The sequence below is a fragment of the Pseudomonas sp. LAIL14HWK12:I7 genome (genome assembly GCF_000483465.1).
GTDB classification, from domain to species: domain Bacteria; phylum Pseudomonadota; class Gammaproteobacteria; order Pseudomonadales; family Pseudomonadaceae; genus Aquipseudomonas; species Aquipseudomonas kermanshahensis.
On record NZ_AXYZ01000018.1, the window covers coordinates 1 to 114414 of the forward strand.

Genomic DNA, 114414 nt, shown 5'->3' on the forward strand with positions numbered 1-114414 from the left:
GTCAGCAAGCCTTCGGCTTCGGTGGACATCAAGGACACCTCGAACGAAGTCATCGCCAAGCTGACCGCCACGCCTTCGGTAACCGAAGGCGGTGTGATCACCTACACCGTTACTCTGACCAGCAAAGATGGCCTGCCGATCAACAACCACGGCGCCCTGACCTTCACGCTGAGCGACGGCAAAACCGTCATCAACGTGCCGGCCAACAGTGCAACAGGCTTCGTCAACGTGGCTGCGCCGGATGATGTGTATATCGGCCAGACCTCTGTCGGCCTGGCGCTGCAGTCGGTAGGCGGCGCGGGTGCCAGCAAGTTCGAGCAGCTGACGCTGGACAAAACCACAGCCACCACCGTGGTCAACGACGAGCCAGGTGTCGGCACCCCAGGCACTGGCAACCAGGGCGATGTGACCACCATCGGTATCACCGGCACCACCTCGTTGACCGAAGGTGAAACCGGCAAATACACCCTCACCCTGAGCAGCCCGGCTAAAACGGAAGTCACCGTTACCCTGACCTACAGCGGCACCGCTAACGGCCAGGACTACACCGCGGTCACCACCGTGAAGATCCCGGCCAACAGCAGCAGCGTCACGTTCGATATCAAGACCATCGACGACAAGCTGGTTGAAGGTACCGAGAACTTCACCGTGACCATCGGCGCTGCCACCGGTGGCAACTTCGAAAACCTGCAGGTCGATAGCACCAAGGCGAGTGTCACCACCAACATCCTCGACAACGACCACCTGCCGGTTTCGACTGGCGGCGCGGTCAATGGCGTGGAAGACACCGACTATCTGTTCACCTGGAACGACTTCAAGGTCACCGATGCCGATGGCAACACCGGCCTGTTCGTGACCATCACCTCGCTGCCGGTCGACGGTAGCCTGAAGTTCTACAACGGCACCGCATGGGTCGATGTGAAAGCGGGCCAGGTCGTCAGCCAGGCCGACATCACCAGCAACTACCTGAAGTTCGTGCCGAAGGCGAACGAGTCGGGCACCGACGGCTATGGCGGCTCGGGCGTCGGCAACAAACAGGCTGACTACGCGCAGTTCAAGTACAAGCCGAACGACGGCACCAACTTGGGCAGCGAAGTGACCATGAAGGTCGACATCAGTCCGGTGGCCGACAAACCGACCCTGACGATTGGCAGTACCGATGTCGTGTCCAAAGGCCTGACCAAGGAAGTCTGGACCACCCTCAAAGGGCTGGGTACCGACGGCAACGGCATCACTGGCGACGCGCTGAAAACGGTCTTTGCCAACTCCGGCAGTGCTACCTCCAGTGGGACCACCACCAACGTGCAGTCCGATGGCAGCGTCACCGCTGGCACCGGTTCGAAAACGTCGGGCCTGCTGTTCCTGGAAGCCGGCAAGACCTACACCTTCAGCGGCATCGCCGATGACAGCCTGGTGGTCACCATTGGTGGCAAGACCGTGGTAACTGCGACCTGGGGCGCGGGTGGCCAGATTTCTGGCACCTTCACCCCAACGTCCAGCGGCTACTACCCGATCGAGGTTTACCACGCCAACCAATCAGGCCCTGGTAGCTATGACCTGAACATTCAGGCGGGCTCCGGTGCCGTCACCGACCTGAGCAGCAGTAACATCCCGATGTACCAGAACGTGACCGAGATGGCCAACGCTGGCCTGGGCGTGTCCGATCTGCACACCGTCAATGGCCAGAGCTACTACGACGGCTACAAGCTCAACGAAGGGCCGGAAGGTGGCTCGGTCAAGCTGGTCAGCATCAGCACCGGCCTGACCGACACCGATGGTTCCGAGACCTTGAGCGTGACCCTCAGCGGCATTCCGAAAGGGACTGTGCTGAGCGATGGCGCGGGCCACACCGTGACTGTCGGCGGTACGCCGGTGGACGTGACAGGCTGGAAACTCAGCGGCCTGACCCTGACCCCGCCGGCGTACTACAAAGGCACGTTCGACATCACCGTCACCTCCACGGCCACCGAAAGCCTCGGCGGTTCAGACAGCATCACCGGCAAGATCCCGGTCACTGTCTACGGCGCCACCTACAAGGCGACGGTGGGTACCTCGGGCGATGACACCATCAATGGCAGCGAAGGCAACGACATCATCGTCGCCGACGTGGCTGGCCTGAACGTGGTGGCGGGCAAGAACTACAACATTGCCTTCATGGTCGACAGCTCGGGCAGTATGAGCACCCAGTCCGTCGCTGCGGCCAAGGCGCAGTTGGCATCGGTGTTCCAGACGCTGAAAGCCAGCCTGGGCGCTGATACTTCGGGGACGGTGAATATCTTCATCGCCGACTTCGATACCCAGGTAAACAAGAACGTGGCGGTCAACCTTGCCGATACCGACGCACTGACCAAGCTTCAGGCGGTGCTGGACTCGATGGTGGGTGGTTCAAGCTACGGCGGTGGTACCAACTATGAGGATGTGTTCAAAACCACGGCCAACTTCTTCAAGAGCACCATGGCTACCGGTAACAGCGGTGCAGAGAACCTGACCTACTTCATCACCGACGGTAAGCCGACTTATTACCAGACCAATGAAACGACCAACTACCGCCTGTGGAGCGGCGGCAAGTACCTGGATGACGTAGTCAACGTCAACAACTACAAGGTGGGTGAGACCTTCAGTGTCTGGGCCGACGCAACGCACAAAGTTGAAATCAATAGCGAAGGCAGCCTCAAAGTGCTGACCTACACAGAAAACCGTTGGGGCAACCTGGTGCTTGATTCCACCCGCACGATCGGGACGATTCATGCTCAAGGGGATGGCACCTACGAGTTCTCCGGCCTGGGCGGTACCGGTTATGCCGATTCTTATAACTACTGGGATTCGGCGAACAACACGTCTGCCAGCTTCGCCCTCTTGGGTGGGACTAACGGTGTAAGCAAGGTGCAGGCAATTGGTTTGAACAGCGATGTCAGCCTGACTGACCTGAAGCCATACGACAGCGCCGGCAAGCCGCAGGCCAATATCGACCCATCCAACCTGGCCAGCGCGATCCTCGGGCATTCCGAGGCTACCCTGCCAGGCGCCGACAAGGTCGATGGCGGCAACGGCAACGACATCATCTTCGGTGACCTGATCACCCTCAACGGTGTCGTCAGCGAGGGCTACCAAGCCCTGCAGGCGTACGTTGCGCAGAAGAGCGGTGTCGAGGCCAGTGCCATCACCACCAACAATGTCCACCAGTACATCACCGAGCACTACACCGAGTTCGATATCTCCGGTGCCAACGACGGCAAGGATTTCCTGTCGGGCGGCAATGGCAACGACATCCTCTTCGGCCAAGGTGGCGATGACACGCTCGATGGTGGCAAAGGTAACGACATCCTGTTGGGCGGTACCGGCAAGGACATCCTGATCGGTGGCCAAGGCGATGACATCCTGATCGGCGGTAGCGGTGCGGACACCTTCGTGTGGAAGTCGGGCGATGTCGGCAACGACGTGATCAAGGACTTCAAGGTGGCCGAGGGTGACCGCATCGATCTGAAGGATCTACTTCAGTTCGAGAAGGGCAGCACCATCGACAACTACCTGAAGATCACCACGGTGGACGGCACCTCGACGCTGCAGGTCAGCAGCGAGGGCAAGCTCAACGCCACCGGTGGCCTGGCCAACGCCGATGTGACGATCAAGCTGGAAGGGGTCAACTGGTCCAATACCTCGATCAACTCGTTGATCAGCGGTGGCGACCCGACTATCCGTATCGATAACAAAGACAGCTGATGCCCAGCCCACCCGGGCGGTCGAAACGACCGCCCGGGTGGGTGCCGGCTCTTTCCTGCCTTCCCCTGACAGCGCATACTCGTGCGCCGGGCCTGCGTGCCCGGGAATCTTTGCCTATGCTGCTGTCTACCAACAAGGAACCAACGTGACGAGGGACACCGCCATGTTCTACGTGCAACGCAACGCTAGCGGCCAGTTGCTGCGGGTAGAAGCAGCCTCTTTTGACGAATTCACCGAAATACTCCCTGCTGACCATGCCGACGTCCAGGAATGGTTTGCCGACGACGAAGTGGAAAACAGCCTCAAAGAGCTCAAGCAAAGTGACCTGGACATGATCCGCGTGCTTGAGGACTTGATCGATGTGCTGACCGCCAAGGGTGTGTTCAGCATCACCGACCTGCCGGCCGGGGCGCAGGCCAAGCTGCTTAACCGTTCCAAGGCGCGCAAGGCGCTGGGCAGCCTGAACAACCTGATCGATGAAGAAGAGCAGGGCGGGTTGATCTGAGCGCGGATCAGCCCCGATCTACAGTGATATGGTTATTCATTAAAGATATTTAAAATATCTTTCTTATGACTTTATAGTTGCTTCCACTGCGTACCCGTCGACCAATCGATGCGCCGCACGACTTGAACCCACACGGGAAATCCCCGTGCGTTTCTGATCGTTGCGCGCCTTTGACGTCGCGCACTGCGTGGGAGTGAACCATGTCCGCCGCCTCGAACGCCTTGTCGTCCATCGACAGCGCCCAGCCGCAAAGCTTTGAAATCCGCCCGTTCTCCGGTGCCGTCGGTGCCGAGATCATCGGCCTGGACCTGACCCGACCGGTCAACGCCGAGGATTTCACCCAAATTCATCGCGCCCACCTTGATCACCATGTACTGGTGTTCCGCGACCAGCGCATCACCCCGGAGCAACAGATCAGCTTCAGCCGCCGTTTCGGCGAGCTGCAGATTCATGTGCTCAAGCAGTTCCTGCTGACCGGGCACCCCGAAATCCTGATCGTTTCCAACATCGTCGAAGACGGTCGCAACGTCGGCCTGGGCGATGCTGGCAAGTTCTGGCATTCGGACCTGTCGTATAAAGAGCTCCCCAGCCTGGGTTCGATGCTGCATGCCCAGGAGCTGCCCAGCGAGGGCGGCGATACGCTGTTCGCCGATATGCACAAAGCCTGGGACGCCGTGCCCGAAGCCCTGCGCAAGGTAATCGCCGGCCGCAACGCGGCCCATTCCTACACGGCCCGGTATGCCGAGACCAAGTTTAAAGGCAACTGGCGCCCGGCCCTCAGCGCCGAGCAATTGGCCCAAGTGCAGGAAGTGATCCACCCGGTGGTACGCACCCACCCGGAAAACGGCCGCAAAGCGCTGTTCGTCAGCGAAGGCTTCACCACCCGCATCGTCGGCCTGCCGGACGACGAAAGCCGCGACGTGCTGCAGCAGCTGTATGCCCTGAGCGTGCTCGAGCAGAACATCTACCGCCATCAGTGGCAGCCCCACGACTTGGTGTTCTGGGACAACCGTTCGCTGATCCACCTCGCCACCGGCTGCCCCGCGCACCTGCGGCGCAAGCTCTATCGCACCACCATCCAGGGCGATGCCCCGTTCTGACGACTGAGGAAACACACCATGCGTAAATCCATCAGCCGCCTGGCGGCAAGCATTGGCCTGGGCGCGAGCCTGGTCGTCGGCAGCCTGGCGGCCCCCGCCGTGGCCCAGGCCGAAGGCAAAATCCGCATCGCGGAACAATTTGGCATCGTCTACTTGTTGTTGAACGTGGTGCGTGACCAGCACCTGATCGAAAAACACGGTAAAGAACAGGGCGTCGACATTGAAGTCGACTGGGCCCAGCTCTCGGGCGGCGCGGCCATCAACGATGCGCTGTTGTCCGGCTCGGTGGATATCGCCGGTGCTGGCGTTGGCCCGCTGCTGACCGTCTGGGACCGCACCAAAGGCCGGCAGAACGTGAAGGCGGTCGCCTCGCTTGGCAACTTCCCGTATTACCTGGTCAGCAGCAACCCGAATGTGAAGACCATCGCTGACATCTCCGAGAAAGACCGCATCGCCGTGCCAGCCGTGGGCGTCTCCGTGCAGTCGCGCTTCCTGCAGTACGCCGCCGCCCAGCAGTGGGGCGACAAGGAATACAACCGCCTCGACAAGTACACCCTGGCCGTACCGCACCCCGATGCCACGGCCGCGCTGATCGCCGGTGGCACCGAACTGAACGGGCACTTCTCCAACCCGCCGTTCCAGGACCAGGCGTTGGCCAACAAGGATGTGCACGTTGTGCTCAACAGCTACGACCTGCTTGGCCCCAACTCGCCGACCCTGTTGTTCGCCACTGAAAAATTCCGCAAGGACAACCCCAAGACCTACAAAGCCTTCGTCGACGCGCTGGCCGAGGCCGCAGACTTCGCCCAGAAGGACAAGGCCGCCGCTGCTGACACGTACATCCGCGTGACCAAGGCCAAGATCGACCGCGATGTGCTGATCAAGCTGATCAACAACCCGCAGTACGAGTTCACGGTAACGCCGAAGAACACCTACAAACTGGCGGATTTCCTGTATCGGGTTGGCGCCATCAAGCACAAGCCGGAGTCGTGGAAGGATTACTTCTTCCAGGATGAACGCCCGTTGCAAGGGAGCTGATCGATCATGACCGCCCCATTGCCAGGCCACGCGGCCAGCAACCTGAGCCGTGTCGCCACGCCACCGCTGCTCTCGGTGGATAACCTCAGCCTCGAATACCGCACCGCGCAACGCGTGGTGCGGGCCACCCACCAGGTCAGTTTCGAAGTCGACCGCGCCGACCGTTTCGTCTTGCTGGGGCCTTCGGGCTGCGGCAAGTCCACCTTGCTCAAGGCCGTGGCCGGGTTCATCGAGCCCCAGGAAGGGCAGATTCTGCTGCAGGGCCAGCCCGTCAAAGGCCCCGGCCCTGACCGCATCGTGGTGTTTCAAGAGTTCGACCAGTTGCCACCCTGGAAGACGGTAAAGCAGAACGTCATGTTCCCTTTGCTGGTATCGGGCCAGCTCAAGCGTGCCGAGGCCGAGGACCGGGCGCTGCACTACCTGGACAAAGTCGGCTTGGCCGCCTTTGCCGATGCCTACCCACACACCCTTTCTGGCGGCATGAAGGCGCGCGTGGCGATTGCCCGGGCCTTGGCCACCCAGCCGAAGATCCTGCTGATGGACGAGCCGTTCGCCGCGCTGGACGCGCTGACCCGGCGCAAGATGCAGGAAGAGCTGCTGCTGCTGTGGGAAGAGGTGCGCTTTACCCTGCTGTTCGTGACCCACTCCATCGAAGAAGCGCTGGTGGTCGGCAACCGCATCTTGCTGCTGTCGCCGCACCCAGGCCGGGTACGGGCCGAGGTACACAGCCATCAGTACGACCTTGGCAGCCTGGGCGCGGCCGATTTCCAGGCCAGTGCCCGGCGTATCCATCGCCTGTTGTTCGATGAGGCGGACACGCCCGAGCAGGCCGACGACCTTGGCTTCAACGATATCCGTATCGCCTACTGACAGGAGCTTCAGCCATGACCACTACACCTGTACGTCAGGAATACGAGGTGCAGCTGGAGCCGCTGCTCAGTGTGCCTCTGGAACGCCAACTGCCCTTAGCCCAGCGCTTGTGGCAGCAAGGCTGGCTGCGCAAGGCTGTCATCCTGGTGGTGATCGCCGCGCTGTGGGAGGCCGTGGCCCGCTATCAAGGCAACGACCTGCTGCTGCCAAGCTTTCTGCAAACCTCTGCTGCGCTGTGGGACGGCCTGCTTAGTGGCGAGTTGCCCGCCAAGGTCGGCGTGTCGCTGGTGATCCTGCTCAAGGGCTATGTGCTGGGTATTGTGCTGGCGTTCGGCTTGACCAGCCTGGCGGTGTCGACCCAGCTTGGCCGTGACCTGCTGGGCACCTTGACCTCCATGTTCAACCCCTTGCCGGCAATCGCCTTGCTGCCGCTGGCGCTGTTGTGGTTCGGCCTGGGCGACAACAGCCTGATCTTCGTGCTGGTGCACTCGGTGCTATGGGCGCTGGCGCTGAATACGTATGCGGGCTTTCTCGGGGTGTCCGAGACGTTGCGCATGGCCGGTCGCAACTATGGCCTCAAGGGCCTGCGCTTGGTGCTGCACATCCTGGTGCCGGCGGCCTTGCCGTCGATTCTGTCGGGCTTGAAGATCGGCTGGGCGTTTGCCTGGCGCACCTTGATTGCCGCCGAACTGGTGTTTGGCGCCAGCAGCGGCAAGGGCGGGCTGGGTTGGTACATCTTCCAGAACCGCAACGAGCTGTACACCGACAAGGTGTTTGCCGGGTTGGCGGTGGTGATCTTGATTGGTTTGCTGGTCGAGGGGTTGGTGTTCAACACCCTGGAGCGGCTGACCGTGCGGCGGTGGGGGATGCAGCGCTAGCCAGTAAGCCTGCTCCGGCCTCTTCGCGGGCTTGCCCGCGAAGAGGCCGATACAGGCTATGGATTCTGGTACTGAGCCGCCGCATTGCTCAGCATCTTGCCAATCTCTTCGCGCAACCCCTCTGGTTGCTCAACCACCACCCCATCCCCCTGGCTCAGCAGCCACCAACGCAGCGGCCAGCCATCGCTTACCGTGGCCCGCAACCGATGCCCATGCTCCAGCGCCGTCAGCTGCATGTCGCTGCTCAACGGCGCCTCGCGCAACTGCCGCGCCAAGGCATCACTGACCCGCGCCACCAGCTCTACCCCCTCGCCTTGGGCCGGCTGCAGCGCATCACCGCGCAAGTACGTCAGCAAGTCGAAATTGCCACGCAGCTCGCCCACGGCACTCGACGACCAGTGCCAGCCGAACGGTATGCTCTTGTCATTGCGCTCCAGCGGAAAAATCAGCGACAACTCGTTGAGGTCGCGCTCAACCGTGCGTTTGCTGACATTGAACCCCACATCACGCAGGCGCCACACCAGCTCGGCGCTGGTGATGCCTGGGGAGCGGCTGGGCAGTTGGCGCAGCAGCGCCCACTGACGACTGAGGGTGGCGCGAGTGGTGGCGAACGGCAAAAGATAACGTCCTTGTCTAGGCTTGCCGCAATAGGATGGCGGCACGAGCGGGGCATGGCAATTGGCCACAGCCTGCTCAGATCAAGGAAGTCGCATTTGGTTGCCTCGTGCCGAATCGTTCGCGACAGGTTTTGTCGTGACGTCACGCAGAATCACGCCTCATCACAGCCGAGGTCGAGGTTGTGTGTCGTTCAATGAGGATGAACATGTCTGCTGCCAGCAATATCCATTCGCTGCTTGCCCGTCTTCTGCCAGAGCGGGTCATCGCCCCGCCAGCCCCTGCCGGGAGGCGTCATCGGCTGTTTGCCGGGGTCGGGCTGCCCAGCCAGCGGTCGTTGCTGGTCAGCCGCCTGGACGAGGCCAGCGATTTGCAGGGTGTGTACGCCGACCTGCGCCGCCAAGCGCTGCAAGGCAGCGTGGCCGCACTGAATGACCTCGGCTGGATCTGGCTCAATGGCAAGTACTGGCGTGCCGACACCGTGCTGGCCGGCCACCTGTTGCGCATGGCGGCCTTGCAGGGTAACGCCGCGGCCTGGTTCAACCTGGGCCAGCAGCATTACTTCGGCAAAGGCATCGACACGTCTTACGTGCAGGCGGCCGAGTGTTATCGGCAGGCGTTTGACCGCGGTATGTTGCATGCTGCCGCCGCGCTCGGTGACTTGTATGAAGAAGAAGTGTGCGATGGCGACCTGGACTGGCAGGTCGACCTGATACAGGCCTACCAATGGTTTTTGCGCGGTGCCCAGCGGGGCGAAGCGCGGTGCCGGTTCGAGGTGGGGTACCGGCTGATGCATGGCCTGTATGTGGAGGCCGATATCAAAGGCGCGCTGTATTGGCTTGAGCTGGCGGCTGCGGCCGGGGTGATGCAGGCGGCCGAGGAGCTGGCGGTGCACTTCAGCAGCCGCGACCGCGCGCGTTACCTCGACTGGCGCGACCGGGCCGTGCAGATGGGCAGCACGCTGGCGCTGACGATGAAGCTGGAAGACCAGGTCCAGCCCTGAACCTGTGCAGTGGGAGGTCGCGGGCCCTGTGGGAGCGGGTTTACCCGCGAAGCAGGCAACGCGGTACATGGCACCGGCTTCGCCGGTGTTCGCGGGTAAACCCGCTCCCACAGGGAATGTGCAACACAGTTGCTCTCGCGGGCTAAAGACCACGCATGAACAGAATTTCACCCACGCTACCCGTCGCCCACTGTTGACGACAGGGGGAGGGCGAGGCGTATATTGATAGTTAGCAAACTATGAATATCCTTGGTTCCCTTCATGACCCTTGATCTCCTGCGCCTGCAAGTCAGCAGCGGCATGGTGGTTGCCGCTCGCCATTGGCGGCGCATCTGCCACGCGGCTCTGACGGGCTACGGCATTTCTGAAGCCTGCGCCGCGCCACTGTTGATGATCGTGCGCCTGGGCGACGGCGTGCATCAGGTGGCGGTGGCTCAGGCCGCTGGCCTCGAAAGCCCGTCGCTGGTACGCCTGCTCGACCAGCTGTGCAAGGCCGGGCTGGTGTGCCGCAGCGAGGACCCTCTCGACCGCCGCGCCAAGGCCCTGAGCCTGACCGCCGAAGGCCGCACTTTGGCCGAATCCATCGAAGCCGAGTTGGTGCGCTTGCGCCGTGAGGTGCTGCAGGGCATCGACCAGGCTGACCTCGAGGCCGCCTTGCGCGTGCTGCGCGCGTTCGAAGCCGCCGGCCTCGGCACACCCGGCGGGGCAGCATGAACGGATTCTTCAGCTCGGTCCCCCCAGCCCGCGATTGGTTCTATGGCGTGCGCACCTTCGCCGCGTCGATGATCGCCCTGTACATTGCCCTGCTCATGCAGCTGCCGCGCCCGTACTGGGCGATGGCTACCGTCTACATCGTCTCCAGCCCGTTCGTCGGCCCGACCAGTTCCAAGGCCCTGTACCGCGCCCTGGGCACCTTGCTCGGGGCCGGCGGGGCGATATTCCTGGTGCCACCCTTGGTGCAATCGCCGCTGTTGCTGAGCGTCGCCATCGCCTTGTGGACCGGCACCTTGCTGTTCCTCTCGCTGAACCTGCGCACCGCCAACAACTACGTGCTGATGCTGGCGGGCTACACGCTACCGATGATTGCCCTGGCCGTGGTCGACAACCCCACCGCGGTGTTCGATGTGGCCTCGTCGCGGGCTCAGGAAATCTGCCTGGGCATCGTCTGCGCGGCCGTGGTCGGTGCAATCTTCTGGCCGCGCCGCCTGGCCCCGGTGGTGGTCGGCTCGACCGGCAACTGGTTTGCCGAGGCGATCCGCTACAGTGATACCTACCTGGCCCGTGACGTCGCCGCCGACAAGGTGGGCGGCATGCGTGCCTCGATGGTGGCCACGTTCAACACCCTGGAAATGATGATCGGCCAGCTCGGCCACGAGGGTGCCGGCCCCCACACCCTGAAGAACGCCAGCGAGCTGCGTGGGCGGATGATCCACCTGCTGCCGGTGATCGACGCCCTGGACGACGCCCTGGTCGCCCTCGAAGGCCGTGCGCCTGTGCAGTTCGCCCAGTTGCAACCGTTGCTGGCCGAGGCCCGCGAGTGGCTCAAAGGCACTGCCGACGATGCCTCACTGGCGCCCTGGGCCGCCTTGCACGAGCAGATCACCCGCCTGCAACCCAGCGCCGCCGCACTGGACCAGCGCGCCGGCCTGCTGCTGTCCAACGCCTTGTATCGCCTGACCGAGTGGGTCGACCTTTGGCAAGACTGCTGCACCCTCCAGCACGCCCTGCGCAAGGACGACGCCACGCCCTGGCGCGCCGCTTACCGCCACTGGCGCTTGAGCCGCCTGACGCCCTTCTTCGACCGGGGCCTGATGCTGTACTCGGTGTTCTCCACCGTCACCGCGATCATCGTCGCCAGCGGTTTATGGATTTTGCTCGGCTGGAACGACGGCGGCAGTGCGGTCATCCTCGCCGCCGTAGCCTGCAGCTTCTTTGCCGCAATGGACGACCCGGCGCCGCAGATCTACCGGTTCTTCTTCTGGACGCTGATGTCGGTGATCTTCTCCAGCGTCTACCTGTTCCTGGTGCTGCCCAACCTGCACGACTTCCCGATGCTGGTGCTGGCATTCGCCGTGCCGTTCATCTGCGTCGGCACGCTGACCGTGCAGCCGCGCTTCTACCTCGGCACCTTGCTGACCATCGTCAACACCGCCACCTTCATCAGCATCCAGGGCGCGTACGACGCAGACTTCCTGACCTTCATCAACGCCAACCTGGCCGGCCCGGTGGGGCTGCTGTTCGCGTTCATCTGGACCTTGCTGCTGCGCCCGTTCGGCGTCGAGTTGGCAGCCAAGCGCATGACCCGCTTCGCCTGGCGCGACATCGTCGAGATGACCCAGCCCGCCACCCTGGCCGAACACCGCCAGGTGGGCGTACAGATGCTCGACCGCCTGATGCAGCACCTGCCACGCTTGTCGCAGACCGGCCAGGACAGCGGCGTGGCGCTGCGTGACCTGCGCGTAGGCCTGAACCTGCTCGACCTGCTGGCCTACATGCCCCGCGCCAACCCGCAGGCCCGTGAGCGCCTGGCCACGGTCATCGAGGAAGTCGGCGCCCACTACGCCGCCTGCCTGCGCGCCAACCAACGCCTGCACGCCCCGGCCACGCTGTTGCGCAACATGGAGCGCGCGCGGCAAGGGCTGGCGCTGGACGACCACAACGACCGCGGCGATGCCCGCGTGCACCTGCTGCATGCCCTGAGTGGCCTGCGCTTGGCCTTGCTGCCTGGGGTCGAGGTGATGCTCGAGCCGACCGAACAACCGCAACTGCCCCCCGGCATCGATGGAGCCCCACTGTGATCGGTGATCTGGATATCAGCGGGGTGTTTCTGCCCACGCTGCTGGTGATGATGGTGTTCACCTACCTGCTGTTTCTGGGCGTGCACGCCTTGCTTGTGCGCCTGCATTTCTACCGCCTGGTCTGGCACCGGGCTTTGTTCAACGTTGCCCTCTACGCCGTGATGCTGGGCGCGGTCGACCACTTTTGCCGAAACCTGATGCTGCCATGAAAAAACCTTTGCTGACCCTGGGCCGTGTGGTCCTGACCTTGCTGGTCGTGAGTTTCGCCGCCGTGCTCGTGTGGCAGATGGTGGGCTACTACCTGTTCGCCCCTTGGACCCGCGACGGCCACATCCGCGCTGATGTGATCCAGATCGCCCCGGATGTGTCCGGGCTGATCCAGAAGGTCGAGGTGCGTGACAACCAGGTGGTCAAGCGCGGCGACGTGCTGTTCACCATCGACCAGGACCGCTTCAGCCTGGCCCTGCGCCAGGCCAAGGCGACACTCGCCGAGCGCGAGGAAACCCTGGCCCAGGCTGCCCGCGAGACGCGCCGTAACCGCAAGCTGGGCAACCTGGTCGCGGCCGAGCAACTGGAAGAGAGCCAGTCCCGCGAAGCCCGCGCCCGCTCGGCGGTCAACGAGGCACAGGTGGCTGTCGATACTGCACAGCTCAACCTCGATCGCTCGGTGGTACGCAGCCCGGTGGACGGCTACCTCAACGACCGCGCCCCGCGTAACCACGAATTCGTCACCGCCGGCCGCCCGGTACTGTCGGTGGTCGACAGCGCCTCGTACCACGTCGATGGCTACTTCGAAGAAACCAAGCTCGGTGGCATTCACATCGGCGATGCCGTGGACATCCGCGTGATGGGCGACAACACCCGCCTGCGCGGCCACGTACAAAGCTTTGCCGCCGGCATCGAAGACCGCGACCGCAGCAGCGGCGCCAACCTGCTGCCCAACGTCAACCCGGCGTTCAGTTGGGTGCGCCTGGCCCAGCGGATTCCGGTGCGTATCGCCTTCGACGAAGTGCCGGATGACTTCCGCATGATCGCCGGGCGCACGGCAACGGTGTCGATCATCGAGGACAAGCGCCCATGAAACGCCTGATGCTGGTGGGCATGGCCCTGTCCCTCGGTGCCTGTGCCCTGGTTGGCCCGGATTACGAAGTGCCGAAAGACGCGGCCGTGCAGCGCAGCGACCTCAACGGCCCGCTACGCCAGGACGCCGACAGTGTGGTGTCGGCGCCGGTACCCGAAGACTGGTGGCAGCTGTACCAGGATCAGCGCCTCAACCAACTGGTGCGCCAGGCATTGAGCGCCAATACCGAGCTGCGGGTGGCCGCGGCCAACATCGCCAAGGCCCGCGCCCAAGTCGAAGTGGCCGAATCGCAGGGCGGTTTCAGTGGTGGCATCAAGGCTGGCGCTCAGCGCTTGCAGGAGTCTGGCGAGGCCTTTTTGCTGCCCGAGAAGGTACCCGTGGCCAATATCGGTGAAGCCATCATCAGCGCCTCCTACCAGTTCGACCTGTGGGGCACGTTCAAGCGCGGCACCGAGGCGGCCAAGGCCAACGCCGACGCGGTGCAGGCCGCAGCGGACACCGCGCGCATTACCCTGGTGGCGGATGTGGTCAAGGCCTATACCCAGGTGTGCTCGGCCAACGAGGAATACCACATTGCCCGCGAGTCGCTGGACCTGCAGGAGCAAGGCGTAAAGCTGAACCAGCGCCTGCGCGATGCCGGCCGAGGCGACGAAACCCAGGTCACCCGCTCGCAGACCCAATTCAAATCCCTGCGCGCCGAACTGCCACGCTTCAAGGCCGAGCGCGAGACGGGCTTGTATACCCTCGCTGCATTGCTGGCCAAACCGGTCGAGCAGTTGCCCGCCGGCACCGCCGATTGCGCCGAACTGCCGCACCTGGCCCAACTGATCCCGGTAGGCGACGGTGCCGCGCTGCTCAAACGCCGCCCCGACGTGCGCCAGGCCGAGCGCCAACTGGCGGCCGCCACCGCATACATTGGCGTGGCCACGGGCGCGCTGTACCCGGACATCAGCATCGGCGCCCAGGTGGGCACCATCGGTATCCTCGAGAACCTTGGCGAGCCCTCCACCAACCGCTGGGGCTTTGGCCCACAGATCAGCTGGACCATCCCCACCAACGGCACCCGTGCCCGCATCCGCATGGCCGAAGCCTCCACCCAAGCGGCGCTGGCGCATTTCGACGGCGTGGTGTTGAACGCCATCCGCGAGACCCAGACCCGGCTGGCGCAGTACAGCGCCTTGCTCGACCGGCGTGATGCATTGGCCGAGGCAGAGAAGTCGGCCAAGGAAGCGGCGGACCAGACGCACCGGTATTACCAGGCTGGGCGTGAGTCGTTCCTGGCGGATTTGCAGGCGACGCGGACGTATACCGATATGCGCGCGCAGTTGGCGGCGGCGAATAGCCAGGTGGCGGTGGGGCAGATTGGGGTGTTTTTGGCGTTGGGTGGGGGATGGAAGGGGGGCGGCACGCCTTGATCGTTTTGAGGGGCGAAGGTGTTTGGCGATAGAGCTGCGGCGCCTATGAGATCGAGCGCCGCCCGCGCGGCGCTTCGCAGCACAAGGCTGCTCCTACATTTTTTTGGGCCAGTCACGCCTGTGAAGGCGGCGCGCGATCGCCTTGTTTGTAGGATTCGATATCGTGCCATGCACCAATGGGCCGCGCGCCGATGGGGCAGGAATAACTGGCCCGAAAAATGTAGGAGCAGCCTTGTGCTGCGAAGCGCCGCGCGGGCGGCGCTCGGTCTTGAGGGCGCCGAACCTCTAACGTCGAACACCCCGAATATGTAAGACATTTCCGAATCTGAAACCAAATGCTTCAGCTCTCGCTATCAGGCGAACTATCCTACGCGCCTGTCGGAAGGTGCTGTCTAGGCGGGGAGATGCCCCAGGAATAATGTCCTCGGGTCGCCTCGCAAGGCGATCGGGCGTGAGACACCCGGTTTGCATTCGGTAGCACCGCTTCATGGCGGTCGTGCGCGGGCAGGCTTAGGCCTGGCCGGGGTTACCGTATGTCCCGGGTCTCACTCCGTGCACGACTGCCACCCAATTCCGTGAGACGAGGAGGACGGTAGTTTTTTCTTTCCGCATACGGAGCCCCACCATGAAAAAAATCGTCCCCGACCCACCGCCCGCAACCCTCCTTCTGCTCGACCCACCCCTCATCACACTCCAAGACCCTCCCTGCGCCGAAACGTGCGACCTGCTGATCCGCGCCCTGACCCTGACTGTGGAGCAGACCACCTCCGCCCTGCTAGACAGTAGCCCTGGCCTGATGCGTGATGCGATGGGTATGAACATCCGCCTGTTGTGCCGGATGATCAACGCCTTGTGCGACCACACCCGCGCCAGCGCCTGAGCCGAGGACCAACACAATGCGCGACGATCCCACAGCGTCTTCCACCGCAGGCGAGGAAACCTTCGACCTGTTCCGCCTGCAACCTGACGTCCCCTTCAACCACGCCTTCTCTCAGCTGTCCGTACTGCTCGGCTGCATCCGCCACCTGACCACCGAAGCGGAAATGGAGAATGACCGCGTTGCCGGCAGTGCAGCGCGGATTCTCAGCGAGATGGCCAAGGCATTGATCGACGATATGGAGCGGGGGATGAACAGGGTGCATTGAGTGCACTAGCGCCAAGGCAGCGAGTGAGTGCGCTCACTCCTGCTTGGCTTCGGCCCGTTGTGTCGCAAGGATGTGTTGCGACTGCTGTTCGATGAAGTCGAATACCTCGACCGGAACGGTGTATTGGTATTGCTTGCGCCGGTTCCTGGATACGATGCCATCATTGGTTAGGCACATCATCACCAGGTTGGCCAAGTCGCTGCCACGGACATCATACTGATTGTCCACTGCCCGATAGACAGCGTCGTAACTGGCCAGGAAATCGACTTCCTTTTGCAGTTCCACTTCAAGGGCCATTCTGGCCATGTCGAGCGTGAAGGCCACGCACGGCGTCGCATCCCAATAACGATAGACGGCTTCGTGGCCTTTGAACTCGAAGCTGTATTTGCCGAAATCGATCCACTGAACTTCCCAGAAGTCGCGAACTGGCCTTGAGAACGACTGTAATGCCTCAAGGTAGCGCAACTCTTGGTGTTTCATGGCCACTGACACAGGCAGCAGCAGCCCATTTTCCAACGCTCCGGCCCGGCACAACGCTTGGTGAATGAGAAAGCGGGACAGACGCCCATTGCCATCCAGGAAGGGGTGTATCAATACGAAGCCGAACGAAATGATGGCGGCACACACCAGCGGGTCAATCTGCGACGGCGCTTCATTAGCGAAACCCATCAGGCTTTCCATCAACTCTCTGCACAATGCTGGAGGCGGAGGAAGGTAAGTCACCCCTGCCGCGCCCTGTGAACTGTCTGAAAGATAGTTTTGCTCATGCCTGAACGCTGCCGCTGAATCGAGGGGGTTGGAGAGGGTGGCATTCTGTAGTGCCACCAGATATTCCTCTGTAAGGGGCTGGCGTTCATGAGCTTGGCGCAGGAGTTGGATAAAACGTCGCGATTTACTCTCTGAGGGCGCCTCTCGCTCAATGGCAAATGAGTCTTTGGTTTCGTGCAGATAGGCCCAATTGAGTGCGCGGTCCATCATCACCGGCGGTAGCTCCGCCATGAAAGCTTTTGCTCTTGAGAGTATGTCGTGCTCAAGCAACCCTGTGATAACGGGCGTGCGCTCGACCGTCGCACAATAGGTAAAGTCACCCAGGCCGTTGAACTCGATACGCCACTTCTGATTACGAGGGCCAGGCCTGGTGATATAGCGTTGCGGGTCGAACAGCGGAGCGTAAGGCACCCGTATGCGTGCCGCTTGGTCAAGCTGTTTACCTGTGAACATTTCCCATAAATAGCAGGCTTTTCTGACGTAGATACCGTTAGGTGCCTGTGTGAAGGCTGACTCAAAGTGCTCGGCCGGGATGAAGGGTAAAGCTTGAGCAAGCACGGCCAGGTTGATCCCTTCGTGTTTCAGTGCGAACAACACATGTTCGAGAAGGTTGTCAGGTTCTGGTGCCATGGCGGCGGGGACGGCCAGTGTGTGGCCGATAAGCTGAACGCGTGTGACAGGCTCGATGACTGCTTTGTAACGCAGAGGAACTGCGGTCAGTTCCAGGTGATGGATCAGGCGTGAGTAGCCGACGGCCCTCATCTTGAAAATCCTCACATCGGTTTCATCGGGCAAACTTTTTCTCACTCTACAAGGAAAATTGTGATTTTCTGCGTATTGCTCAATTTTTTTCTCACTCGAGTACGTAATGGTGACAGCTTTCCTGGGGCTGCCCTCCCTTGAATATGCCGCAAGATTTTTCATGAAATCCGCTGGCGAGCCTTGAGCAAAGGAAAGTGGAAGTGAACAATGTTCTCTTTCGCATTCCCTCCGAGACTGGCCATGAAAACCCGTTCCCGTCTGCTTGCCTGGCTGCCTGCTTTACTGCTTGGCCCAGTGCTGGCGCTGTGCAGCACCGTGGTGCTGGCCGAAGCCCCCGCCGAGGCCGCCAAGGCCTTGCACCTGCTCGATTACATCGGTGCCGACTACCCGCCGACCGTGCGCGATGGCAAGGTGATCGACGAGGGTGAATACCGCGAGCAACAGGAATTCACTGCGTTACTGGCCGAACTGGTCAAAGGTTTGCCGGCGCATGCTGAGCAAACGGCACTGGAGCAGGGCGTAGAGGGTTTGCGCCAGGCCATTGAGCAGCGTCATGAAGGCGCCGCCGTTGCCCGTCAGGCCCGCCAGTTGGGCGCGCGCCTGGCGGTGGCCTACGAGGTTAGCCAGGCCCCGGTGATTACCCCGGACCCGGCCCGCGGGGCTTCGCTGTATGCGCAGAACTGCTCGATCTGCCATGGCGATACCGGTGCCGGCGATGGCCCGGCCGGTGTCGGCCTGGAACCGCCGCCCGCTAACCTGCGCAGTGTCGAGCGGCTTGACCAGTTGAGCCTGTTCGACCTGTACAACACCCTTGGCCTGGGCATCGAAGGCACTGAGATGCCATCGTTCGCCGATCAGCTCGATGAGCGTCAGCGCTGGGACGTCGCTGCCTATGTGGCAAGCTTCACTGCCCAGCCTGAAGCCGCCAAAGGTGACAAGGTCTGGAACCTGGCCGACCTTGCCCGCCAGACCCCGGCTGAAGTCGCGGCCAACGAAGGCGCCAGTGCGCTGGACGCGTTCCGTGCCCAGCGTGCCCAGCCGCCGCAGGTCAAACGCGGCCCGGCGCAGTTGCTCGAGTACACCGCCAGCACCCTGGATAAAAGCCTGGCCGCCTACCGCGAAGGCGATCACGACCAGGCGTATGACCTGTCTGTGGCCGCGTACCTGGAAGGGTTCGAGCTGGTGGAAAGCTCGCTGGACAACATCGATACCCAAGCGCGCAAAGACACTGAAAAATCCCTTATGGCTTACCGCCAGTCACTGCAGGACGGTTTGCCAGTGGCCCAGGCTGAGCAGCGCCTGACCGAAGCCAAGGCCAAGCTCAGTCAGGCCGCCAAACTGCTGGGCAGCGATGGCCTGAGTTGGTCGCTGAGCTTCATTTCCGGGCTGTTGATTCTGCTGCGCGAAGGCCTTGAAGCGATTCTGGTGCTGGCAGCGGTCCTCGCCTTCCTGCGCAACACCGGCCAGCAGTCGGCTGTGCGCAGCGTGAATATCGGCTGGGGGCTGGCGCTGGTTGCCGGCTTTGCCACCTGGGCCCTGGCGGCTTATGTGATCGACGTGGGCGGTGCCCAGCGCGAGCTGCTGGAAGGCTGCACGGCGCTGTTTGCTGCGGTCATGGTGCTGTGGTTGGGGGTATGGATGCACGACCGCCGCCACGCTGCGGCCTGGCAGGACTACATCAAGAGCAGCCTGGTCAGTGGCGGCGGGCGCTTTGGCTTTGCCATGCTGGCGTTCTTCTCGGTGTACCGCGAGCTGTTCGAGGTGATCCTGTTCTACGAAACCCTGTGGCTGCAGGCGGGGCCTGCCGGGCATCAGGCGGTGCTGGCAGGGGGCGCGACGGCGCTGGTGCTGCTGGTGGGGTTGGCGTGGGTGATTTTGCGCGGTTCGGCCAAGCTGCCGCTGTCGCTGTTCTTCAGCATCAACGCGGCGCTGTTGTGCGCGCTGTCGGTGGTGTTCGCCGGGCACGGCGTCAAGGCACTGCAAGAGGCCGGGGTGCTGGGCACGCGGCCGGTGGCGTTCTTCGAGTTCGACTGGCTGGGCATTCATGCCGATGCCTACTCGCTGGCAGCCCAGGCGGTGGCATTGCTGGCCATCGTGTTCCTGTACGGGCGCTCGCGGTTGGCCGAGAAGCGCAGGGCGGCGGCCAGCTAAGGCCGCCCTCCTGGTATACCTGTTCGATCAGGCCGGTTGTGGCGCCTTGAGAATGTTCTGCAGCAGTTGAACACTGTCGACGGCGTCATGACCCAGGCTGGTCAGGTAGCCACCATCGGGTTGATCGGTCAGCCCTTTCTCGAACAGGCGCTGAGCGGCCGCGATCAGGGCAGGGGAGGCGTGGCTGTTTATCTTGATGCCTTCCTGGCTGCTGTCGTGCTTGAACAGCGCGAGGACTTCCAGTTCGGCGATCAGATCGGGGGTAAAGGACATGGCGACTCCTGACTTCCAGACGAGGATGGCGGCACCGTCATCGGTGCCTGACCTTCGAGTGTAGTCGGGTTATTCGTCGTCGCCTTGATCCATCTCAGGTGGCAGCTCGGGCAGGGCGCGCAGGGCGTTTTCATACCACTCGCTATTGAAGGCGCGGTCTTCCACCAGCATGTTGTCGATCTCGAAGGCCAACACATGGGCCATCAGGTTGAGGATGTCCTCGCGCGCGTAGCCGACCAGGGTCAGCTTGTTGAACGTGGCTTTGGCGGCCGGCGGCTCGCCGCTTTCGATCTGGTTCTCGATGGCCTGGGTCAGCGTTGCCTCGGCGAAGGCTTCGTCGTCATTGTCGATGTCGGTGGGCTCGCTCATGGCGGTACTCCTGTGATGGGGCATACAGTTTGCCACGCCTGTGCTGGCAATGTCCGGTCATCGACCGGGTGCATGACGCTGGTCAGGCGCTGGCACAGGGGCTATAAAAGCCGGGCCATCCCCATACGGCCTGGAGGCTGTTACCCCATGCTCAAGCTTCACGGATTCTCGGTCAGCAACTACTACAACATGGTCAAGCTGGCGCTGCTGGAAAAAGGCCTGCCTTTCGAGGAGGTCACCTTCTACGGCGGCCAGGCGCCCAAGGCACTGGAAGTCAGCCCGCGGGGCAAGGTACCGGTACTGGAAACCGAGCACGGCTTCATCAGCGAAACCAGTGTGATCCTCGACTACATCGAGCAGACCCAAGGCGGCAAGGCACTACTGCCAACCGACCCGTTCGAGCAGGCCAAGGTGCGTGAGCTGCTGAAGGAAATCGAGTTGTACATCGAGCTGCCGGCGCGTACCTGCTATGCCGAGTCCTTCTTTGGCATGGCGGTGGAGCCGTTGATCAAGGAACGCGCCCGTGCCGACCTGCTGGCAGGCTTCGCCACGCTCAAGCGCAATGGGCGCTTCGCACCCTATGTGGCGGGTGAGCAGCTGACCATTGCCGACCTGATGTTCTGCTTCTCGGTCGACCTGGCCTACGCGGTGGGCAAGAAGGTGCTGAACCTCGACTTCCTCGCGGACTTCCCCGAGGCCAAGGCATTGCTGGAGAAAATGCGCGAGCACCCGCACATGGCGCGGATCCTGGCAGACAAGGAGGCGGCGATGCCGGCCTTCATGGAGATGATTCGTAGCGGCAAGCGCTAACTGTAGCTAGCGCTGAACCTGTAGGAGCAGCCTTGTGCTGCGAAGAGGCCGGTGCAAACACCTTAGATCCATGGTGTTTGCACCGGCCTCTTCGCAGCACAAGGCTGCGCCTACAACAAGCAGTTAGCGCGAAGCCAGCAGCGCCTGGCCGCGCACCACGGCCGCACGCACCTGCGCCGGTGCGGTACCACCAATGTGGTCACGGGCATTGACCGACCCTTCCAGGGTCAGCACAGCGAACACGTCCTGCTCGATCTGGTCGCTGAACTGGCGCAGTTCGTCCAGGCTCATCTCGGCCAGGTCTTTGCCAGTGTCCACGCCATACTTCACCGCGTGGCCGACGATTTCGTGGCAGTCACGGAACGGCAGGCCACGGCGTACCAGGTAGTCAGCCAGGTCAGTGGCGGTGGAGAACCCGCGCAGGGCCGCTTCACGCATGATCGCGTGCTTGGGCTTGATGGCCGGGATCATGTCGGCAAAGGCACGCAGCGAGTCGCGCAGGGTATCGGCGGCGTCGAACAGCGGTTCCTTGTCTTCCTGGTTGTCCTTGTTGTAGGCCAGCGGTTGGCCTTTCATCAGGGTCAGCAGGCCCATCAGGGCGCCGAACACGCGGCCGCTCTTGCCACGTACCAGCTCCGGCACGTCTGGGTTCTTTTTCTGCGGCATGATCGAGCTGCCGGTGCAGAAGCGATCAGGCAGGTCGATGAACTGGAACTGGGCGCTGGTCCACAGCACCAGCTCTTCGGAGAAGCGCGACAGGTGCATCATCGCCAGGCTCGCGGCAGCGCAGAATTCGATGGCGAAGTCACGGTCCGAAACGCCGTCCAGCGAGTTGCCCGATACGTCCTCGAAGCCCAGCAGCTTGCAGGTGAGCTCGCGGTCGATCGGGTAGGTGGTGCCGGCCAGCGCGGCGCTGCCCAGGGGCATGCGGTTGGTGCGCTTGCGGCAGTCGACCAGGCGCTCGTAGTCGCGGCTGAGCATTTCGAACCAGGCCAGCAAGTGGTGGCCGAAAGTGACCGGCTGGGCGGTTTGCAGGTGGGTGAAGCCGGGCATGATGGTCTCGGCTTCACGCTCTGCCTGCTCCAGCAGGCCCTGTTGCAGGCGGGTGATTTCGGCCAGGATCAGGTCGATCTCGTCGCGCAGCCACAGGCGGATGTCGGTGGCGACCTGGTCGTTGCGGCTGCGGCCGGTGTGCAGCTTTTTACCGGTGATGCCGATGCGATCGGTCAGGCGTGCCTCGATGTTCATGTGCACGTCTTCAAGGTCGACGCGCCAGTCGAAGTTGCCGGCCTCGATCTCGCCCTGGATGGTCTTCAGGCCATCGATGATGGTGTCGCGCTCGGCATCGCTGAGCACGCCGACCTGCGCCAACATGGTGGCGTGGGCGATCGAACCCATGATGTCGTGGCGGTACAGGCGCTTGTCGAAATCGACCGAAGCGGTGAAACGGGCGACGAAGGCGTCGACGGGCTCACTGAAGCGGCCGCCCCAGGACTGATTGGTCTTGTCGGTGCTCATGGATTCACTCATTGCAGGCGTGAACGAAAAAGTGGCGCCGATAATAGCAGGGTTGGGCTGGCTGCCGCAGGACGCCGGTCGAGAGAAATGACGGCAAATGGGCAGGCAAACGAGCAAGCAAGGATTTGCAGGATTGAACGGCAGTGTTCCACGGACCGTCTACAGTTGGACAGAGGACTGGCAGTGAATCTGCCGGCCGAGTGAATCTTTGGCCATTGCACCGGTCTAGAGCGTGACACGCAGTGTCGCTCGAACCACACTTGTCTACGCTACACCTGTGCGAGACTCATTCAGGAATCCAGCGCAATTATGAATGTCCTGATCGTTGATGACGAACCCCAAGGCCGTGAACGCCTCAGTAGGCTACTCGGCGAACTAGAGGGTTATACCGTGCTGGAGCCAAGCGCCACCAACGGCGAGGAGGCCCTGGCGCTGATCGAAAGCCTAAAGCCCGATGTGGTCCTGCTGGACATCGGCATGCCTGGCCTGGATGGCCTTCAGGTCGCTGCTCGCCTGTGCGAGCGCGAAGCGCCGCCCTCGGTGGTGTTTTGCACCGGCGACGATGAATACGGCACAGAGGCTTTCAAGGACAGCACCCTCAGCCATGTGACCAAACCCTTCCAGCCTCAGGCGTTGCGCGATGCGCTGCGCAAGGCCGAGAAGCCCAACCGCGCCCAATTGGCGGCGCTCACCCGGCCGGCCAATGAAGGCGGCGGCCCGCGCAGCCATATCAGTGCGCGAACGCGAAAGGGCATCGAGCTGATTCCCTTGCCCCAGGTTATCTATTTCATCGCTGACCACAAATACGTGACCTTGCGCCACGAGGGCGGTGAGGTGTTGCTCGATGAGCCCCTCAAGGCCCTGGAAGACGAATTTGGCGAACGCTTCGTGCGTATCCACCGCAACGCGCTGGTGGCCCGCGAGCGTATCGAACGCCTGCAGCGCACCCCGCTTGGGCATTTTCAGCTGTTTCTCAAAGGCCTGGACGGCGATGCCCTGACCGTCAGCCGGCGCCATGTGGCTGGCGTGCGCAAGATGATGCAGACGCTCTGACCACGTCTTTGCGCGGCCGCTGCCCACGGCCGCGCACGGGACGTACATAGCCATTGACCCGCATCTGCTGGTGATGCCGCCGGAGCTGTTATCATCGGCAGCATTTCTCTGCATCGGGGCGTTCCATGTCCACTCGCGAAATCCGCATTGCCACCCGTAAAAGTGCCTTGGCCCTGTGGCAGGCCGAATACGTCAAAGCCCGCCTCGAGCAGGCGCACCCTGGGCTGATCGTGACCCTGGTGCCCATGGTCAGCCGCGGTGACAAGCTGCTGGATGCGCCGCTGGCGAAAATCGGCGGCAAGGGCCTGTTCGTCAAAGAGCTGGAAACCGCCCTGCTGGACAACGAAGCCGACATCGCCGTGCACTCGATGAAAGACGTGCCCATGGACTTCCCTGAAGGCCTGGGCCTGTACTGCATCTGCGAGCGGGAAGACCCGCGCGACGCGTTCGTTTCCAACCGTTTTGCAAGCCTTGAAGCCTTGCCCGCCGGCAGCATCGTCGGCACCTCCAGCCTGCGCCGCCAGGCCCAGTTGCTGGCGCGTCGGCCAGACCTCGAAATCCGCTTCCTGCGTGGCAACGTCAATACCCGCCTGGCCAAGCTCGACGCTGGCGAATATGACGCGATCATCCTCGCCGCCGCCGGCTTGATCCGCCTCGGTTTCGAAGACCGCATCACCGCCAGCATCAGCGTCGATGACAGCCTGCCCGCGGGCGGCCAAGGCGCGGTGGGTATCGAATGCCGCAGTGCCGACAGCGAAATCCATGCACTGCTGGCGCCGCTGCACCATCTCGACACCGCCGACCGGGTGGTGGCCGAACGGGCCCTGAACAAGCGCCTTAATGGCGGCTGCCAGGTGCCGATTGCCTGCTACGCAGTGCTTGAAGGCGACCAATTGTGGTTGCGCGGCCTGGTCGGCCAGCCGAGCGGGGGCACTTTGCTGGTGGCCGATGCCCGGGCGCCGCGCGCGTCGGCTGAAGCCTTGGGCGTGCAGGTTGCCGAAGACCTGCTCAGCCAAGGCGCCGAGGCCATCCTCAAGGAAGTCTATGGCGAGGCCGGCCACCCGTGAGCCCTTGGCGCCTGTTGCTGACCCGACCTGAAGAGGACTGCGCGGCACTGGCGCAGAGCCTGGCAGCCGCCGGCGTGGCCAGCAACTGCCTGCCTTTGTTGGCGATCGAGCCTGTGCGATTGGGCGACGTGGCGCGTCAGCGGCTTGCCGAGCTGGGGCACTACCAGGCCATGATCGTGGTCAGCAAACCGGCCGCCAAGTTGCTGCTTGAGCAACTTGCGCACGCCGGCCTGCAGCCTCCGGCAACCGGCTGGTTTACCGTCGGTGAAGCAACGGCTGCAGTGCTGCAATCCGCCGGTCTTCAGGTGACTTTCCCTACGCAAGGTGACGACAGCGAGGCCTTGCTCGCACTGCCGGTCCTGCGCGACGCTATCGCGCTTCCTACACCACGCGTCCTTATCGTCCGTGGCGTGGGAGGTCGCGAACTGCTGGCAGAGCGTCTTGCAGAGCAAGGTGCTAGTGTCGATTATCTGGAACTGTATCGTCGCTGCCTGCCGGAATACCCGGCGGGCACGCTGATGCGTCGCATCGAAGCGGAACGCCTCAATGGCCTGGTGGTCAGCAGTGGGCAGGGTTTTGAACATTTGCAGCAGATGGCCGGCGCCGATTGGCCGCAGGTGGCGCGTCTGCCGCTGTTCGTGCCGAGCCCGCGGGTTGCCGAGCAGGCCAGGGCCGCCGGGGCCCAACAGGTTGTGGATTGCCGTGGCGCCAGTGCCACGGCCTTGCTGGCAGCTGTGCAGCGCAGCGCTGCACCTGCCTCTTAAGGCGCTAAGCTGAACGCCTAGCGCCCCCATGCAAAGGATGGATACGTGAGCGAAACTGTCTTGTCCAATAACGATCAGCCGTCGGCCCAGACGCCGGCGGATCCCGTCTCCGCCACACCCGCCAAGCGCTCCGGCACCGGTCTGGCAGCGCTGGCGCTGCTGCTGGGTGCCGCCGGGGTCGCAATAGGTGGCTGGGGTGTCTGGCAGGTGCGGCAACTGCAAGGCAGCGAATTCAACCAAGGGCAGCACCTTGAAGCCCTGAACCAGCGCGCCGAAGCGCTGCAGCAGCGTGAACAGCAGATCAGCGCGCAGCTGGCCAGCCTGCCGGCTGCCAGCGAGCTGGAAGACCGCCGTCGCCTGGTTTCGCAGCTGCAAGGCGATCAGCAACGCCTCAGCCAGCGTCTGGAAACCGTGCTGGGCGAGAGCCGCAAGGAATGGCGCCTGGCAGAGGCCGAACACTTGCTGCGCCTGGCTACCCTGCGCCTCTCGGCGCTGCAGGACATCACCAGCGCCAAGGCCCTGGTCGAAGGCGCCGACGAAATCCTTCGCGAGCAGAGCGACCCCGGTGCCTTCGCCGCTCGCGAGCAGTTGGCGCGCAGCCTAGCAACCCTCAACAGCACGCAGCAGCCAGACCGCACGGGCCTGTTCCTCAAACTGGCTGCACAGCGCGAACTGGTGCAACAACTCAGCGCCCAGTCGCCTGAGTTCGAGAGCAATGCCGATGCGCTCGGTGCGCTGACCTCCGACGGCGATGGCGCCAGTCGCTGGTCGCAGTGGTGGGCGGAGATCTCGAAGTATTTCCAGATCGACTTCAATGCCGATGACAATGTGCGGCCGCTGCTGGCCGGGCAGTCGCTCAACCAGCTGCGCCTGGCCCTGAGCCTGACCATCGAGCAAGCCCAGTGGGCCGCGCTCAATGGCGAGGCCAAGGTCTACACCCAGGCACTGGATGATGCGCGCAGCGTACTGCTGGCCAACTTCAATGCCGACAACCCACAAAGCAAGGCCATGCTCGACAGCCTCAACGCCTTGGCCGAGCAACCGGTGTCTGTGGTCACCCCTGACCTGAGCGAGAGCCTGGCCTCGGTGCAAGCTTACATCCAGCGCCGCCACCTGCCGGCCGAGGGTGAAGGGGGCAAGCCATGAAGCGGGTCTACCTGCTGGCCGTACTGGCGATCGTGATCGCCGCCGCGCTGGGCATTGCGGTGGCCAAGCACAGTGGCTACGTCTTGATCGCCTATGGCAGCTTCCGCTATCAGTCCGGCTTGTGGGCGGCGCTGGCGGGGCTTGTTGCCGTGATCGCCCTGCTCGGGTTGCTGCGCTATCTGGTTGGCCTGGTGCTGACCTCCAGCGGCGTGGTCAACCCGTGGTCGCGTCGTAACCGCAGCCGCCGCATCCGTCTTTCCATCGAGCAAGGCCAGTTGGACCTCGCCGAGGGCCGCTGGGCCAGTGCCCAGCGCCATCTGCACCGCGCCGCCGAAGCTGAACGCCAGCCCTTGCTGTACTACCTCGGCGCCGCCCGCGCCGCCAACGAGCAAGGCCGCAAGGAAGACAGCGACAACCTGCTTGAGCGCGCCCTGGAGCGTCAGCCGCAGGCGGAACTGGCCATTGCCCTGACCCATGCCCAGTTGCAGATGGACCGTGGCGACACGGATGGTGCGCTGGAAACCCTGTTGGCGATGCAGGCGCGGCACCCGCATAACACCCAGGTGCTGCGCCTGCTGCAGCGCTTGTACCTGGAACGTGGCGATTGGTCGGCGCTGATTCGCCTGCTGCCTGACCTGCGCAAGGGCAAGGTGCTGCCAGCGGCTGAGCTCGCCGAGCTTGAAAAGCGTGCTTGGGGCCAGAACCTGAGCCTGGCGACAACCCGCGGCGAGGATGCGCAAAGTGCGCGTCAGGCCCTGGAACGTGCCTGGCAGCAACTGACTGCCGCCCAGCGCCAGGAGCCGCAGCTGGTGCTGGCCTACGCCGAGCAGCTGCGCCAGGTCGGCGCCCAGGGTGAAGCCGAGCACGTGCTGCGCACGGCCCTCAAGCGTGAGTACGAAAGCCACCTGGCCCGCTTGTATGGCCTGGTGCGCGGTGATGACCCGGCGCGCCAGTTGCAAACAGCCGAAGGCTGGCTGAAGGCGCATCCACAGGACCCAAGCCTGCTGCTGACCCTCGGCCGCCTGAGCTTGCAAAACCGCCTGTGGGGCAAGGCGCGGGACTATCTGGAAAGCAGCTTGCAGATGGAGCGCAACCCGGAAACCTGTGCCGAATTGGCCCGCTTGCTCGCCGGCCTTGGTGAGACCGAGCGCAGCAACCAGCTGTTCCAGGAAGGCCTCGGCTTGCTGGATGAGCGCTTGCTGGCGCTGCCGTTGCCAGAAGCAGTGCGCGCCTGAGTTACGCCTAATCGTTTTACCTGGGTTACCCCTTAGTTCGCGCCAGCGTGCGGGCTAAGGGGGCGGGTAACTTGTCCGGCGATATAAGTTAGTTCTGCAGTCCATTTCTTAAGACGTTTCCTACTGCCAGGCGGGAAACTTCCTTTGCTATTCAGCGACTTGTCGTCCCTGTAGCGCCTTGAAACACAGCGGTTACTTCCTCTACCGTTTCAAGCCACTTCATTCCCCGGGACCTCCATCGCCCATGCTGCCGGCCCGTTTACGCACTTTTTTCTTTCCTGCCTGCCTTGCCGCGTTGGCTGTGCTGGCCGGTTCATTTCACCTGGAAAGTGCCCTGGGGCTGGTGCCGTGCCCGTTGTGCTTCAGCCAACGTTTGTTACTGGGCCTGTATGGGCTGCTTTGCCTGTGCGCAGTGCTGCAGGCACCGGGCAGGTCGGGTATTCGTCGTTACGCGCAAGCACTGTTGGCCTGCTCGGCGGCGGGGGCGTTGCTGGCGGCACGGCATGTCTGGCTGCAAGGGGCGGGTGGGGCAGTTCACGTGTGCCCGGCTCCGATCTGGGATGTGTTCGAGCAATCCTGGCGTGAAGCTGCGCGGCAATTGCTGCTGGGTGGCCCGGATTGCAACGCACTGACCTGGAGCTTTGTTGACCTGACACTGCCTGAATGGAGCCTGCTGGCATTCCTGTTGCTGGGCGCGCTGCCCTTGAGCCGCCTGCTGGCGTATCGTTTCCGCACCCTGGCGGGCGATTGACCTGGCGCAAGCCTGGGACGCTATCGCGACCAATGGTGTTGTAACGGGGTATTAAACACTTGTATGAACTTTGTCTGCTGCGTACCTTGATGGTCAGCACGCGCGGGAATAATCTCCCAGCACGCATACCGAAAATACAACTGCTCGATGCCGTCCTGCTGATGTCACCTTTGTGCTGCGCGGTCGTGGTGCGAGGTGCAGCGGCATCTACCCAGAAGGGAAGAGATCGCCATGCTCGATAGTTGTCAGAACGCCCAGGAACGCTGGGGTGGGGTTCACAAGCTGATCGACCGTTGGCTGGAGGAGCGCCATGAACTGGTGCAGGCTTTCCGCGCGTTGCGCGACGCCAAGCCAGCCTTCGCCGACAAGGACAAGAACCGCGATTTTTGCGCGGTGCTGGTCGACTATGTCTCGGCTTGGCATTTCGAAGTCAGCGAACAGCTGGTCAGTGAAGCCAAGGCCTTCGGCGACACTCGCGGCCTTGAACTGGCCACGCAGATCAACCCGCGCATCGATGACAGCACCCAGATCGCACTGGCATTCAATGACCATTGCGAGAAGGGCGAGTGCACAGACCCCGAGCGCTTCGCCGAAAAACTGGCCAAGCTGGGCGGCCTGCTGCACGAGCGCTTCGAGCTGGAGGATTGCCTGATCGAGGTGTTGCACAACGCGCACAAGGAAGAGGGCACGGTCGAAGCCTGAGGCGTGGCGTCAGTCGCCAACCGCCAGCAGTTCGATCTCGAATACCAAGGGGGTATAGGGCGCGATCAGGTCACCCGCGCCCTCGGCACCGTAGGCTTGCGCTGACGGAATCACCAGGCGCCATTTCGCGCCTGCATGCATCCGAGGCAACGCCACCCGCCACCCTTCAATCACCGAATCCAGGCTGAACCACTGCGGCTGTTGGTTTTGGTCGAACACCGAGCCATCCGGCAACCTGCCCACGTAGCGTACCTGCACCTTGCCACCCGCTTTCGGCTGCGCGCCGGCGCCGCTTTGCAGTTCGCTGTAAAGCACGCCTTCGGGCAGTTCATGCACACCAGCACGTGCCCGCTCGTTGGCCATGAAGCGTGTTTCCACCGCCTTGAGTTTTTCTGCCTGAGCCTGCTCGGCGGCGTTGTCGGCCTGCGCTTCGTGCTGCTGCAGCACAGCCTGCATATGTGCCTTGTCGAGCTTGAGCGGTTGCCCTTGATAAGACTGGCGCAGGCCTTCGACCAGGGCGTCCAGTTGCAGCCCCGGCATCTCTTCGCGCAGCCGCTCGCCCAGGCTGGCACCCAGGCTGTAGGCCAGGTCGTGGTCGTCTGCATTGGCCAGGGCAAAGGGCGCCACCAGGCACAAACCTAAAACAAGAAAACGCGGCATGGACAGTTCCTGCGCAATGAGCGGGCCGTGGCAGCCAACATCGGGGTTGGCCTGTATCTGCCAAATATGAGCAACGCTTAATTCAGCAACTACACTTTCACGGAGCTGCAAGATAACAACTTTGCCCAGGCATGCAACGCGGCGTAAATATTACTGTCAACATGCCCTAGCGGCGGTAGCAGCAGAAGCATAGTATGAGCCGCAATCTCGTCAGCCAGGAGGTAAACCATGTCGGCCAAAAAGAAGCCAGTAAGTACGCCGTTGCACCTGCTCCAGCAACTTTCGGGCAGCCTGCTCGAACATTTGGAAGATGCCTGCTCGCAAGCGCTGGCTGATGCGGAAAAACTGCTGGCCAAGTTGGAAAAGCAACGTGGCAAGGCACAAGAGAAACTGCACAACGGTCGCCTGAAACTGCAGGACGCGGCCAAGGCAGGTAAAGCCAAGGCGCAGACCAAGGCACAAAAAGCTATCGGTGAACTTGAAGGGTTGCTCGACTCGCTCAAGGACCGCCAGACCCAGACCCGTACCTACATCCAACAGCTCAAGCGTGATGCCCAGGACAGCCTGAAGCTGGCCCAAGGTGTGGGCAAGGTGCGTGAAGCCGCCAGCAAGGCACTGGACCAGCGTGCCGTCGCTGCCAAGGCTGCAAAACCATCTGCTGCTAAAGCACCGGCCAAGGCTGCCAACAAGCCAGCAGCACGCGCCACGGCCGCCAAACCTGCCGCCAAAGCACCTGCAGCCAAGGCGCCGGCCAGAGCTGCTGCCGCCAAGCCAGCCGCCAAAGCCGCTGCCACCAAAGCGCCGGCCAAAGCGCCAGCAAAAGCCGCTGCCGCCAAGGCACCCGCCAAAACCGCCGCCGCCAAACCTGCGGCCAAGCCAGCCGCTAAAGCCGTCGCTGCCAAAGCACCGGCCAAGGCTGCAGCTGCAAAACCCGCAGCCAAGCCAGCTGCTGCCAAGGCGCCAGCCAAAGCCGCCGCTGCTAAACCGGCAGCCAAACCTGCAGCGGCCAAAGCCCCAGCTAAACCTGCAGCTGCAAAACCTGCGGCCAAGCCTGCTGCCAAGCCCGCGGCTGCCGCTAAAGCACCCGCGCGTGCTGCCGCCAAACCGGCTGCAAAACCGGCGGTGAAAGCTGCTGCAAAACCGGCTGCTGCCAAACCAGCCGCGAGCAAGCCAGCTGAAACCAAGCCCGCCACGGCTGCCACCAGCGCGCCTGCCGCCGCGACCAACTCGGCCAGCCCGGCCGCAGCACCGTCGGCACCCGCCAGCACCCCGGCTCAGGCGCCGTCTTCGGCATCCTGAAGCGCTGCCGCCGCGACGCGCAATTGATGCAGCGCGCGGTGATCTTGGGCCTGGTCCGGCGCTAGCCGGGCCAGCCAGTCGTCCGTGGGCTCGTGCGAGTCCGCGGGCCACTGTCGCGAGCACGCCTGCAGGCGTTCCAGCAAGGCCTTCTCGGCCTGCAATTCCAACCCCTTTACTTGCTCACGCAACGCTGCCAACTGCGCATCGTTGTGCGCTGCCGTGCGCCATTGCTGGCGCAGGTTACGCAATGGCGCCACCACCTCACACTGCCAAGGTTCGGCAATGTCGCGCAGGGCTTGTGCGCGCTGACCTGTCGCGGCCACGCCGCGTGCTTGCAGCCACGTGCCGCAGAGCAACAGGCAAACGTCACCGCCCAACGCTTGCACGTCAAGGCAGGCCTCTTCCACGCCGGCCCTGGCATACAAGGCCAGGGCGTGATTCCACAGGTCGGTGTACATGATTCCACTCACGCTACGGGCCGAGGAAGCTGGTAGACTCCGCGACCATCATGATCAGACTATCCAACCTCACTTTACAGCGTGGTCCGCAGCGCTTGCTAGAAGGCGCCGAGATGACCTTGCACGCCGGCCACAAGGCCGGTTTGATCGGTGCCAACGGCGCCGGAAAATCCAGCCTGTTCGCCTTGCTGCGCGGTGAGCTTTCGCCCGATTCCGGCGATTGCCAGCTGCCCGGCGACTGGCGCATCGCCCACATGCGCCAGGAGGTCGACACCCTCGATCGCCTCGCGGTGGACTATGTGCTCGATGGCGACGTGCGCCTGCGCAAGGTGCAGGCCGAGCTTGCCATCGCCGAAACGGCGCACGACGGCACGGCCTTGGCGCGCCTGCACAGCGAGCTGGAAAGTGCCGATGGCTATACCGCCGATGCCCGAGCACGCAAATTGCTGGCCGGCCTTGGCTTCACCAACGAACAGATGGACCGCCGCGTCGGTGACTTCTCCGGTGGCTGGCGGATGCGCCTGAACCTGGCACAGGCACTGATGTGCCCGTCCGACCTGCTGCTGCTCGACGAGCCCACCAACCACCTGGACCTGGATGCCATCCTTTGGCTGGAAGACTGGCTCAAGGGCTACCCCGGCACCCTGTTGCTGATTTCCCACGACCGCGATTTCCTCGATGCCGTGGTCGACCACGTGGTGCACGTCGAGCAGCGCAAGCTGAACCTGTACAAGGGCGGCTACACCGCCTTCGAGCGCACCCGTGCCGAGCGCCTGGCGCAACAGCAGCAAGCCTACGAGAAGCAGCAGGCCCAGCGTGCGCACATGGAAAAGTACATCGCCCGCTTCAAGGCACAGGCCACCAAGGCCCGCCAGGCCCAGAGCCGGATCAAGGCCCTGGAGCGCATGGAAGAGTTGTCGGCGGCGCATGTCGATTCGCCGTTCGACTTCGTCTTCCGTGAGTCGCAGAAAATCTCCAGCCCACTGCTGGACATGTCCGAAGGCCGCCTGGGTTATGGCGACAAGGCCATCCTGGAGAAGGTCAAGCTGCAGCTGGTGCCGGGTGCGCGTATCGGCCTGCTCGGCCCCAACGGCGCGGGCAAGTCGACCCTAATCAAGAACCTTGCCGGCGAGCTGGAGCCGCTGTCCGGGCGCCTGGTGCGTGGCGAGAACCTGGCGGTGGGCTACTTCGCCCAGCACCAGCTCGACTCCCTCGACGACAAGGCCAGCCCGCTGTTGCACCTGCAGCGGATTGCCCCGACCGAGCGTGAGCAGACGCTGCGCGACTTCCTCGGCGGCTTCGATTTCCACGGTGACCGTGTCGACGAGCCGGTGGTGAATTTCTCCGGTGGTGAAAAGGCCCGCCTTGCCCTGGCGCTGATCGCCTGGGAACGGCCGAACCTGTTGCTGCTCGACGAACCGACCAACCACCTGGACCTGGAAATGCGCCTGGCGCTGACCATGGCCTTGCAGGAGTTCGCCGGTGCTGTGGTGGTGGTTTCCCACGACCGTCACCTGCTCAAAAGCACCACCGACGATTTCCTGCTGGTGGCTGACGGCAAGGTCGATACGTTCGATGGCGACCTGGAAGACTACAGCCGCTGGCTGGTCGAGTACCGTCAGCGCAACGCGCCGGTCAGCAACACCCCGGCCAACCCGGACAAGACCGACAAGAAAGCTCAGCGCCAGGCTGCAGCGGCCTTGCGTCAGCAACTGGCACCGCACAAAAAGGCGGCCGACAAGCTGGAAGCCGAGCTTAACCAGGTGCATGCGCAACTGGCTGAGATCGAAACAGCGTTGGGCGACAGTGGCCTGTACGAGGCCGCGCGCAAGGATGAACTGCGCGATGTGCTGGCCCGTCAGAGCAAACTCAAGCAGCGCGAAGGCGAGCTTGAGGAAGCCTGGATGGAAGCGCTGGAAACGTTGGAAAGCATGCAGACCGAGCTTGAGGCGCTGTCCTGAGGCTGAGGTCTTTGGGGCGTAGGGCGGGAGCCTTTTAGCGCTTGTGAGATCGAGCGCCGCTTGCGCGGCGTTTCGCAGCACAAGGCTGCTCCTACATCTGTTCGTGTCAGGCGCAAAGGGGGGTCGCGCCCATGCCACAGGAATAACTGGCCCAAAATCTGCAAAATCCGCTGGTTATTTTTTCGCCAACATCTTAGCTTAACGTTTTGCAACATATGTTCGAGCGAGGTGTGTGATGTCGATGGAAGTGTGGTTGGGCTTCTTTGCCGCGTGTTGGGTAATCAGCCTTTCACCGGGGGCCGGGGCGATTGCCTCGATGTCCAGCGGCCTGCAGTACGGTTTCTGGCGCGGTTACTGGAACGCGCTAGGCCTGCAGATTGGCCTGATCGTACAGATCGCCATCATCGCCGCCGGCGTCGGCGCTATCCTCGCCGCTTCCGCCACCGCCTTTACGGTGATCAAGTGGTTTGGCGTTGCCTACCTGGTCTACCTGGCCTACAAGCAATGGCGCGCGCTGCCGATGGACATGAGCGAAGAGTCTGCCGTGCGCCCGATCGGCAAACCGCTGAGCCTGGTGTTCCGTGGTTTTCTGGTCAACGTCAGCAACCCCAAGGCACTGGTGTTCATGCTGGCGGTGCTGCCGCAGTTCATCAACCCACATGAGGCCCTGCTGCCGCAGTACGTGGCCATCACCGTCACCATGATCACCGTCGACATGCTGGTGATGGCGGGCTACACCGGCCTGGCTTCGCGGGTGCTGCGCCTGCTGCGTACACCCAAACAGCAGAAGCGGCTGAACCGCACCTTTGCCGGGTTGTTCATCGGCGCGGCAACCTTCCTCGCGACCCTGCGTCGCGCGCCTATCTGACAGGCCATCGGGGGCGCACAAGCGCCCCCAGTTATTTCGGCTTTTCCACAAAGCCCTTGAGCAAATCCAGCGGCAGTGGAAAGACGATGGTCGAGCTCTTGTCCCCGGCAATCGCCCCCAGCGTCTGCATGTAGCGCAACTGCATCGCCCCTGGCTCCTTGCTGAGCATCTGCGCCGCCTGCATCAGTTTTTCGGACGCCTGCAACTCCCCTTCGGCATGGATCACCTTGGCCCGTCGCTCACGTTCGGCCTCGGCCTGGCGCGCGATGGCACGCACCATCGATTCGTTGAGGTCGACGTGCTTGATCTCGACATTGGCCACTTTGATGCCCCAGGCATCGGTTTGCGCGTCCAGCACCTGGCGGATATCGGCATTCAGTTGCTCGCGCTCGGCCAACAGCTCGTCCAGCTCATGCTTGCCAAGCACGGCGCGTAAGGTGGTCTGGGCCAGCTGGCTGGTAGCGACGAGAAAGTCTTCGACCTGAATGATCGCTTTTTGTGGGTCGAGCACGCGAAAGTACAGCACGGCATTGACCTTGACCGAGACGTTGTCGCGGGTGATCACGTCCTGCGGCGGTACATCCAGCACGACCGTGCGCAGATCGACCCGAACCATCTGCTGGATGACCGGGATCAGCAGGATCAACCCCGGCCCTTTCACCTGCCAGAACCGTCCCAGCTGGAACACCACGCCGCGCTCGTACTCGCGCAAGATCCGGAACGCCGACAGCAACAACACGCCCAGCAGCATCAGCAGGGCGCCGAAACCCAATTGCATGAACATCGTCATTCTCCTTGGGCCGCAGGTGCAGCAGCGCTGACCTCCAGCATCACGCCACGGCGCGCCGTGACTCGCACGTGTTGGCCAGGCTGCAGTGGCGTCGCGCACTGAACCTGCCACTGTTCGCCCTGCGCCTGCACCGAACCGCAGAACGGGTTGTCTGCCAGCACCTGAGTGACCGTGACCAGGCTCCCGACCAAGCCGGCATCGCCGCTCACCAGGGCGCGCTTGCGCGCTTTCAGGGCCATGCCCAGCACGCCACCGATGAGCAGCGCCGACAGCACTGCCAGGCTGGCGATCAAGGGCAAGGGGATGCCGAACCCAGGCACGTCGGTGTCCATCAAAATCACTGCGCCGACCACGAAGGCCACGATGCCGCCAAAGCCGACCACGCCAAAGCTGGGCAAGAACGCCTCGGCAATCATGAACGCCAGCCCGAGCAGGATCAGCGCCACCCCGGCGTAGCTCACCGGCAGCAATTGCAGGGCATACAGCGCCAGTAATAGGCAGATACCGCCGATCACGCCGCCTACGGTGGAGCCGGGGCTCATGAACTCGAACAGCAGGCCGTACACGCCGACCATGATCAGGATCAGCGCCACGCTGGGGTTGGTGATGACCGCCAGCAGGCGTGTGCGCCAGTCCGGCAGATGTTCGACCAGGCTGGCTGCGCGGGTGTGCATCTGCTGCGGCTGGCCGGCAGCGTCCAGTGTTTTGCCGTCGAGTTGGCGCAGCAGGTCGGGCAGGTCAGTCGCCACGAGGTCGACCACCTTCAGCCGCAACGCCTCGCTGGCCGACAAACTGACGGCTTCGCGCACGGCCTGCTCCGCCCAATCGGCATTGCGCCCGCGCAGCTGCGCCAGGCCGCGTATGTAGGCAGCAGCGTCATTGACCTGCTTGCGGGCGAGGGTTTGTTCATCACCACTGGGCTTGGCCTTGTCGTCCTTGGGCATGCCCGGGGGGCCGCCGATCTGCACCGGGGTGGCCGCGCCCAGGTTGGTCCCGGGGGCCATGGCTGCGACATGGCTGGCATAAAGGATGTAAGTGCCAGCGCTAGCGGCCCGTGCACCGCTGGGCGCGACGAAGCTGGCAACCGGCACGGGGCTGGCGAGGATGGCTTTGATCATCTGGCGCATGGCGCTGTCCAGGCCACCAGGGGTATCCATGCGGATGACCACAAGTTGCGCGCCTTGTGCATGGGCCTGGTCCAGGCTGCGCACCAGGTAGTCGGCACTGGCCGGGCCGATGGCATCGTCGATGCTCAACACCCAGACGGCACCGGGCGCTGCCTGGCTGCCCGGTGCCAGCCCAAGCAGCATTAACAGCAACAGCCAGCGCCACCAGCGAGCGGCCACCTGTCGTCACCTCGTTCGTCCCTATTACACAAGTTTAGTCATGCCTGCCGGGCCAAGGCCTAAAATTGAAGATTGGGGGCGCAATACCGGAGGTGCATCATGCGTATGGCAAAGACCCTGCAGGCCCGCCTGGACAAGGCCAACTGCGACTACGACATCATTCCCCATCCACATTCAGCCACCAGCCTGGAGTCGGCACGCACGGCCGGTGTACCCGCCGAGCGGGTCGCCAAGTCGGTGGTGCTCGATGACCGGCATGGCAACTACATCCTGGCCGTGCTACCAGCCAACCGGCATCTGGACATGAGCAAGGTGCGCATGTCGGGCGCCTGGCAACTGACCCGCGAAAGCGGCCTGCCGACGCTGTTCGGCGATTGCGAACGCGGCGCAGTGCCGGCACTTGGCGATGCCTACGATATAAAAATGCTGCTCGACCCGACCCTTACCCGGCAAGGTGATGTCTACCTGGAGGCGGGTGACCACGATCACCTGATCCACATGAGCATGGAGCAGTTCATGAAACTGGTACCGCACGCCGAAGTGCGTGAGCTGTGCTGATGTTCTCAAGCCAACGCCGGGCGGGCGTCGTGGACGGCCTGACCGGCTTTTAGGAGGAATCATGGAAGCACCGACCCATCCATTCGCCGAGCTGTTCAAACAGCTGGGCTTGCCTGACGATGCTTTGAGTATCGATCAATTCATCACCAGCCACTCGCCGCTGCAAAACGAGATCAAGCTGGTCGATGCCCCGTTCTGGACCGATGCCCAGCGCAACTTCCTCAAGGACAGCATCAACGAAGATGCTGATTGGGCAGTCCCTTTCGACCAACTCAACGAGGCGTTGCGCCGCCCCCGAAAATAAAGCGCCGAGCGGCACCTGACGAGTGATTGGCCGTTGCTATGCTCAGGAAAACAATAAGGGGATAGCGCGATGAAAGATCCCTACGCACCAGGGTTCTGGTGCTCCGTGACGATCCTGGGCACGCTGACGGCCAGTTACTTCTATGGCATCAGGCAGACGCAACAGATGAACCAGGCGGTGCAGTTTCTCTACGCCGCCGCCGCGGTCACCGTGGCGGTTGCGCTGGTGGCGCTGACCTGGATCGCCTGGCAACAGTTGCGCCTGAACAAGCGTGAGGTGATCCAGGGGCGAACGTTGCTGACCATCTGGAACACCAAGGTTGCCCTGCGCCGGGTCGAAACGGTATTCGACCGCTATTTCTGGGGCAGTTACTGGCACTCCGGGCGCACCTTCGAAGAAGTCATGGGTGAGCTCAAGGGCACCCCGCTGGAGCAAAGCCTGGACGCCTTAAAGCGCCAGTGCCGGGCCCTCGACCGCGAAATCCACGATCACCACCACCATTGGCTGGCCAACGCACGGGACCTCTCCAGCGTGGCGGCGGCCATGGCCCGCGAACGCTATCAGCTCGACCTGGGCGAGCCGACGAGCACGGGCAATGGCACCACTGCCGTGCTCAACCGCGACCTTGAAGTGCTGGTATACACCTGGTCGGCGCGCCTGCGCAGCTTCGACCACCAACTGGACGAACTGGAGCGCGCCTACCACTGAGGCGGTTTACTCGCCGCGGATGTACTGCTCCAGTTGCAGGATCAGGTTGGCCTGTTCGGCGATGGTTTCCTTCACCAGGTCGCCAATCGACAACAGGCCCAGCAGTTCGCCATTGCTGACCACCGGCAGGTGACGCAGGTGCAGGTTGGTCATCTGGTTCATGCAATATTCCAGATTGTGCTTGGGTTCCACGGTAATCACCGGGGCGCTCATGATCTCGCGTACTGGCGTTGCCGCTGACGAACGGCCTTTGAGCACCAGCTTGCGGGCATAATCCCGCTCACTGACGATGCCGATCACCTGGTTGTTCTCCACCACGGGCAGCGCACCGATATTTTTCTCCGCCAGCAGTTTAAGGGCGTCCAGTACCGAGTCGTCCGGGCCGATGGTGTAAACGGTCTGGGGCTGCGACTTGGTCTTGAGGATTTGTTCGACGTTTTTCATACGGGCCTCTGCGGGTGGAAAAAGCGCTGTCTCAATGTAAATAAAGCATCCGGCACGGCGCTCTGCACGGCAATGCAGGAAACGGCATGGAGGCGATTGAAAAACGTCATGGTTGAATCGATTGTGTACCAAGCACTCCGGCAAGCCGTGTATCCGGCGCTGGAGATGCTTACCTGGGTGGGGCAAAATCCCCGGTAATCTGTGACAATGCATGTCAAGTTGCCATCATCCAGACCTGTTTCGGCAAGGAGCCGCAATGCAAAGCATGTTTCGCCTCACAGCGCTCAGTTGCGCCTTCATCACCGCTGCCGGTTGCAGCAGCCAACAGATCGACAATATTTCCAAGAGCGTTAAAGACATTGGCAGGGACTACGGCATGCCCGTGCTCTGTGGTGTCGGGGTTGTCGCCGGGGGCGCTGCCGGTTATGCCCTTAAAGGCAAGGACGGCATCTTGCCGGGCGTTGCAGTCGGCGGCACGTTGGGGTGCATCGCCGGTTATGTCTGGCAGTCGCGCTTGCAGGAGCTTGACCGCATCGCCAAGGAAGAGAACCTGAAGATCACCACCGAGAAGTTGACCGTTGCCTCGGCAGCGGTGGTGACCGCCGTCCCTGAACAGGCGGGCCTGGTGACCCAGATCGAAGACACCGGGATGTTCGCCACTGGCTCCGACCAACTGACCCCCAACGGCCAGCGCGCCGTGGCCAAGCTGGCGCAGATGTATGCCAAGCCGGCCGCCACCGACAAGCAGGCCGCCGCCAAGGAGGCGCAGGCACGTCGCTTGTTGATCGTTGGCCACAGCGATGCCGTGGGCAATGCCGATTTCAACCAGAAGCTGTCCGAGCGCCGCGCCAAGACCGTGGGCAAGGTCATGCTGCAGGCCGGCATTCCGGCCAGTGCCATCTATTACCAAGGCGCCGGGGCATCGCGCCCGATTGCCGATAACAGCGACCCGTTGCTGCGTGGCCAGAACCGCCGTGTGGAAATTGTCGAGCTGGCCAACGAACAGGCCCTGGTGATGCGTGCCCAGGCAGAAGCGGGCAACACCCGCTACCTGCACTACGGCACCTCGACCGCTGCCAAGCCTCGGCAGGCGACCACTACTGCACAAGCGAGCAGCAAGCCTGCCGCGAGCAAGCCGACCACGGCACAGCGCACGCCTGTCACGGCCAGCAGTACCGCCAGCGCAACCACCAGTACCAGCAGCACCAGCACCAGCACCGCGAAGGCTGTTGCAGCTGTGCGTCCGCAGGTCGATTTCGCCGGTACTCCCGTGGCCAACTACAGCTGGACCATGGCGCAGAGCATCAAGCCGAAACAGAGTGGCTTCACGCTGATCAGCAGCGCATACGCCGCGCAGATGCCGATGTCCAGCTGCGAGGCCGACCGCCCACGCAATGCCGGTGAAGTGCTGAGCATGGTCAACGACCAACCTTTGCAGCGCCGCGCCACCAAGGACTACCTGCCGGGTTACAACAACCGGGTCTGGGCCAACCTGGTCAACGGGCACCTGGTGACCGTGTCGCCAGTATCGATCTTGCGTGAGAACGCCATGGTCGACCGCCAGCCGATCCTGCAGTTGGTCGAAGACTACAAACAGCCCACGCAGCACAAACCACGCACCATGAAGGCCGTGGCCAACACCTATGAAGGCGAAAGCGAAGTGCTCTACCGGGTCTTCGCCAGTGATGCCCAGGCATCGATTTCGTGCATGGACATCGTATTCAGCAAAGGCAACGCCGAGGTCAGCCAAGGTGCCTTGTTCTATGCCGCCGGCAGTGACGCGTTCGTCGCTTCCTACAAGCCGATCCCGGCTACCAAATAACCCCAGTCAAGGACGTCCTGAATGGAAGACTTTTCGCTCGCTGCACTTAAATCACTGATTCTCGCCAATCAGTTGCTCTCTGCCGGCCTGCTTTCGTTGCTGATCACTGCGGTGATCGTGCGTAACTATTGGGAAGAGGTTTCCTACTTCCTGACCCGTGTCTGGCACAGCTTCCCCTTGATCGGTACGGTCGCGCGCCTGTCGCGCAAGCCGGCTTCGGTCGACGCTGAAGGCTGGATCAACCACGAAGTCACCCTGTCGAACGTGTACAACAAGAAGTTCAAGCTCTACGCCAAGGACGCGAACGCCTACAGTGCCTACCTGGACTACCTGTCCAAGGCCGGTGAGGCCGGCCGTTCTGCACGGCCGTGGTGGGTGTTGGCGGTTGTCCTGTTGCTGGTGGTGATCGAGGCCATGGGGTTTGCCTATGTGGTCGCCGGCTGGGTGAACATGGACGCGTCGACCAATGACCGTCACTGGCTGACGGCATTCGTGGCGATTCTGCTGGCCGTTGCGTCGGCGTTTCTGGCCGAGGCTGCCGGGCACGCGGTGCACCACAACAGCCTGGTCGCTCGTGCCCGCCATTGGTGGCAGGGTGAAGAGCCTTCCAAGCGCTCGCGCTCGCTGAAAGCCAACAAAGCCATCAACCTGGAAGACTCCTTCAGCGACTCGGACAAGCCTGACTACGAGCAGTTGCTGGCCCGTGTGAAGGACGTGAACGCCAACGTCACGCGCAAGTTCTTCTGGTTGATCACCTGCGGTGCGTTCGTGGTGGCCATGGCCATTGGTGCCTTCCTCATCCGTTCGGCCACCCTGGACAGCATCGAGACCGAGATGGTCAACGGCATGCGTGCCGAAGCGTCCACGCAAAGCAGCACCGCGGGCTCGCCGTTCGACCTGCCAGCAGAATCCCAGGCCATCAACGATGAAGCGGATAACGCCACCATCGACGACAAGATGCAGGCGATCCGCAAGGCCAGCCTGACGACCTACGTGATGCTGTCGCTGATCTACGTGGCGATCCAAGGCATCAGCCTGTGGTTGGCCAGCCGCTACTTCTTCGCCGGTACGCACTCGCACACCGCCTGGCAGCGTACCCACAAGTACGCCACCTCCGAAGAAATGCTCGATGCGATGGACCAGAAGCGTTCGGCCATCGCCAGCCATGCCGATGACAAGCTGCGTCGCTTGCAGACCTTGTTGTCCAGCCGTGATCACACCGATGCCAATGTGCTGACGGCACTGGACGGGGAAAACACCGCCCGCCGCAATTTCTTGAGCTTCGTCGAACACAAGGCTGACAAGGTATCGGAGCAGCCAGAGAAGCCAGCGCGGCCGGTTGAGACCGTGGCACCAGCACCCGCGGCTGTAGCCGTCGCTGTCGCCGCGATGCCGGTCGAGCCTGCGCCTGCCGTAGCCCCTGTTGCCCCTGCTGCTGCAGTGGCCGAGCCGGTCGCTATCAAGGCCTCCGAGTTCCACGATGTGACTGGCCTGCCGGAAGAAAGCCTGGCCGCCGCCAGCCGTGCGCTGAATGTCAGCGAGGCGCAACTGCGCGACATCCGCGAGCAACAGCAAGCACTCAAGGCCCTTGGCCTGTTCCCTGCGAAGAAGGAGGGCATGCTGTCATGAGGCTTGCCAAGGCCCTGATCCTGGCGCTGGCGCTGCCGTGTGCAGCGCTGGCCGCCGAACGCAACGATCTGCAGAGCTGCTACACGCGCAACGGCCTGGCAGACATCAAGCCTGCAGGTTCCGGCCGCGAGCTGGTGGTGATCATCGATCAGACCATCCCGATGCCAGAAGACTTGCAGCGCAGCGCCTGGGGCCAGATCGACCGGTTCGTGCAGCCGGGCGATCGCGTCAGGCTCTATACCTTCTCGGCGTTCCTGCCGGGTGAGTATCAGCGCCTGGTGTATGCCGGCGAGCTGGACACGCCGTTGCAGGGAGAGGTTCGCGACGATGTGAACATGCGCAAGCTGCGTGGCCTGGACCAGTGCCTGGCGACCCAGAAAAAGGCGTTTCAGACCGGTTTCGGCGGGCTGTTCGTGAAGGGCCTGCGCGAGGCGCGTCAGGACATCCCCAAGAGCGAAATCATGAACACCCTGCGCCGTGTCGGTGAAGACATGGGCAAAGAGCAGGGTATCCAGGAGCGGGTGGTGTACCTGATTTCGGACATGCTCGAGCATTCCGACTACACCAGCTTCTACGCGGCCAACCAGATCAAGCAACTGAACGTTGGCAACGAGCTGAAGCTTGCGCAGAGCAAGGGGCTGTACGCCGACCTGCAAGGCGCCCGGGTGTATGTGTCTGGCGCTGGGCTGGTCACCGACGCGGTGAAGCATGCCTACCGCTCTGGCAAGACCATGGATGCGCTGAACGACTTCTGGGCGCAGTACTTGAATGCGTCCAACGCAACGTTGGAAGGCTTTGGCACGCCTAGCCTGAGTACCGACCTTCGATAACCCGGCCTTCCGGGTAATACGCACCCTTGTAGGAGCAGCCTTGCGCTGCGAAGAGGCCGGTACTGAGTATGCAACTCTGCTAGGTTTACCGGCCTCTTCGCAGCACAAGGCTGCTCCTACAGGTGATTGCGCTACAGCTTCGGCATCTGCCCGATGCGCGCGACCATCTCGCTCACCACCTGCAGATCCAGCATGAACTGCTCCACGGTCTTGAACTCGTTGTCGTTGTGCCCGGTGTATTTCACATCAGGCATGGCCAGGCCGAACTGTACGCCGTTGGGCAAGTCATGCACTGAGGTAGCCCCCGCCGAGGTGCCAAACTCGTGCTTCATGCCCAGGTTCTCGCTGGCCACGGCAAGCAGGGCCTTGACCCACTCGCCCTCCGGGTTGCGGTACATCGGCGCGTCGAGGCTGTAGTCGAAGGCCACCGGGACGTGGCTGGTGCTCTTCCATTTATCCAGCTTGGTCGCCAGGTCATCCTTGATCACGGCAATTTCCTTGCCCTTTGGGATACGCAGGTTGACCGCCAGTTTCAGCCCCTTGTCGTCCACGCCGACAAAGGTCGGCGAGGCGGTCAGCGGCCCCATGAACGCGTCTTCAAAGCCTACGCCGAGCTTTTTGCCCAGGTAGTCCAGGCCCCAGTTGTCGCTGGCATAGCGGGCGGCGTCGGTGAACTGGTTGTGCTTGAGTGGCACCTGCTTGCCCAGGCCATTGATGAACACCAGCATGCGCGCCACCGGGTTGACCCCAGACTCTGGCTCCGAGGAGTGGGCCGAGACGCCTTTCACGGTGAGCTGCACGTTCTTGCCGACCACCTTGGCATCGATGCTGAAATCACCGCCGTTGCCCTTCACATACGCGGCACCGGCTTTGTTCAGGCTGGCTGCCAGTTCGGCAGGCTTGTCGCTGGCCAGGGTGGCGACCGACGTCGTCGGGATCTGGTTGGTGGCCAGTCCGCCGGTGAGGTGGGTGATTTCGGCGCCCTTGCCGGTGGCGGCGCGCTTGGCGAAGCTGGCCATGACCGTGCCGTAGCCTTTCTCGGCGATCACCACAGGGTAGCCGCCGTCCAGCGCCAGGTTGTAGTCGGGCGTCGGGTTGCGCTCGAAGTAGTAAGGGATCGCGTCACCGCTGGTTTCTTCGGTGGTGTCCACCAGCAGTTTGAGTTGCCGGGCCAGCGGCAGCTTTTCGTCCTTGGCCACTTTCAGCGCATACAGCGCCACGACGATGCCGTTCTTGTCGTCTTCGGTGCCGCGGCCATACATGCGGTCACCCACCAGCGTGACCTTGAAGGGGTCGAGGCGAGTGCCATCGTCCAGCTTCCAGTTGTCCGGGTTGACCGGCACCACGTCGGCGTGGGCATGGATGCCGACCACCTCTTTGCCTTCGCCCAGGGTGATTTCGTAGACCCGGTTGTCGATATTGCGGAACGTCAGGCCAAAGCCTTCGGCCAGGGCTTTGATCTTGTCCGCGATCTTCAGGAACTCGGGGTTCTCGTGCTGCGGTACGCCATCGACGCTGAAGGTGGGGATGGCCACCAGTTCGCGCAGGGTCTCGGTGGCGACCTTGCCGTACTTGATACGGGTATACAGGCCCAGCAGGCGGTTGATTTCGTTCTGTTGCTCGTCGGCCAGCGGCTTGTTGGCCAAGTACGCGCTCAGCGTCTCGCCGAGGTTGTCGGCCTTGGCCAGGTCGCTGCCGTTGAGCTTGCCGATGAACTGTTTGAAGTCCGCCAGTTCTGTGCCGTCGTAGGCCTTGATGATGGCCGCGGATTGTTGCTGGGAGAGGTTGGCCTGGGCCGGTACGCTGAACAGGCCGATGCTGGCCAGCAGCAGTGAGGTAGCGGTGAGTTTTTTCAGGTACATGGGCGCGCGCATTCCTTCGCGAGTCATTGTTGGGGGTACCCGTTCGAAAAACGGGAAGGTGCCCACGCTAACACCAATGCTCTGCAGTACGGGAGTACCAGAAACGCGACATGTCGCACAAACGAAAAAGCCCCGGGAAAAATCCCAGGGCTTTCGAAGATGGCGCACTCGGCGGGATTCGAACCCACGACCCCTGCCTTCGGAGGGCAGTACTCTATCCAGCTGAGCTACGAGTGCAACGCGCACGCATGATACCCATCTGTTTCGGTTGCGTCCATCGCCTTGATCTGTAGCTGTTTTTACCCGCGCTTTGGGCATAACGCCTGTAGGAGCAGCCTTGTGCTGCGAAGAGGCCAGTGGCAGCAACGCAGACGTGTGCTGTTATCGCCGGCCTCTTCGCAGCACAAGGCTGCTCCTACCGGCCATCAGAGTGCGATCAGCTCGGGCCGCAGCCCTTCTACTCGGCGAACCACGGGTGGTAGGTAACCGCCGGCACCGGTGATTTGGTGCAGCACCTTCTCGCGCAGCCCATGCAGCGCCACGCCTGTGCGCAGGCGCGGGTGTGGCAGGTCGATTTCGACCACCGACTTGATCCGCCCCGGGCGCGGTTCCAGCACGACCACCCGGTCGGCCAGGTAGGTGGCCTCTTCCGCATCGTGGGTCACCAGCAGGGTGGTGATACCCGCACGTTCACGAATGGCCAGCAGTTCATCCTGCAGTTGCTGGCGGGTCAGCGCATCGAGCGCGCCGAAGGGCTCGTCAAGCAACAGGATCCGTGGGCTGGCCACCAGCCCGCGGGCGATTGCCACGCGCTGGGCCATGCCGCCGGAAAGCTGGTGCGGGTAAGCCGACTCGAACCCGCTAAGGCCGACCAGCAGCACAAACTCATGCACGCGCCGGGCGCGCTCACCCTGGGTCAGCTGTTCGTTGACCAGCCCCAGGGCGATGTTTTGCTCCACCGTCAGCCAGGGGAACAGGCGGTGTTCCTGAAACACGATGCCGCGTTCGCCACCGATGCCACTGACCGCGCGCCCGTCGACGCGGATGCTGCCGCTGTAGTCGGTGTCGAGCCCCACCAGCAGGCGCAGCAGGGTGGATTTGCCACAGCCGGACGCACCGACGATGGCGATGAATTCGCCTTCGTTGATCGACAGGTTGAAATCGTGAATGGCCTCCAACGGTTGGCCATCGACGCGGAAAACCTTACCGACCCCCTCGAAGCTGACCAATGGCGGGGTGACGTCGGGTTGATTGGCCGCAGGCAGGTGCGAGGTGTTGAAGGCGTTCATGCGGTTCTCCAGCGCGTGGCGCGTGATTCGAGGCGTTGTCCGAGGGTGCCGAGCAGGGCGCCGACCAGGCCGATCAGGACCATGGCGGCTATCACCTGGTCCATGCGGAACAGCTGTTGGGCGCCGATCATCAGGCTGGCGATGCCGCCGTCAGAAGGCATGAAGTATTCGGCGCCGATGGTGCCCAGCCAGGCGTAGATCAGCGACAGGCGCAGGCCGGCGAAAATCGCCGGGGCAGCGCCGGGCAGCACCAACCGGCGCAAGCGTTGCCACAGGCTCAGGCGCAAGGTGCGGGCGGCCTCGCCCAGCTGAGGCGACAGCCCGGCGATACCGCGCTGGGTGGCAATCAGCAATGGGAAGAACGCCGCCAGGGCCACGAACACAGTCTTGGCGCCTTCGCCCAGGCCGAACCAGGCCGTAAGCAGAGGCACCCAGGCAAACAGCGCCACTTGGCGCACGGCCGTCAGGCTCGGGCCGAACACGCGCTCGGCGCTGTGCGAAAGCCCCAGCAGCAGGCCAACCAGCAAACCCGCGCCACCGCCCAGCACCAGGCCGGTCAAGGTGCGTTGCAGGCTCAGCAGCAACGCCTGTGGCAGCGTGCCGTCCGCCAGCCCGCTGAACAGGGTGTGCAGCACGCCCAGCGGTGACGTGAGGATGTTCTGGTCAACCCAGCCCACGGTGCTGGTGGCCTGCCACAGCGCCAGCAGTGCAATCGGCAGCAGTAGGCTTTGCCAACCTTTTGGGATCGGGCCGCGCTGCTGCTCGCCGGTTGCGGGTTGCGGCCAGAACAGCAGGCGTTTCTCCAGACGCGAGAAGCCTTGCTCCATGAGCGCCCCAACCAGGCCGATCACCAGGATGCAGAGCAGCACCAGGTCGAGCATGAACAACTGCCGGCCCCACACCATCAGGTAGCCGATGCCCTCGCTGGAGGCCAGCAGCTCCACGGCCAGCAACGACGTCCAGCCGGTAGCCAGGGCCAGGCGTACGCCCGTGAGGAAGGCGGGCAGGGCGGCGGGCAACAGCAGCCGCAGGAACAACAGGTGACGGGGCAAGCGCAACGCCGCTGCAGCTTCACGCAGCTTGGGTTGGGCATCGCGCACACCGACCAGGGTGTGCAGGGTGACCGGCACCACCACGGCTTTGACCAGCACCACCAGCTTCAGCAACTCGCCGATGCCGAAAAACAGCATGAACAGCGGTATCCAGGCCAGGGTGGGAATTTGCGCCAGCGCGACGAAGGTGGGCAGCACCAGCGTCTGTGCCCGCCGCGACGACCCCAGCCAGGTGCCCAGCAGCAACCCGCTGACAATCCCGACCGCCAAGCCCCAGAACAGCCGCTGCACACTTATCCACAGGTGCCCCCAAAGCTCCCCGGAGCCAAACTCCAGCGCGCTCTCCCATACCCGCGAAGGCGCCGGCAGAATCTGCTCGCTCATCCAATGTTGCCGGCTGGCGACCACCCACAACACCGCGATCAACAGCGGCAATACCCAAGAAAGGTACGCACCCCTCTTGTAGGCGCTGCCTTGCGTCGCGAAAGGGCCGCGAAGCGGCCCCCGAAGCCACCCCCAACTCCTGTTCAGAATTCCATTCATCGGCATCTCTCGAACGAAGCGTTGTTATCTTATGCACTAATGGAATTAAAAATTCATAAGTGCGCATTTCAAGGGATAAGAGCATGCAACCCTTGCATGCGCAAACCCCTTACCGTTGCGTTTTCCTCATATTTTCCATGCGTTCCCCGCAAGCCCCCCGCAGGCCCGCATAGCGCCTGATTTATGCTTTCTGGTTACTAAAAAATGAAGTTTTGATCTTTGGAGGTTCTAACCAGACCTGCCTAGCTTCTGGCCAAAGCGCCGGCCTTCGTCGGTGGCAGCCTGCCAAGGAGCCTTGCCATGAAAACCCCACTACGCCACCTGATCACCGCCCTTGGGCTGGTCTTCACCCTCAACGCCCACGCTGCCGAGTCAGCCAAGCCAGCGAGCATCCGCATCGCCGTGCCCGACTTGAGCGCTGGCAGCAAACACAGCGCCGGGGGCGTGGTCGATGTGCTGCGCGACCAGCAATTGCTGGAGAAGGAATTTGCCAAGGACGGCATCCGCATCGATTGGCACTTCTTCAAGGGCGCAGGGCCGGTGGTGAACGAGGCCCTGGCCAATGGCCAGGCCGACTTTGCCTACCTGGGGGACCTGGCTGCGATCGTCGGCAAGGCCAATGGCTTGGATACGCGCGTGCTGTCGGCCGGCGTGCGCGGGGTGAAAAGCTACCTGGGGGTGGTGCCGGGGTCCGGCATCAAGACCCTGCACGACCTCAAGGGCAAGCGTGTGGCGGTGTTCCGCGGCACTGCCAACCAGCTGTCGTTCGCCAGCGCGCTGGCCAGCCAGGGGCTGTCCGAGCGTGACCTGAAGGTGATCAACCTCGACTTCAACGCTGCCAACGCCGCAATCGCCGCCAAGCAGATCGATGCCACCTGGGGCCTGTCGAACCTGCTGGCGCTGCGTGAACGCGGGCTGGTCGAACTGCCCGTCAATTCCCGCGACCTGCAAGGCGCCGGCAGCACCCAAGCGGTCTTGCTGGGCACCGGCGAATTCATCCGCCAGCACCCAGACCTGGTGCAGCGCCTGGTCAATGCCCAGGAGCAGGCTACCGCGTGGCTGCGTGACGAACACAACCGCGACGCCTATGTCGACCTGGTGGCAAACAACGCCAGCTGGCCGCGCAGCATCCTCAGCGATGACTTGGCCAAGGAAAACCTCGCGCATTACTTCGACCCACGCCTGGACGCTGATTTTCTGGCCCAACTGCAGCAGGGCGTCGACTTGGCCGCCAAAGAGCGCCTGATCCGCCGTGGCTTCCAGGTTGCCGACTGGGTCGAACCACGCTTTCTCGACACCGCACTGCAACAGCAGCAGGCCGTCCAGGCCGCCCGCTAACCCTTTGAACCGACAATAACCGCAAGGACCACGACCATGAGCAATGCCGCCCTGGCCACCGCGCCACTCGCCCTTGAACTCGACATCCATCCGGTTGCCGGCCGTATCGGCGCCGAGATCCGCGGGTTGAAGCTTTCTGCCGACCTGGATGCCGCCACGATCGATGCCATACAGGCGGCCTTGGTCGAGCACAAAGTGATCTTCTTCCGTGGCCAGACCCACCTGGACGACCAAAGCCAGGAAGGCTTCGCCAAGTTGCTGGGCGAACCGGTCGCCCACCCCACCGTACCGGTGGTCGATGGCACCAGCTACCTGCTGCAGCTCGATGGTGCCGAAGGCCAGCGGGCCAACTCCTGGCACACCGACGTGACCTTCGTCGATGCCTACCCTAAGGCGTCCATCCTGCGCAGCGTGGTGGCGCCGGCGTCTGGTGGGGATACCGTGTGGGCCAATACCGCAGCGGCCTACCAGGAGCTGCCCGAGCCACTGCGCGAGCTGGCCGACAAGTTGTGGGCGGTGCACAGCAACGAATACGACTACGCGTCCCTCAAGCCTGACGTCGACCCGGCCAAGTTGGAGCGTTATCGCCAGGTGTTCACCTCGACGGTGTACGAGACCGAGCATCCGGTCGTGCGCGTGCACCCGGTCAGCGGTGAGCGGGCGCTGCAGTTGGGGCACTTCGTGAAGCGCATCAAGGGTTATTCGCTGGCCGATTCGCAGCACCTGTTCGCCGTGCTGCAGGGGCATGTCACGCGCTTGGAAAATACCGTGCGCTGGCGCTGGGAAGCGGGGGATGTGGCGATCTGGGATAACCGCGCGACGCAGCATTATGCGGTGGATGACTATGGCACCCAGCCGCGTGTGGTTCGGCGGGTGACGTTGGCGGGTGAGGTGCCGGTGGGGGTGGATGGGCAACTGAGCCGCACAACCCGTAAAGGCTAAGTACTGCCCAGTCTGTGGGAGCAGCCTTGTGCTGCGAAGAGGCCGGTGCTGCCAGGCTCATTGCGTTTGGCATGCGCCGGCCTCTTCGCAGCACAAGGCTGCTCACACACAGCGGGCGGTAGGGTTGTTCATAGGTCGGTATCACAGGCAATCAACTGCCTGACCAACCCCTGCGCCAACGGCGACAACCCATACCCCACCCGGCTCACCACCCCATAGCGGGTATAAAACGCTTCTTCGTGCTCCGGCGCCAAGTCCGAAAGCTTCAGCGCCACCAGCCCCCCGTCACGTTGATACGGCCGCAGGTTGGCATTGCAGGCAATGCCGATGGTGTCCGAATGCATCACCACATTCAGCAACGCATAGCCATGTTCGCATTCCACCGTGGGCAGAAAGTCCTGCCGCCCGCTGAGGTCGCTGAGGACCTTGCGGATGTTCGGCGGGCGAAAGGTGGTGGCCAATGGGTACTCGAACAGGTCCCGCGCCTGCACTGCCTGCCGCGTGGTCAGCGGGTGACCAGCGCGGCAGCAGAAGTGCCAGCGCTGCGGCGCCAGCTTGTGCACGCGGTAATCCGGGTCTGACTCGAACTGGCGCGTGTCGGCGACGAAAAACTCGATCTCTTCGGCGATCAGCTTGCGGTTCAACGCCTGCCAGTTATCCACCTGAAAACACGTGCGCGCCGCTGGGTATTCGGCGACGAAGCGCGCCACTGCCCGTGGCACCAAGCCCCCCGCTGGCGCAGGGCCGGAGCCGAAGCGCACCACGCCGGTGGTAGCGCCGTTGAACTGGTGAATTTCATTGACCAGGTTGTGCGCCCCGTGCACCAGCCGCCGTGAATGCTCCAACACCAGCAAACCCTGGCGGGTGGGGGCCAGCTCTTTGCTGGCGCGGTCCACCAGGCGGCAGCCGATGTTGTGCTCGAGGGTCTGGATGCTGCGGCTGAAGGCCGATTGCGACAGGTTCACCGCAGCGGCCGCGGCCACGAAACTGCGGTGCTCGACCAGGGCAATGTAATGGCGCAACTGACGGAGATCGATATGCATTTTCTACATTAAAACCTTCGGTCAAATGCAATTGCTGATAAGGGTGAGTCCCCTTATAAAGGCTGTTACTTATTCCACTAAATATGAATTACAAATATTTATATCACTTAAAAGAATATAAGCCCGACTGACCGCGATTCGGTTCCGCCAACGGAAATGCTCGCTCAGGGCCCATGCCTCAAGGAGCATCAGCATGTCCCGAGTTTCCCGTTGGCCTGCGCGCGCATCGCGGTTCACCCTGCAACCCTTGGCCGCTGGCGTGTTGCTGGCGGCATCCACTGGCAGCTTTGCCGAAGCGCCTGTCAGCACAGCCCCTGCCTTAGAGCAGGAGGCCAAGCTTGGCACCGTTACCGTCAACGCCCGCCGTCGCGAAGAAACCGCACAGAGCGTGCCCACGCCGATCAGCGTGCTGAACAGCGAAACCCTGGAAACCCAGCGCATCTACCGCGTGCAGGACCTGCAACAACTGGTGCCCAGCACCAACGTCGCCTATGTGCATGCCCGTCAATCGAGCATCTCGATCCGTGGCCTGGGCAACAACCCGGCCAGCGATGGCCTGGAAGGCAGCGTCGGCATCTACCTGGACAACGTCTACCTCGGTCGCCCCGGCATGGCGGTGTTCGACCTGCTGGATGTCGAGCAACTGGAGGTGCTGCGCGGCCCGCAAGGCACGCTGTTCGGCAAGAACACCACCGCCGGTGTGCTCAACATCACCACGCGCAAGCCGACCTTCCACCGTGAGGGCAGCGTTCAGCAGTCGATTGGTGAAGATGGCTACCTGCAGACCCAGGGCAGCTTTTCCGGGCCGATCAGCGACACCCTGGCCGGGCGCATCAGTGCCTACCGCACCGAAGACGATGGCTACGTGAAGAACATCCACAACGGTGACGACCTCAACGGCGGCAAGCGCCAGGGCTTTCGTACCCAATTGCTGTTCAAGCCCAGCGAAACCTTCAACCTGCGTTGGATCGGCGAGTACAACGAAGAAGATTCCAACAACGGCATCCTCAGCTTGTACAGCACCGGCCCGACCATCAACGGCGTCAACCGCTACGAGAGCCTGGCAGCGCAGGCCGGCGCGACGCTGGTGTCGGGCAAGGACCGCAAGGTCAATTTCGATGCCGATCAGCAGGTGACGGTGTTCCAGGGTGGCACTTCGGTCGAGGCCAACTGGACCTTGCCCAACGACTTCACCCTCACCTCGATCACCGCCTACCGCTGGTGGGACTTTACCCCGCGCAACGACGATGGCCTCAACGTGCCGGTGTTCTACAGCGCTGGTGTGTCGGTGCGCGACAAGCAGTATTCGCAGGAGATTCGCCTGGCTTCGCCGACCGGTGGCGCCTTCGACTATGTGGTGGGCGCGTACTACTTCAAGCAGGACCTGGACAATAAGTCCTTCACCTATTACGGCCCTCAGGCAGACATCTGGAACATCACCCCGGCCGGCGCCCTGAACAACGTCAACACCCTCGGTGATGGCCACATCGACACCGACAGCTATGCGCTGTTCGCCCAGGGCACCTGGCACCTTACCGACCGCCTGGACTTCACCGCCGGTGTGCGCGGCACTTACGAGGAGAAAAGCGCCTGGGTGACCCGTGATGCGCCTACGGGTGGCGCGGCGGTCACCGGCGCCGCAGCGGCGGCGCGCCAGGGCAGGGTGGGTGCCTACGACTCGGGGGATCTCAACCAGTACAGCTTCAGCCCCTCTGGCCTGCTGGGCCTGAGTTACCGCTTCAACGACCAGATACTGGGTTACGCCACCCTGACCCATGGCGAGAAATCCGGGGGTATCAACCTTACCGTCGGCGCCGCGCCGCGCTTGGGCACTGACTCGCTGCTGGTCGGCACCGAGCGGGTCAACAACGCCGAAATCGGGGTCAAGAGCACGCTGCTGGATGATCGCCTGCAGCTCAACGCCAACCTGTTCTGGGCCGAAGTGCATGGCTACCAGGCCAACGTGTATGACGAGGCTAACCGCGTGCAGTACCTGGCCAACGCGGGGCGTGTGCGTTCGCGTGGCCTGGAGTTCGAGGCCACGGCACTGCCGGTGCGCGGCCTCACGGTCAACTTCAACGGCTCGTGGAACGACGTGCGCTACACCGAGTACGACGATGCGCCATGCCCGCCCGAAGTCAGCCTGGCCAATGCCACCGCCACCTGCGACCTGTCGGGCCATCAGGTGGTCGGTGCCTCCAAGTACATCGCCAACCTCAACGCCCAGTACAAGTGGCAGCTGGCCGAGCGCGTCGAGCCCTACGTCACCGCCAGCTACGCCTTCCGTTCCAAGGCGGTGGGCACCATCGACGACTCTGACTTCGGCCAGATCCCCAGCTATGCGCTGGTCAACCTCTCCACCGGCGTGCGCCTGGACCAGGGCGACGGCGTGCTCGACCTGTCGCTGTGGGTGAAAAACGCCGGCGACAAGACCTACTTCACCAGCCTGTGGAACTCCGCCAACGGTGGCTATGCCGGGGTACTCGGCACCCCTCGCACCTTCGGCGCTACCGCCCGTTACGACTTCTGAGCACAAGGAGCTTTGCCATGAATGCTAAAACCGAAACCCCTGCATTGCCTGAAGGCGCCTGCCTCACAGCCAAGGTCCCCGGGCCTGATGAGGCGCTGTTGGGCGACGTGGTGGTCAACCCGTACCGCCTGGCACCGCTGACGGCCATCATCCGCGATGGCGGGCGTACGCTGAGTGCGGCCCATGTGCGCGTGCTGGGCCGCGGCGAGCGGGGCGTAGACATCGCCTACGAGGTGTCGGACCGCTCGCTGTGGACCTATGGCGGCATCCCGGTGTTCGGGTTGTACCCCGACTACGTCAACCAGGTTGAAGTGACCTATAAACTCGATGGCGAGCGCATCCGCGAGCGTTATCAGGTCTATGCGCCGGCAGTGCGCCTGCCGGTGGTGGCGAAGCAGACTGCGGCGTTGCCAGAGGTCGAACCCATCAAGGTAGCGCCCGGCTTCGAAAATCGCCTTTACCTGTTCAACCACCTGCAGGGGGATATCCCGGGCGGCCGGGCCTTCAAGTGGAATGCCCTGGGCGGTGCGGCCGAGTGGGACCAAGTGGGCAACAACTGGATCGCCGACAGTAATGGCGACGTGCGCTGGTACTTGGATATCGAGCAGATTCACGATTCCAACCGCCGGGACGGCCTGGGCGGCACCATGGGCTTCCAGCAGACCCGTGACGGCAAGTTGATCTGGGGCCAGGGCCAGACTTACTCCAAATACGACTTGCTTGGTCGGCGCATCTGGCAACGCAGCCTGCCGGACAAGTTTGCCGACTTCTCCCACGAAATCCGTGAGACCGCCAACGGCACCTACCTGTTGCGGGTCGGTACCAGCGACTATCGCCGGCCAGACGGCAAGCGCGTGCGCTCGATCCGTGACCACATCATCGAGGTGAGCGAAGCGGGTGATGTGTTGGACTTCTGGGACCTGAACCAGATCCTCGACCCGTACCGCGGCGACCTGCTGGAAACCCTTGGCAAGGCGGCGATCCAGTTGCCCGACGGCGTGCAAAAGCACGAAGACCGGCTGGCCAACGAACTGGCCGAAGGCGACCTGCCGTTCGGTGACACCCCAGGCGTTGGCACCGGGCGCAACTGGGCGCACGTCAATGCCATCGACTACGACGCAGATGACGACAGCATCATCGTTTCAGCACGCCATCAAGGCGTGGTGAAGATCGGCCGTGACAAAACCGTGAAGTGGATTCTCGCCTCGCCGCAGGGGTGGCCGCAGCGCTTGCAGGACAAGGTGCTGACGCCGGTGCAGAGCGAAGGCTTCGATTGGTCCTGGACCCAGCACACTGCCTGGCTCACGGGCAAAGGCACGCTGACCGTGTTCGACAACGGCTGGGGGCGCGATTTTGCCCCGACCAAGCTGGTCGGCAATTACAGCCGCGCGGTGGAGTACAAGATCGACGAGGCCAAAGGCACGGTCGAGCAGGTGTGGGAGTACGGCAAAGCGCGCGGTGACGAATGGTACAGCCCGGTGACCTCGGTGGTGGCCTACCGGCCCGAGACCGATACCCAGTTCATCTATTCGGCCTCGGTGAATTTCCTGACCCCAGAGAAACTGACTACCACCGTGCTCAATGAGGTGCGCCGCGGGACGCAGGAGGTGCTGGTGGAGCTGAAGGTGCACAGCCGGCAGCCGGGCAGTGTCGGGTATCGGGCGTTGGTGATAGACCTGGGCAAGGCGTTCTGATCCATCCCGTCTGGGAGGGCCGTCGGTCCTCCCTTCACATTTCTTCCCGCTCGATCGTCTAACCTGTATCGGCCTCTTCGCGGGCAAGCCCGCTCCCACAGGATCTCCACAATCTCCTAGGGATGTGCACTCTGTGGGAGCGGGCTTGCCCGCGAAGAGGCCGGCTGCGGTGTAAAAAATCATGAAATTTCCGCAGGCTGTTCAACCATTCGTTCTTTTTTTCGAACAGCCTATTGTCCTACACCCCAGCAGCCGCTTAGCATTCGTTTGAGATTTCAAACGCTCGATGCCCTGCTTTGGGCGCTTTTCAACAATCAACAATTCGGGAAGCCGACATGCAGCTCAAAGACGCTCAGTTGTTCCGCCAGCAAGCCTATATCAATGGTGAGTGGCTGGATGCGGACAATGGCCAGACCATCAAGGTGACCAACCCGGCCACCGGCGAAGTCATCGGTACCGTGCCTAAGATGGGCACCGCGGAAACCCGCCGCGCCATCGAAGCCGCCGACAAGGCCCTGCCGGCCTGGCGCGCCCTGACCGCCAAAGAGCGTTCGGCCAAGCTGCGTCGCTGGTTCGAACTGATGATCGAGAACCAGGACGACCTGGCTCGCCTGATGACCACCGAGCAAGGCAAGCCACTGGCCGAAGCCAAGGGCGAAATCGCCTACGCCGCCTCGTTCATCGAGTGGTTCGCCGAAGAAGCCAAGCGCGTCTACGGTGACACCATCCCAGGCCACCAGCCTGACAAGCGCCTGATCGTCATCAAGCAGCCAATCGGCGTTACCGCGGCCATCACCCCGTGGAACTTCCCGGCGGCCATGATCACCCGTAAAGCCGGCCCGGCCCTGGCCGCTGGCTGCACCATGGTGCTCAAGCCTGCTTCGCAGACCCCGTACTCCGCTCTGGCCCTGGTCGAGCTGGCTCACCGTGCCGGCATCCCGGCTGGTGTGCTGAGCGTCGTCACCGGCAGCGCTGGCGAAGTCGGCGGCGAGCTGACTGGCAACTCCCTGGTTCGCAAACTGTCCTTCACCGGCTCGACCGAAATCGGTCGCCAGCTGATGCAAGAATGCGCCAAGGACATCAAGAAGGTTTCCCTGGAGCTGGGTGGCAACGCGCCGTTCATCGTGTTCGACGACGCTGACCTGGACAAGGCAGTCGAAGGCGCGATCATCTCCAAGTACCGCAACAACGGCCAGACCTGCGTCTGCGCCAACCGTATCTACGTGCAGGACGGCGTCTACGACGCGTTCGCCGAGAAGCTGGCTGCTGCAGTGGCCAAGCTGAAAATCGGTAACGGTCTGGAAGACGGCACCACCACTGGCCCGCTGATCGACGGCAAGGCTGTCGCCAAGGTTCAGGAACACATCGAAGACGCGGTCGCCAAAGGCGCCAAGGTGCTGGCCGGTGGCAAGCTGATCGAAGGCAACTTCTTCGAGCCGACCATTCTGGTCAACGTGCCGAAGACCGCTGCTGTCGCCAAGGAAGAGACCTTCGGCCCACTGGCGCCGCTGTTCCGCTTCCAGGACGAAGCCGAAGTCATCGCCATGTCCAACGACACCGAGTTCGGCCTGGCTTCGTACTTCTACGCCCGCGACATGAGCCGTGTGTTCCGTGTTGCCGAAGCGCTGGAATACGGCATGGTTGGCATCAACACCGGCCTGATTTCCAACGAAGTCGCACCGTTTGGCGGTATCAAGGCTTCGGGCCTGGGCCGCGAAGGTTCCAAATACGGTATCGAGGACTACCTCGAAATCAAATACCTGTGCATCAGCGTCTGATCACCGGTTAAAAGGCTTTACCTCTGCCAGCGGGGCGCGAGAGCGACGTCTCGCTGGCCTTTTTTACATGCAGTACCTGGTGGCCAGGGCGTTCACGGCAGTCGATCAACGAATACTGTGCGCGAGCACTCCCAGCCACCCCCGAATAAAAGCGCCATTCTGATCGGCGCAATGAGGGCATTATGAGCAAGACCAACGAATCCTTGATGCAACGCCGTGTAGCCGCCGTCCCACGTGGCGTCGGCCAAATCCACCCGATCTTCGTAGACACCGCGAAGAACTCGACGGTGATCGACGTTGAAGGCCGCGAACTGATCGACTTCGCGGGCGGCATCGCAGTGCTGAACACCGGCCACCTGCACCCGAAAGTGGTTGCAGCCGTGCAAGAGCAGCTGACCAAAGTCAGCCACACCTGCTTCCAGGTGCTGGCCTACGAACCCTATGTAGAGCTGTGCGAAAAGATCAACAAGCTGGTCCCAGGCGACTTCGACAAGAAGACCCTGCTGGTCACCACCGGCTCCGAAGCCGTTGAAAACGCCGTCAAGATCGCCCGTGCCGCCACTGGCCGCGCTGGCGTCATCGCCTTCACCGGCGCCTACCACGGCCGTACCATGATGACCCTGGGCCTGACCGGCAAGGTCGTGCCGTACTCCGCTGGCATGGGCCTGATGCCAGGCGGCATCTTCCGCGCACTGTTCCCGAACGAACTGCACGGTGTGAGCGTCGACGACGCCATCGCCTCGGTTGAGCGCATCTTCAAGAACGATGCCGAGCCTAAGGACATCGCCGCGATCATCCTGGAGCCCGTACAAGGCGAAGGCGGCTTCCTGCCAGCGCCGAAAGAGCTGATGCAGCGCCTGCGCGCCCTGTGCGACCAGCACGGCATCCTGCTGATCGCCGACGAAGTGCAGACCGGCGCTGGCCGTACTGGCACCTTCTTCGCCATGGAACAGATGGGCGTTGCGCCTGACCTGACCACCTTCGCCAAATCCATCGCTGGCGGCTTCCCGCTGGCCGGTGTGTGCGGCAAGGCCGAGTACATGGACGCCATCGCACCAGGCGGCCTGGGCGGCACCTACGCCGGTTCGCCGATCGCTTGCGCCGCGGCCCTGGCCGTGATCGAAGTGTTCGAAGAAGAAAAACTGCTGGACCGCAGCAAGGCTGTTGGTGAGCACCTGGTGACTGGCCTGCGCAAGATCCAGGAAAAGAACCCGATCATCGGTGACATCCGTGGTCTGGGCTCGATGATTGCTGTCGAAGTCTTCGAGAAAGGCACTCACACCCCGAACGCTGCTGCTGTTGGCCAGGTTGTTGCCAAGGCACGTGACAAGGGTCTGATCCTGCTGTCTTGCGGCACCTACGGCAACGTCCTGCGTATTCTGGTCCCGCTGACCGCCGAAGACGCACTGTTGGACAAAGGCCTGGCGATCATCGAAGAGTGCTTCGCCGAACTCGCCTAATGTGACACGCTTCAGAAAAAACCCGCCTCGGCGGGTTTTTTTTGTGCCCAGAAAACGCGATGGACGCTATCGTTGACGCAGGACTTGCCTTGGAAGCTGCGACGGATTGCGTGTCAGGGATATTCAGGAGTTGGCCATGAGCGCTGTAGACCCCACCCCACCTTGCGTACTGATTGTCGAGGGCGACCCGTGGGTGCGTGACATGCTCAAGGAGATGCTGCTCAGCGTGCGTTGCGACGCCCGTCTGCAGGTCTGCGCCGACGGCTCGCAGGCGCTGAGCGCGCTGTCGAGCAAGCCCGACCTGATCATCGCTGCGCGTGAGCTGGCCGGCGTCGATGGCCTTGACCTGCTGCGCAAGGTCCGCGCCAAAGGCCCGGAGTTGCCGTTCATTCTCATGAGCAGCCGCAGCGACAGTGCCAGCGTGCGCGAAGCGTTGCCCCTGCACCCCACCGCTTACCTGAGCAAGCCCCTGAACCTGGATAACCTGCGCAAGCGCCTGGAAGAACTCCTGCTGGCCGTTGGCGAAGAAATCGCCTGCCCGGTGCCGCCTTTGCAGCCGGGTGCCAGCCTGGCCGGTTACCTCGAGCAGCGCCGCGCGACTGCCGATGGCGGACCGCTGCTGGCCGATGTGCAGGTGGCGATCAAGCGCGCGCTGAACCCTCAGGGCCTGAACCTCAAGGTGCTTGAAGAGGAAGTGCGCAACGACCCGCAGGTTACCGCAGTGCTCATCGCCGCCGCCAACAGCGCCGCCCTGCACCGCGACGCGCCCGTGCAAACGTTGCTGCAGGCGTTGAACAAGCTTGGCAGCACCCAGAGCATGAACCTCATCCTGGGCATGACCCTCAAACGCAGCGCACGGCTGAGCGACCCCTTGCTGGCGCAGCACGCGGCGCACTTCTGGAAGCTCTCGCTGCACTGCGCTGAATACGGCCGCAGCCTCGCGCGTATGTTGGAGCTGGATGAAGGGCGTTGTTACTGCGCCGGGCTGTTGCATTGCCTGGGCGACCTGGCAGTGCTGCGCTGCCTGCAAGAGTGGCGCCTGGCCGGTGGTGAGTTGGACGAGGGCACGGTCCGCAAGTCGCTCGATGAATACGGCGCGGCATTCGGTTCGGCGCTGCGCACGCGCTGGCGCTTGCCACTGGCACTGCGTGAACTGATTGCGGCCATCTACCAACTGGGCGGTGGCGTGTATTCGCGGGAGATCCTGGCGATGAATCTGGCCGGGCAATTGTCACGGTTGCCGGCTGAGCATGGGTTGGAGCAGGTTGCCAGTAACAAGACTGCACGGCTGCTCAAGCTCGGCTTGGCGGAGCTGGGCCGGCTGCGCAAGGTCGAGAACCCGGAGGTGAAGCCGCAGCGTGAAGAATTACCTGTCGGTGAGAGCGGCGCTGATACCTGATCTTAGGTTTTTGTACGAAAAGTATGGTCATCCATCGTTGTGGGAGCGGGCTTGTCCCGCGAATGGGGCTACGCGGTGCATGGCACCGGCTTCGCCGGTGTTCGCGGGGCAAGTCGGATCGCCGCACCGCCGCTCCCACGTAATGCGTCATTTTTTAGAAATTGCGCAAGACAGTTGCTCCCATGCTCAGGGTTCATTCGTGCACGCGTTCTTGCCTAGTCAGAAATGACAAAACCCAGCCTAGGCTGGGTTTTGCAGGTCCCTCAAGGGGAATAAAACGCGAAGTGCCTCTAAGGGCTACGGGGACAAGATCATGGGGTAAGTATCAAATCAAGATGTCCTCGTCCAATTTGCCTGGGTTGATGAGCAGGCAGCTCATCGTACCACCCTCCGCTTAGCGTTCCAGCATCCCTGGTCGCGGAAAGAGGCACCACTATGCAGGCATCTGGATCGATTATTCCATTGAGAACGACTACCAGTCGGCTTTTTACCATTTCAGGTTCAAGCGATAATCGCGGCTTGGTAAGTTTACCTATCCCCGCACAATCTGATTCTTCCCCTGCCGCTTGGCCCGGTACATCGCCGCATCGGCGCGGGCGAACAGGCTGTCCAGCGACTCATCCTCATCCGTCAACGCCGTCAGCCCCTGGCTCACGGTCACCCCGTAGACGTGCTCGTCGTGGCTGAAGCTCAGCCGTTGAATCTCTCGCTGCAAACGCTCGGCGATCTGCTCGGCCACTTGTGCATTACAGCCCGGGAACACGGCCGCAAACTCCTCGCCACCAATACGTCCAAACTGGTCCCCTCGGCGTAGCACGGCTTTGCCGCTGTCGGCGATACGCTGCAGCACTTGGTCGCCTTCCTGGTGCCCGTAGCTGTCATTGATCTGTTTGAAATCGTCGATGTCCAGCAGCAGGAAGGCCAGTGGCGTGCCGTCCTCGCGGGCGCTGTCGAAGGCCTGCTGGGCACATTCGAAGAAGTGCCGGCGGTTGCTGCTCTGGGTCAGCACGTCGGTGGTGGCCAGGCGATGCAGTTCGCCTTCGAGTTGCTTCTTTTCGGTGATGTCTTCGGCGATACCGACAACGATGACCCGCTGTTCGCCCTCGCGGTGCTGGTTGATGTAGCACTTGTCACTCAGCCAGCGTACCTGGCCTTCGGCATTGAGGATGCGGTATTCGCGGTCTTCCACCGAGCCTTTGAGCAGCACTTGGGCCAGGCTGCGCTCGGCGTATTCCAGGTCGTCGGGGTAGATGCTGTCGCGCCACTCGTTGTAGTCGGCCAGCACCAGGCTGATCGGGCGGCCAAAGATACGTTCGTACGCCGGGCTGACGTAGAGCACCTGGCGAGCTTCCCAGTCAAAGGCCCAGAGTACGGCATTGACGCTGTCCAGCAACGAACTGAAGAGTTGTTCGCGTTCACTCAGGCGGGCGACTTCGCCTTGGGCGTGCAGCAGGGCCAGCAAGGTCTTGGCGGCTTCTGGAGGTGGGGTGCCGGGCAGGGAAGTTGGAATGTTCTTGGCCATGTGCACGAGCGAGTCTCGACAAGTGAGCGTGCGGCCAGCATCAGGCCCGCCACGCGGGCGATGTGCCGAGTTGGAGTGGTGGGCAGGGGGGGAAGTTCCAGGCGGCACGCCCTGCTAGCAGGGCGTGCCGATCAACGGCGGTCAGGCGCCAGTTGGGCGCAGGGAGTAGGTTTTCAGTTGTGCGGCGAAGTCGTGCAGGGCATGGATGCCGCTGGCTTCGGCCTCGTGCACCCAGTCCTTCATGGCCGCGAGCATGTCGTGGCCATTGGCGCTGGTGCGTGCCCAGATTTGCTGCAGGGCCAGGCGTTTTTCGTAAATGACCTTGAGGGCCTGGCTATGCGCGAGCAGCGTCTCGATGCGCACGTGGTGGCGGTCTTCCAGCAGGCTGGTCTCCCGCGACAGCAGGCGCTTGGCGCGGCGGAAACGGTGGCGCATCGACGCGTCGACCTTGGCCAGCTCTTGCTGCACCAGCGGGCCGATCACCAGCTTGCGGTACTGGGCCATGATCTGGAAGCGATTGTTGAGGATCGCCATGGCAGTGTCCATGTCCAGGTTGGCCTTGCCTTCGACCCTGTGGGCGATCGGCGCCACGCGCTGCACCTTGGCCAGGCGCAGGAAGCAGAACAGGCGTATCCAGGCCCAGCCCATGTCGAACTCCCAGCGTTTTACCGACAGCTTGGCCGAGTTGGGGTAGGTGTGGTGGTTGTTGTGCAGCTCTTCGCCACCGATGACGATGCCCCACGGCACCAGGTTGGTGGCGGCGTCCCGGCATTCGAAATTGCGGTAGCCGACGGCATGGCCCAGGCCATTGACCACGCCAGCGGCCCAGAACGGAATCCACATCATCTGCACCGCCCAGATGGTGATGCCAAGAGTGCCGAACAGCAGCAAGTCGATCACCGCCAGCAGGGCAATGCCGCCTAGCTTGTACCGCGAGTAGAGGTTGCGCTCGATCCAGTCGTCCGGGCAGTTCTTGCCGTAGATGCGCAGGGTTTCGGGGTTGCGTGCCTCTTCGCGGTAGAGCTCGGCGCCTTTGCGCAGGACCGTGCTCAAACCCTTGTGCACCGGGCTGTGCGGGTCGTCGGGGGTTTCGCACTTGGCGTGGTGCTTGCGGTGGACGGCGGTCCACTCGCGGGTGTTCTGCGCCGTGGTCAGCCACAGCCAGAAACGGAAGAAATGCTTGAGCGCGCCGTTGAGCTCCAAGGCCCGGTGCGCGGAGTAGCGATGCAGGTAAACCGTGACGCTGACGATGGTCACATGGGTCATCAACAAAGTGATGCCGACCAGTTGCCAGGCCGACAAGTCGAGCAGGCCGTTGTACCACATAGGTGTTAAAACCCTCGATAACACAGGGGAAGGGTCTGATTATCCCTTGGCAGGGAAATAAAACCAGTCACCCTTTCAGATAGGACGTCACGACATGTTTCACCCTTTATAATGCGCGCTCTTCGTTCATGGGCCATTCCACCCGACATGTCTGTTTCCGTTCGCGACGCCTTGCGCATGGCTGCGCTCTATGTGGTGCTGTCGATCCTCTGGCTGGTGCTGGCGGAGATGCTCCTGCATGGTATGACTGACGACCCGCTGGCACTGACGGTGGGGCGGCAGATCAATGTGGTGATCTGGGTCTTGTTCAGCGCGGTGCTGATTTTCGTGTCGCGGGCACGCCTGCTCAATTTCATCGGCATTGGCGCGCGCCTGCGCTGTGAGGACCGCGAGCGGCTGCGCATGGCGGCGGCGGTGTTCGACAGTACCCTCGAAGGGGTGCTGGTGACCGACCGCCAAGGCCTGATCGTGCACGTCAACCGCGCCTTCATGCGTATTACCGGTTACCAGCAGGATGAGGTCATTGGCCAGCGCCCGAACAAGTTCAAATCGGGCCGCCATGGCGCGTCGTTCTATCAGCAGATCTTTGCCACCCTGGCCGAAAAGGGCGAATGGAGCGGCGAGATCTGGAACCGCCGCAAAAGCGGCGAGATCTACCCGCAATGGCAGACGATCTGCGCCATACGCGATGACGCTGGTGCGCTAAGCCATTACGTGGCGGTTTTCAGCGACATCAGTGCGATCAAGCATACCGAGCAGGAATTGGCCTACCTGGCCCATCACGACCCGCTGACCGGCCTGCCCAACCGCCTGCTGTTCACCGACCGCGTCGAGCAGGCGCTGGTGACGGCGCAAGCCAACAAACGCGGTTGCGGTTTGCTGCTGCTCGACCTGGACCATTTCCAGAGCATCAACGACGGCCTTGGCCACACCATCGGCGATCAGTTGCTCAAGCTGGTGGGCGAGCGCCTGGGCGAGGTGGTGGGCAATGGGGTGACCCTGGCGCGGCTGGGGGGGGACGAGTTCGGTGTACTGGCCGAGAACTGCCAGCAAGTCGGCCAGGCGGGCAAGCTGGCGCAACGCATCATCGAGCGTATGCGCGAGCCGTTCGTGTTCGATGGCCATCGCCTGTTCATCAGTGTCAGCGTCGGCATCAGCCTGTTCCCCAGCGATGCGCTGGGTACCGAGCAGTTGCTGCGCAATGCCGACGCGGCACTGTTCAAGGCCAAGAGCAGCGGGCGCGCCTGCTATGCGCTGTACACCGAAGAGCTGACCGCGCACGCCCAGCACCGGGTGGAAACCGCCGGCGAGCTGCGCCGTGCCTTGGAGCAGGATGAACTGCGGGTGTACTTCCAGCCGGTGCATGACCTGGCCACGGCCGAGCGGGTAGGGGTCGAGACCCTGGTGCGCTGGGCGCATCCTCAGCGCGGCCTGGTGCCGCCGAGCGAGTTCATACCGATCGCCGAGCGCACCGGGTTGATTGCCGAAATCGACACCTGGGTGCTGCGTCAGGCTTGCCTGCAGATGGTGCAGTGGCAGCGCGAAGGCCGGCAGCTGGCGTTCGTCGCGGTGAATATCTCAAGCCGTCTGTTTGGCCAGCACGCGTTGTATCGGCAGGTGGCCGAAGTGCTGCACGAAACCGGCCTGGCCCCGGCGATGCTGGAGCTGGAAGTCACCGAGAGTGCGGTGATGGAAGACCCGGAAGTGGCGCTGGAGCAGCTGCATCGCCTGCGTGAACTGGGCGTGACCTTGGCGATCGACGACTTCGGCACGGGGTATTCATCGCTGCTGCGGCTCAAGCGTTTGCCGGTGCAGAAGCTGAAGATCGATCAGGGCTTTGTCGCGGGCTTGCCACATGACGATGACGACATCGCGATCGTGCGGGTGATCATTGCCCTGGCCCGCAGCATGGGCATGCAAGTGCATGCCGAGGGCATCGAGCAGCAAGAGCAGGCCAGCTTCCTGCTGCAGGAGCAGTGCCAGTTGGGCCAGGGTTACTGGTTCGGCCGGCCGGTGCCGGCGCAGGACCTAGAGTGGGGGTGATGGCTCAGGGCCGTAGTTTTTCCGTCATGTCGCGGATCACGCCATGGACGATGCGCCTGACCAGCCTGCTTTCACCGGCATGCCAGGCATGGACGTTTTTTTCCAGAAGGTCTCTTGCTGCATCTTCCACGCCCGGTACCAGCTCATCAATGATCTTGTTACCCAGCGGCGCGCGTACGCCAATCGCTTCACCGAGGCTGATGACGCTGGCCCTGGTAATGTCAGCGTGGGTGCGGACGCCTTCTGGCTTCCACACCAGTTCTGCCTCAAGCCATGGCGCAGCGGATTCGCCGTAAACGGCGGTGCACAAGAGGTCGTAGTGCGGTGCGAGGTAATACGCATCCGGACGCACGAAGAACGACAGGTTTTTCAAGTGGGCATCGTTGTTGCCAACGACAATGTTGAATACCAACCACCTGAATAGCTGAAGCCGCGTCTGGGCCACATTCCGGACCTGCCCGAGAATCTTTCGTAACGTTTCTGCAGTCGCTTGTTGGTACTTGAAGCTTTTGTCGAGCGTGAGCAATTGGCAAGCATCCAGCACATGCACGCGTTCGAGCCGATCATTCACCCGTGTGCGGTCGAAGCGCTCGATCAGATAGGCTGCCTCGGGTACGCGGCGAACCTTCACATCGGGTACTTGCAGCCCTACCGCTCGTGCAACACTCATCACGAACCACTCGTTCACTGCGGTCGCGTCATAGAGGTCACGGTCGGGGTGGTCGGGCTTGAGGATATGGGTCGACGGCGTGTTGCCGATCGGTTCGAACAGGGCGTCTTTGTCCATGACAATCGGCAGCTTATGCTGCGCGCCAGCGAGTGACATACGCTTCGGGGCGCCTGTGGTCAATGCGACTCGGGGCAGGTTGCGAATCCTCTCACTCAACTGAGCGTCCGAGATGGGCTTCAGGCCGCTCGCCTGCTCAAGTTGTGGCTCAGGTAGCAATGTGATTGCACCTGCCGACTCTGAACCGTAGTAGCTGAGCAAGCCAAAAGCGTCCGCGAATTCGAGCTTTGCATCGCTGGCCAGCAATGTGCGTGCTTGCTCTTCGGGCAGCAGATTGTCGAAGAACCATTGGACAGGGCGCTCGGATGATCCATCAACCAGCAAGCCTTTGGCACGAGGCAGTGCGGGCGACAGATCATAGCCGTCGGGTCGGGCTATCCAGGCTGGCGTATATTCCAGGCTCCAGACACCTGCGTTGTCGCTGAGCGTTGCAACGTGGTGGCTGTTGATCAGGATTTGGAGGGCTCTCATTTGTCAGGCACATCCACATAAACCCGTATGCCAAGTTCCTGCATCACTTGCAGGACGCTTGCGAGTGACACACTGCCCTTGCCTCGCTCGATGTCCCTGAGCAGGACGTGGCTTTTGCCGACGATGAGGGCCAGGTCCGATTGGGTTATTGCCTGGTTTTTGCGTACCTCACGTACTGCATTTCCCAAATCGAGAGGTGTCTGGATCTGTTTGAGGGAGCCCATGGGTGTTCAGCCGGTTCGAAAGAATAGTTTCGATTATGGTCGGCGACAGGGAACATTCAAGGAAAACTAAGGTTTTATTTAGTTTTTACCGTGTGGGGAGAGGTCAGCGCTAAAAACGAAAGTATTGTTTCGATAGTTAGCGTTAGCGCCTTGATGTGGTTTTATCTCAACGATAATTGAGTTTCTGTACAACTGCGAATGGGGCCGCAAAACGGCCCCTGACAATTCACCGCTTGTTCAACCCCTTCGCCAGCCGATCCCCACCCAGTTGAATCAACGCCACCAACGCCACCAGCATGGCGATCACGGTCAGCATGATCTGGCTGTCGAAGCGCTGGTACCCATACCGATAGGCAATGTCGCCCAGCCCACCGGCGCCAATCGCCCCGGCCATGGCTGACGAGTTGATGAGGGTCACCAGGGTAATGGTGAACCCCCCGACGATGCCGGGCAGCGCTTCGGGCAGCAGTACATGCCAGACGATGTGCCAGCGCCGGCAGCCCATGGCTTGCGCCGCTTCCACCAGGCCGTGGTCCACTTCGCGCAAGCTCACCTCGGCAATCCGGGCAAAGAAGGGGGTGGCGGCGATGGTCAGCGGCACCACGGCCGCCCATACACCATAGGTGGTGCCTACCACCAGGCGGGTGAAGGGGATCAGCGCGACCATCAGGATCAGAAACGGGATCGAGCGGAACAGGTTGACGAACGCGCCCAGCACCCGGTTCAGCAGCGGTGCCTCGAAGATGCCGCCCTTGTCGCTGGTGACCAGCAGCACCGCCATCGGTACACCCACCAATAGCGCGATCAGCGACGACACGCCGACCATCAGCAGGGTGTCGAGCAAACCTTCAAGCAGGCGATCAAACCACATGGCCCAGTACCTCCACGTCTTCGGCCCAACGGCGGGCACGCTCCAGCAATTGGTGGGTGTCGTGTGGCGAATGCTGCACCGACAGGATCAACTGCCCCAGGGCATGCTCACCGATGGTTTCAACGCCACCTTGCAGCAGGCGCACCCGGCCGCCGAGGTCGATGAACAGGGCAGAAAGCTCCGGCTCGCCGAGCAAGGTCAGCTTGAGCACCACGGCGCTGTCGCGGCTTTGCGGGCTGGCCTTGAGGCTGGCCTGCAAAGTCGCGGGCAGCTTGGCCTGCAAGGGCGCGAGCAAGGTCCGCGTCACTTCATGGCGCGGTGTGCCGAATACCCGCCAGACTTCCCCTTGCTCGACCACTTCGCCGCGCTCCAGCACCACCACGCGGTGGCAGATATCGCGGATTACCGCCATTTCATGGGTGATCAGCACGATGGTCAGGCCCAGGCGCTGGTTGATGTCACGCAGCAGTTCAAGGATCGAGGCCGTGGTTTCAGGGTCGAGTGCCGAGGTGGCCTCGTCACACAAGAGGATCTCGGGGTCGTGCACCAGCGCCCGGGCGATGCCGACGCGTTGCTTTTGCCCGCCCGACAACTGCGCGGGGTAGACGTGGTGCTTTTCCTGCAGGCCGACCAGCTCCAGCAGTGCGCGCACCTTGCGCTGGCGCTCGGCCTTGGGCACGCCGGCCACTTTCAGTGGCAGCTCGACGTTTTGCCACACGGTCTTGGCCGACATCAGGTTGAAGTGCTGGAAAATCATGCCGATGCGCCGGCGCAGCGCAACCAAGCGGTCCTCGTCGAAGGGCGCGATGTCCACCTGGTCGATCAGCACGCGGCCCTGGCTGGGTTGTTCCAGGCGGTTGATGGTGCGCAGCAGCGACGACTTGCCGGCGCCGCTGCGGCCGATGATGCCGAAGATCTCGCCATGGCGGATGTTCAGGTCGATGCCTTGCAAGGCAGGCTGAGCCTGGCCAGGGTAGGTCTTGCCGAGGCCGATGAAGCGCACGTGGGCTTCGTTGACCTCTGGGCGCAGGGCCTGTTCCTTGGCCGTTGGCGGCAATGGTTGGGGTGTCGGCGCCCTGAGCGCGCTGGCCTGGCTCATGTCAGCCCTCCCAACCGGCCTGGTAGAGGTTGCCGTGGGCTTTGTTCAAGGCCGCGCGCACCGCGGGCGAGTGCTGGTAGATATCGACGAACTTGGCCAGGCGCGGGTCGTCCTTGCTTTGCGGGCGAATGACGAACTGGATCACGTACTCTTTGTTTTCCAGGCCATCGAACAGCAGCGCGGAGGTGGCGTCGAAGCTGTTGGCCAGGCGGATGTAGGCCGGGTAGCCCTGGACCAGGTCAGCGTCGTCATAGGCGCGCACCAGTTGCACCGCCTCGACCTGAAGGATTTTAAGGTGCTTGGGGTTGGCGATGATGTCGTCTTCCGTGGCCTTGTAGCCGACCCCAGGTTTAAGCGTGATCAGCCCCGCCTTGGCCAGTAACTGCAGGCCACGGCCGCTGTTGATCGGGTCGTTGGCGATGGCCACGCTGGCGCCTTCGGGCAGCTCGGCGAAGCTTTTGTACTTTTTCGAGTACAGGCCGACGTTGTTGATGATGCCTGGCGCGTAGGGCACCAGGTTGAAGCCCGCAGCGGCCTTGGCGTTTTCCAGGAACGGGATGTGCTGGAAGTAGTTCACGTCGATGTCGCCGCTGTTGAGGCTGACGTTGGGGGCTATCCAATCGCTGAACTCGATCAGCTTCACGTCCAGGCCTTGCTTGTGGGCTTCTTCCACGGCGGTTTCCAGGGGAATCGCAAAGGCGGAGGTGGTACCGATTTTCATCGGCTCGGCGGCGAAGGCGCTGGCGGACAGGCCAAGGGTGACCGCAATGGCCGCGACGGGCCGGAACAGTTTCTCAAGCATGGTGCAGGGCTCCAGTCGGGGCAGGGGTTGGGGTAAAGCGGTAGCGCGAGCCGGGATGGCTGGCGGGCAGGTGCGGGTGGTCGGTATCGAACAACTTCTCGCGCAGGGTGCCCTCGGCGTAGGCGGTCTTGTAGCGGCCACGCTGTTGTAGCTGCGGGATGACCAGGTCGATGAAATCCTCAAAGCTTTCTGGTGTAACGGTGCGGGTCAGGTTGAAGCCGTCCAGCCCGGTTTCGTCGAGCCAGGCGATCAGGGCATCGGCGACCTGTTCAGGGCTGCCGACCAGGGTCACGTAGCGCCCGCCCAGGGCGTGCTGATCAAGCAGGCGGCGGCGGGTCCAGGCGTTTTCCTGCAGCTGGCGCGTGGCCGACTGAATGGCGTTGCCCTTGCTGAAGCCGATCGGCTCGTCCAGCCCATAGGCCGCAAAGTCGATGCCGGTGGAGGCGGCAAAGTGCGCCACGCCGGCCTCGGGGCTGGCATGGCGCAGGTACTCGGCATGCTTGGCTTGGGCCTGTTGCTCAGTGGGGGCGACGATCACCGTGATGCCCATGAACACCTTGACCGCCTGCGGATCGCGGCCCGCCGCCTTGGCGGCCGCGCGCACCTTGTCGACCTGGGCGCGGGTGGCGGTTTTGTCCTGGCCGCTGATGAACACGCACTCGGCATGGTTGCCGGCAAAGGCGAGGCCGCGCGGGGAACTGCCCGCCTGGAACAGCACCGGTGTGCGTTGCGCTGAGGGCTCGCACAGGTGGTAGCCCTCGACGTTGTAGAACTCACCGTGGTGGCTGACCTTGCGCACCTTGTCGGGCTGGGCGTAGACGCGCTGCTCGCGGTCGGCGACCACGGCATCGTCAGCCCAGCTGCCTTCGAGCAGTTTGTACAGCACCTGCAGGTACTCGTCGGCCTGGTCGTAGCGCCGATCATGCTCGGGTTGCTGCGCCAGGCCCATGGCGCGGGCCGCGCTGTCGAGGTAGCCGGTGACGATGTTCCAGCCGACCCGGCCATTGGTGAGGTGGTCGAGCGTGGAGAGGCGCCGGGCGAACAGGTAAGGCGCCTCGTAGGTGAGGTTGGCGGTAAGGCCGAAGCCCAGGTGGCGGGTGACGGCAGCCATGGCCGAGACCAACAGCAGGGGGTCGTTGACGGGTAGCTGGATCGACTCCTTGAGCGTTACCTCCAGCGACTGGCCATAGACGTCGTAGGTGCCGACGATGTCGGCGATGAACAGGCCGTCGAACAAGCCCCGTTCCAGCAGGCGTGCCAGGTCGGTCCAGTATTCAAGCGTCTTGTACTGGGTCGAGGTGTCCCGCGGGTGGGTCCACAGGCCATGGTTGATGTGCCCGATGCAGTTCATGTTGAAGGCATTGAGCAGAATCTGTTTGGCCATCAGATCGTCCCCCGACGCGGCGGGTTTTCGTTGTTCAGGTAGTAGTTGCCGATGGCGTGGTACTTCCAGCGCACTGGGTCGTGCAGGGTGTGCACGCGGGCGTTGCGCCAGTGGCGGTCGAGGTTGTGCTCGGCGAGGGTGGCCTGGCTACCGGCCAGTTCGAACAGCGTGGTGCCGGCGGCGAGGGAAATCTCGGTGCTGATGGCGCGTGCTTCGGCCACGGCAATGGAGGCGGCGGCGACGTTGTCGGCGCTGCTGTCTTGCTGGGCGCGGTCGAGGTATTCACCGGCGCGTTCGAGCAGGGCTTCGGTGGCGTGCAGGCGGATCGCCAGTTGGCCGAAGCTTTTCAGGGTCAAGGGGTCTTCGCTGGCCTTGTCCAGGCCCGAGTCGACCCAGGGGCGGCTGCGGGTGCGCACGAAGTGCAGGGCATCTTCGTAGGCGGCGCGGGCGATGCCGGTGTCGATGGCAGCGTGGAGAATCTGTGCCAGTGGGCCGACTGGGGTCGGGCGTTCGAAGGCGCTCTGGAAGGGGACTACGTCTTGGGCGCTGACCCACACGTTGTCGAATACCACCGAACCACTGCCGGTGGTGCGCTGGCCGAAGCCGCTCCAGTCGTCGATCACCTGCAGGCCTTGGCTGTCGGCGGGGACGAAGGCCAATTGTTGCACGCCATCGTCATCGATCACCGAGGTCGGGATGCGCTGGGCGTAAAGGGCACCGGTGGAATAAAACTTGCGCCCATTGATACGGAACCCATCACCGTCGCGGCTCAGGCGGGTGGTGCGGTCGTTGGCGGTCTTGGTGCCCAGTTCGGCCAAGGCATTGCCAAAGCGCCGGCCGGCCAGCACTTCGGCGTACAGGCGTTGCTGTTGTTCAGGGCTGCCGTTTACCCGCAGCACTTCCAGGGCATAGAAGTGGTTTTGCGGGATCTGCCCCAAGGAGCCATCGGCCTGGGCGATGCGGGCGATGACTTTGGCCAGGGTGACGTTGGACACACCGGCGCCGCCGAAGGCCTTGGGCACGCTGATGGCCCACAGGCCGGAGCGGGTGAACAGGTCGAGTTCGGCATGGGGCAGGCGACGCTCGCGGTCGCGCAGGGCGCTGTCGCGGCGCAGTTGCTGGGCGATATCTTCGGCGATGGCCAGGGCTTGGGTGTCGCTGGTGATGATGTTTGTGGTCATGGTGTTTCTCCGGGGCCTTGGGGGCCGCTTCGCGCCCCAATCGCCGGCAAGCCGGCTCCCACACGTTCGGCGGTAGCGCTCTGAAGGTGGGAGCCGGCTTGCCGGCGATTGGGCTGCGAAGCGGCCCCAGGGCCAATAATCAGATCCAGGAATGCCGCGCAGGCAGGCTGCCGTTCAGGTGGTAAGCGCCCACCGCGTGGTACTTCCAGCGCACCGGGTCATGCAGGGTGTGCACGCGGGCGTTGCGCCAGTGGCGGTCGAGGTTGAACTCGGCCAGGGTGGCGCGGCTGCCGGCCAGCTCGAACAGCTTTTCGCTGGCCTGCAACGAGACCTCGGTGGTCAGCACCTTGGCCTCGGCCACGGCGATCGAAGCGCGGGCAGCAGAAGCGGCGTCGATGGGGGCGGCATTGACCTCATCGAGCACCCGCGCCGCCTTGCGCAGCAGCGCCTCGGCAGCGTGCAGCTCGAGCTTGAGGCGGCCGATATCGGCGATCACGTACGGGTCGTCGCTGGCGCGCTCGACCTTGGCGTCGATCCAGGGCCGCGATTTGTCGCGCACAAAGCTGATGGCATCATCGATGGCCGCTTCGGCGATGCCGGCGTCGATGGCTGCCTGGATCAACTGCGAAGCCGCGCCCTGGATATTCGGCGTGTCACGCTGGCGCCAGTTGTCGATCACCAGTTCCGCATCGACCGGCACCTGGTCGAGCAGCACGGTGCCGCTGGCGGTGGTGCGTTGGCCGAACCCAGACCAGTCATCGACGATGCGCAGCCCAGGGCTGCCGCGGCGGACGAAGGCCAGGCGCTGGCGGCCTTCGTCGTCCAGTGCCTTGACCGCCACCCAGTGGGCGTACAAGGCGCCCGTGGAGTAGAACTTTTCACCACTGATGCGATAACCGTCGCCTACGCGGGTGATCTTTGCCTTCAGGGTCAGGGTGTCTTTGGTGCCGCGCTCGGGGCCGGCATTGCCGATGCGCCAGCCGTCCAGCACGCTGCGGAAGATCACCGCCTGCTGTGCCTCGGTGGCGGTCAGGCGCAGCAACTGCAGCATACCGAACTGGTTCTGTGGGATCTGCCCCAGGGCCGGGTCGGCGGCACTGATCAGGCGGAAGACTTCCGCCACAGTTTCGAACGAGACATCGGGGCCGCCATAGGCCTTGGGTACGCTGATGCTGCCCAGGCCGCTACGGGTGAACTGCTCGATCTCTGCCCACGGCAGTTTGCGTTGCTGGTCGCGGCGTGCGGCCTGCTCACGGGCCACGTCGGCCAGTTCGCGTGCGGCTTGCAGGGCCTCGGCGTCGTTGCGCAGCACCTTGGCTGGCAGCAGCAGGGGCGAGCTGTCGACGTCGCTGTGGAAAAGGGTATTTGGCTGGCTGGACATCAGTACCGCTCCTTGGCTGCACTCAATGCCCTGGCGATACGCACTGGGGTGATTGTGATCCTGACCATTCCTAACCTCACAAAAGTAGATGCGTCGCTTCAGCTGATGGCGACAGACGTTTGCTGGTCCGGTGGTCCGGTGTATATACCCTAATGGCTTATTAAAAGATTATGAACTAACCTTTTGGAATATATATAGAAGTTGAGATTTGCGCAGCGGGTGCCGGCTTCTTCGCGGGCAAGTCGGACCGCGAAGAGGCCAGTACAGGTTTATTCCGAAGCTGCGGTGCCGAGGAACTTGCGCAAGAACTGCCGGGTGCGCTCTTCCTTGGGCGCCGAAAACAGCGCCTTGGCTTCACCCTGTTCGACGATCACCCCCTTGTCGAAGAAGATCACCCGGTTCGCCACATCACGGGCAAAACTCATCTCGTGGGTAACGATGATCATGGTGCGCTTTTCTTCGGCCAGGCCGCGGATGGTGGCGAGCACTTCGCCAACCAGCTCCGGGTCGAGCGCCGAGGTCGGTTCGTCAAACAGAATCACCTCAGGCTCCATCGCCAGGGCACGGGCAATCGCTACCCGCTGCTGCTGGCCACCGGAAAGGCGCCGCGGGTAGGCGTCTTCCTTGCCCGCCAGGCCTACCTTGGCCATCAGCTTGCGGCCCAGGACGATGGCCTGGTCGCGGGGTGTCTTCTTGACGATCACCGGGCCCTCGATGACGTTTTCCAGGGCGGTGCGGTGGGGGAACAGGTTGAAGTTCTGGAACACGAAACCGGCCTGCTGACGCAACCGGCGAATCGCACTCTGCTGCCCACCCAGCGGGCGATTGGCATCGATGCTGATGGCGCCGATCTGGATCTGCCCGGCGTCGGGGGTTTCCAGCAGGTTGAGGCAGCGCAGGAAGGTGGTCTTGCCCGAGCCGCTGGGGCCGATGATGGCGACCACTTCGCCTGGCTGCACGGTCAGGTCGATGCCATTGAGCACGGTCTGGCCCTTGAACTGCTTGGACAGGCCTTTAACTACGATCATGCTCAATGCTCCTGGTCATGCTGGTTGACCCGCGCTTCCATGCGGTTCTGGAAGTGCGCGAGGATACTGCAGAGGATCCAGTAGATAACCGCCACAGCCAGGTACATGGTGAAGACTTCGAAGGTGCGTGCGGTAATCAGCTGGGCCTGGCGGAACAGCTCGGGCACCTGGATGGTCGCCGCCAGGGCGGTGTCCTTGACCAGCGAGATGAAGCTGTTGCCCAGCGGCGGCAAGGCCGTACGCAGGGCTTGCGGCAGGATGGCCCGGCGCATGGCCTGGGTGCGGGTCATGCCGATGCTGGCAGCGGCTTCCCACTGGCCACGGTCGATCGATGAAATCGCCGCACGCAGGATTTCGCAGATGTAAGCTGCCATGTTCAGCGACAGGCCGATCAGCGAGGCCGGGATGGGGTCGAGTTCGATACCGATCTGCGGCATGCCGAAGTAGATCACGAACAGCTGCACCAGCAGCGGCGTGCCCCGGAAGAACGACACGTAGATGCGTGCCAGCCAGTTCAGCGGCAACATCTTCGACAGCCGCATCAGCGCCAGGGCAAACCCCAGCACCAGGCCGAAGAACATGCCACCGACACTGAGCAGCACCGTATAACCCGCGCCCTTCAGCAGGAAGGGCGTGGAATCGACAACGAGTTGCAGGCTTTCAGCGATCATTTAGTGACATCGGCACCGAAGTATTTTTCCGACAGCTTGGCCAGCGTGCCGTCGGCCTTGAGCTTGTCGATGGCCTTGTTGAGGGCCGCCAGCAACTCAGGTTCGCCTTTGCGCAGGGCCACGCCGCTTTCCAGGCGCGAGAAGGCGTCGCCGGCAAGCTCGGTGTCCTTGGCTTTTTGCGCGTATTCCAGTGCGGCCAGGCGGTCGATCAGGATCGCGTCGATGCGGCCGTTGCGCAGGTCGGCGAATTTGCTCGGGTCGTCTTCATAGGTGCGCACGTCTGCTTGCGGAACATCTTGCTTGACCCATTGCTCGTAGTTGGTGCCCAGGCCTACGCCGACTTTCTTGCCAGCCAGGTCAGCCGCTTTGTGGATGTTCAGCTGCTCGGCCTTCTTCTTCAGGATCAGCGCCTGGATGCCGGAAATGGTGTAGGGCTCGGAGAAGTCGTACTTCTTCTTGCGCTCTTCGGAAATGGTCACTTGGTTGATCACCACGTCCAGACGCTTGGATTCCAGCGCGGCGAGGATCCCATCCCATTTGGTCGGTTGAACCTTGGCTTTGACCCCGAGCTCCTTGGCCAACAGCTCGGAGAGTTCAACCTCGAAGCCGGTCAGGTTTCCGTCTGCGTTGACGAAGCTGAACGGTGGGTAGGTGCCTTCCAGGCCGACGTTGATCACGCCCTTTTCCTGAATGGTCTTCAATTGCTCGCCGGCGAAGGCCTGGCTGAGCAGGCCGGCACCCAGCAGGATGGCCAGGCTGGCGTTGAGTAGCGGTTTGGCGAATTTCGACATGTCAGGCCCCGCGCTTGGTGTGGAAGTAGTGGGTGGCGACTATAAAGTTGGCCGCTTAGGCCAGGAAATAATAAAAAATTATCTTATTATTCCGTTTTGTTTTTATGCCGAGTGAAGTCAGCTTTGAGGGTAGGCCAGGATACTGGCGCCGTCATCGCGGCTTATGCCCGACTTAGCGCAGGATGGAATAAAGCGTTGTTTTTTCCAAGGGATGGATTTGCCGTAGAGTGGATTGCATAACGACAGATTGGCCCCAGGCAGGAGAACACCGTGAGCGAACAACCAACATCCGCGCATTGGCAGCTGCACAGCATCGTCAGTGGTTTGCGCAGCGCCCGTGAGCAATGGCGCAGCCGCAATGGCCGCAGCATTGGCGAGCAGGGCGGGCGCGAACTGCCCTCTCGCGAGGCCATGCGGCAGATTCTCGAGCAGTTGTGCGGGGCGCTGTTCCCGATGCGCCTTGGGCCGGTCGACCTGCGCGAAGAGAGTGAAGATTTTTACGTAGGGCACACCCTGGATGCCGCCCTGACCGCATTGCTGGCCCAGGCCCGCCTGGAGCTGCGCTACGCCGCCCGGCAGAGCCAGGGTGACTTGGTGTCCGTCGATGCCCAGGCACTGCGGCTGATCCAGGATTTTGCCGCGGCGCTGCCCAACCTGCGGGTATTGCTCGACACCGACGTGCTGGCCGCCTACCACGGTGACCCGGCGGCGCGCAGTGTCGATGAGGTGCTGCTGTGCTACCCAGGCATCCTCGCCATCATCCATCACCGCCTGGCGCATCACTTGTACCAGGCTGGTTTGCCGCTGCTGGCGCGTATCAGTTCGGAGCTGGCGCATTCGGCGACCGGTATCGACATCCACCCCGGCGCGCAGGTCGGCCCGAGCTTCTTCATCGACCACGGCACCGGCGTGGTGATTGGCGAGACCGCGATCATCGGCGAGCGGGTACGTATCTACCAGGCGGTGACACTGGGCGCCAAGCGCTTCCCAAGCGATGAGTCGGGTACCCTGCACAAAGGCCTGCCGCGCCACCCGATCGTCGAGGACGACGTGGTGATCTATGCGGGGGCGACGATCCTGGGGCGCATTACCATCGGCAAGGGCTCGACCATTGGCGGTAATGTGTGGCTCACCCGCAGCGTGCCGGCCGAGAGCAACATTACCCAGGCCAACCTGCAGCTGGATTGCCAGGACAAGAACTGACCTGAGGTCTTTACTGGCTGTACCGGCCCTTTCGCGGGCCGGTTCAGGCATGCACCGATCAGCACCCCGGTTCGCATCAAATCCCGATCCATGGTTAACTTGAACGCTTGTTCAATGAAAAAACGCTGGTCCGCTGCCGGTGTTCAACAGGAGGATTCCTTTGCTGAACCCGTTCATTTCGAACCTTACGTCACGTGACGAGGTGCATGCCCGATGAGTGCACCGACCCCCACCCTTGCCAACGGCAAGATGCGCATGAACCCTCCGGTGTTCTATTTCGCGGCAAGTTTCATCCTCATCTTCGGCCTCATTGTCATCACCAATCCGCAAGCCGCAGGCGACTGGTTGCTGGCGGCACAGAACTGGGCGGCCAACACGGTCGGCTGGTACTACATGCTGGCGATGACGCTGTACCTGGTCTTCGTGGTGGTCACCGCCTTGTCTGGCTACGGCAAGATCAAGCTCGGTGCCGACCACGACGAACCCGAGTTCAGCTACTTGTCTTGGGCCGGCATGCTGTTTGCCGCCGGCATCAGCATCACGCTGTTCTTCTTCTGCGTATCCGAACCGCTGACCCACATGCTGCAGCCGCCCCAAGGCGAAGCAGGCACGGCAGAGGCCGGGCGCCAGGCCATGCAGATCCTGTTCCTGCACTGGGGCCTGCATGGCTGGGGCGTGTTTGCCTTCGTCGGCATGGCGCTGGCCTACTTCGCCTACCGGCATAACCTGCCGCTGGCCTTGCGCTCGGCGCTGTACCCCCTGATCGGCAAGCGCATCAACGGGCCGATTGGTTACGCGGTGGATGGCTTCGGCATCATTGCCACGGTGTTCGGCCTGGGCGCCGACATGGGCTTTGGCGTGTTGCACTTGAATGCCGGCCTGGATTACCTGTTCGGGATCAGCCACAGCCAGTGGGTGCAGGTCGCGCTGATCACCCTGATGATGGGCGCGGCGGTGGCCGTGGCGGTCGCCGGGGTGGAGAAAGGCGTGCGGGTGATGAGCGACATCAACCTGTTCCTGGCCTGCGCGCTGTTGCTGTTCGTGCTGTTTGCCGGCCCTACCCAGCACCTGTTCAACACGCTTATCCAGAACCTGGGTGACTACCTCGGCGCCTTGCCCCGCAAGAGCTTCGACGTCTATGCCTATGGCGAAAACCGCGACTGGCTGGGCGGCTGGACGGTGTTCTACTGGGCCTGGTGGATTGCCTGGGCGCCATTCGTGGGCTTGTTCATTGCGCGTATTTCGCGCGGGCGCACCATCCGCGAATTCGTCTTCGGCGTGTTGTTGATTCCCCTGGGCTTCACCCTGGCGTGGATGTCGATCTTCGGCAACAGCGCATTGGACCAGGTCATCAACCATGGCATGACCGCGCTTGGCCAATCGGCGCTGGATAACCCGTCGATGAGCCTGTACCTGCTGCTGGAGACCTACCCCTGGAGCAAGGTGGTCATCGCGACCACGGTGTTTATCAGCTTCGTGTTCTTCGTCACCTCGGCCGACTCGGGCACTGTGGTGCTGTCGACTTTGTCGGCCAAGGGGGGTGACCCGGATGAAGACGGGCCTAACTGGCTGCGGATTTTCTGGGGCGCGATGACCGCGCTGATCACCAGTGCATTGCTGTTCGCCGGCAGCATCGATTCGCTGAAGTCGGCGGTGGTGCTGACCTCGCTGCCGTTCTCGCTGATCTTGCTGTGCATGATGTGGGGGCTGCACAAGGCGTTTTACCTGGAGTCCCAGCGGCAGATTGCGCAGATGCATTCGCTGGCGCCGTTCGCTCAGTCGCGTCGCGGGCGCGGCGGCTGGCGCCAGCGCCTGAGCCAGGCCGTGCACTTCCCATCACGCGATGAGGTGTACCGCTTCATGGACGACGTGGTGCGCCCGGCGATTGCCGATGTGCGTGAGGTGTTCGAGCAGAAGGGCCTGGTGCTGATTACCCAGGACGACCCGAGCCACGACAACGTCAGCTTGAAAGTGGGCCATGGCGAGGAGCAACCCTTCATCTACCAGGTGCAGATGCGCGGCTATTTCACGCCGTCGTTTGCGCTGGGTGGGCTGGGTGCTCAGGAGTTGAAGAACCGCCGTTATTACCGGGCGGAGGTGCACCTGAGTGAGGGCAGCCAGAACTACGACCTGGTGGGCTACAGCAAGGAGCAGATCATCAACGACATCCTCGACCAGTACGAGCGGCATATGCAGTACTTGCACCTGGTCCGCTAGACCGCTGGGGCCGCTTTGCGGCCCTTTCGCAGCACAAGGCTGCTCCTACAGGATGTGCGATCCCCTGTAGGAGCAGCCTTGTGCTGCGAATGGAGGCCAACGGCCTCCCGCGGTTCAAAACGGCGCATCCCCCAAAATCGTCGCCCGGTGCATCACCCGCCGATTCGGCCGGTAATCATCCACCGCAAAATGCTGGGTCACGCGGTTGTCCCAGAACGCCACATCATTTTCCTGCCACCGCCAGCGAATGCTGAACTCAGGCCTGGTCGCATGGGCGAACAGCAGCTTGAGCAATGCGTCGCTCTCATACTCGTTCAACTCATTGATGCGCGTGGTGAACCCTTCGTTGACGAACAGCGCCTTGCGCCCGCTGACCGGGTGCGTGCGGATCACTGGGTGTGACAGCGGCGGGTTGTTGCGCCGGGTCGCCTCCCAGCGCGCCAGGTCTTCTGGCGTGGTGCCAAAACGCTCGAGCGGGAACGACTTGGTGAAGTCATGGGTGGCCGTCAGCCCGTCAAGCATCTCGCGCAGGGGCGCCGACAAGGCTTCGAGGGCGGCAATGCCACTGGCCCACAGGGTGTCGCCGCCATACGCCGGCAGTTGTTTGGCGCTGAGTACCGCGCCTAACGCCGGGGTCGGCAGGAAGGTCACGTCGGTGTGCCAGACGGCATTGTCGCGCACGTCGGTGACCGCCGTGTCGAGCACCAGCACCTGTGGGGTTTCCGGCACGTTGGGGTAAATCGGGTGGATGTGCAGGTCACCAAAGCGGGTCGCAAAGCGGGCTTGCTGGTCTGGGGTGATCGGTTGATCGCGGAAGAACAGCACCTGGTGCTTGAGCAGCGCTTGCTCGATGGCGTCGCGCTGCTCGGTGGTGATGTCGCGGCTGATGTCCACGCCGCTGATCTGGGCGCCGAGCGCCGGGCTGAGAGGGGTGATGGTCAGGCTCATGTCGGTCTCGATCTGTTTTTACTAGGCGCCGAAATGCCGGCGTGGTCAGTGACTTTGCCCGTGCCAGGGCACCAGCTTGCGTTGCAGCGCGCGCAGGCTCATTTCCAACGCGAAGGCGATCAGGGCGATCAGCAGAATGCCCAGCACCACCACGTCAGTGACCAGGAACTGCGCCGCCGACTGCACCATGAAGCCCAGGCCGCTGGTGGCGGCGATCAATTCTGCGGCGACCAGGGTCGACCAGCCGACCCCAAGGCCGATGCGGATGCCGGTGAGGATGTCGGGCAAGGCGCTGGGCAGGATCACGTGGCGGATCAGTTGCGCCTTGGTCGCCCCCAGCGATTGCGCGGCGCGCAGTTTGGCCGGGTCGACGGTGCGTACGCCGGTGGCGGTGGCGATGGCAATCGGGGCGAAGATCGCCAGGTAAATCAGCAACACTTTCGACAGCTCGCCGATGCCGCACCAGATGACGATGAGCGGCAGATAGGCCAATGGCGGAATAGGGCGGTAGAACTCGATCAGCGGGTCGAGAATGCCCCGCGCCACGCGGTTGTAACCGATGGCGATGCCGACCGGGATGGCGGTCAGGGTGGCGGCGACCAGCGCCAGGCCGATACGGCCCAGGCTTGCCCCCAGGTGCTGCCACAGGCTGGCATCCATGTAGCCCTGGGTCAGTAGGGTCCAGGCCCTGGCCAGGATATCGCCGGGCGCTGGCAGGAACAGCGGCTCGATCCAGCCGGCGGCCGTCACCAGCCACCAGGCCAGCAGCAGGCTGGCCAGGGTCAGGGTGCTGATCCAGCGGGTAGCAAGCGGGCGGCGTACCTTTTCAGCAGGCCGGGTGTGGGCGTCGCGTTTGCCGGTAACCGGCAGATCCAGGCTGCTCATGCGCGCTCCTGCAGGCTTTGGCGTTGGGAGAAGACCCGCGCCAGCACATGCTCGCGGGTTTCGATGAAGCGGGGGTCGGACTTGATCGCCCGGGCCGGCTCGCCCGCCGCGTAGCGTTGGCCGAAGTCCAACTGCAGGCGCTCGACTACACGCCCCGGGTTGGGCGCCAGCAGCACCAGCTCGCTGGCGAGGAACACCGCTTCTTCAATGTCGTGGGTAATCAGGAACACAGGCTTTGCGGTGCGCTGCCAGACCTGCAGCAGCAGCTCTTGCATCTGCTCGCGGGTGAACGCGTCGAGCGCGCCGAACGGCTCGTCCATCAGCAGTACCCGTGGGTCGGCCGCCAGCGCGCGGGCCAGGCCAACACGCTGCTTCTGGCCACCGGACAATTGCCATATGCGCCGCTCGGCAAACCCTTCCAGGTCGACCAAGGCCAGCATCTCGCGGGCTTTGGCCTCGCGCTGGGCGCGCGGTACGCCGGCCAGCTCAAGGCCAAAGGCGACGTTGCCCAGCACGTTCTGCCAGGGCAGCAAGGCATCGTCTTGGAACACCACACCGCGTTCGGCGCTGGGGCCGTTGACCGGTGCACCGTCAAGGGTGATGCGGCCGCCGCTGGGGGCGACGAAGCCGGCGATCAGGTTGAGCAGCGACGTCTTGCCGCTGCCGGAGGGCCCGAGGGCCACCAGCAGCTGGCGTGGCCCCAGGCTCAGGTTGATGTCGGCCAGCACCGGGGTGCTGGCGCCAGGGTACTGTGCGCTGATGCGCTCCAGTTCAAGCAAGGCCATGACGGGCTCCGGATCAGTTTGGAAGGAACTTGGCGCTGACGTACGGCGAGTAGTCCGGCAGCACCGCGTCGACCTTGCCTTGTTGCTTGAGGAAGGTGGCTGTGTCAGTCAGCGCTTGGGTGGTCGGTGCACCCAGGGCGTTGGCCTGGTCGGCGGCCAATGGGTAGACGTTGCCTTCCAGCAGCACCGGGATATCGCTGGCCTTGGCGCCGGACAGCTTGACCAGCTTGGCCACGTTGTCCTTGTTGGCCAGCCACGCTTGCGGGTCTTTGCGGTAGTCGGCGTAGGCGTCGAGGGTGACCTTGGCGAACGCCTTGACCACGTCAGGGTGCTTGTCGGCGAAGTCCTTGCGCACGATCCAGGCGTCGAAGGTCGGTGCGCCTTTTTCGGCCAGTTCACCGGAGGTGATCAGCACCTTGCCGTTTTCCTTGGCCACGCCCAGGGCGGGGTCCCAGACGTAGGTCGCGTCGATGTCACCGCGTTTCCAGGCGGCAATGATCGCCGGTGGCGCGAGGTTGAGGATCTGTACTTTGGACGGGTCGATGTTCCAGGCCTTGAGCGCCGCCAGCAGGCTGTAGTGGCCGGTGGAAACGAAAGGCACGGCCACTTTCTTGCCGATCAGGTCTTGCGGCTTCTTGATGCTGTCGCGCGCCACCAGTGCTTCGCCCGCGCCGATCTGGGTGGCGATCAGGAAGGTCTCGACCGGCAGTTTGCGTGTTGCCGCAGCGGCCAGCGGGCTGGAACCGAGGTAGCCGATCTGCACGTCACCGCTGGCCACAGCCGTGATCACATCGGCGCCGTTGTCGAATTTGCGCCAGTCGATACTGGCCTTGCTGGCTTTTTCGTAGTCGCCATCGACCTGGGCCACTTTGGCCGGGTCAACGGTGGTCTGGTAGGCCACGGTCAGGTCGGCGGCCTGGGCCAACCAGCTGGTGCCGGCGAGGGTCAGGGCGGCGAACAGGCGCAGCGGAGCGTGCGGGATCATGGTTGAACCTCTCGTCAGGCAATCGATGTGATGGATGGCGAGAAGACTAAATGATCTAAGAAATCTAAAATAAATAACTTTTTAGAATTAGCTTAGGAGCCAAATGCTTTAAGCCGCGCGCCGTTGATGTCGCGCAATGGCGAAATCCGACAGGGCTGCTAGGCTTTTTCGTCCCTTAGAGCAGTATGGAATTAGGTTATGAGCAAACGTTTGCAAATAACCCACAGTTATGAACGAGTGTGCCGTTTACAACAAAAGGCAGTAAAGGTTCCTAACATATTCCGGAAAAATCTTACAAATTCATAAAACGGTCATTTTGGATTTATAGGATTGTCATTATCCTGTAGCGCAGGTGGCGTCTTAGACCAAAGTCGCGAAACGTTTAGAAACGATTGACTTCATGGTCACGCTTTGGGACTAAATCGCCAATCCACGGTGAGCGGGGCAGCAGACCCCGCCTCCAGAGATACACAAGAATTAGAACGTAGAGGAGCAAAACATGTACAAGTCCAGCCTGGCTCTGGCCGTGGCACTGGGGGTTCTCGCCCAACAAGCAGGCGCTGCCGGTTTCGTTGAAGACAGCAAACTGTCGCTCAGCTCGCGCACCATGTACTTCAACAACGACAACCGTGACGGCGGTGCTGACAACCGCGAGTCTGGCCAGGGCTTCAAGCTCGACTACCTGTCCGGTTTCACCGAAGGTACCGTTGGCTTCGGCGTCGATGTTCAGGCCCTGTGGGGTATTCACCTGGATGGCGGCCGCGGCAAGCACCCTGACAGCAGCAGCTTCTTCCCGAGCGATACCGACGGGTCTGCTGTAAGCCAGTGGGCGCGTGTAGGCGGTAATGCCAAGGCTCGCTTCTCCAAGACCGAAGCCCACTTCGGTAGCGCCCTGGCGCCGAACCTGCCGATCCTGGTGGCCAACGATGGCCGTCTGCTGCCGCAGACCTTCGAGGGTGGCACCATCCAGTCGAAGGAAATCGACAACCTGACCGTCAACGCCGGTCAGCTGACCCACGCCATGGGCCGTGCTTCGAGCAACCGTACCGGCCTGTCCGTGGCGGGCGCTACCCAGGACAGCAACAAGTTCCGCTACGGCGGCCTGGACTACAAGCTCACCCCAGACCTGACCCTGCAGTACTACTACTCGAACCTGGAAGATTTCTACAAGCAGCACTTCCTGGGCGCGACCCACGTGTTCAAGATTGCTGACGACCAGTCGTTCAAGACTGACCTGCGCTACTTCGACAGCAGCAGCGACGGCAAGAACGGTGAAGCTGGCTACCGCTTCAGCAACAACGGTGGCTATGCCAAGAACCTCGGCGAGGTCGACAACAAGACCTGGTCCGCCATGTTCACCTACACCCTGGGCGGCCATGCGCTGATGCTCGGTCACCAGCGCGTCAACGATGACGGTGGTTTCGTCTGGCTCAACCAAGGCAGCGTCGTTGATGGCAATGGCCGCAACGAAGGCGCCGCTGGTTCCAGCTTCTACCTGTTCACCGACAGCATGATCAACCAGTTCGCCAAGGCCGGTGAGAACACCACCTTCGGTCAGTACTCGTATGACTTCGCGCGTCTGGGCGTGCCAGGCCTGAAAGCTTCGGTCTCCTACCTGAAAGGTGAAGACGGCAAGAACGCCAACGGCAACGGTACCTTCAGCGAATGGGAACGTGACGCCCGCGTCGACTACGTTATCCAGGAAGGCACCTTCAAAGGCCTGGGCGCCAGCCTGCGTCACGGTGTCTACCGTGGCACTGGCACCAGCTCGCTGGCTGACCAGGATCAGACCCGTCTGATCTTCAACTACACTTACAACTTCCTGTAAGCCGTAGCTGAACCAGAAGCCTCGCCTAGTGCGAGGCTTTTTTATGTCTGCAATTCGGTATGCTCTGTGGTTATAAATAAATCAGTATTTATTCTTTTTGTTTTTAACTGAATGCAGGCACATTGAACCCCACAAGGCCAGAACACAGCACAGGAGCCGCACCCCATGAGCCTCAAACTCGGCGACATCGCCCCCGATTTCGAACAGGATTCCAGTGAAGGCAAGATCCGCTTCCACGAGTGGCTCGGCAACAGTTGGGGTGTGCTGTTTTCCCACCCGGCCGACTTTACCCCGGTGTGCACCACCGAACTGGGCCTGACCGCCAAGCTCAAAGACGACTTCGCCCAGCGCGGCGTCAAGGCCATCGCGCTGTCGGTGGACCCGGTCGACTCGCACCACAAGTGGATCGATGACATCAACGAGACCCAGAACACCGTGGTCAACTTCCCGATCATCGCCGACGCCGACCGCAAGGTGTCCGACCTGTACGACCTGATTCACCCGAACGCGAACGACACCCTGACCGTGCGCTCGCTGTTCGTCATCGACCCGAACAAGAAGGTGCGCCTGACCATTACCTATCCGGCCAGTACCGGGCGCAACTTCAACGAGATTTTGCGGGTGATCGACTCGCTGCAGCTGACCGACAACTACAAGGTCGCCACGCCAGGTAACTGGCAGGACGGTGACGACGTAGTGATCGTGCCTTCGCTCAAAGACGAGGAGGAGATCAAGCAGCGTTTCCCCAAAGGGTATCGGGCGGTGAAGCCTTATCTGCGCCTGACGCCGCAACCTAATCGTTAAAGGATCCACGTTGCATTGCTCTTAGCCATAGCAGGGATTTCGGGCCGTTTCGACGGCCCTTTTTTATGCCTGAAGGAACGGTGTTGGCTTCTTCGCGGGTAAACCCGCTCCCACAGAGACCGTATTGGGGGATAGATAAAAGTGGAATAAACAAATGAAAAAATATGATTTCTAGATATATGAACGGGCTGTTAATGTCACTCCCAACAGAACACAAGGAAGCGCTCCAATGCTGGTCGTCTCAATCGGTGGTAGCCCTGGTACCCGTTCACGCTCCGGCGTGTTGCTCGAGCGCTCGCGCCAGTGGCTGCAGCACCGTGGCGTCGAAGTAGTGACCTTCCAGGTACGTGACTTCCCCGCCGAGGACCTGCTCCATGCGCGCTTCGACAGCCCGCAGGTGCAGCACTTCCAGCAACTGGTGGCCCAGGCCGATGGCCTGATCGTCGCCACCCCGGTGTACAAGGCATCGTTCGCCGGCGCGCTGAAAACATTGCTCGACCTGCTGCCCGAACGCGCCCTGGAGCACAAGGTCGTGTTGCCCATCGCTACCGGCGGCAGCATCGCCCACATGCTGGCGGTGGATTACGCGTTAAAACCGGTGCTGTCGGCACTCAAGGCGCAAGAGACCCTGCAAGGGATCTTCGCCGACGACAGCCAGGTCGCCTACGCAGAAGGCGCCAAGGCGGCACAGCTGGCACCTGCTCTGGATGAGCGCCTGCAGGACTCGCTGGAAACCTTCCACGTTGCCCTGGCCCGTCGGCCGCGCCCCGTGGCCCCCGGCGTACTCAATGAACGCCTGATCAGTGCCCGCTGGAGCATCTGACCCGGTTCAACGGCTTTATCGCGTCATCCACCTTACTCGCCCGTCAACGAGGCAAGCAGGTGCAACCCGAACCCCATTCGCACAGGAGAGCGCCATGCGCACAGTCTTCTTGCGTCGTGGTCTGGTCGCCCTGTTTGCGGCGGCTGTGTCCTTCGGCGCCATCACCCAAGCCCAGGCCGAGAGCCTGCGCATCGGTTATCAGAAATACGGCACCCTGGTGCTGCTCAAGGCCAAAGGCACGCTGGAGAAGCGCCTGGCCGAGCAAGGCGTGCAGGTGCAGTGGACCGAATTCCCCGGTGGCCCGCAGTTGCTCGAAGGCCTGAACGTCGGCTCCATCGACTTCGGCGTCACCGGCGAAACGCCGCCGGTATTCGCTCAGGCTGCCGGCGCCGACCTGCTCTACGTGGCCTACGAGCCACCGGCGCCGCACAGCGAAGCGATCCTGGTGCCGAAGGGCTCGTCGATCCAGTCGGTGAAAGACCTCAAAGGCAAGAAAGTCGTCCTCAACAAGGGCTCCAACGTCCACTACCTGCTGGTGCGTGCCCTGGAAGATGCAGGCCTCAAATACAGCGATATTCAACCGGTCTACCTGCCGCCAGCCGATGCCCGCGCGGCATTCGAGCGTGGCAGCGTCGATGCCTGGGTGATCTGGGACCCGTACCAGGCCGCCGCCGAGAAACAGCTGCAGGCACGTACCCTGCGTGACGGCAAGGGCCTGGTCGACAACCATCAGTTCTATCTCGCCACCCGTGACTATGCCACCCAGCACCCTGCCGTGATCAGCACCTTGATCGACGAAGTGCGTGCCGTGGGCGAGTGGTCCCAGGCCAACCCGCAGGAGGTCACCGATCAGGTTGCGCCCCTGCTTGGGCTGCCTGCCGACATCACCCTGACCTCGGTCAAGCGCCAAGGCTACGGCGCTGCGCCGCTCACCCCTGAGGTGGTGGCCGCACAACAGAAGATCGCCGACACGTTCCAGGCGCTGAAGCTTATTCCCAAGCCGCTGAGCATCAAGGACGTGATCTGGACACCCCCGGCCAAGGTCGCCAGTGCGCCTTGATTGAATTGCCTGCGCCGGGGCGTTGCTCCGGCTTGAGCCACCCTTGAGGAGACAACTCCAATGAGCCTTAACATTTTCTGGTTTCTTCCCACACACGGTGACGGCAAGTACCTGGGCACCTCCGATGGCGCCCGTGCAGTCGATCACGGCTACCTGCAGCAAATTGCCCAGGCTGCCGACCGCCTTGGTTTTGGTGGGGTGCTGATCCCTACCGGGCGTTCCTGCGAGGATTCCTGGCTGGTGGCTGCGTCGTTGATCCCTGTCACCCAGCGCCTGAAGTTTCTGGTTGCTCTGCGCCCCGGCATCATTTCGCCGACCGTGGCGGCGCGCCAGGCCGCGACCCTGGACCGCCTGTCCAACGGCCGTGCGCTGTTCAACCTGGTCACCGGTGGCGACCCGGACGAACTGGCCGGTGACGGCCTGCACCTGAGCCACGAAGAGCGCTACGAAGCCTCGGTCGAGTTCACCCGTATCTGGCGCAAGGTGCTGGAAGGCGAAAACGTCGACTACGACGGCAAGCACATCCAGGTGAAGGGCGCCAAACTGCTCTATCCGCCGGTTCAGCAACCGCGTCCGCCGCTGTACTTCGGCGGCTCGTCCGAAGCCGCGCAAGACCTGGCGGCCGAGCAGGTCGAGCTGTACCTGACCTGGGGCGAGCCACCGGCCGCTGTTGCCGAAAAAATCGCCCAGGTGCGCGAAAAGGCGGCCGCCCAAGGCCGCGAAGTGCGCTTCGGTATCCGCCTGCACGTGATCGTGCGTGAAACCAATGAAGAAGCCTGGGCCGCCGCTGACCGCCTGATCTCGCACCTGGACGACGAAACCATCTCTCGTGCCCAGGCCTCGCTGGCGCGTTTCGACTCGGTCGGCCAGCAGCGCATGGCTGCCCTGCACGGCGGCAACCGCGACAACCTGGAGGTCAGCCCCAACCTGTGGGCGGGTGTCGGCCTGGTACGTGGCGGCGCCGGTACTGCGCTGGTCGGCGATGGCCCTACCGTGGCTGCGCGGGTCAAGGAATACGCCGAGCTGGGCATCGATACCTTCATCTTCTCGGGTTATCCACACCTTGAAGAGTCCTACCGCGTTGCCGAGCTGCTGTTCCCGCACCTCGACGTACAGCGCCCGGAACAACCGAAAAGTACCGGTTACGTGAGCCCGTTCGGCGAGATGGTGGCCAACGACATCCTGCCCAAGTCCGTGTCGCAGAGCTGAGGGCCGGGCCATGAGTCGTGCAACTTCTTCTACCTTGGCCCAGCGCCTGGCCCCATGGGCACTGCCGGTACTGCTGCTGGCGGCCTGGCAGCTGGCGGTCAGCGCGGGCTGGCTGTCGACCCGCATCCTGCCAGCGCCGAGCGCGGTGGTCAGCGCGGGTGTCGAGCTGGTGCGCAGCGGCGAGATCTGGACCCACCTGGCCATCAGTGGCTGGCGTGCCGGGCTGGGCTTCGTCATCGGCGGCAGCATCGGCCTGGCGCTTGGTTTTATCACTGGCCTGTCGAACTGGGGCGAACGCCTGCTCGACAGCTCGGTGCAGATGATCCGCAACGTGCCTCACCTGGCGCTGATCCCACTGGTGATCCTGTGGTTCGGTATCGATGAGTCGGCAAAGATTTTTTTGGTCGCCCTGGGCACGTTGTTCCCGATCTACCTCAACACCTACCACGGCATCCGCAACGTTGACCCGGCGCTGGTGGAGATGGCGCGCAGCTATGGCCTGTCCGGTTTCGGCTTGTTCCGTCAGGTGATCCTGCCAGGTGCATTGCCCTCGATTCTGGTGGGCGTGCGCTTCGCCCTGGGCTTCATGTGGCTGACCCTGATCGTGGCAGAAACCATCTCGGCGAATGCCGGTATCGGTTACCTGGCGATGAACGCCCGTGAGTTCCTGCAGACCGACGTGGTGGTCTTGGCCATCGTCCTGTACGCCGTGCTTGGCAAGCTCGCTGACCTCGCCGCCCGCGGCCTGGAACGTGTCTGGCTGCGCTGGCACCCGGCCTATCAAGTGGCCAAGAAGGAGGGCGCATGACCGTGCTCAAGGAACAGCCGCCACGCCTGCTGCGTGGCATCCCTCTGGCATCCAATGGCCTGCGTAAAACCTTTGGCCAGCGTGAAGTGCTCAAAGGCATCGACCTGCACATCCCGGCTGGCCAGTTCGTCGCCATCGTTGGCCGCAGCGGCTGCGGCAAGAGCACTTTGCTGCGTTTGCTGGCCGGCCTCGACCAGCCCAGCGCCGGTGAATTGCTGGCCGGTGCAGCACCCTTGGCCGAAGCCCGCGAAGAAACCCGGCTGATGTTCCAGGACGCGCGCCTGTTGCCGTGGAAGAAGGTGATCGACAACGTCGGCCTGGGCTTGTCTGGCAACTGGCGGCCACGTGCGCTGGATGCGCTGGAAGCAGTCGGCCTGGCCGACCGCGCCAACGAGTGGCCGGCAGCACTCTCCGGTGGCCAGAAGCAACGGGTGGCCCTGGCGCGGGCACTGATTCACCAGCCGCGTCTGCTGTTGCTGGACGAGCCGCTGGGTGCCTTGGATGCATTGACCCGTATCGAGATGCAGCAATTGATCGAACGCCTCTGGCGTCAGCACGGGTTCACCGTGTTGCTGGTCACCCACGATGTCAGCGAGGCGGTTGCCGTGGCGGACCGGGTGATCTTGATCGAAGACGGCGAGGTCGGGCTCGACCTCACTGTCGATCTGGCACGGCCAAGGTCGCGTGGTTCGCACCGTTTGGCGGCGCTGGAAAGCGAAGTGCTCAACCGTGTTCTGTCGGCTCCGGGCACTGCGCCTGAGCCGGATCCTGTAGCCCCTTTGCCCACGCAACTGCGTTGGGCGCACTGAATGACTCACTTACCCGACTGAAGCCAAAGAGAAGGAATCAAGCCATGACTATCAAAGCCATCAACGTTCGCAACCAGTTCAAAGGCACCGTGAAAGAAATCCTCGAAGGCCCGGTACTGTCGGAAATCGACGTGCAGACCGCCTCCGGCGTTGTCACCTCGGTGATCACCACCCGCTCCGTGCGTGAGCTGGAGCTGCAGGTGGGCAGTGAAGTGATTGCCTTTGTGAAGTCGACAGAAGTGTCCATCGCCAAGCTGTGATTCTGGTGTTGAAGGGGGCTGCTCTGCAGCCCTTCGCGGGCAAGCCCGCTCCTACAAGAGATCGAATGCCCTCAGGAGATCGAATCCCATGTGGGAGCGGGCTGGTCCCGCGAAGGGCCGCAAAGCGGCCCCAACCATTTCAACCCAAACGCTTAGCCAGAAACGGCGGCAAATAAAGCCCCAGATACGCCTCGAACACCCGCTTGCCTTCCTCAGCCATACGCGCCGTGATCTGTTCATGCAACTGCACCGACCGCGCATACACCCGGTCGCTCAGCTCCATGGCCAGGGCAAACACATCCACATCCGCAGGCATCACCGGCAAGTGAAAATGCTGGTCGAACAGCTTGTACATCAGGTCGCCCAGCTCCATGTCATGCTGCCGGTCGGCTTGCACCACTTCGCTCAGGCCATGCTGCGCCAGGATCAACTGACGCGCCGCGGCATCCCCGTTGTAGATATCCAGCATGCGTTGCTCGATCAACCGTGACAGTTCATGCCAGGTCGTCAGCGTACTGCTGTCGATCGGTGCACTCAGCGCTTCGCGAAACGCCCGGTGCACGTCGGCGGTCAACGCCTCCAGCAGGGCTGGGACGCTGGCGAAGAAGTGGTACACCGACGAAGGGGGTATCTGCGCCCGCTCGGCCACGCTGTAGATCGACAACCCCGCCACCCCCAGCTCGGCAAGCAGCTCGCGCGCGGCCGCCAGGATCGTCTCGATCCTGGCCTGGCTGCTGGCGCGCGGCTTGCGCGGGGAGGCGGTGCGGCTCATCAGTTGCTGATCGCCAGGATGCTGGCCTGGTAGGCGCCGACGAACAGGTCGAAGTCGCCGACTTCGGTCTGCTCAAGCTCGGCCTGCTTGGCCAGCGACTCGCGGGCCAGCGTTTCGAAGGCCTGCTGGCGTTCGCTGCTGAGCGGTTGCTCGCGGAAGCGCTCGGCGTGAACGCGGCTCTGGCGCAGCGAGAACTGGACAAAACTTTCGTCATGTTCGGTCATGCGTGCCAGGACTTGGGCCGATGGGGTCAGCGAGGCGTCGTCGACCTTGGCCTGTTGCTCCTGCAGGGCGTTGGCATGTGCGTCGCCGCCGTGGGCGCGGTCGAGCAGCTCGGCCAGTTGGCCAATGCGAGTGATCAACTCGGTAGCCCAGGTTTTCAGCGCGATGGGCTGACCATCACGGTGCAGTTCCAAGCCTGGGCGACGGCCTTCTTTGACTACGGTCAGGAAGTTGCTGGTGCACTGGCCACACTCGCCGTTGTCCAGTTGCGGGCTTTCTTCAAGCGCGCAGAACAGCAGGAAGGCATCGAGGAAACGCGCTTCGGTCAGGTCGATCCCGACCGGCAGGAACGGGTTGATGTCCAGGCAGCGCACTTCGACGTACTGCACGCCACGAGACGTCAGCGCCTGGATCGGCCGCTCGCCGGTGTAGGTGACACGCTTGGGGCGGATGTTCGAGTAGTACTCGTTCTCGATTTGCAGGATGTTGGTGTTCAGCTGCACCCACTCGCCATCCACGTGCGTACCGACCTCGACGTAAGGCGGGTAGGGCGTGCCCACCGCCTTGCGCAGGCTGTCGGTGTAGCTGGCCAGGTTGTTGTAGCACGGCGTGAGGCCGGCCTGGGCGTTGCTCTGGTAGCCCAGGTCGCTCATGCGCAGGCTGGTGGCATAGGGCAGGAACAACGTTTCGGCATCCAGTTCTTCGAGCTGGTGCGGGCGGCCACGCAGGAAGCCTTTGTCCAGGGTCGGCGAAGCGCCGAACAGGTACATCAAAAGCCAACTGTAGCGGCGGAAGTTGCGGATCAGTGCGATGTAGGCCGACGACTGATAATCGCGCGCGTCTTCTGCGCTGCCTTCGCTTGCGCGCAGCAAGGGCCACAACGCTTCAGGCAGCGAGAAGTTGTAATGGATACCGGCGATGCACTGCATGGTGCGGCCATAGCGCAGGGCCAGGCCTTTGCGGTACACGTGCTTGAGCTTGCCGATGTTGGAGCTGCCGTATTCGGCAATCGGGATGTCTTCCTCGGCCGGCAACGCGCAGGGCATCGACGGGCTCCACAGGTATTCGCTACCCAGCTTGGTATAGACGAAGCGGTGGATCTCGTCGAGGTTCTCGAGCACCTGGGCCGGGTCCGCCAGGGCCGGGGTGATGAACTCCAGCAGCGACTCGGAATAATCGGTGGTGATCTGCTCGTTGGTCAGCGCCGAACCCAAGGCCTCAGGGTGCGGGGTCTGGGCCAGGCGACCTTCATCGGTCACGCGCAGGCATTCTCGCTCAATACCGTGCAGGCACTGCTTGAGCAGGGGGAGATTTGCGCCGAGCAGGCTCAGGCGGCGGTTGAGGAGTTCGCTCAAGATGTATTCCTTCACGCGTCAGTCGCCCCAATATGGGGGTAGAGATAACGGTCTACAAGGGTAGGAAGAAAGGAACTGGCGTTGTCGCCTGGTTTACGCGGTTCCGGCACCGAATTGTGGGGCCGCTTTGCGCCCCATCGCCGGCAAGCCGGCTCCCACAGAAGGTCAGCGGGGACCTTGTGGGAGCCGGCTTGCCGGCGATGCGGCACGAAGTGGCACCAAGTTGCTGCTGAAAATACCGCAGATACAGCTTGGTGAGCTAGAGAACCGCGAAGGTTCCTTGCGCTTTTGCCACCAGTTTGTCGCCTTGAACTACGTCGGCGTCGACCACCAGCGTGCGCCGCCCGGCGTGCAGCACACGGGCCGTGCACAGCACCTCGCCATCACTGACCGCGCGCATGTAGTTGATCTTGCATTCGATGGTCACGCTCTGCTGGTCGAAACCATGGCTGGCCGAGCAGGCCAGGCCCATGGCGATGTCCACCAGGCTGAAGATCGCCCCACCGTGCAGTTTCTGGCCACGGTTGCGCAGTTGCGGCTCGAGCGCCAGGGCCACTTCGGCAACGCCTGTGTCCAGGCGTTGTAGGCGGCAGCCAAGCAGTTGGCTGAAGGCGCTTTCGACGTATTCGCGCGGGACGTCCATCACTTCTTCTTCAGCTGCTTGGCGTTGGCGAACAACGACGCCATGGCATTGTTGACCGGGGCGGCAGTGGCAGTTTCACGCTGGCGCGGGGCCTGCTGCTGGCGATTGCCGCCGTTGCCACGGCCGCCGCCACGGTTGCCTTCGACCTTTTCGCCCGGGGTATCGCCCATGCGCATGGACAGGCCGACGCGCTTGCGCGGGATGTCCACTTCCATGACCTTGACCTTGACCACGTCGCCGGCCTTGACCGCTTCACGCGGGTCTTTGATGAACTTCTCGGACAATGCCGAGATGTGCACCAGGCCGTCCTGGTGCACGCCGATGTCGACGAAGGCGCCGAAGTTGGTGACGTTGGTGACCACGCCTTCCAGGATCATGCCAGGCTCCAGGTCCTTGAGGTCTTCGACGCCGTCCTGGAAGGTGGCGGTCTTGAACTCAGGGCGTGGGTCGCGGCCGGGCTTGTCCAGCTCTTGCAGGATGTCGGTAACGGTCGGCAGGCCGAAGGACTCGTCGGTGAACTTCTTCGGGTCCAGGCGCTTGAGGAAGCTGCTGTCGCCGATCAGCGAGCGGATGTCGCGGTCGGTGCCAGCGGCGATGCGCTGCACCAGCGGGTAGGCCTCAGGGTGCACGGCGGAGGCGTCCAGCGGGTTGTCGCCGTTCATCACGCGCAGGAAGCCGGCGGCTTGTTCGAAGGTTTTCTCACCGAGGCGGCTGACCTTTTTCAGCGCTGCACGGGTCGCGAACGGGCCGTTGGCATCGCGGTGGGCGACGATGTTCTGTGCCAGCGTGGCGTTAAGGCCGGAGATGCGGGTCAGCAGCGCCACCGAGGCCGTGTTCACGTCCACGCCCACGGCGTTCACGCAGTCCTCGACCACGGCGTCCAGGCCACGGGCCAGTTTCAGCTGGGACACGTCGTGCTGGTACTGGCCGACACCGATGGATTTCGGGTCGATCTTCACCAGCTCTGCCAGTGGGTCCTGCAGGCGACGGGCAATCGACACGGCGCCGCGGATCGATACGTCCAGGTCCGGGAACTCGCGGGCGGCCAGTTCCGATGCCGAGTACACCGACGCACCGGCCTCGGAGACCATGATTTTGGTGATTTTCAGGGCTGGGTATTTTTTGACCAGTTCGGCCACCAGCTTGTCGCTTTCGCGGCTGGCGGTGCCATTGCCGATGGCGATCAGTTCCACCGAGTGCTTGGCGCACAGTGCGGCCATGATGGAAATGGTGCGGTCCCAGTCGTTTTTCGGCGCGTGCGGGTAGACCGTCGTGTAGTCCAGCAGTTTGCCGGTGGCGTCGACCACGGCGATCTTGCAACCGGTGCGCAGGCCTGGGTCGAAGCCCAAGGTGGCACGCGGGCCGGCCGGGGCGGCCAGCAGCAGGTCGTGCAGGTTGTGGGCGAACACGTTGATCGCCTCGCTTTCGGCGTTGTCGCGCAGTTCGCCGAACAGGTCGGTTTCCAGGTGGGTGTACAGCTTGACCTTCCAGGTCCAGCGCACCACTTCACCCAGCCACTTGTCGGCCGGCCGGCTGCGGTTTTCAACGCCGACGTGGTTGCCGATCATCACTTCGCACGGGTGCAGGGTGCCAGGCAGTTCTTCACCGACTTTGAGCGAGGCGCTCAGGATGCCTTCGTTGCGCCCGCGGAAAATCGCCAGGGCACGGTGCGACGGGGCGTTGCGCAGCAGTTCGTCATGGGCGAAGTAGTCGCGGAACTTGGCGCCTTCTTCTTCCTTGCCAGCCACCACGCGGGCGCTGAGCACCGACTCCTGCTTGAGGAAGTTGCGCAGCTTGTCGAGCAGGGCGGCGTCTTCGGCGAAACGCTCCATGAGGATGTATTTCGCGCCTTCCAGCGCCGCCTTGACATCGGCCACGCCCTTTTCGGCGTCGACGAAGCGGGCCGCTTCGGTTTCCGGGGTCAGCTGCGGGTCGTTGAACAAACCGTCGGCCAGCTCGCCGAGGCCGGCTTCCAGGGCGATCTGGCCCTTGGTGCGGCGCTTTTGCTTGTAGGGCAGGTAAAGGTCTTCGAGGCGGGTCTTGGTGTCGGCCAGCTTGATCTCGCGGGCCAGTTCCGGGGTCAGCTTGCCCTGTTCCTCAATGCTGGACAGGATGCTGGCGCGGCGCTCATCGAGTTCGCGCAGGTAGCGCAGGCGCTCTTCCAGGTGGCGCAGTTGGGTGTCGTCCAGGCTGCCGGTCACTTCCTTGCGGTAACGGGCGATGAAGGGCACGGTCGAGCCTTCGTCCAACAGGCCCACGGCCGCTTCGACCTGTTGTGGGCGTACGCCCAGTTCCTCGGCGATACGGCTGTTGATGCTGTCCATGTAAACCACCTGACAATTGTGAATACGGGGGCCGCGCGCGGGTTTGCAGCCCGACGGCACTGGATGAAAGCCGCGCATTATACCCATCGTGACCGGCTTGCGGTGATGGCGCCAAGCCAGCCTGAACGGCCCGGAACTGGCGCCGGGGGAAAAATCTGCTAACAATGCTCACGGCACGCGTTGCAACGGCTACGCCATAATGCGCGGCGATACCAGAGGAGTAATTCATGACCGGCACTGCAAACACCGCTGAAGGTGACAAGATTCTCATCGTCGACGACGATCCGGGGCTGAGCAGCCTGCTGGAGCGTTTCTTCACCAGCAAGGGCTACCGTGCCCGCGCGGTGCCCAACACCGAACAGATGGACCGCCTGCTCTCGCGGGAGGTGTTCAACCTGGTGGTGCTCGACCTGATGCTGCCGGGCGAAGATGGCCTGTCCGCCTGCAAGCGCCTGCGCCAGTCGAACAACCAGATCCCGATCATCATGCTCACCGCCAAAGGCGACGAGCTCAGCCGCATCAAAGGGCTGGAGCTGGGCGCTGACGACTACCTGGGCAAACCCTTCAACCCGGACGAACTGATGGCCCGGGTCAAGGCCGTGCTGCGCCGCCAGGCGCCGAGCGTCCCGGGTGCCCCGGGCAGCGAGGACGAATCGGTCACCTTCGGTGATTACGAGCTGTCGCTGGCCACCCGCGAGCTTAAACGCGGCGACGAAGTGCACATGCTCACCACCGGTGAGTTCGCCGTGCTCAAGGCGCTGGTCATGCATGCGCGTGAACCGCTGACCCGCGACAAACTGATGAACCTGGCCCGTGGCCGCGAGTGGGATGCCCTGGAGCGTTCCATCGACGTGCAGATCTCGCGCCTGCGCCGCATGATCGAGCCCGACCCGTCCAAGCCACGGTATATCCAGACGGTCTGGGGCGTAGGGTACGTCTTCGTGCCGGACGGAAACGCCGGCAAATGATGCCGCGTCGTCCATGAGAACGCCGTTGTGGTTTCCGCAAAGTTTCTTCGCCCGCACGCTGTGGCTGGTGCTGATCGTCGTCCTGTTTTCCAAGGCGCTGACCCTCGTTTACCTGTTGATGAACGAGGATGTGCTGGTCGACCGTCAGTACAGCCACGGTGTGGCATTGACCTTGCGCGCCTATTGGGCTGCCGATGAAGAGAACCGTGACAAGATCGCCGAAGCCGCAGGCCTGATCCGGGTGACCGGCTCGGGTGTGCCGGAAGGCGAGCAGCACTGGCCTTATAGCGAGATCTACCAGCGCCAGATGCAGGCCGAGCTGGGCGAAGACACCGAAGTACGCCTGCGCATTCATGCGCCACCGGCGTTGTGGGTCAATGCGCCGAGCCTCGGCCCTGGCTGGCTCAAAGTGCCGCTGTACCCGCACCCGCTGCGTGGGCAGAAGATCTGGAACGTGCTTGGCTGGTTCCTGGCCATCGGCCTGTTGTCCACCGCCTCTGCCTGGATTTTCGTGCGCCAACTGAACCAGCCCCTCAAGCGCCTGGTTTTCGCCGCCCGGCAACTGGGCCAGGGGCGCAGCGTGCGCTTGCCAATCAGCGATACGCCCAGTGAGATGACCGAGGTGTACCGCGCGTTCAACCAGATGGCTGAGGATGTCGAGCAGGCCGGGCGTGAACGCGAGTTGATGCTGGCAGGGGTTTCCCACGACTTGCGTACACCGCTGACGCGGCTGCGCCTGTCGCTTTCGCTGCTGGACAGTGACAACGAGCTTAGCGATGACATGGTCCGCGATATCGAGGACATGGACGCGATTCTGGACCAGTTCCTGGCGTTCATTCGCGATGGCCGTGACGAGCCGGTAGAAGAGGTCGACCTGGCCGACCTGGTGCGCGAAGTGGTGGCCCCGTACAACCAACCCGAAGAACGTGTACGGCTGTGCCTGGAGCCGATTCCGCCGTTCCCGCTGCGCCGGGTTTCGCTCAAGCGCATGTTGGGCAACTTGATCGGCAACGCCCTGCACCATGCCGGCAAGGGCGTGGAAGTGGCGGCCTATGTGTCCGGCGACGAGAGCGCGCCTTACGTGGTGCTCAGCGTGCTGGACCGGGGGACGGGGATCGACGAGTCGGAGCTGGAGACGATCTTCAACCCGTTCATTCGCGGTGACCGTGCCCGTGGAGGCAAGGGCACCGGGTTGGGCCTGGCGATCGTCAAGCGCATCGCGGCCCAGCATGGCGGGAATGTCGAGTTGCGCAACCGGTCGGGTGGCGGGATCGAGGCGCGGGTCAGGTTGCCGTTGGGGCTTTTGCTGCCGCGTAATGCGGTGTGATTGTCGGGGCCGCTTTGCGGCCCATTCGCAGCACAAGGCTGCTCCTACAAGGCTTACGCGGTCCCTTGTAGGAGCAGCCTTGTGCTGCGAATGGGCTGCAAAGCAGCCCCAACATTTCAGCCCTTACCCTTGGTCCGGGTCTGATTCGGCCCGCCATTCTTCTCCAGGTGTTCAATGATCATCCCGGCCACGTTCTTGCCGGTGGTCACTTCAATCCCTTCCAACCCCGGCGACGAATTCACCTCCATCACCAATGGCCCATGGTTGGAACGCAGGATATCCACCCCCGCCACGCTCAGCCCCATCACCTTGGCGGCACGAATGGCGGTAATCCGCTCTTCCGGCGTGATCTTGATCAGGCTGGCGACACCCCCCCGATGCAGGTTGGAGCGAAACTCGCCGGGCTTGGCCTGACGCTTCATCGAGGCAATCACCTTGTCACCCACCACAAAGCAGCGAATGTCGGCCCCGCCGGCCTCCTTGATGTATTCCTGCACCATGATGTTCTGCTTCAGGCCCATGAACGCCTCGATCACCGACTCTGCAGCTTGAGTTGTTTCGCACAGCACCACGCCAATGCCCTGGGTACCTTCCAGCACCTTGATCACCAGGGGCGCGCCGTTGACCATCTGGATCAGGTCCGGGATGTCGTCAGGTGAGTGGGCGAAACCGGTGATCGGCAGGCCGATGCCACGGCGCGACAGCAACTGCAACGAGCGCAGCTTGTCACGCGAGCGGGCGATGGCCACCGACTCGTTGAGCGGGTAGACGCCCATCATCTCGAACTGGCGCAGCACCGCGCAGCCATAGAACGTCACCGAGGCACCGATGCGCGGGATCACCGCATCGAAGCCTTCCAGTGGCTTGCCGCGATAGTGGATCTGCGGCTTGTGGCTGGCGATGTTCATGTAGGCCCGCAGGGTATCGATCACCACCATTTCGTGGCCACGCTGGGTACCGGCTTCGACCAGGCGGCGGGTGGAATACAGACGCGGATTGCGCGACAGCACAGCGATCTTCATGCAGCACCTGTGACAGGGGAAAGGGTGGCCGGAAAGGCCGGTTTGTCTTGTACGTACTTCAGGCCAGGGTTGACCACCAAGTGGCCGTGAATAAGTGCCTTGGAACCCAGCAGCAGGCGGTAGCGCATCTCTTTGCGACAGGCCAGGGTGAACTCGACTTCCCACACGCTATCGCCCAGTGCCAGCGATGTGCGAATCACATAGCGGGTCTGGGCGTGGCCATTGGAGCTCTTGATGGTCTTCATGGTCACCAGTGGCGCTTCGCAACGGCGGTGGCGCAACTGCACCACCGAACCCAGGTGCGCAGTAAATCGGACCCACGGTTGGCCGTCACGTTCGAACTGTTCCACCTCGGTGGCGTGCAGGCTGGACGTACTGGCGCCGGTGTCGATCTTGGCGCGCAGCCCGGCGACGCCAAGGTCGGGCAGGGCTACCCACTCGCGCAGGCCGATCACAGTCAAATGGTCAAATGTCTTCACGAAGCGCACCCAGGGGATAAGGTGGTGAACTGTAAGCACGGCGTGGACTTTTTGCATCCGCAAGATACGGTAGTACAGTTCGATTAAAGACAGAATTCGAGGTAACGGGATGGCACACAAGGCGGAAGAAGACGACAAGGTTCGCCTGGACAAATGGCTATGGGCGGCGCGGTTCTACAAGACCCGCGCGCTGGCCAAGGCGGCCATCGAAAGTGGCAAGGTGCATTGCCGGGGCGAACGCTGCAAGCCGGGCAAGGAACCGAGGGTAGGGGATGAGTTTGTACTGCGCACCGGGTTTGACGAGCGCACAGTGGTGGTCAAGGCGCTGTCGGTGGTCAGGCGCGGGGCGCCCGAAGCGCAGGCGCTGTATGCCGAAACCGAAGAGAGTGTGCGCCGCCGCGAACAGGCTGCCGAAATGCGCAAGGCCGGGGCGATGGGTGTGACCACCGATGGCCGGCCAAACAAGAAGCAGCGGCGACAGATTCACCAACTGCACGGTAGCTTTGACTGAACAGGGGCTGCTTTCAGCCCATTCGCGGGGCAAATGTGGGAGCGGGCTTGCCCCGCGAATGGGCCGCAAAGCGGCCCCCGCTGTTAGCGAACCACCGCCAATCTACCGACCAACGGTAACCTGGCTGCCAGGGCAAACAACGGCGCCGTCCAGCGCATCAACGCCGCACTGCCTTTGGCCGCCAGTGGCGTATAGCAACTCCACCCCAACGCCAGCACCGCCATCAGCAACCCGCCGATGTAGTCGTCCTGGCCCCAATGGGCGCCCGCCACCAAGCGTGGCAGCATGAACACCAGCGCCAGCCCCCAGACCACCAGGTAGTGCATCAGGCGACGGCTGAACACGCTCATGAACAACGCCCAGACCAGCAGCACCGAGGCGTGATCGCCCGGGAAACTCTTGCTGGAGCGGTCCTTGAGTTCCCAGGCCGCTTCCAGGTTCGGGTAATAGTCACTGAGGTGCACGACGTCATCGAAGATCATCGACGGGCTCTTGTGTTGCCACCCCGCAGCATCCACCCACTTGGAAAACAGCGCGCGAATCACCACTAATAGGATCAGGGTCACCAGAAAGCCGAAAAACGCCTCACGCACCTGGCAGGCTTTGAACACCCAGTTGCCACGGATCAGCACCGCTAGAAGGATCAGCCCGACCACGATGTCGAACGGGCGCAGGCTGCCAAGGGTCCAGATGTAGCGCCAGGTGGTGTTGTCGGCCAGCGGCGCATTGAGGCTGTGGAACAGCCACTCGTCGAAAGTCAGGCACAGGATCTGGCCAAAAGGCCATAACCAGAAACACAGTAGAGCGATGGGCAGCAGTGTGCAGGCTGCCAAGGGCCCGAAGGACCACCTTGCTTGGAACAGTGGTCGATTGTCCATAAGATACCTCTATTGCCAACAGGAATCGGAGCGCCTTGTGAGCGCTCTGCCACGGGCTTCGCAGTATTTCGAAACGCCGTGTAACCATTTTGTCATCATTTTCAGATAGCCAGAACCTATGAGCGAATTGCCGGATACCGATTTCACCCAACGTTTCCTCTTCGACGACCGCGATATCCGCGGTGAGTGGGTAGGGCTCGACCGCAGCTATGCCGAAGTGCTGGCGCGTCACCCGTACCCCCAACCCGTAGCCGCGCTGCTCGGCGAATTGATGGCCGCCACCGCATTGCTGGTGGGTGCCCTGAAGTTCGACGGCCTGCTGATCCTGCAGGCGCGTTCTCAGGGGCCGATCCCGCTGCTGATGGTGGAATGCTCGGGCGAGCGCGAAATCCGCGGCGTGGCCCGTTATGAAGCCGATCAGATTCCTGCCGACGCGACCTTGGCGCAGCTGATGCCCGACGGCCATCTGACGCTGACCATCGACCCAGTCAACGGCCAGCGCTACCAGGGGACCGTGGACCTGGACGGTGCCAACCTGTCGGAGTGCTTCACCAATTACTTCGTTCAGTCGCAACAGCTCAACACCCGTTTCTGGCTCGATGCCAAAGATGGCAAGGCCCGCGGCCTGCTGTTGCAGCAATTGCCACGTGATCGCCAGCCGGACGACGAAGAGCGCGAGGACAGCTGGCAGCACGTTGTAGCCCTGGCCAAAACACTCAAGCCTGAAGAGTGGCAAGAAGACAACGAAACCTTGCTGCACCGTCTGTACCACGAAGACGCGGTGCGCCTGTTCGACATCGAACCCCTGCGTTTCCACTGCAGCTGCTCGCGCGAGCGCTCCGGCAATGCGCTGGTCAGCCTCGGCGAGCACGACGCCAAGCAGTTGGTCGAGGAGTGTGGTGGCAAGGTGGAGATCGATTGCCAGTTCTGCAACGAGCGCTATTTCTTCGATGCAAGCGATGTGGCGCAACTGTTTGCGGGTGGCGGCACGGACACGGCCTCAGAAACTCGCCACTGAAACGATTAATTGCAGGGAAATCTCCTGTCTAATTGCGCAAAAGCGCGGTTACGACAGGAGGGGCCTACTTTTTTTGGGCTTTTCTGGCATAATCCGGCCACTTTTTTCGCTGTAGTAGTTTTTTACAGACAACTACAAAACGTTTGGAGCACTCGGCCTCGGGCCGGATGGGGTATCTCATGACGCAAGCCAACAACACCGTGTACACCGACCTGAGCGTCGATGAGCTGGTAAAAGAAGCGCTGCAACGCGGTGAAGGCGTACTAGCCGATACCGGCGCACTGGTCGTTGAGACTGGGCACCGTACTGGCCGTTCGCCGGCTGACCGTTTCATCGTCGAAGAACCTTCCACCCAGGATGCCATTTCCTGGGGCCCGATCAACCGCAAGTTCCCGGCCGACAAGTTCGATGCCCTGTGGGACCGCGTCGAGGCGTTCAACAACGCCCAGGATCACTTCGTTTCCTACGTTCACGTAGGCGCCGCTGCCGAGCACTACTTGCCGGTGAAGATGACCACCCAGACTGCCTGGCAGAACCTGTTCGGCCGTTGCCTGTTCATCAACCCTGAACAGTTCAACCCGGCTGGCCGTGACCAGTGGCAAGTGCTCAACGTTGCCAACTTCGTGTGCGAGCCTGAGCGTGACGGCACCAACTCCGACGGCTGCGTGATCATCAACTTCGCCGCGAAGAAGGTGCTGATCGCTGGCATGCGTTACGCCGGTGAAATGAAGAAAGCCATGTTCTCGGTGCAGAACTTCCTGCTGCCGGCCGCTGACGTGCTGCCAATGCACTGCGCTGCCAACATCGGCGAAGAAGGCGATGTGACCCTGTTCTTCGGCCTGTCCGGCACCGGCAAGACCACCCTGTCGGCCGACGAAAGCCGTTACCTGATCGGTGACGACGAGCACGGTTGGGGCGAAGGCGTTGTCTTCAACATGGAAGGCGGCTGCTACGCCAAGTGCATCGACCTGTCCGAGAAGAACGAGCCGGTCATCTGGAAAGCCATCAAGCATGGCGCAGTGCTGGAAAACGTCGTACTCGACGCCAACAAGCACGCCGACTACACCGACGTCAGCCTGACCCAGAACAGCCGTGCGGCCTACCCGCTGGAGCACGTTGCCAAGCGTTCCGAAGCGAACCTGGGTGGCGAGCCTAACGCGGTCATCTTCCTGACCTGCGACCTGACTGGCGTTCTGCCTCCGGTTTCGATCCTGAACAACGAACAGGCTGCTTACCACTTCCTGTCCGGTTACACCGCGCTGGTCGGTTCCACCGAAATGGGTTCGGGCGGCGGCATCAAGTCGACCTTCTCCACCTGCTTCGGCGCGCCGTTCTTCCCGCGTCCGGCTGGCGAGTACGCTGAGCTGCTGATCAAGCGCATCAACGGCTTCAACTCCAAGGTTTACCTGGTCAACACCGGCTGGACCGGCGGTGGCTACGGCGTTGGCAAGCGTTTCAGCATTCCGACCACCCGTGCTGTGATCGCTGCGATCCAGAGCGGTGCACTGGTAGGCGCCGAAACCGAGCACTTGGACATCATCAACCTGGACGTGCCAAAAGCCGTTCCGGGCGTCGACACCGAGCTGCTCAACCCGCGCACCAACTGGGCTGACAAAGCCGCTTACGACGAAGCGGCCAAAGGCCTGGCCAAGCTGTTCATCGAAAACTTCAAGAAATTCGAAGTTTCCGACGCGATCAAGGCTGCTGGTCCACAGCTGTAAGCTGTCGCCAGTTGCAACGAGGAAGCCGCCCTTAGGGGCGGCTTTTTTTTGAGTTTTTTTTGATAATGCGTCTTGGCTGGGAGGTGCTCGCCACAGCATATTCAGCGCCCGTGATATCGAGCGCCGCCCGCGCGGCGCTTCGCAGCACAAGGCTGCTCCTACATCTGTTTCGGGCCAGTAACGCCTGTACCAACGCGCGCGACCGCCTTGTTTGTTCCTCACGATATCGAGGTGGACGCTAAAAGGGCCGCGCGCCTCTGCCTCAGGATGCATTGGCCCGAAACAAATGAGCAGCCTTGTGCTGCGAAGCGCCGCGCGGGCGGCGCTCGATTTGCGCACCACCTCAGAACCCAAGACAAGCACCTGGCAGCCTTCACCCCATCTCTCGGCCAGCAAATGCACATCACGTCCGTAATTTCTGTTTCACTGATAGCATTCATTGCGACCTCGTGAGACAGACAAATGACTGAAGCCCCACAGCGCAGCGCATTCACCCACTTCCACCCCATCCTCACCCGCCCGCAAGACAACGACCACAACGGCCATATCGCCGGTGCCACCGTGCATGGCTTCTTCGAAACCGCTATCCAGGCGTTTCTGGTGGAGCAGGCCGAATTCGACCTGCGCGAGGGTGCGCTGGCGGCGTTTGTGGTCAGTTCGGCAGCAGACTTCTTCGCCCTGCCGGGCTTTCCGGATGTGCTTGAGGTGGGGCTGGGCGTGACGCGCCTGGCTGGCAGTACCGTGGAGTACCGGTTGGCCCTGTATCGCCCGGGTGAAGTAGACGCCTGTGCGGCGGGGACGGTGGTGCAGGTGTTCATCGAGCGGGCAAGCGGCCGGCCTGTGCCGTTGCCAGAGGCGCTGCAGGCAGTGCTCGTTGGCCTTCAGCTGGGGCAACAGGCATAAAAAAGCCCCGCCGGTGCGGGCGGGGCTTTTGTTGCCAGGGCTGGGCCCTCAGGCATTAGTCGCGCCAGTGGCGCTTGTGCTTGCGGTGGCCGTAATGGTGGCCACGGTCGTAGTGACGGCGGTCGTCATAGCTGCGACGGTAGCGACGATCGTCATGGCGCTCGTCTTCGTCGGCCTTGTTACCCATGTAGTTACCCAGCGCGCCACCGGCACCACCGCCGGCTGCTGCACCAATGTAGCTACCGGTGGTACCGCCCACGGAGCGACCGACCACGTTACCGCCTGCAGCGCCCAGCGCGCCACCGATGGCGGCTTCGCCACGCTGACGTTTGTCGGCACCCAGTGCGCCGCCGGCGGCGCCGCCCAGGCCGGCACCAATCGCGCCGCCTGTGCTACCACCGATGGAGTTGCCCACGACGGAGCCGAGTACCCCACCCAATGCGCCGCCAATGCCGGCCTCGGTATTGCCACCGGCCATGGCAACGCCGCTGAGCAAGCTGAAAGACAACAACAGAATCGAGGAGTACTTCTTCATCAAGAGAGCCTCATAGGGATGACGAGGCGAATTTGAGGCTCTGGAGCGCGGCTGGCAATTGAAATCCGACGAGTAGCACGAGTTGTACACAATTCTCTAAGTTACTGTATTTGCTGTGAAACTTAATCGGTTTTTGGCTGTCAGAGGTACTTATGACAAAGCCCTGAACCGTTGCGGAACAGGGCTTTTTTCGTTTTTTGGCGGTGCTGCTTTCGGCTCTTTCGCGGGCAAGCCCGCTCCATCACCATCACCCCAACACCTCTCTAAAGAATGCGCCCATTGTCCCGCGCCCGCTCAAGCTTGATGGCAATGAACTTCGACGTCGGCGTATGGCTGCCATCGCCAATGCTCTCAAGCGGCACCAGCGGGTTCACTTCGGGATAGTAAGCCGCCGCTTGCCCCGCCGGGATATCGAAGGCCAGCAATGTGAAACCGTGCACACGGCGCACATGCTCATCCCCCCACAACGAAACGATGTCGACCTTCTGCCCCGGCTGGAAGCCCAGGCGGACGATGTCGGCCTCGTTGGCGAACAGCACTTCACGCTGGCCACGCACGCCGCGGTAGCGGTCATCCAGGCCATAGATGGTGGTGTTGTACTGATCGTGCGAGCGCATCGACTGCATGATCAGGTCGGGCAACTGGCCGCTGGCCCGCACCCTTTCATCAAGCAAGGTATCCGGCAACAGGTTGGCCTTGAAGTTGGCGCGGCCGGTAGCGGTCTTCCATTCGCGGCTGGCGGCGCTGTTGCCCAGGTAAAAGCCACCCGGTTCACGCAGGCGTTCGTTGAAGCCGCTGAAGCCGGGGATGGTGTCGCCGATCAGGTCGCGGATGCGGTCGTAATCGGCCACCAGCCAGTGCCAGTCGACCGGTTGTTTGCCCAGGGTGGCGGCGGCGATACCGGCGACCACCGCAGGCTCCGAGCGCATCTGCGTCGACAGCGGTTTCAACTGGCCGTTGGAGGCATGGACCATGCTGAACGAGTCTTCCACAGTCACCGCTTGTGGGCCATCGGCCTGCAGGTCGATGTCGGTACGGCCCAGGCACGGCAGGATCAGCGCCTGCTTGCCGTGGACCAGGTGGCTGCGGTTGAGTTTGGTGCTGATGTGCACGGTCAGTTCGCAGTTGCGCAGCGCCTGCGCGGTGCGCTCGGTGTCTGGTGTGGCTTGGGCAAAGTTGCCGCCCAGCCCGATGAACACCTTGGCGCGGCCGTCGAGCATGGCGTGGATGGCTTCGACGGTGTTGTGGCCGTTGTGCCGCGGCACGGGGAAGTTGAAGCGCTTTTCGATGGCGTCGAGCAAGGCCACCGGCGGGCGCTCGTTGATGCCCATGGTGCGGTCGCCCTGGACGTTGCTGTGGCCACGCACCGGGCACAGGCCGGCGCCTGGCGCACCGATGTTGCCGCGCAGCATCTGCAGGTTGACGATTTCCTGGATGGTCGGCACCGAATGGCGGTGCTGGGTGATGCCCATCGCCCAGCACATGATCACCCGCTTGCCACGGCAGTACATGCGCGCGGCCAGCTCGATGTCGGCCAGGGTCAGGCCGGATTGCGCCTGAATGTGTTCCCACGAAGTGGCGTCGACCACGGCCAGGTAGTCATCGACGCCGTGGCCATGCTCGGCAATGAAGGCGTGGTCGAAGACCGCAGGCTCGCCCTTGGCCTGGGCTTCACGTTCCCACTGCAGGACGAACTTGGCCATGCCACGCAGCAGCGCCATGTCGCCACCCAGGGCCGGGCGGAAGAACGCAGTGTTGGTCGGCCGGTCGCTGTTGGTCAACATCTCCAGCGGGTTCTGCGGGTGCTGGAAGCGCTCCAGGCCGCGCTCTTTCAGCGGGTTGACGCACACCACCTGGGCACCGCGTTTTACCGCATCGCGCAGCGGGTCGAGCATGCGCGGGTGGTTGGTGCCCGGGTTCTGGCCCCAGACGAAGATCGCATCGGCATGCTCGAAATCGTCGTAGGTGACCGTGCCCTTGCCGACGCCGAAGCTCTGCCCCAAGGCCACGCCGCTGGCCTCGTGGCACATGTTCGAGCAATCCGGGAAATTGTTGGTGCCGTAGGCGCGCACGAACAATTGGTAGAGGTACGCCGCTTCGTTGCTGGCACGGCCCGAGGTGTAGAACTCAGCCTGGTCAGGGGTTGCCAGGTTGTTCAGTTCGCGGGCGATCAGGGCGAAGGCCGCCTCCCAGCTGATGGGCTGGTAATGGTCGCGTTGCGCGTCGTAGACCATGGGTTCGGTCAGGCGGCCCTGGTACTCCAGCCAGTAATCGCTTTGCTCGCGCAGCGCGCTGACGCTGTAGCGGGCGAAGAAGGCGGCATCGACGCGGCGCTTGGTGGCTTCCCAGTTGACTGCCTTGGCGCCGTTCTCGCAGAACTTGACCATGCCGCTTTCCGGCGAATCGCCCCAGGCGCAGCCAGGGCAGTCAAAGCCGCCATTCTGGTTGGTCTTGAGCAGGGCGCGAATGTTCTTCAGCGCATTGTCGCTGCCGACCCAGGCCTTGGCCACGCTACGCAACGCCCCCCAGCCACCGGCGGGGCCGTGGTAGGGCTTGTAGCGAGGGGAGGAGGCTGGGGCGTTGTCCGGGAGGTGCTGGTACGAGGTCACGGCTGTTACGACTCCGCCGCTGGGCTGTAGACCCGCGGTGCGCTGTGCTTGGGCAAGTGGATGAGGTTGAGGTTGTGCTTGCGTGCCCATTGCAGGGCAAGGCCGGTGGGCGCCGACAGGCTGACCAGGGTCTGGATGCCGGCACGCAGGACCTTCTGGATCAGCTCCAGGCTGCAGCGGCTGGTGACGATGGCCAGGCCGCCTTCACTGTCGATGCCTTGGCGCAGCAGGGCGCCGATCAGTTTGTCGAGGGCGTTGTGCCGGCCAATGTCCTCGCGGCCGAGCAACAGCTCGCCGTTACGGTCCATGAACAGTGCCGCATGCACCGCGCCGCAATGCTGGCCTAGCGGCTGGAAGGCGTCGATGCGCTGGCGCAGGCCAACCAACCACTGCGCGGGCGGCAGTGGCGCGCCGGGGAGTTCGGCAAGCTCTGGCAGTGCCTGCTCCAGGGCTTCGACCCCGCACAGGCCGCAGCCGCTGGTGCCGGCCAGTTGGCGGCGCTGGTTTTTCAGGTTCCAGAAGGCGCGGCTGGAGATTTCCAGGTCGGCGTACATCGCCGAACCGCTGCCAGAAAGCTTGAGGTCATAGATTTCCTGGGTGCCTTCGACAATCCCGCTGCCGACGCTGAAACCGACTGCAAAGTCTTCCAGGTCGGTCGGGCTCACCAGCATTACGGCCTGATTGAGGCCGTTGAAGGCGATGGCCAGGGCCACTTCTTCGGCCAATGGCGTGCTGGCACGCTCGGCGTCGCTGAGCTGGACGTACTCGTAGGTGTTGCTGGCGGCGGGCAAGGCCAAAGGCGATGAGGCCGCGCAGACCGGAGGTTTGCTGTTCATCGGGGCTGACTACCGGCGGCTTTTTGATAGCACAAGCCTAGGCCTGTGGGCCGGTCACGTCTAATCGCTAGGGTCTATGCCGTGATAGACCGCGTCGATTGGTCGCACTGGGGCAGGGTGGGCAATCCTGGCCTAGACTCCTGGCTCCGAGGTTTTATCAACAAGGAGAACGCAATGAGCCTGTTCAGTTTCGTGAAGGAAGCCGGCGAGAAGTTGATCGACCTACTGACCCCCGGCAATGCCAATGCCGAGGAGCAGTTGAAGAAACACGTGAAAGACGTCGGCCTGGGCAATCCGAACATCACCGCCACTGTAGAAGGCGACAAGATCATCCTCAAGGGTGAGGTGGCCAGCCAGGAGGAGAAGGAGAAGATCATTCTCGCGGCGGGCAACATCAGTGGTGTGGCCAGCGTTGACGATCAGATCACCGTAACAGGGCCAGTCGTTCAGGCGGCGCGGTGCGTTACCGTTAAAAAGGGTGACACCCTGTCAGCCATTGCCGTAGTCGTGTATGGCAACGCCAACCAGTACAACAAGATCTTCGAGGCCAACAAGCCGATGCTTACGCACCCGGACAAGATCTACCCGGGGCAGGTGTTGCGCATTCCGGACTGATCTTTACTGCCCGTACCGCAGGGTAGCGCATCAGCCTGTAGGAGCAGCCTTGTGCTGCGAAGAGGCCGGTATGGCCAGAGTATGCCTTTTGCCATACCGGCCTCTTCGCAGCACAAGGCTGCTCCTACAGGTCGGCGCTGTACCTGCGAAAAGGAGCATCACAGGCCTGCCAGCAAATCCCGGTAATCCTCGACCGCGGCAAACTCCTGGGTGTCGCGGGGTGCCGCCTGGCTATCGGGCTGGCGCACCGCCAGCAAATGCCCCACGCCAAACCGCTGGGCACTGCGCAAAATCGCCAGGGTGTCATCGATGAACAGGCTGCGCGCAGGCTCAAAGCCGATATCCGCCTGCAAGGCATCCCAAAACTGTGGGCTCTCTTTCGGGTAGCCATAATCATGCGAACTGATCAGCCGCTCGAAATACGGCGCAAGTTCCACCCGCTCCAGCTTCAGTGACAGCGAGTCACGGTGGGCATTGGTGATCATCACCACGCGTTTGCCTGCCTGACGGATGGCGGCCAGGAAGGTGTCGGCGTCGGGGCGCAGGGCGATCAGGTCGGCGATCTCGCGTTTCAGTTCGCGGATCGGCAGCTTCAGTTCACGGCTCCAGAAGTCCAGGCAGTACCAGTTGAGCGTGCCGGCATTGCGCTCGAACAAAGGCTGCAGCTCCATTTCCGCCATGGCCCGGCTCACGCCATGAAGCTCGGCATAGCGCTGGGGCAGGTGCTCCAGCCAGAAGCGGTTGTCGTAGTGCAGGTCGAGCAGCGTGCCGTCCATGTCCAGCAGGACAGTATCGATGGCAGACCAGGGAAGAACAGGCATGGGAAACTCTCGTTCAGTCGGCTAGCCACGGTATAGTAACCCGTTCACGCCAAGGAGCTGCCCCATGCGCCAGAAACCCACCGTCCTTAACCGCGAAATCGTCGCCAGCAGCCGCCTGTTCCGCGTCGAGGCCGTGCAATTGCGCTTCAGCAACGGTGCCGAGCGCACGTATGAACGCTTGGTCGGCCGGGGCAATGGTTACGGGGCGGTGATGATCGTGGCCATGCTCGATGCCGAGCATGCCGTGCTGGTCGAGGAGTACTGCGGCGGCACGGACGAATATGAGCTGTCGCTGCCCAAGGGCTTGATCGAGCCGGGCGAAGACGTGCTGGCCGCGGCGGATCGCGAACTCAAGGAAGAAGCCGGCTTTGGTGCGCGGCAGCTGGAACACCTGACCGAGTTGTCGCTGTCGCCGGGCTACATGAGCCAGAAGATCCAGGTGGTGCTGGCCACCGACCTGTATGAAGAACGCCTTGAGGGCGACGAACCAGAGCCCATGGGCGTAGACAAGGTCAACCTGCGCGAGCTGTCGGCCCTGGCCATGCACCCGCAATTCACTGAGGGCCGTGCCTTGGCGGCGCTGTACCTGGCGCGCGACCTGCTGATCCAGCGGGGGCTGCTGGAGCTATGAACGACCTGCAACTGATGCACGAAGTGGTCAAGCTGGCCCATTTGGCGGGCGAGGCGATTCTGCCGTTCTGGCGGGCCGACGTGGCGGTGACCAACAAGGCCGACGATTCCCCGGTGACCGCCGCCGACCTGGCCGCCCACCGCATCATCGCTGATGGGCTGCTGGCGCTGGCGCCACAGGTCCCCGTGCTGTCCGAGGAGGACTGCAACATTTCGCTGGCCGAGCGCCAGGGCTGGAGCCGCTGGTGGTTGGTTGACCCGCTGGACGGCACCAAGGAATTCATTGCGGGCAGTGAAGAGTTCACGGTCAACATCGCCCTGATCGAAAACGGCGTGGTGGTGTTTGGCGTGGTCTCGATGCCGACCAACGGGCGCTGCTACTCGGGTGGGCGCCAGTTGGGTGCGTGGCGTGCCGAGGCGGGGGAAGCTGCCCAGCCAATCCAGGTGCGTAACGCACCGCCTGCCGAAGGCCGTTTCACCGTGGTGGCCAGCCGTCGCCATTCCAGCCCCGAGCAAGAGGCGCTGTTGGCAGGGTTAGGGGCGGCGGTGGGTGAGCTGGACCTGGCCAATATCGGCAGCTCGCTGAAGTTCTGCCTGCTGGCCGAAGGCAGCGCCGATTGCTACCCGCGCCTGGCGCCGACGTCGCAGTGGGATACCGCCGCTGCACAGGGCGTATTGGAGGGGGCCGGTGGCGAGGTGATTGGGCTGGATGGCCAGCCGTTCACCTACCCGGCGCGTGAATCCCTGCTTAATCCGTTCTTCCTGGCCTTGCCCCGCGCAGCCGCCTGGCGCCAAGCCTTGATCGAGCTGGCGTGTAAAGAACAAAACGCTTAACCCCGCGCCTCATGATCTTGTGGGAGCGGGTTTACCCGCGAAGAAGCCAACCCGGTATCTGGCACCGGCTTCGCCGGTGTTCGCGGGTAAACCCGCTCCCACAGAGCCCCTGCTAGATCAGCAGGCGTTGTTTCGGTCCATGCGTGTGCGTCAGCGGTGCAGCACGTACTGGCCGCTGAATTTCACGGCAGGCTCGTCACTGCCGGCATTGCTGACGGTGGTTTCCAACGTCAAACGCGCCCGCCCACGGCGCTGGTACATCGCCACGAAGCGCTCCCAAGCCTTTTCGTCCGGCGCCGCACAGCGGGCCACTGCCGCGCCGGTGACCGGCAGCGGATAGCTGATCTGCCCCTCCTGAATGACGATATGCCCGTCATCGATGCCCAGCTCGCGCAAGCGCAGGTGCAGCCATCCCCAACCCACCAGCACCGCGGCGCAGTACAGGCTGCCGCCGAACATGGTGCTCTTGTGGTTGACGTTGGCTGCCAGCGGCAGTTGCAGGCGCAGGGTGTGCTGCTGCCAATCGATGACCTCCAGGCCCATTTCGCGGGTCAGAGGGATGTCGCTGTGCAGTACGGATTGCAGGTACTGGCTGTCGCTGCTCATGGACGGTTGTCCTCCTGGTCGTCGTGCCCGCCACTGCCGCCGTCAAAATTGAGGCTGTGTTTGCGCAGCTTGTCATGCAGGGTCTTGCGGGGGATGCCCAGCGCTTCGGCCAGGCTGCGCATCGAGCTGTGCGGCTGGGCAAGCTCGGCGGCGATCAGCGAGCGCTCGAACTGTTCGACCTGCTCGCTGAGGTTGCCGGTCAATACCGCCGCCGTGGGCGTTGCCGCAGCGGGCGCCTGGCCGTCGAGGGCAAGCTCCAGGCCAAGGGCGAAGCGCTCGGCGACGTTCTGCAGCTCACGCACGTTGCCTGGCCAGTCGTGGCGCAGCAGCAAGGCACGCTGGGCCGGCTGCAGGGTGTGCGGCGGCAAGCCGTGACGCTGGCTGGCGGCGTCGGCAAAGTGCTGGAACAACACCAAAATGTCATCGCCACGCTCGCGCAGCGGGGGGATGCGCAGCGGCGCCACGTTCAGGCGGTAATACAGGTCGGCCCGGAAGCGCCCTTGGTCTGCTGACTGGCGCAGGTCTTCCTTGGTGGCGGCGATGATGCGGATATCCAGCGGGATCAGCTGGTTGCCGCCCAGGCGTTCGACCACCCGCTCCTGCAGCATGCGCAGCAACTTCACCTGCACATCCAGGCTCATGCTCTCGATTTCATCGAGGAACAGCGTGCCGCCATTGGCGAATTCGAACTTGCCGATACGCCGCTTCTGCGCGCCGGTGAAGGCGCCGGGTTCGTGGCCAAACAGCTCGCTCTCGACCACCGATTCGGCCAATGCCCCGGCGTTGATGGCCACGAAGGGCCCGTCGCGGCGGCTAGAAAGGTCGTGCAGGGCGCGGGCCACCACCTCTTTGCCTGCACCAGTCTCACCCAGAATCAGCACATCGGCACGGGTGCCGGCCAAGGCGCCGATCTGCTCACGCAGGCGTAGCATCGTCGGCGACTGGCCCACCAGGCGGGTGGCCAGTTGCTGACGGTCGCTCAAGGCCAGGCGCAGGCTGCGGTTGTCGAGCACCAGGCGGCGCAGGGCCAGGGCGCGGCGCACGCTGTCGAGCAGGGCGTCGCTGGCGAACGGTTTTTCGAGAAAGTCATAGGCGCCGGCACGCATGGCCTGTACCGCCAGCGGCACATCGCCGTGGCCAGTAATCAGCAGCACAGGCAGTTCGCTGTCGCGGCCGTGCAGTTGCTCCAGCAGTTGCAGGCCATCGATGCCCGGCATGCGGATGTCGCTGACCACCACACCGGGCCAGTCGGCTTCGATGCGCTCGGCCAGGCCTTGGGCATCGGCCAGCGCCACCACCTTGAGCCCGGCAAGGTCCAGGGTCTGGCTCAGGGCTTGGCGCAGGTGCGGGTCGTCGTCGACCAGAATCACCTGGGCTTGGCTGTCGATCAGTGTCTCGGGGCTCATGCCGAGGGGTCCTCCGAATTGGGCAGGGTTGCGCCGGGTGCCGCCACGCGCAGTTGCAGGGTAAGCAGGGCACCGCCTTCTGGGTGGTTGGCCAGCAGCAGTTCGCCGCCCAGGGCGCGCATCAGGCTTTCGCAGATGGCCAGCCCCAGGCCAAGGCCCTGGGTGCGGGTCTTGGTGGTGAAGAACGGCTCTTTGGCATGCTCCAGTGCCTGGCGGCTGAAGCCTGGGCCGTTGTCGCGGATGTACAGGTAGACGTAGCCATCGCGCTGTTCGGCACTCAGCCAGAGGCGGCGCGGGTTGGCCTTTTCGGTCAGGGCATCGAGGGCGTTGGCCAGCAGGTTGCCCAGCACTTGGCGCAGGCGGGTTTCGCCGGCTTGCACCCACAACGTGGCCTCTGGCAGGTCGCGGATCAGCTCGACGGCCATCGCCCGGCGGCGCTTGGCCAGCAGCGCCAGGGCGTCGTCCAGTGCCGGCTGCAGGGCCACGCTTTCCGGGGCGTGGCGGTCGCGGCGGGCGAAGGCGCGCAGGTGGGCGATGATCGAGGCCATGCGCCCGGTCAGCTCACCGATCAGCTTGAGGTTGCCGCGAGCGTCTTCGGTGCGCTGGTGGTCGAGCAGGATCTCGGCATTTTCGGCGTAGCTGCGGATGGCCGCCAGCGGCTGGTTGAGCTCGTGGCTGATGCTCGCCGACATGGTGCCCAGCACCGACAGCTTGCCGGCCTGGACCAGTTCGTCCTGGGCCCGCACGGCCTCCTGCTGGGCGTTTTCACGTTCGAGCACGGCGCTCTTGAGGCGGGTGTTGAGGCCTTCAAGGTCGGCGGTACGTTCGGCGACGCGCTTTTCCAGCTCTTGACGGCCACGGGCCTCGAAGTCGATGCGGTCGATGTAGTGCCGACGCCGCTGCATCACCAGGCCGGCCAGCAGCACCAGCACCAGCAACGTGCCGGCGCCGATGGCCATCACCGTCTGCACCGAGCGGTCGACCAGGATGCGCGGGGCGAGGATGCTGACCTGCCAGCCGGTTTCCTTGA

103 protein-coding genes, 1 tRNA gene and 1 pseudogene (1 of these 105 only partly in view) are annotated in these 114414 nt (G+C 62.9%); 59 read left to right on the forward strand and 46 right to left on the reverse strand.

Features of this window, described 5'->3' with window-relative positions; genetic code table 11:
* Nucleotides 1–12: 12 nt before the first annotated feature.
* The 6 genes and pseudogenes from D886_RS0117315 to D886_RS0117340 all read left to right on the forward strand — a co-directional run.
* Nucleotides 13–3720, forward strand: a pseudogene (locus tag D886_RS0117315) (immunoglobulin-like domain-containing protein); the annotation flags it as partial.
* Nucleotides 3721–3883: 163 nt separating this feature from the next.
* A complete protein-coding gene (locus tag D886_RS0117320; RefSeq protein WP_027595105.1) occupies nt 3884–4225 on the forward strand; it encodes a hypothetical protein in 342 nt (113 codons plus the stop codon).
* Between the two features lie 200 nt (nt 4226–4425).
* Nucleotides 4426–5325, forward strand: a complete 900-nt coding sequence (locus D886_RS0117325; RefSeq protein WP_027595106.1) for a TauD/TfdA family dioxygenase — start codon at nt 4426–4428, stop codon at nt 5323–5325.
* 18 nt (nt 5326–5343) lie between these two features.
* Entirely contained in the window at nt 5344–6363 is a 1020-nt protein-coding gene (locus tag D886_RS0117330) for an ABC transporter substrate-binding protein (RefSeq protein ID WP_027595107.1), read from the forward strand.
* 6 nt (nt 6364–6369) lie between these two features.
* Complete coding sequence (locus D886_RS0117335; RefSeq protein ID WP_027595108.1) at nt 6370–7233, forward strand: ABC transporter ATP-binding protein; 864 nt, start codon at nt 6370–6372, stop codon at nt 7231–7233.
* A gap of 14 nt (nt 7234–7247) precedes the next feature.
* Nucleotides 7248–8111, forward strand: a complete 864-nt coding sequence (locus D886_RS0117340) for an ABC transporter permease (protein WP_027595109.1) — start codon at nt 7248–7250, stop codon at nt 8109–8111.
* A 56-nt stretch (nt 8112–8167) separates the two neighbouring features.
* Here D886_RS0117340 and D886_RS0117345 read toward each other — a convergent pair whose 3' ends face one another.
* The gene (locus D886_RS0117345; RefSeq protein WP_027595110.1) at nt 8168–8728 is read right to left on the reverse strand and encodes a WYL domain-containing protein; all 561 of its coding nucleotides are present in this window, start codon (nt 8726–8728) and stop codon (nt 8168–8170) included.
* A 206-nt stretch (nt 8729–8934) separates the two neighbouring features.
* Between D886_RS0117345 and D886_RS0117350 the strand changes: the two genes are divergently transcribed.
* From D886_RS0117350 to D886_RS0117385, 8 genes are all read left to right on the forward strand, one after another.
* Nucleotides 8935–9729 carry a tetratricopeptide repeat protein gene (locus D886_RS0117350; RefSeq protein ID WP_027595111.1) on the forward strand — a complete coding sequence of 265 codons (795 nt, stop codon included), beginning with the start codon at nt 8935–8937 and terminating at the stop codon, nt 9727–9729.
* Nucleotides 9730–9990: 261 nt separating this feature from the next.
* On the forward strand, nt 9991–10443 hold the full coding sequence (locus tag D886_RS0117355; RefSeq protein WP_027595112.1) for a MarR family winged helix-turn-helix transcriptional regulator: 453 nt from the start codon (nt 9991–9993) through the stop codon (nt 10441–10443).
* A complete protein-coding gene (locus D886_RS0117360; RefSeq protein WP_027595113.1) occupies nt 10440–12527 on the forward strand; it encodes an FUSC family protein in 2088 nt (695 codons plus the stop codon). The genes D886_RS0117355 and D886_RS0117360 overlap by 4 nt, the downstream gene beginning before the upstream one ends.
* Entirely contained in the window at nt 12524–12736 is a 213-nt protein-coding gene (locus D886_RS0117365; protein ID WP_027595114.1) for a DUF1656 domain-containing protein, read from the forward strand. The genes D886_RS0117360 and D886_RS0117365 overlap by 4 nt, the downstream gene beginning before the upstream one ends.
* Nucleotides 12733–13608, forward strand: a complete 876-nt coding sequence (locus tag D886_RS0117370; protein ID WP_027595115.1) for an HlyD family secretion protein — start codon at nt 12733–12735, stop codon at nt 13606–13608. The genes D886_RS0117365 and D886_RS0117370 overlap by 4 nt, the downstream gene beginning before the upstream one ends.
* Nucleotides 13605–15023, forward strand: coding sequence for an efflux transporter outer membrane subunit (locus D886_RS0117375; protein ID WP_027595116.1), 1419 nt, complete (start codon nt 13605–13607; stop codon nt 15021–15023). The genes D886_RS0117370 and D886_RS0117375 overlap by 4 nt, the downstream gene beginning before the upstream one ends.
* Before the next feature lie 625 nt (nt 15024–15648).
* A complete protein-coding gene (locus D886_RS0117380; protein ID WP_027595117.1) occupies nt 15649–15903 on the forward strand; it encodes a hypothetical protein in 255 nt (84 codons plus the stop codon).
* Between the two features lie 16 nt (nt 15904–15919).
* Entirely contained in the window at nt 15920–16168 is a 249-nt protein-coding gene (locus D886_RS0117385; protein ID WP_027595118.1) for a DUF3077 domain-containing protein, read from the forward strand.
* A gap of 33 nt (nt 16169–16201) precedes the next feature.
* Here D886_RS0117385 and D886_RS0117390 read toward each other — a convergent pair whose 3' ends face one another.
* Nucleotides 16202–17698 (reverse strand): Fic family protein, encoded by a 1497-nt coding sequence (locus D886_RS0117390; RefSeq protein ID WP_027595119.1) that lies wholly within the window; start codon nt 17696–17698, stop codon nt 16202–16204.
* Between the two features lie 207 nt (nt 17699–17905).
* Here D886_RS0117390 and D886_RS0117395 point away from each other — a divergent pair, with 207 nt between their 5' ends.
* Nucleotides 17906–19849 carry a cytochrome c/FTR1 family iron permease gene (locus D886_RS0117395; protein ID WP_027595120.1) on the forward strand — a complete coding sequence of 648 codons (1944 nt, stop codon included), beginning with the start codon at nt 17906–17908 and terminating at the stop codon, nt 19847–19849.
* A 27-nt stretch (nt 19850–19876) separates the two neighbouring features.
* Here D886_RS0117395 and D886_RS0117400 read toward each other — a convergent pair whose 3' ends face one another.
* Both D886_RS0117400 and D886_RS0117405 read right to left on the reverse strand, forming a co-directional pair.
* Nucleotides 19877–20122, reverse strand: coding sequence for a TIGR02647 family protein (locus D886_RS0117400; protein WP_027595121.1), 246 nt, complete (start codon nt 20120–20122; stop codon nt 19877–19879).
* A gap of 69 nt (nt 20123–20191) precedes the next feature.
* Complete coding sequence (locus D886_RS0117405) at nt 20192–20491, reverse strand: hypothetical protein (protein ID WP_027595122.1); 300 nt, start codon at nt 20489–20491, stop codon at nt 20192–20194.
* 147 nt (nt 20492–20638) lie between these two features.
* Between D886_RS0117405 and D886_RS0117410 the strand changes: the two genes are divergently transcribed.
* On the forward strand, nt 20639–21301 hold the full coding sequence (locus D886_RS0117410) for a glutathione S-transferase (protein WP_027595123.1): 663 nt from the start codon (nt 20639–20641) through the stop codon (nt 21299–21301).
* 123 nt (nt 21302–21424) lie between these two features.
* On the opposite strand, the gene argH is transcribed toward D886_RS0117410, so the two are convergent.
* Nucleotides 21425–22819 (reverse strand): argininosuccinate lyase, encoded by a 1395-nt coding sequence (gene argH, locus D886_RS0117415; protein ID WP_027595124.1) that lies wholly within the window; start codon nt 22817–22819, stop codon nt 21425–21427.
* 309 nt (nt 22820–23128) lie between these two features.
* On the opposite strand from argH, the gene D886_RS0117420 reads away from it, so the two are divergent.
* The 7 genes from D886_RS0117420 (at nt 23129) to D886_RS0117450 (ending at nt 29537) form a co-directional block, all read left to right on the forward strand.
* Nucleotides 23129–23872: a LytTR family DNA-binding domain-containing protein gene (locus D886_RS0117420; protein WP_027595125.1), complete on the forward strand. Its 744-nt coding sequence runs from the start codon at nt 23129–23131 to the stop codon at nt 23870–23872.
* A 125-nt stretch (nt 23873–23997) separates the two neighbouring features.
* Nucleotides 23998–24939: a hydroxymethylbilane synthase gene (gene hemC, locus D886_RS0117425; RefSeq protein WP_027595126.1), complete on the forward strand. Its 942-nt coding sequence runs from the start codon at nt 23998–24000 to the stop codon at nt 24937–24939.
* Nucleotides 24936–25703 (forward strand): uroporphyrinogen-III synthase, encoded by a 768-nt coding sequence (locus D886_RS0117430; protein ID WP_027595127.1) that lies wholly within the window; start codon nt 24936–24938, stop codon nt 25701–25703. Before hemC ends, D886_RS0117430 begins: the two co-directional genes overlap by 4 nt.
* A 45-nt stretch (nt 25704–25748) precedes the next feature.
* Complete coding sequence (locus tag D886_RS0117435) at nt 25749–26849, forward strand: uroporphyrinogen-III C-methyltransferase (protein WP_027595128.1); 1101 nt, start codon at nt 25749–25751, stop codon at nt 26847–26849.
* On the forward strand, nt 26846–28084 hold the full coding sequence (locus D886_RS0117440; protein ID WP_027595129.1) for a heme biosynthesis protein HemY: 1239 nt from the start codon (nt 26846–26848) through the stop codon (nt 28082–28084). Before D886_RS0117435 ends, D886_RS0117440 begins: the two co-directional genes overlap by 4 nt.
* A 244-nt stretch (nt 28085–28328) precedes the next feature.
* The gene (locus D886_RS0117445) at nt 28329–28835 is read left to right on the forward strand and encodes a disulfide bond formation protein B (RefSeq protein ID WP_027595130.1); all 507 of its coding nucleotides are present in this window, start codon (nt 28329–28331) and stop codon (nt 28833–28835) included.
* Nucleotides 28836–29066: 231 nt separating this feature from the next.
* A complete protein-coding gene (locus D886_RS0117450; RefSeq protein ID WP_027595131.1) occupies nt 29067–29537 on the forward strand; it encodes an Rsd/AlgQ family anti-sigma factor in 471 nt (156 codons plus the stop codon).
* A gap of 9 nt (nt 29538–29546) precedes the next feature.
* On the opposite strand, the gene D886_RS0117455 is transcribed toward D886_RS0117450, so the two are convergent.
* A complete protein-coding gene (locus D886_RS0117455) occupies nt 29547–30197 on the reverse strand; it encodes an FKBP-type peptidyl-prolyl cis-trans isomerase (RefSeq protein WP_027595132.1) in 651 nt (216 codons plus the stop codon).
* 228 nt (nt 30198–30425) lie between these two features.
* Here D886_RS0117455 and D886_RS0117460 point away from each other — a divergent pair, with 228 nt between their 5' ends.
* A complete protein-coding gene (locus D886_RS0117460) occupies nt 30426–31496 on the forward strand; it encodes an AlgP family protein (protein WP_027595133.1) in 1071 nt (356 codons plus the stop codon).
* Here D886_RS0117460 and D886_RS0117465 read toward each other — a convergent pair.
* Nucleotides 31472–31954 (reverse strand): TIGR02444 family protein, encoded by a 483-nt coding sequence (locus tag D886_RS0117465; RefSeq protein ID WP_027595134.1) that lies wholly within the window; start codon nt 31952–31954, stop codon nt 31472–31474. The genes D886_RS0117460 and D886_RS0117465 overlap by 25 nt on opposite strands.
* A gap of 50 nt (nt 31955–32004) precedes the next feature.
* On the opposite strand from D886_RS0117465, the gene D886_RS0117470 reads away from it, so the two are divergent.
* Both D886_RS0117470 and D886_RS0117475 read left to right on the forward strand, forming a co-directional pair.
* A complete protein-coding gene (locus D886_RS0117470; RefSeq protein ID WP_027595135.1) occupies nt 32005–33915 on the forward strand; it encodes an ATP-binding cassette domain-containing protein in 1911 nt (636 codons plus the stop codon).
* 235 nt (nt 33916–34150) lie between these two features.
* Nucleotides 34151–34783: a LysE family transporter gene (locus D886_RS0117475; protein WP_027595136.1), complete on the forward strand. Its 633-nt coding sequence runs from the start codon at nt 34151–34153 to the stop codon at nt 34781–34783.
* A 31-nt stretch (nt 34784–34814) separates the two neighbouring features.
* Here D886_RS0117475 and D886_RS0117480 read toward each other — a convergent pair whose 3' ends face one another.
* Both D886_RS0117480 and D886_RS0117485 read right to left on the reverse strand, forming a co-directional pair.
* Nucleotides 34815–35567, reverse strand: coding sequence for a slipin family protein (locus tag D886_RS0117480; RefSeq protein WP_027595137.1), 753 nt, complete (start codon nt 35565–35567; stop codon nt 34815–34817).
* Between the two features lie 2 nt (nt 35568–35569).
* Nucleotides 35570–36919, reverse strand: a complete 1350-nt coding sequence (locus D886_RS0117485) for a nodulation protein NfeD (RefSeq protein ID WP_027595138.1) — start codon at nt 36917–36919, stop codon at nt 35570–35572.
* Nucleotides 36920–37018: 99 nt separating this feature from the next.
* Here D886_RS0117485 and D886_RS0117490 point away from each other — a divergent pair, with 99 nt between their 5' ends.
* From D886_RS0117490 to D886_RS0117500, 3 genes are all read left to right on the forward strand, one after another.
* Nucleotides 37019–37477: an aminoacyl-tRNA deacylase gene (locus tag D886_RS0117490; protein ID WP_027595139.1), complete on the forward strand. Its 459-nt coding sequence runs from the start codon at nt 37019–37021 to the stop codon at nt 37475–37477.
* A gap of 61 nt (nt 37478–37538) precedes the next feature.
* Nucleotides 37539–37781 carry a DUF2789 domain-containing protein gene (locus tag D886_RS0117495; RefSeq protein ID WP_027595140.1) on the forward strand — a complete coding sequence of 81 codons (243 nt, stop codon included), beginning with the start codon at nt 37539–37541 and terminating at the stop codon, nt 37779–37781.
* A 69-nt stretch (nt 37782–37850) separates the two neighbouring features.
* Nucleotides 37851–38489 carry a hypothetical protein gene (locus D886_RS0117500; RefSeq protein WP_027595141.1) on the forward strand — a complete coding sequence of 213 codons (639 nt, stop codon included), beginning with the start codon at nt 37851–37853 and terminating at the stop codon, nt 38487–38489.
* A gap of 6 nt (nt 38490–38495) precedes the next feature.
* Here D886_RS0117500 and D886_RS0117505 read toward each other — a convergent pair whose 3' ends face one another.
* Nucleotides 38496–38933, reverse strand: coding sequence for a CBS domain-containing protein (locus D886_RS0117505; RefSeq protein ID WP_027595142.1), 438 nt, complete (start codon nt 38931–38933; stop codon nt 38496–38498).
* 256 nt (nt 38934–39189) lie between these two features.
* Here D886_RS0117505 and D886_RS0117510 point away from each other — a divergent pair, with 256 nt between their 5' ends.
* Genes D886_RS0117510 through D886_RS0117520 form a run of 3 tightly spaced genes read left to right on the forward strand, consistent with a single transcriptional unit; the run spans nt 39190 to nt 43214 of the window.
* The gene (locus D886_RS0117510; protein WP_027595143.1) at nt 39190–40755 is read left to right on the forward strand and encodes an OmpA family protein; all 1566 of its coding nucleotides are present in this window, start codon (nt 39190–39192) and stop codon (nt 40753–40755) included.
* Between the two features lie 21 nt (nt 40756–40776).
* Nucleotides 40777–42384: a hypothetical protein gene (locus tag D886_RS0117515; RefSeq protein ID WP_027595144.1), complete on the forward strand. Its 1608-nt coding sequence runs from the start codon at nt 40777–40779 to the stop codon at nt 42382–42384.
* Complete coding sequence (locus tag D886_RS0117520; protein ID WP_027595145.1) at nt 42381–43214, forward strand: hypothetical protein; 834 nt, start codon at nt 42381–42383, stop codon at nt 43212–43214. The genes D886_RS0117515 and D886_RS0117520 overlap by 4 nt, the downstream gene beginning before the upstream one ends.
* Before the next feature lie 131 nt (nt 43215–43345).
* On the opposite strand, the gene D886_RS0117525 is transcribed toward D886_RS0117520, so the two are convergent.
* The 4 genes from D886_RS0117525 to D886_RS0117540 all read right to left on the reverse strand — a co-directional run bounded on the left by D886_RS0117525 (nt 43346) and on the right by D886_RS0117540 (nt 47960).
* A complete protein-coding gene (locus D886_RS0117525; RefSeq protein WP_027595146.1) occupies nt 43346–45076 on the reverse strand; it encodes a dipeptidase in 1731 nt (576 codons plus the stop codon).
* Nucleotides 45077–45236: 160 nt separating this feature from the next.
* A tRNA-Arg gene (locus D886_RS0117530) sits at nt 45237–45313 on the reverse strand.
* Between the two features lie 188 nt (nt 45314–45501).
* Nucleotides 45502–46365, reverse strand: a complete 864-nt coding sequence (locus D886_RS0117535) for an ABC transporter ATP-binding protein (protein WP_050580764.1) — start codon at nt 46363–46365, stop codon at nt 45502–45504.
* Nucleotides 46362–47960, reverse strand: a complete 1599-nt coding sequence (locus tag D886_RS0117540; protein WP_027595148.1) for an ABC transporter permease — start codon at nt 47958–47960, stop codon at nt 46362–46364. The genes D886_RS0117535 and D886_RS0117540 overlap by 4 nt, the downstream gene beginning before the upstream one ends.
* 300 nt (nt 47961–48260) lie before the next feature.
* On the opposite strand from D886_RS0117540, the gene D886_RS0117545 reads away from it, so the two are divergent.
* Together D886_RS0117545 and D886_RS0117550 are read left to right on the forward strand one after the other, a co-directional pair.
* Nucleotides 48261–49298 (forward strand): ABC transporter substrate-binding protein, encoded by a 1038-nt coding sequence (locus tag D886_RS0117545; protein ID WP_027595149.1) that lies wholly within the window; start codon nt 48261–48263, stop codon nt 49296–49298.
* A gap of 36 nt (nt 49299–49334) precedes the next feature.
* Entirely contained in the window at nt 49335–50240 is a 906-nt protein-coding gene (locus tag D886_RS0117550; RefSeq protein WP_027595150.1) for a TauD/TfdA family dioxygenase, read from the forward strand.
* Nucleotides 50241–50368: 128 nt separating this feature from the next.
* Here D886_RS0117550 and D886_RS0117555 read toward each other — a convergent pair whose 3' ends face one another.
* Nucleotides 50369–51283, reverse strand: coding sequence for a LysR family transcriptional regulator (locus tag D886_RS0117555; protein WP_027595151.1), 915 nt, complete (start codon nt 51281–51283; stop codon nt 50369–50371).
* 193 nt (nt 51284–51476) lie between these two features.
* Between D886_RS0117555 and D886_RS0117560 the strand changes: the two genes are divergently transcribed.
* The 5 genes from D886_RS0117560 (at nt 51477) to D886_RS0117580 (ending at nt 60144) form a co-directional block, all read left to right on the forward strand.
* Entirely contained in the window at nt 51477–53813 is a 2337-nt protein-coding gene (locus D886_RS0117560) for a TonB-dependent receptor (RefSeq protein WP_027595152.1), read from the forward strand.
* A 17-nt stretch (nt 53814–53830) separates the two neighbouring features.
* Nucleotides 53831–55507: an aryl-sulfate sulfotransferase gene (locus D886_RS0117565; RefSeq protein ID WP_027595153.1), complete on the forward strand. Its 1677-nt coding sequence runs from the start codon at nt 53831–53833 to the stop codon at nt 55505–55507.
* A 335-nt stretch (nt 55508–55842) separates the two neighbouring features.
* Nucleotides 55843–57285, forward strand: a complete 1443-nt coding sequence (gene gabD / locus D886_RS0117570; RefSeq protein ID WP_027595154.1) for an NADP-dependent succinate-semialdehyde dehydrogenase — start codon at nt 55843–55845, stop codon at nt 57283–57285.
* A gap of 182 nt (nt 57286–57467) precedes the next feature.
* Nucleotides 57468–58745 carry a 4-aminobutyrate--2-oxoglutarate transaminase gene (gene gabT, locus D886_RS0117575; RefSeq protein ID WP_027595155.1) on the forward strand — a complete coding sequence of 426 codons (1278 nt, stop codon included), beginning with the start codon at nt 57468–57470 and terminating at the stop codon, nt 58743–58745.
* A gap of 136 nt (nt 58746–58881) precedes the next feature.
* The gene (locus tag D886_RS0117580) at nt 58882–60144 is read left to right on the forward strand and encodes a response regulator (RefSeq protein WP_027595156.1); all 1263 of its coding nucleotides are present in this window, start codon (nt 58882–58884) and stop codon (nt 60142–60144) included.
* Between the two features lie 532 nt (nt 60145–60676).
* Here the strand turns inward: D886_RS0117580 and D886_RS0117585 are convergent.
* Nucleotides 60677–61666: a sensor domain-containing diguanylate cyclase gene (locus tag D886_RS0117585; protein WP_027595157.1), complete on the reverse strand. Its 990-nt coding sequence runs from the start codon at nt 61664–61666 to the stop codon at nt 60677–60679.
* Nucleotides 61667–61807: 141 nt separating this feature from the next.
* Nucleotides 61808–62992, reverse strand: coding sequence for a delta-9 fatty acid desaturase DesA (gene desA, locus D886_RS0117590; protein ID WP_027595158.1), 1185 nt, complete (start codon nt 62990–62992; stop codon nt 61808–61810).
* A gap of 147 nt (nt 62993–63139) precedes the next feature.
* Here desA and dibA point away from each other — a divergent pair, with 147 nt between their 5' ends.
* Entirely contained in the window at nt 63140–65035 is a 1896-nt protein-coding gene (dibA, locus tag D886_RS0117595) for a phosphodiesterase DibA (protein WP_027595159.1), read from the forward strand.
* 4 nt (nt 65036–65039) lie between these two features.
* On the opposite strand, the gene D886_RS0117600 is transcribed toward dibA, so the two are convergent.
* The 11 genes from D886_RS0117600 to tcyJ form a co-directional block, all read right to left on the reverse strand.
* Nucleotides 65040–66293, reverse strand: coding sequence for a HipA domain-containing protein (locus D886_RS0117600; protein ID WP_033694249.1), 1254 nt, complete (start codon nt 66291–66293; stop codon nt 65040–65042).
* The gene (locus D886_RS0117605) at nt 66290–66517 is read right to left on the reverse strand and encodes a helix-turn-helix domain-containing protein (RefSeq protein WP_033694250.1); all 228 of its coding nucleotides are present in this window, start codon (nt 66515–66517) and stop codon (nt 66290–66292) included. Before D886_RS0117605 ends, D886_RS0117600 begins: the two co-directional genes overlap by 4 nt.
* 226 nt (nt 66518–66743) lie before the next feature.
* Complete coding sequence (locus D886_RS0117610) at nt 66744–67388, reverse strand: methionine ABC transporter permease (RefSeq protein WP_008096606.1); 645 nt, start codon at nt 67386–67388, stop codon at nt 66744–66746.
* The gene (locus D886_RS0117615; RefSeq protein ID WP_027595162.1) at nt 67378–68487 is read right to left on the reverse strand and encodes a methionine ABC transporter ATP-binding protein; all 1110 of its coding nucleotides are present in this window, start codon (nt 68485–68487) and stop codon (nt 67378–67380) included. Before D886_RS0117615 ends, D886_RS0117610 begins: the two co-directional genes overlap by 11 nt.
* Nucleotide 68488: 1 nt before the next feature.
* The gene (locus tag D886_RS0117620) at nt 68489–69289 is read right to left on the reverse strand and encodes a MetQ/NlpA family ABC transporter substrate-binding protein (protein WP_027595163.1); all 801 of its coding nucleotides are present in this window, start codon (nt 69287–69289) and stop codon (nt 68489–68491) included.
* Nucleotides 69282–70673 carry an LLM class flavin-dependent oxidoreductase gene (locus D886_RS0117625; protein WP_027595164.1) on the reverse strand — a complete coding sequence of 464 codons (1392 nt, stop codon included), beginning with the start codon at nt 70671–70673 and terminating at the stop codon, nt 69282–69284. The genes D886_RS0117620 and D886_RS0117625 overlap by 8 nt, the downstream gene beginning before the upstream one ends.
* On the reverse strand, nt 70673–71854 hold the full coding sequence (locus D886_RS0117630) for an SfnB family sulfur acquisition oxidoreductase (protein ID WP_027595165.1): 1182 nt from the start codon (nt 71852–71854) through the stop codon (nt 70673–70675). The genes D886_RS0117625 and D886_RS0117630 overlap by 1 nt, the downstream gene beginning before the upstream one ends.
* Nucleotides 71855–71993: 139 nt before the next feature.
* Nucleotides 71994–73235, reverse strand: a complete 1242-nt coding sequence (locus D886_RS0117635; RefSeq protein WP_027595166.1) for an SfnB family sulfur acquisition oxidoreductase — start codon at nt 73233–73235, stop codon at nt 71994–71996.
* 269 nt (nt 73236–73504) lie between these two features.
* Nucleotides 73505–74263: an L-cystine ABC transporter ATP-binding protein TcyN gene (gene tcyN / locus D886_RS0117640; RefSeq protein ID WP_027595167.1), complete on the reverse strand. Its 759-nt coding sequence runs from the start codon at nt 74261–74263 to the stop codon at nt 73505–73507.
* Nucleotides 74264–74265: 2 nt separating this feature from the next.
* The gene (gene tcyL, locus D886_RS0117645; protein ID WP_027595168.1) at nt 74266–74934 is read right to left on the reverse strand and encodes a cystine ABC transporter permease; all 669 of its coding nucleotides are present in this window, start codon (nt 74932–74934) and stop codon (nt 74266–74268) included.
* Nucleotides 74931–75725, reverse strand: a complete 795-nt coding sequence (tcyJ, locus tag D886_RS0117650; protein WP_027595169.1) for a cystine ABC transporter substrate-binding protein — start codon at nt 75723–75725, stop codon at nt 74931–74933. Before tcyJ ends, tcyL begins: the two co-directional genes overlap by 4 nt.
* A gap of 270 nt (nt 75726–75995) precedes the next feature.
* Here tcyJ and epsC point away from each other — a divergent pair, with 270 nt between their 5' ends.
* Together epsC and betT are read left to right on the forward strand one after the other, a co-directional pair.
* The gene (gene epsC, locus D886_RS0117655) at nt 75996–76928 is read left to right on the forward strand and encodes a serine O-acetyltransferase EpsC (protein WP_027595170.1); all 933 of its coding nucleotides are present in this window, start codon (nt 75996–75998) and stop codon (nt 76926–76928) included.
* A 255-nt stretch (nt 76929–77183) separates the two neighbouring features.
* Nucleotides 77184–79145: a choline transporter BetT gene (gene betT, locus D886_RS0117660; protein ID WP_172960398.1), complete on the forward strand. Its 1962-nt coding sequence runs from the start codon at nt 77184–77186 to the stop codon at nt 79143–79145.
* Between the two features lie 114 nt (nt 79146–79259).
* On the opposite strand, the gene tauD is transcribed toward betT, so the two are convergent.
* The 4 genes from tauD to tauA are packed head-to-tail and all read right to left on the reverse strand — an operon-like array spanning nt 79260 to nt 82748.
* Nucleotides 79260–80093, reverse strand: a complete 834-nt coding sequence (gene tauD, locus D886_RS0117665) for a taurine dioxygenase (RefSeq protein ID WP_027595172.1) — start codon at nt 80091–80093, stop codon at nt 79260–79262.
* A 45-nt stretch (nt 80094–80138) separates the two neighbouring features.
* The gene (gene tauC / locus D886_RS0117670) at nt 80139–80978 is read right to left on the reverse strand and encodes a taurine ABC transporter permease TauC (RefSeq protein ID WP_027595173.1); all 840 of its coding nucleotides are present in this window, start codon (nt 80976–80978) and stop codon (nt 80139–80141) included.
* Nucleotides 80975–81763, reverse strand: coding sequence for a taurine ABC transporter ATP-binding subunit (gene tauB / locus D886_RS0117675; RefSeq protein WP_027595174.1), 789 nt, complete (start codon nt 81761–81763; stop codon nt 80975–80977). The genes tauC and tauB overlap by 4 nt, the downstream gene beginning before the upstream one ends.
* 13 nt (nt 81764–81776) lie before the next feature.
* Nucleotides 81777–82748, reverse strand: a complete 972-nt coding sequence (tauA, locus tag D886_RS0117680; protein WP_027595175.1) for a taurine ABC transporter substrate-binding protein — start codon at nt 82746–82748, stop codon at nt 81777–81779.
* A 499-nt stretch (nt 82749–83247) separates the two neighbouring features.
* Here tauA and D886_RS0117685 point away from each other — a divergent pair, with 499 nt between their 5' ends.
* The 8 genes from D886_RS0117685 to D886_RS0117720 all read left to right on the forward strand — a co-directional run bounded on the left by D886_RS0117685 (nt 83248) and on the right by D886_RS0117720 (nt 90349).
* Entirely contained in the window at nt 83248–84576 is a 1329-nt protein-coding gene (locus D886_RS0117685) for an OprD family porin (protein ID WP_027595176.1), read from the forward strand.
* A 165-nt stretch (nt 84577–84741) separates the two neighbouring features.
* Nucleotides 84742–85380 (forward strand): peroxiredoxin, encoded by a 639-nt coding sequence (locus tag D886_RS0117690; protein ID WP_027595177.1) that lies wholly within the window; start codon nt 84742–84744, stop codon nt 85378–85380.
* Between the two features lie 229 nt (nt 85381–85609).
* Nucleotides 85610–86203, forward strand: a complete 594-nt coding sequence (gene ssuE / locus D886_RS0117695; RefSeq protein ID WP_027595178.1) for an NADPH-dependent FMN reductase — start codon at nt 85610–85612, stop codon at nt 86201–86203.
* A 94-nt stretch (nt 86204–86297) separates the two neighbouring features.
* A complete protein-coding gene (locus D886_RS0117700; RefSeq protein WP_027595179.1) occupies nt 86298–87263 on the forward strand; it encodes a sulfonate ABC transporter substrate-binding protein in 966 nt (321 codons plus the stop codon).
* 60 nt (nt 87264–87323) lie between these two features.
* A complete protein-coding gene (ssuD, locus tag D886_RS0117705; protein ID WP_027595180.1) occupies nt 87324–88472 on the forward strand; it encodes an FMNH2-dependent alkanesulfonate monooxygenase in 1149 nt (382 codons plus the stop codon).
* A gap of 10 nt (nt 88473–88482) precedes the next feature.
* Nucleotides 88483–89280, forward strand: a complete 798-nt coding sequence (gene ssuC, locus D886_RS0117710) for an aliphatic sulfonate ABC transporter permease SsuC (RefSeq protein ID WP_027595181.1) — start codon at nt 88483–88485, stop codon at nt 89278–89280.
* Entirely contained in the window at nt 89277–90089 is an 813-nt protein-coding gene (ssuB, locus tag D886_RS0117715; RefSeq protein WP_027595182.1) for an aliphatic sulfonates ABC transporter ATP-binding protein, read from the forward strand. Before ssuC ends, ssuB begins: the two co-directional genes overlap by 4 nt.
* Before the next feature lie 44 nt (nt 90090–90133).
* Nucleotides 90134–90349 (forward strand): molybdopterin-binding protein, encoded by a 216-nt coding sequence (locus D886_RS0117720; protein ID WP_027595183.1) that lies wholly within the window; start codon nt 90134–90136, stop codon nt 90347–90349.
* Between the two features lie 139 nt (nt 90350–90488).
* On the opposite strand, the gene D886_RS0117725 is transcribed toward D886_RS0117720, so the two are convergent.
* The 4 genes from D886_RS0117725 to D886_RS0117740 form a co-directional block, all read right to left on the reverse strand.
* A complete protein-coding gene (locus tag D886_RS0117725; RefSeq protein ID WP_027595184.1) occupies nt 90489–91121 on the reverse strand; it encodes a TetR/AcrR family transcriptional regulator in 633 nt (210 codons plus the stop codon).
* Complete coding sequence (gene gshA, locus D886_RS0117730) at nt 91121–92698, reverse strand: glutamate--cysteine ligase (RefSeq protein ID WP_371098113.1); 1578 nt, start codon at nt 92696–92698, stop codon at nt 91121–91123. Before gshA ends, D886_RS0117725 begins: the two co-directional genes overlap by 1 nt.
* 259 nt (nt 92699–92957) lie before the next feature.
* Nucleotides 92958–93341 (reverse strand): PaaI family thioesterase, encoded by a 384-nt coding sequence (locus D886_RS27075; protein ID WP_050580765.1) that lies wholly within the window; start codon nt 93339–93341, stop codon nt 92958–92960.
* Entirely contained in the window at nt 93341–95665 is a 2325-nt protein-coding gene (locus D886_RS0117740; RefSeq protein ID WP_027595186.1) for a Tex family protein, read from the reverse strand. The genes D886_RS27075 and D886_RS0117740 overlap by 1 nt, the downstream gene beginning before the upstream one ends.
* 227 nt (nt 95666–95892) lie before the next feature.
* On the opposite strand from D886_RS0117740, the gene ompR reads away from it, so the two are divergent.
* Together ompR and D886_RS0117750 are read left to right on the forward strand one after the other, a co-directional pair.
* Complete coding sequence (gene ompR, locus D886_RS0117745; RefSeq protein ID WP_027595187.1) at nt 95893–96633, forward strand: two-component system response regulator OmpR; 741 nt, start codon at nt 95893–95895, stop codon at nt 96631–96633.
* 13 nt (nt 96634–96646) lie between these two features.
* Nucleotides 96647–97960, forward strand: coding sequence for an ATP-binding protein (locus tag D886_RS0117750; protein ID WP_027595188.1), 1314 nt, complete (start codon nt 96647–96649; stop codon nt 97958–97960).
* A gap of 116 nt (nt 97961–98076) precedes the next feature.
* On the opposite strand, the gene rimK is transcribed toward D886_RS0117750, so the two are convergent.
* Entirely contained in the window at nt 98077–98982 is a 906-nt protein-coding gene (gene rimK / locus D886_RS0117755; RefSeq protein ID WP_012316721.1) for a 30S ribosomal protein S6--L-glutamate ligase, read from the reverse strand.
* Nucleotides 98979–99461: an ATP-dependent zinc protease gene (locus tag D886_RS0117760; protein ID WP_027595189.1), complete on the reverse strand. Its 483-nt coding sequence runs from the start codon at nt 99459–99461 to the stop codon at nt 98979–98981. The genes rimK and D886_RS0117760 overlap by 4 nt, the downstream gene beginning before the upstream one ends.
* Nucleotides 99462–99570: 109 nt before the next feature.
* On the opposite strand from D886_RS0117760, the gene D886_RS0117765 reads away from it, so the two are divergent.
* The gene (locus D886_RS0117765; protein WP_027595190.1) at nt 99571–99972 is read left to right on the forward strand and encodes an RNA-binding S4 domain-containing protein; all 402 of its coding nucleotides are present in this window, start codon (nt 99571–99573) and stop codon (nt 99970–99972) included.
* An 83-nt stretch (nt 99973–100055) separates the two neighbouring features.
* On the opposite strand, the gene D886_RS0117770 is transcribed toward D886_RS0117765, so the two are convergent.
* Nucleotides 100056–100850, reverse strand: coding sequence for a phosphatase PAP2 family protein (locus D886_RS0117770; RefSeq protein WP_027595191.1), 795 nt, complete (start codon nt 100848–100850; stop codon nt 100056–100058).
* A gap of 118 nt (nt 100851–100968) precedes the next feature.
* Between D886_RS0117770 and hslO the strand changes: the two genes are divergently transcribed.
* The 3 genes from hslO to D886_RS0117785 all read left to right on the forward strand — a co-directional run bounded on the left by hslO (nt 100969) and on the right by D886_RS0117785 (nt 104492).
* Nucleotides 100969–101868 carry an Hsp33 family molecular chaperone HslO gene (gene hslO / locus D886_RS0117775; RefSeq protein ID WP_027595192.1) on the forward strand — a complete coding sequence of 300 codons (900 nt, stop codon included), beginning with the start codon at nt 100969–100971 and terminating at the stop codon, nt 101866–101868.
* 179 nt (nt 101869–102047) lie between these two features.
* Nucleotides 102048–103589 carry a phosphoenolpyruvate carboxykinase gene (locus D886_RS0117780; protein WP_027595193.1) on the forward strand — a complete coding sequence of 514 codons (1542 nt, stop codon included), beginning with the start codon at nt 102048–102050 and terminating at the stop codon, nt 103587–103589.
* A gap of 462 nt (nt 103590–104051) precedes the next feature.
* Nucleotides 104052–104492, forward strand: coding sequence for a thioesterase family protein (locus tag D886_RS0117785; protein WP_027595194.1), 441 nt, complete (start codon nt 104052–104054; stop codon nt 104490–104492).
* A 55-nt stretch (nt 104493–104547) separates the two neighbouring features.
* On the opposite strand, the gene D886_RS0117790 is transcribed toward D886_RS0117785, so the two are convergent.
* From D886_RS0117790 to fdhD, 3 genes are all read right to left on the reverse strand, one after another.
* Nucleotides 104548–105027 carry a glycine zipper domain-containing protein gene (locus D886_RS0117790; protein WP_027595195.1) on the reverse strand — a complete coding sequence of 160 codons (480 nt, stop codon included), beginning with the start codon at nt 105025–105027 and terminating at the stop codon, nt 104548–104550.
* A 263-nt stretch (nt 105028–105290) separates the two neighbouring features.
* Nucleotides 105291–107636 carry an FdhF/YdeP family oxidoreductase gene (locus D886_RS0117795; RefSeq protein WP_027595196.1) on the reverse strand — a complete coding sequence of 782 codons (2346 nt, stop codon included), beginning with the start codon at nt 107634–107636 and terminating at the stop codon, nt 105291–105293.
* Nucleotides 107637–107641: 5 nt separating this feature from the next.
* A complete protein-coding gene (gene fdhD, locus D886_RS0117800; RefSeq protein ID WP_027595197.1) occupies nt 107642–108472 on the reverse strand; it encodes a formate dehydrogenase accessory sulfurtransferase FdhD in 831 nt (276 codons plus the stop codon).
* A gap of 174 nt (nt 108473–108646) precedes the next feature.
* Here fdhD and lysM point away from each other — a divergent pair, with 174 nt between their 5' ends.
* Entirely contained in the window at nt 108647–109087 is a 441-nt protein-coding gene (lysM, locus tag D886_RS0117805; RefSeq protein ID WP_027595198.1) for a peptidoglycan-binding protein LysM, read from the forward strand.
* Nucleotides 109088–109245: 158 nt separating this feature from the next.
* Here lysM and yrfG read toward each other — a convergent pair whose 3' ends face one another.
* A complete protein-coding gene (yrfG, locus tag D886_RS0117810) occupies nt 109246–109908 on the reverse strand; it encodes a GMP/IMP nucleotidase (RefSeq protein WP_027595199.1) in 663 nt (220 codons plus the stop codon).
* 64 nt (nt 109909–109972) lie between these two features.
* On the opposite strand from yrfG, the gene nudE reads away from it, so the two are divergent.
* Both nudE and cysQ read left to right on the forward strand, forming a co-directional pair.
* Nucleotides 109973–110539, forward strand: coding sequence for an ADP compounds hydrolase NudE (gene nudE, locus D886_RS0117815; RefSeq protein ID WP_027595200.1), 567 nt, complete (start codon nt 109973–109975; stop codon nt 110537–110539).
* Complete coding sequence (gene cysQ, locus D886_RS0117820; protein WP_027595201.1) at nt 110536–111372, forward strand: 3'(2'),5'-bisphosphate nucleotidase CysQ; 837 nt, start codon at nt 110536–110538, stop codon at nt 111370–111372. The genes nudE and cysQ overlap by 4 nt, the downstream gene beginning before the upstream one ends.
* Before the next feature lie 150 nt (nt 111373–111522).
* Here cysQ and D886_RS0117825 read toward each other — a convergent pair whose 3' ends face one another.
* The 3 genes in view from D886_RS0117825 to D886_RS0117835 are tightly spaced (each overlapping or abutting the next) and all read right to left on the reverse strand, a layout consistent with a single transcriptional unit that may run on beyond the window.
* Nucleotides 111523–111978 carry a YiiD C-terminal domain-containing protein gene (locus D886_RS0117825; protein WP_027595202.1) on the reverse strand — a complete coding sequence of 152 codons (456 nt, stop codon included), beginning with the start codon at nt 111976–111978 and terminating at the stop codon, nt 111523–111525.
* On the reverse strand, nt 111975–113384 hold the full coding sequence (locus D886_RS0117830; protein WP_027595203.1) for a sigma-54 dependent transcriptional regulator: 1410 nt from the start codon (nt 113382–113384) through the stop codon (nt 111975–111977). Before D886_RS0117830 ends, D886_RS0117825 begins: the two co-directional genes overlap by 4 nt.
* Nucleotides 113381–114414: the 3' portion of an ATP-binding protein gene (locus D886_RS0117835; protein WP_027595204.1), read on the reverse strand. It continues 781 nt past the right edge of the window; only the last 1034 of its 1815 coding nucleotides appear in the window; its start codon lies beyond the right edge, outside the window — the gene reads right to left on this strand; its stop codon occupies nt 113381–113383. The genes D886_RS0117830 and D886_RS0117835 overlap by 4 nt, the downstream gene beginning before the upstream one ends.

Coding starts and splice junctions, on each gene's coding strand:
- D886_RS0117320 (WP_027595105.1), top strand. CDS start 3,884: ATGTTCTACGTGCAACGCAACGCTAGCGGCCAGTTGCTGCGGGTAGAA.
- D886_RS0117325 (WP_027595106.1), top strand. CDS start 4,426: ATGTCCGCCGCCTCGAACGCCTTGTCGTCCATCGACAGCGCCCAGCCG.
- D886_RS0117330 (WP_027595107.1), top strand. CDS start 5,344: ATGCGTAAATCCATCAGCCGCCTGGCGGCAAGCATTGGCCTGGGCGCG.
- D886_RS0117335 (WP_027595108.1), top strand. CDS start 6,370: ATGACCGCCCCATTGCCAGGCCACGCGGCCAGCAACCTGAGCCGTGTC.
- D886_RS0117340 (WP_027595109.1), top strand. CDS start 7,248: ATGACCACTACACCTGTACGTCAGGAATACGAGGTGCAGCTGGAGCCG.
- D886_RS0117350 (WP_027595111.1), top strand. CDS start 8,935: ATGTCTGCTGCCAGCAATATCCATTCGCTGCTTGCCCGTCTTCTGCCA.
- D886_RS0117355 (WP_027595112.1), top strand. CDS start 9,991: ATGACCCTTGATCTCCTGCGCCTGCAAGTCAGCAGCGGCATGGTGGTT.
- D886_RS0117360 (WP_027595113.1), top strand. CDS start 10,440: ATGAACGGATTCTTCAGCTCGGTCCCCCCAGCCCGCGATTGGTTCTAT.
- D886_RS0117370 (WP_027595115.1), top strand. CDS start 12,733: ATGAAAAAACCTTTGCTGACCCTGGGCCGTGTGGTCCTGACCTTGCTG.
- D886_RS0117375 (WP_027595116.1), top strand. CDS start 13,605: ATGAAACGCCTGATGCTGGTGGGCATGGCCCTGTCCCTCGGTGCCTGT.
- D886_RS0117380 (WP_027595117.1), top strand. CDS start 15,649: ATGAAAAAAATCGTCCCCGACCCACCGCCCGCAACCCTCCTTCTGCTC.
- D886_RS0117385 (WP_027595118.1), top strand. CDS start 15,920: ATGCGCGACGATCCCACAGCGTCTTCCACCGCAGGCGAGGAAACCTTC.
- D886_RS0117390 (WP_027595119.1), bottom strand. CDS start 17,698: ATGAGGGCCGTCGGCTACTCACGCCTGATCCATCACCTGGAACTGACC.
- D886_RS0117395 (WP_027595120.1), top strand. CDS start 17,906: ATGTTCTCTTTCGCATTCCCTCCGAGACTGGCCATGAAAACCCGTTCC.
- D886_RS0117400 (WP_027595121.1), bottom strand. CDS start 20,122: ATGTCCTTTACCCCCGATCTGATCGCCGAACTGGAAGTCCTCGCGCTG.
- D886_RS0117405 (WP_027595122.1), bottom strand. CDS start 20,491: ATGAGCGAGCCCACCGACATCGACAATGACGACGAAGCCTTCGCCGAG.
- D886_RS0117410 (WP_027595123.1), top strand. CDS start 20,639: ATGCTCAAGCTTCACGGATTCTCGGTCAGCAACTACTACAACATGGTC.
- argH (WP_027595124.1), bottom strand. CDS start 22,819: ATGAGCACCGACAAGACCAATCAGTCCTGGGGCGGCCGCTTCAGTGAG.
- D886_RS0117420 (WP_027595125.1), top strand. CDS start 23,129: ATGAATGTCCTGATCGTTGATGACGAACCCCAAGGCCGTGAACGCCTC.
- hemC (WP_027595126.1), top strand. CDS start 23,998: ATGTCCACTCGCGAAATCCGCATTGCCACCCGTAAAAGTGCCTTGGCC.
- D886_RS0117440 (WP_027595129.1), top strand. CDS start 26,846: ATGAAGCGGGTCTACCTGCTGGCCGTACTGGCGATCGTGATCGCCGCC.
- D886_RS0117445 (WP_027595130.1), top strand. CDS start 28,329: ATGCTGCCGGCCCGTTTACGCACTTTTTTCTTTCCTGCCTGCCTTGCC.
- D886_RS0117450 (WP_027595131.1), top strand. CDS start 29,067: ATGCTCGATAGTTGTCAGAACGCCCAGGAACGCTGGGGTGGGGTTCAC.
- D886_RS0117455 (WP_027595132.1), bottom strand. CDS start 30,197: ATGCCGCGTTTTCTTGTTTTAGGTTTGTGCCTGGTGGCGCCCTTTGCC.
- D886_RS0117460 (WP_027595133.1), top strand. CDS start 30,426: ATGTCGGCCAAAAAGAAGCCAGTAAGTACGCCGTTGCACCTGCTCCAG.
- D886_RS0117465 (WP_027595134.1), bottom strand. CDS start 31,954: ATGTACACCGACCTGTGGAATCACGCCCTGGCCTTGTATGCCAGGGCC.
- D886_RS0117470 (WP_027595135.1), top strand. CDS start 32,005: ATGATCAGACTATCCAACCTCACTTTACAGCGTGGTCCGCAGCGCTTG.
- D886_RS0117475 (WP_027595136.1), top strand. CDS start 34,151: ATGTCGATGGAAGTGTGGTTGGGCTTCTTTGCCGCGTGTTGGGTAATC.
- D886_RS0117480 (WP_027595137.1), bottom strand. CDS start 35,567: ATGTTCATGCAATTGGGTTTCGGCGCCCTGCTGATGCTGCTGGGCGTG.
- D886_RS0117490 (WP_027595139.1), top strand. CDS start 37,019: ATGCGTATGGCAAAGACCCTGCAGGCCCGCCTGGACAAGGCCAACTGC.
- D886_RS0117495 (WP_027595140.1), top strand. CDS start 37,539: ATGGAAGCACCGACCCATCCATTCGCCGAGCTGTTCAAACAGCTGGGC.
- D886_RS0117500 (WP_027595141.1), top strand. CDS start 37,851: ATGAAAGATCCCTACGCACCAGGGTTCTGGTGCTCCGTGACGATCCTG.
- D886_RS0117505 (WP_027595142.1), bottom strand. CDS start 38,933: ATGAAAAACGTCGAACAAATCCTCAAGACCAAGTCGCAGCCCCAGACC.
- D886_RS0117510 (WP_027595143.1), top strand. CDS start 39,190: ATGCAAAGCATGTTTCGCCTCACAGCGCTCAGTTGCGCCTTCATCACC.
- D886_RS0117515 (WP_027595144.1), top strand. CDS start 40,777: ATGGAAGACTTTTCGCTCGCTGCACTTAAATCACTGATTCTCGCCAAT.
- D886_RS0117520 (WP_027595145.1), top strand. CDS start 42,381: ATGAGGCTTGCCAAGGCCCTGATCCTGGCGCTGGCGCTGCCGTGTGCA.
- D886_RS0117525 (WP_027595146.1), bottom strand. CDS start 45,076: ATGTACCTGAAAAAACTCACCGCTACCTCACTGCTGCTGGCCAGCATC.
- D886_RS0117535 (WP_050580764.1), bottom strand. CDS start 46,365: ATGAACGCCTTCAACACCTCGCACCTGCCTGCGGCCAATCAACCCGAC.
- D886_RS0117540 (WP_027595148.1), bottom strand. CDS start 47,960: ATGAATGGAATTCTGAACAGGAGTTGGGGGTGGCTTCGGGGGCCGCTT.
- D886_RS0117545 (WP_027595149.1), top strand. CDS start 48,261: ATGAAAACCCCACTACGCCACCTGATCACCGCCCTTGGGCTGGTCTTC.
- D886_RS0117550 (WP_027595150.1), top strand. CDS start 49,335: ATGAGCAATGCCGCCCTGGCCACCGCGCCACTCGCCCTTGAACTCGAC.
- D886_RS0117555 (WP_027595151.1), bottom strand. CDS start 51,283: ATGCATATCGATCTCCGTCAGTTGCGCCATTACATTGCCCTGGTCGAG.
- D886_RS0117560 (WP_027595152.1), top strand. CDS start 51,477: ATGTCCCGAGTTTCCCGTTGGCCTGCGCGCGCATCGCGGTTCACCCTG.
- D886_RS0117565 (WP_027595153.1), top strand. CDS start 53,831: ATGAATGCTAAAACCGAAACCCCTGCATTGCCTGAAGGCGCCTGCCTC.
- gabD (WP_027595154.1), top strand. CDS start 55,843: ATGCAGCTCAAAGACGCTCAGTTGTTCCGCCAGCAAGCCTATATCAAT.
- gabT (WP_027595155.1), top strand. CDS start 57,468: ATGAGCAAGACCAACGAATCCTTGATGCAACGCCGTGTAGCCGCCGTC.
- D886_RS0117580 (WP_027595156.1), top strand. CDS start 58,882: ATGAGCGCTGTAGACCCCACCCCACCTTGCGTACTGATTGTCGAGGGC.
- D886_RS0117585 (WP_027595157.1), bottom strand. CDS start 61,666: ATGGCCAAGAACATTCCAACTTCCCTGCCCGGCACCCCACCTCCAGAA.
- desA (WP_027595158.1), bottom strand. CDS start 62,992: ATGTGGTACAACGGCCTGCTCGACTTGTCGGCCTGGCAACTGGTCGGC.
- dibA (WP_027595159.1), top strand. CDS start 63,140: ATGTCTGTTTCCGTTCGCGACGCCTTGCGCATGGCTGCGCTCTATGTG.
- D886_RS0117600 (WP_033694249.1), bottom strand. CDS start 66,293: ATGAGAGCCCTCCAAATCCTGATCAACAGCCACCACGTTGCAACGCTC.
- D886_RS0117605 (WP_033694250.1), bottom strand. CDS start 66,517: ATGGGCTCCCTCAAACAGATCCAGACACCTCTCGATTTGGGAAATGCA.
- D886_RS0117610 (WP_008096606.1), bottom strand. CDS start 67,388: ATGTGGTTTGATCGCCTGCTTGAAGGTTTGCTCGACACCCTGCTGATG.
- D886_RS0117615 (WP_027595162.1), bottom strand. CDS start 68,487: ATGAGCCAGGCCAGCGCGCTCAGGGCGCCGACACCCCAACCATTGCCG.
- D886_RS0117620 (WP_027595163.1), bottom strand. CDS start 69,289: ATGCTTGAGAAACTGTTCCGGCCCGTCGCGGCCATTGCGGTCACCCTT.
- D886_RS0117625 (WP_027595164.1), bottom strand. CDS start 70,673: ATGGCCAAACAGATTCTGCTCAATGCCTTCAACATGAACTGCATCGGG.
- D886_RS0117630 (WP_027595165.1), bottom strand. CDS start 71,854: ATGACCACAAACATCATCACCAGCGACACCCAAGCCCTGGCCATCGCC.
- D886_RS0117635 (WP_027595166.1), bottom strand. CDS start 73,235: ATGTCCAGCCAGCCAAATACCCTTTTCCACAGCGACGTCGACAGCTCG.
- tcyN (WP_027595167.1), bottom strand. CDS start 74,263: ATGATCGTAGTTAAAGGCCTGTCCAAGCAGTTCAAGGGCCAGACCGTG.
- tcyL (WP_027595168.1), bottom strand. CDS start 74,934: ATGATCGCTGAAAGCCTGCAACTCGTTGTCGATTCCACGCCCTTCCTG.
- tcyJ (WP_027595169.1), bottom strand. CDS start 75,725: ATGTCGAAATTCGCCAAACCGCTACTCAACGCCAGCCTGGCCATCCTG.
- betT (WP_172960398.1), top strand. CDS start 77,184: ATGAACCCTCCGGTGTTCTATTTCGCGGCAAGTTTCATCCTCATCTTC.
- tauD (WP_027595172.1), bottom strand. CDS start 80,093: ATGAGCCTGACCATCACCCCTCTCAGCCCGGCGCTCGGCGCCCAGATC.
- tauC (WP_027595173.1), bottom strand. CDS start 80,978: ATGAGCAGCCTGGATCTGCCGGTTACCGGCAAACGCGACGCCCACACC.
- tauB (WP_027595174.1), bottom strand. CDS start 81,763: ATGGCCTTGCTTGAACTGGAGCGCATCAGCGCACAGTACCCTGGCGCC.
- tauA (WP_027595175.1), bottom strand. CDS start 82,748: ATGATCCCGCACGCTCCGCTGCGCCTGTTCGCCGCCCTGACCCTCGCC.
- D886_RS0117685 (WP_027595176.1), top strand. CDS start 83,248: ATGTACAAGTCCAGCCTGGCTCTGGCCGTGGCACTGGGGGTTCTCGCC.
- D886_RS0117690 (WP_027595177.1), top strand. CDS start 84,742: ATGAGCCTCAAACTCGGCGACATCGCCCCCGATTTCGAACAGGATTCC.
- ssuE (WP_027595178.1), top strand. CDS start 85,610: ATGCTGGTCGTCTCAATCGGTGGTAGCCCTGGTACCCGTTCACGCTCC.
- D886_RS0117700 (WP_027595179.1), top strand. CDS start 86,298: ATGCGCACAGTCTTCTTGCGTCGTGGTCTGGTCGCCCTGTTTGCGGCG.
- ssuD (WP_027595180.1), top strand. CDS start 87,324: ATGAGCCTTAACATTTTCTGGTTTCTTCCCACACACGGTGACGGCAAG.
- ssuC (WP_027595181.1), top strand. CDS start 88,483: ATGAGTCGTGCAACTTCTTCTACCTTGGCCCAGCGCCTGGCCCCATGG.
- ssuB (WP_027595182.1), top strand. CDS start 89,277: ATGACCGTGCTCAAGGAACAGCCGCCACGCCTGCTGCGTGGCATCCCT.
- D886_RS0117720 (WP_027595183.1), top strand. CDS start 90,134: ATGACTATCAAAGCCATCAACGTTCGCAACCAGTTCAAAGGCACCGTG.
- D886_RS0117725 (WP_027595184.1), bottom strand. CDS start 91,121: ATGAGCCGCACCGCCTCCCCGCGCAAGCCGCGCGCCAGCAGCCAGGCC.
- D886_RS27075 (WP_050580765.1), bottom strand. CDS start 93,341: ATGGACGTCCCGCGCGAATACGTCGAAAGCGCCTTCAGCCAACTGCTT.
- D886_RS0117740 (WP_027595186.1), bottom strand. CDS start 95,665: ATGGACAGCATCAACAGCCGTATCGCCGAGGAACTGGGCGTACGCCCA.
- ompR (WP_027595187.1), top strand. CDS start 95,893: ATGACCGGCACTGCAAACACCGCTGAAGGTGACAAGATTCTCATCGTC.
- D886_RS0117750 (WP_027595188.1), top strand. CDS start 96,647: ATGAGAACGCCGTTGTGGTTTCCGCAAAGTTTCTTCGCCCGCACGCTG.
- rimK (WP_012316721.1), bottom strand. CDS start 98,982: ATGAAGATCGCTGTGCTGTCGCGCAATCCGCGTCTGTATTCCACCCGC.
- D886_RS0117765 (WP_027595190.1), top strand. CDS start 99,571: ATGGCACACAAGGCGGAAGAAGACGACAAGGTTCGCCTGGACAAATGG.
- D886_RS0117770 (WP_027595191.1), bottom strand. CDS start 100,850: ATGGACAATCGACCACTGTTCCAAGCAAGGTGGTCCTTCGGGCCCTTG.
- hslO (WP_027595192.1), top strand. CDS start 100,969: ATGAGCGAATTGCCGGATACCGATTTCACCCAACGTTTCCTCTTCGAC.
- D886_RS0117780 (WP_027595193.1), top strand. CDS start 102,048: ATGACGCAAGCCAACAACACCGTGTACACCGACCTGAGCGTCGATGAG.
- D886_RS0117785 (WP_027595194.1), top strand. CDS start 104,052: ATGACTGAAGCCCCACAGCGCAGCGCATTCACCCACTTCCACCCCATC.
- D886_RS0117790 (WP_027595195.1), bottom strand. CDS start 105,027: ATGAAGAAGTACTCCTCGATTCTGTTGTTGTCTTTCAGCTTGCTCAGC.
- fdhD (WP_027595197.1), bottom strand. CDS start 108,472: ATGAACAGCAAACCTCCGGTCTGCGCGGCCTCATCGCCTTTGGCCTTG.
- lysM (WP_027595198.1), top strand. CDS start 108,647: ATGAGCCTGTTCAGTTTCGTGAAGGAAGCCGGCGAGAAGTTGATCGAC.
- yrfG (WP_027595199.1), bottom strand. CDS start 109,908: ATGCCTGTTCTTCCCTGGTCTGCCATCGATACTGTCCTGCTGGACATG.
- nudE (WP_027595200.1), top strand. CDS start 109,973: ATGCGCCAGAAACCCACCGTCCTTAACCGCGAAATCGTCGCCAGCAGC.
- cysQ (WP_027595201.1), top strand. CDS start 110,536: ATGAACGACCTGCAACTGATGCACGAAGTGGTCAAGCTGGCCCATTTG.
- D886_RS0117825 (WP_027595202.1), bottom strand. CDS start 111,978: ATGAGCAGCGACAGCCAGTACCTGCAATCCGTACTGCACAGCGACATC.
- D886_RS0117830 (WP_027595203.1), bottom strand. CDS start 113,384: ATGAGCCCCGAGACACTGATCGACAGCCAAGCCCAGGTGATTCTGGTC.